Source organism: Streptomyces sp. NPDC003027 (genome assembly GCF_053591435.1).
Genome location: NZ_JBSFTU010000016.1, coordinates 1 through 109647 on the forward strand (window position 1 = coordinate 1; position 109647 = coordinate 109647).

Sequence of the window (109647 nt, forward strand, 5' to 3'; positions counted from 1 at the left end):
GGTACTGCAGGGGGGACCCTGTGGGAGAGTAGGACGCCGCCGAACAATCATTGTGGGAAAGCCCCGCACCTTCTGGTGCGGGGCTTTTCTGCGTTTAGGGTACGACCATGCGCTATGACCTGGTCATCTTTGACAACGATGGTGTGCTCGTCGACAGCGAGCCGATCTCCAACACCATCCTGTCCGGCTACCTCACCGAACTCGGGCACCCCACCTCGTACGAGGACTCGCTGCGCGACTACATGGGCGCCGCGATCCACCGCGTACACGACCTGATCGGGGAGCGGACCGGGCAGCGGCTGCCGGCCGACTTCGACGAGGTCCTGCACGCGCGCGTGTTCGCCGCGTTCGAGCGGGAGTTGGAGGCCGTCGCCGGGGTGGACGAGCTGCTCAAGCAGCTGGTCGTCGACGGCGTCCTCTACTGTGTGGCCTCCTCCGGGAGCCATGCGCGGATCCGGGTCGGACACCGTACGACCGGACTCGACGGATGGTTCAGGGACGAGAACATCTTCAGCGCCGAGGACGTCGGCCGGGGCAAGCCCGCCCCCGACCTCTTTCTCCACGCCGCCGCCCGTATGGGGGTCGCGCCCGAGCGGTGCGTGGTCGTCGAGGACAGCCGGCTCGGCGTCCAGGCGGCACTCGCCGCCGGGATGGACGTCTACGGATTCACCGCGATGACACCCGAGGAGAGGCTCGCCGGAGCCAACGGGTTCTTCGGCGACATGCGAGAACTCCTCGCCCTGCTGGGATGACCTCCCCAGATTGATGCCGTGATCCACCTACCCATGGGTAGGGCCGGGTCCTACGCTGTGCCGCCATGACGGATGCGCGGTTGCGGCGTGGGCGGGGATCTCTGGCGGTCGGCTTCTTCGTACAGGGAGTGACGTTCGCGCTGCTGGTGACCCGCATCCCCGCCATCCAGGACCGGTACGGGATCTCCGACGCGCTGCTGCCGGTGTTCCTGGCCGCCGTGCCGATCCTCGCCGGTGTGGGCAGCGTCGCCACGGAGAAGGTCGTGGCGCGGGTGGGCGCCGCGAGGGTGCTGCGCTGGGCGCAGCCGGTCGTCCTCCTGGCACTGCTCGCGGTCGGGGCCGGGAGCCGCATGTGGCAGGCCGCCGTCGCGCTGGGCGTGTTCGGGCTCGCGGTCGGCGCACTGGACGCGGCGATGAACATGCTCGGGGTGAGCCTCCAACGGGTGTACGGGCGGAGCATCATGCTCGGCTTCCACGCCGCGTACAGCCTGGGCGGCATCACGGGCGCCTCGCTCGCCTGGCTGGGGGCGCGCGGGGACCTTCCGCTGTTCGTCTCGTATCTGCCGGTGGTGGCCGTGCTCCTGCCCGCCGCGCTCCTCGGCAGCCGGTGGTACGTGGACGGGAAGCAGACGCCTCCGAAAGGGGCGGCGGAGGAGGGCGGAAAGGGGATCCGGTTCAAGCTTCTGCTGCCGCTCTGCCTTGTGATGACCTTCGCGTACATCGGGGACTCGACGGTGTCGAACTGGTCCGCGAAGTATCTGCAGGACGTGCTCGGCGGTTCGGAGGAGCTCGCGACCGTGCCGTACAACGCGTACATGGTCACCACGCTGCTCGGGCGGACCATGGGGGACCTCGGGGTGCGGCGGCTGGGGGCGGAGACGGTCGTGCGGGCCGGGGCGGTGCTCTCGGCGTTCGGGTTCGCCGTGGTGGCGCTGGCGCCGGCGGCGTGGGTGGGCGTGGCGGGGTTCACGATGCTCGGGCTCGGGCTGAGCGTCATCGTGCCGCAGACGTTCGCCGCCGCCGGACGGCTGTTCCCCGGCGCGAGCGACACGGCCGTGGCGCGGCTCAACGTCTTCAACTACGTGGGGTTCCTGATCGGCTCCCCGCTCGTGGGAGCGCTCGGGGACGCGTGGAGCTACCGGGGCGCGATGCTCGTGCCGATGGTGCTGGTCCTGGTGACGGTGGCGTACGCCACGTCGTTCGGCTCTCAACGAGCCCGATACGGTGACGGGCATGAGCGGCCGCGCACTGTTGATGTGGGATGAAGCTGTCCTGGGGTACGACTTCGGGTCCGAGCACCCGATGGACCCCGTTCGGCTCGCGCTGACCATGGGGTTGGTGCGGGCGTACGGGCTCGATCGTGCCGTGGACGTGGTGACGGCGAAGCCGGTCGGGGACTCGACGCTGCGGCTCGTCCACCGCGAGGACTATGTGGCCGCGGTCCGGGCGGCCTCGGCGAACCCGAGGGCCGCGGACCAGTCGTACGGTCTGGGGACCGTCGACGACCCGGCGTTCGCCGGGATGCACGAGGTCTCGGCGCTGATCGCCGGGCAGTCGGTGGCGGCGGCCGAGGCGGTGTGGCGGGGGGAGGCCGCGCACGCGGTGAACTTCGCGGGCGGGCTGCATCACGCGATGCCCGGCAGCGCGTCCGGCTTCTGCATCTACAACGACGCGGCGCTGGCGATTGCCCGGCTGCTGGAACTGGGCGTGGAGCGGGTCGCGTACGTGGACGTGGACGTGCACCACGGGGACGGGGTGCAGGCCGCGTTCTGGGAGGACCCGCGGGTTCTGACGGTCTCGCTGCACGAGCATCCGCGCACCCTCTTCCCGCAGACGGGCTGGCCCGAGGAGACGGGCGCGTCAGGTCCCGGCGAGGGCTCCGCGGTGAACGTGGCCCTGCCGGCCGGGACGGGCGACGCGGGGTGGCTGCGGGCGTTCCACGCGGTGGTGCCCGAGCTGATCGCGGACTTCCGGCCCCAGGTGCTGGTGACGCAGCACGGGGCGGACACCCATTTCGAGGACCCGCTGGCCCATCTGGCGGTGTCGCTGGACGCGCAGCGGGCGGTGCAGTCGGCCTGCCACGACCTGGCGCACGCGCACGTCGAGGGCGGGAAGTGGGTCGCGCTCGGCGGTGGCGGCTACGCGGTGGTCGATGTCGTACCGCGGTCGTGGACGCACCTGGTGGGGATCGCGGCGCACGCTCCGGTCGCGCCGGAGTCGGTGATCCCGTCGTCGTGGCGGGACGAGGTGTACGCGCGGACGCGGCAACCGGGGCCCGCGCGGATGACGGACGGCCGGTGGCCGGTGGAGTGGCGGGACTGGGCGGACGGGTACGACCCGGCCGACCGGCTGGACCAGACGGTCCTGGCGACCAGGCGGGCGGCGTTCCCGCCGCGCGGGCTGCTGGCCTAGACCGTCCCTGAACTTCCGTCGGCCGCGGTTACGCCAACGGTGGGTCGTCCGACGGTTTCTGACCCCTCGACAGCCCGGCTCGGGCAGCATCGAGAGGTGCTGAGTACCGGGGCGCTGCGGGCGCATCTGTTGGCGGCGGGATTGGCCGGGACCGTGGCGACCTCGAGGGAGGAGAGCCTGCGCAGTTACCGCCTCTTCGCCGCGCGGGATCCACGCGTGATGCTGGGTCTCGACCCCGAGTGGGTCTGGGGCGAGCCGGAGTTGCTCCAGCTCATGGCCGACAAGTGCGGGGTCTCCCGGGATCCGGCGCACCGCGCCGGGCCCGATGTCATCGACCCGGAGCGGACGTTGAGCGCGCTGGACGCGTTCGCGGCGCGGCTGGGCGAGGCGGCGCGGCGCGGATCCCCGGTGCTGTTCGGGACCGGGCATCCGCATCGGCTGCTGGGGTTCTACGCAGCGCTCGCAGACGCTCTGTCGGCGGTGGGATGTCTTGTCCTCACACCCGCGCAGGGGCGATGTGTCGACATAACGACCCGGTTCGGTCTACGCACGTACCTCCTCGACTACGTACGGGGTGTCGCGATGGTGCGAGAGCCCGGTCTGTCGGCCGCCGGGCGCGAGACGGGGGCGCACACGCATTCCCCGCTGCCGGTCAGGGCCGTTCTGGAGGGTGCGGTGGAGGGCGGCTGGCCGCTTCCGGAACTGGTGGTCGGGGACCACGGCTGGGTCTGCGGTGCAGGTCAGCTGGGTATCGAGGCCATCGGGCTGGCCGACACGGACGATCCCGCGCTGTTCGTCGGCGAGGCGGAGGGGCAGGTGTCCGTGGCCGTTCCGCTCGACGACGGCGTACGGCCGGACTACTACCGCCCACTTACTCGCTATGTACTCAATCGAGCGTGTCTGTCACGGTAAACGGCCGATGGCTGCTCCTCTTCCCCACTCGTACCACCCGCCCCTAGTCTGGAGCGTGAGCGCACAGCGACGCAGGGTCACCGGAGGGGAAGCCGGTGGGCGTCGTGTGCGGAAGGTACAGGTGGGTCATGGCTGCTGGCGATCGGCCTCTCAACGAGGTCAAGTTTCTGACCGTGGCGGAAGTCGCCTCGGTGATGCGAGTGTCGAAGATGACCGTGTACCGCTTGGTGCACAGCGGTCATCTGCCGGCGATCCGGGTGGGCAGGTCCTTCCGGGTCCCGGAACAGGCGGTTCACGAGTACCTCAGGGAGTCCTTCGTGGGGGTGGGGACCGCGTAGCGAGCGCGCGGCCGGGAGTTCTCGTACCCCTCGGATTACAACGTCGGCGCTCGTGCCGGTAGGCTAGGCCGACGTAGGTCGTGTGGGCCCAGACGCCCCGCACCAGTGAAGAGAAGTGAGCGAGGGTAGTCGTGGGCTCTGTTATCAAGAAGCGGCGCAAGCGGATGGCCAAGAAGAAGCACCGCAAGCTGCTCAAGCGCACCCGCGTTCAGCGTCGCAACAAGAAGTAGGCGACGGTTGTAACGACGGCTGTTTGTGCGTCGGGCGTGGCCCCCCACCGGTTCGGTGGGGGGCCACGCCTTTTTGGTCCTGTTGCCCACGGCGGCCGCCGCGCGGCGACACGGAGGCGCTACGGTGGCGCACAGGCCCTGCGGAGAACCCGTGGGACGGAACCGACGGAAGGCGCGGATCTTGGGCAAGGTCGTGCTCGTCACCGGTGCGGCCCGGTATCTCGCAGGCCGTTTCGTACGCCGGGTCCAGCGGGACCCCGACGTGGACCGGGTGGTCGCCGTGGACGCGGTCGCGCCGGCGCACGACCTCGGCGGAGCCGATTTCGTCCGGGCGGACATCCGCCAGTCGGCCATCGCCAAGGTGCTCGCCGAGCACGAGGTGGACACGGTCGTCCATATGGACGTCACCGGTACGGCGCTCGGGGCCGGCGGCCGTACGTCGGTCAAGGAGACCAACGTCATCGGCACCATGCAACTCCTGGGTGCCTGCCAGAAGTCGCCGCGGATCACCCGGCTCGTGGTCAAGTCCAGTACGAGCGTGTACGGCTCGGCGCCCCGCGATCCGGCCGTCTTCCTGGAGACGACACCGCCCAAATCCCTTCCCAGCGGGGGTTTCGCCAAGGACGCGGTCGAGGTCGAGGGGTACGTACGGGGTTTCGCGAGGCGCCGGCCGGACGTGGCCGTGTGCGTGCTGCGGTTCGCGAACATCCTGGGGCCGCGGGCGGACTCGCCGCTCGCCGAGTATCTGTCGCTGCCCGTCATGCCGACCGTCTTCGGCTACGACCCCCGGCTGCAGTTCGTCCACGAGGACGATGTGATCGACGTGCTGCACCTGGCGTCGAGGGAGCCGCGGCGCGCGACGCTGAACAGCGGCACCTTCAATATTGCGGGCGACGGTGTGCTGCTCCTGTCGCAGTGCGCGCGGCGGCTCGGGCGGCCGACCGTGCCGGTGCCGCTGCCCGCGGTGACCTGGGTCGGCTCCGCGCTGCGGACGGTCGGGGTCACCGACTTCTCGCCCGAGCAGATCCGTCTCCTCACGCACGGCCGGGTCGTCTCCACGGTCCAGATGCGCGAGACACTCGGGTTCGCACCACGGTTCACCACCGCGGAGACCTTCGCGGACTTCGCGGACAGCCGGGGGCCGGGGCTGCTGCCGCCGGAGCGCCTGGCCGGGGCGGTGGACCGGGTCGCGGACCGGCTGGCACACACCCCTGTTGAGAGCGGCGACTAAGGAGCCCACGTAACGATGGCGGACGCCAAGGTCATTCCGTTCGACGACGACCGCTCACGCGCCCGGCGGCGGCCCGCCAGGGCCGGCCAGGAGGCCGCCGTGCGCGCCCTGCCGGGGCAGCACGGCCCCGAGGAGCCCCTGTCGGCCGCGGCGCCCTCTCCTGAGCCGCAGGAGACCGAGAGTGCCGCGCCCGTGCCGGAGCACGCCGGCGGAGGCTGGGAGCGGCGGCTCGCGGGCGGGCTCGCCTTTCTGCGGCGCCGGGTGACGGGTGAGTACGAGGTCGACGAGTTCGGCTACGACAAGGAGCTCACCGACCAGGTCCTGATGTCGCTGCTGCGGCCGCTGTACGCGAAGTACTTCCGGGTCGAGGTGAAGGGCATCGAGAACATCCCGGCCGAGGGGGGTGCCCTGGTGGTCGCCAACCACTCCGGGACGCTGCCGCTGGATGGGCTGATGATGCAGGTCGCCGTGCACGACAACCATCCGGCGGGCCGTCATCTGCGGCTGCTCGCGGCCGACCTGGTCTTCATGCTTCCGGTCGTGAACGAGCTGGCCCGCAAGGCCGGGTCCACGCTGGCGTGCGCGGAGGACGCGGAGCGGCTGCTGCGGTCCGGGGAGATCGTCGGCGTGATGCCGGAGGGGTTCAAGGGCATCGGGAAGCCGTTCGGTGAGCGGTACAAGCTCCAGCGCTTCGGGCGGGGCGGGTTCGTGTCGACGGCGCTGCGGGCCGGGGTGCCGATCGTGCCGTGCTCGATCGTGGGCGCGGAGGAGATCTATCCGATGATCGGCAACGCGAAGACGCTGGCCCGGGTGCTGGGGATCCCGTACTTCCCGATCACGCCGACCTTCCCCTGGCTGGGGCCGCTGGGGATGGTGCCGCTGCCGACGAAGTGGACGATCCAGTTCGGGGAGCCGATCGCGACGGACGGCTATGCGCCGGAGGCGGCGGAGGACCCGATGCTGATGTTCAATCTGACGGACCAGGTGCGGGAGCAGATCCAGCACACCTTGTACAAGCTGTTGGTGCAGCGGCGGTCCGTGTTCTTCTGACGGTGTGCTTGTGCCGGTACGAGTGTGGGCGCCCCCTCCGGGGAGGGGGCGCCCACACTCGTTTCAGCGTGCGTTCTCGTCCTCGATGTCGAGACCTGGGAGGAGGTCCGGCAGCAGCGGTGGGATCGTCACGCCCGGCATCGGAGGTGCCGACTGGTCGCCGGACGGGGCCGAAGGCCTGCCTGGTGAAGGCTGGTCGAGCAGGCCGCCCGTGTCGCCTCCCAGCAGGCCGTCGCCCTCTGGTGAGCCGCTGCCCGAGCCGGAGGGCGACGGCAGGGTGCTGCCACCGCCCGTGGTGGGAGCGACGGGGGAGGACGGCGGGCGTTGGGTGTGCCTGCCGGAGGTGTCGTGTGTGGAGCCGGGGGTGCCGGTGCCGACGGCGCCCGTCTGCGGGGTGCGGGGGAGCATGCCCTGGAGCGGCTCGACCTCTTGGTCTATGGCGACGAAGACGTCGTTCACCGCGTCGCCGACGTCCGCGAGCTGGATCGGCAGGCGGTCGCGCAGGCCGTTCCAGGTGTCCCGGTGGGCCTGGGCGAAGGAGTTGAGCCGGGCCATCGGGGCGATGGCGCCGTCCTTCTCGTACGCCTGGCGCAGCAGTCGATGGCCTTCGGAGGCGTCGTGCTTCATGCCTCCGAGGACGCGGCGGATCTCGCCGAGGGACTCGTGGTCGAGGGCGCCGGCGCGCCCGCGCTCCATCAGTCGGCGGGCCTCGCTGAGCCGGGTGGACGCCTGGTCCAGATAGATACCGCCCCGGTCGGCGTCGTCGTCCGCCATCCCGAGCTTGATGTCCTCCATCCCCCGCTTCAGCCCGTAGAGCGAGTCACCGGGGAGGGCGTCGGAGCTGGCAGCGGCCACACCGCTGAAAGCGCCCGCGGCCACACCGACGGTGAGTCCGCCCGCGGCGAGGCCCTTCGACCAGCGGGAGCGGGGACGCAGTTTCCGGAGCGGAGAGGCCCGGTGGGCTCCCCGTCCGCTTGATGTCCGCTGCTCCGGCACGGTAGGGCCCGCGGCCGCGCTGCCCTCTGCGAGCATCGCTTCCATGGCGGCGACGAGCTGGGCTCGCTGCACCACCTTGACCTCGGGGTCCAGCTGCGGTTTCGGCAGTTCGCCGAGACCGTTCGTCAGCGCCAACAGCCGCCCCTGCTCGGCCGGTTCGGCCGACGTCTCGGGCTGCTCGGCCGCCGCGCCCTCGGACGCCCGATCCTCCAGGGCCTGGGCGAAGGCGTTCGCCCGCCGGTGCGCCGATACGTTCGCGATCACTGGCGGCACCTCCTCTCGTCATGACGGTCGACTCCCCGGGGTGTCCGGAAGGTTGCACACCTTGAGCACATCCACACGAACGAGTGAGTGGCTGGGGCCAAGGTGTGACCACGGGGAGCCTGCATTCCGCACAACGAGCGGCGCGGCACTTGGGTTACGCGCGAAAGATGATCGGACCAGTGCGTCATCGAGGCGTCACCGACTGTGAGTTGGCAGGGATAGTGGGGACGTGGGGGGAGGGGTGTCGAGCGGGGGGTGGGGAAGGGGGCGGAGCGTCTGTGGGGGGGGGGGGGGGGGGCGAAGCGGTCAGCGGGCGTCGTCCGGGAGGAGCCGTGCCAGGGTGCGCACCGCCCGGTACTGGAGGGTCTTGATCGCACCCTCGTTCTTGCCCATGACCCGGGCCGTCTCGGCGACCGAGAGGCCCTGCAGGAAGCGCAGGGTCACGCACTCCTGCTGCTGCGGGTTGAGCCGGCGGACCGCGTCGAGAAGGGCCGCGTTGGAGAGGGACTCCAGGACGGAGTCCTCGGGGCTGCGCTCGACCTCGTTGGCGTCGAGCATCTCACCCGTGGTCACTTCCAGCCGGAACCGGCTCGACTTGAAGTGGTCGGCGACCAGGTTGCGGGCGATGGTGACCAGCCAGGCGCCGAAGTCACGGCCCTGCCAGGTGAACGTGGAGATCCGGCGCAGGGCGCGCAGGAACGTCTCACTGGTGAGGTCTTCCGCCGTCGCCTTTCCGCCGACGCGGTAGTAGATGTAGCGGTAGACGGTGTCGCTGTACTGGTCGTACAGGCGGCCGAAGGCCTCGGCCTCACCGGCCTGGGCGCGCTCGACCAGGTCCATCATGCGAGCGCTGTCGCTGTCGGCGGTGGGGCGGCGGGCGGCGGTCGAGGTTCCGGTGCCGCCGCGGCTGCCCCGTCTGCCGACAGCGGCACCGGTCTCGGCGAGGGCATAGCAGGGACCGGCGGGTGCCGGCGCGGCAAGGGCAAAGGCGGGGACAGGGACGGCGTACGCGGTGGGGACGAAGCCGCGCAAGTGGTCGAGGACCGTTGCGCGCAGCGTAGCCAGGCCCGAGGCGTCAACCCCGACGTGTGGGTACACGGGACTCCCAGAGGCAGAGCTTCCATCACGTGCAGTGCGGGACCGTTCACTCGTCGTGGCGACGTGTGGGTTCCGTTGTGCGTCTGAGGAGAATAACGCTTCGTACAGGCAGCGCTACACCCAGTTGCTCAAATCACCGATTCCGTCGTATCCGTTACCGCTTGGAGTCGGATCGAGTCGCACTTCGTGACAGGTTGTTGATCGGATTGCTTCCGAGTGTGACTGCGCCCGGGCTCTGTTGTGGTCGAGTCCGGGACCGGGGAGTGATCTGGCCCGTTGCTGGGTAGGGAGCCGCGAATGCCTTCGGGTCGACGTGTGCGGAGGTGTTCGACCACGTACGGGTGAGCCGCGCCGGTCTCGGGTTGTCGCAGGTGATCTCAGCCGGAACGTATCGGCAGGCAGAAGGCTCACCGGGCGTGACGGAGCCGGGCGTGCGGAGGCCGATGGGTCGGAGCCCGATGGGACGGAGTCGGGCGGGACGGGCCGGAGGAACCGGAGTCGACCGTGGAGGTCGTGGCTCAGCGGCGGCGGCGGTGCAGGGCGACCGCGGCGGCGGTGCCGCCCGCCAGCGCGCCGACACCCGCGGCGGCGGGGATGCCGACCTTGGCCGCCTTGCGGCCCGTGCGGTAGTCGCGCAGCCGCCATTCACGCGCCTTGGCGTACTTGCGCAGCTTGCTGTCCGGGTTGATGGCGTAGGGGTGTCCGACCAGGGACAGCATCGGGATGTCGTTGTGGGAGTCGCTGTAGGCGGCGCAGCGCTCCAGGTCCAGGCCCTCGGCCGCGGCCAGTGCGCGTACCGCCTCGGCCTTGGCCGGTCCGTGGAGGGGTTCGCCGACCAGCTTGCCGGTGTAGACGCCGTCGACGGACTCGGCGACCGTGCCGAGCGCGCCGGTCAGGCCGAGCCTGCGGGCGATGATGGTGGCGGTCTCGACGGGCGCGGCCGTGACCAGCCAGACCTTCTGTCCGGCGTCCAGGTGCGCCTGGGCCAGCGCACGGGTGCCGGGCCAGATCCGGTCGGCCATGTACTCGTCGTAGATCTCCTCGCCGATCGACATCAGCTCGGAGACGCGGTGGCCCTGGACGATCGACAGGGCGCTCTCGCGGGCGTCCTGCATGTGCTCCGGGTCCTCGACGCCGGCGAGCCGGAACCACGCCTGCTGCCAGGCGAAGCGGGCCAGTTCCCGGCGCTGGAAGAACTTCCGCTTGTACAGGCCGCGGCCGAAGTGGAAGATCGCGGCGCCCTGCATGACGGTGTTGTCGAGGTCGAAGAAGGCGGCTGCCCGGACGTCGCCGACGACGGGGAACGAAGTCGCGGGGGGCGCGGCCGCCGCCTCTTCCTCTCGCTCCAGTTCGAGCTGCTGCGAGGTCTTGCGCGCTGCCTCGGCAGCGGCCTCGCCTGCCAGAACGCTGCGCGCGGTGGCGGAGCGCCTACGAGGGGTGAGCCATCCCAGTGCGGCCATGGCGTGAGCATAGCCAGTCTGTTCGGTACTTCCCGACGTGTGGCGGGGCCGCGGCGTGAACACTCCGTGACTCTCCTTGCGGGCGGGCGGTGAGGAGCAAGCTGGAGGGAGAGGGCCCGCTCTCTCCGGGCCGGCGCGGAGGCGTCACGTACGGCGCAGAATGGAGGGCATGTTCGGACGGACGAAGAAGAAGGACACCTCCGCGGCCCCCGCCGCCTCCGCCGCGCGGACCGTGACGCTGATCGGCAAGCCGGGATGTCACCTCTGCGACGACGCCCGTGCCGTGATCGAGGCGGTCTGCGCCGAGACCGGGGCGAGCTGGGAGGAGAAGGACATCACCCAGGACGAGGAGCTCTACCGGGAGTACTGGGAGCAGATTCCCGTGGTCCTGGTCGACGGTGAACAGCACACCTTCTGGCGGGTGGACGCCGGGCGGCTGCGGCGTGAACTGGGTGGCTGACCGGAAGACGGTTACCATCATGGACGTTTTGTTGGATCCCGGGGGCGTGATCGTGAGGAGAGTGTGCGGTTATGCCCCCTTCGGACGCTCAACGGGCTGACGCGCTCCGCGGTTCCGTCCTCGGGCGAACCGGGCGCGTGACCCCGGTCACTTTGGCCGGACAAAACGGACACCATCTTTGTGCACGCGTTCACAAAGACATAGCCTGCATTCGACGGGGCGGTCCTGGGACATATGGCCGCCTGCAGCCCCGCTCATCCCGCAGGAGCACCGTGGCAACTGGCCGAACTCACCGACCGGCGACCCGCAGCCGAGGAATTCCCGAGGCCACCGTCGCCCGCCTTCCGCTGTATCTGCGTGCGCTCACCGCACTGTCGGAGCGCTCCGTACCCACGGTCTCCTCCGAGGAACTCGCAGCCGCCGCGGGGGTCAACTCCGCGAAGCTGCGGAAGGACTTCAGCTACCTCGGCTCCTACGGCACGCGCGGAGTCGGCTACGACGTCGAGTACCTCGTGTACCAGATCTCCCGCGAGCTGGGCCTGACGCAGGACTGGCCCGTCGTCATCGTCGGTATCGGTAACCTCGGCGCCGCCCTCGCCAACTACGGCGGGTTCGCCTCCCGTGGCTTCCGGGTCGCCGCGCTGATCGACGCCGACCCCGCCATGGCCGGCACGCCCGTGGCCGGCATCCCCGTCCAGCACACCGACGAGCTCGAGAAGATCATCGAGGAGAACGACGTCTCCATCGGTGTCATCTCGACGCCGGCCGGTGCCGCCCAGCAGGTCTGCGACCGGCTCGTGGCCGCCGGGGTCACGTCCATCCTGAACTTCGCCCCCACCGTGCTCTCCGTGCCCGACGGCGTGGACGTGCGCAAGGTCGACCTCTCCATCGAGCTGCAGATCCTCGCCTTCCACGAGCAGCGCAAGGCCGGCGAGGAAGCGGACGCCGAGGGCGCCGCCGCCGTGCCGCCCGCGGTCCGCGGCGGCTCCGCGGGCCCGGCCCGGAAGGGACCCGACGGGGACGTCCCCGCCGTGATGCCGGCATGAGCCTCCTCGTCGTCGGGCTGAGCCACCGCAGCGCCCCGGTCAGCGTCCTGGAGCGGGCCTCGCTCGCCGCGGACACCCAGGTCAAGCTGCTGCAGGACACCCTCGCCGCCGAACCGGCCGCCGAGGGCGCGGTCCTGGCCACCTGCAACCGCATCGAGCTCTACGCCGACGTGGACAAGTTCCACGCGGGTGTCGCCGAGCTGTCCACGCTGCTCGCCCAGCACAGCGGCGTCGGCCTCGAAGAGCTCACCCCCTATCTCTACGTGCACTACGAGGACCGGGCCGTCCACCACCTGTTCTCGGTGGCGTGCGGGCTCGACTCGATGGTCGTCGGCGAGGGCCAGATCCTCGGCCAGATCAAGGACGCCCTCGCCCTCGGCCAGGACCTGCACACCGCGGGCCGGCTCCTCAACGACCTGTTCCAGCAGGCCCTGCGGGTCGGCAAGCGCGCGCACAGCGAGACCGGGATCGACCGGGCCGGGCAGTCGCTCGTCACCTTCGGTCTGGAGCAGCTCGCCGACGGCGCGGACGTCGGTGTCTGGGCGGCGGGCAAGCGCGCGCTGGTCATCGGCGCCGGCTCCATGTCCTCGCTGGCCGCCGCCACGCTCGCGCGCGCCGGGGTCTCCGAGATCGTGATCGCCAACCGCACCGCGGCCCGCGCCGAGCGGCTCGCACAGATCCTCACCGAGCCCGGTGGCACGGGTGTGGCCGCGCGGGCGGTCGAGATGGTTGCCGTCGGCGACGAACTGACACGTGCCGACATCGTCGTCTCCTGCACCGGAGCCACCGGACTCGTCCTGACCGGCGAGGCCGTCGAGCGGGCACTGGCGGACCGTACGGCTCCGCTCGCGCTGCTCGACCTCGCCATGCCCCGTGACATCGACGCGGCCGCCCACCGCATGCCGGGTGTGCGCCTCGTCGACATCGAGTCGCTGGCCGACGCGTCGGCCGACGCCCCGATGGCCGCCGACGTCGACCAGGTGCGCTCCATCGTCTCCGACGAGGTGGCCGCCTTCGGCGCCGCCCAGCGCGCCGCGCACATCACCCCGACCGTGGTCGCCCTGCGCACCATGGCCGCCGACGTGGTCGCGGGCGAGGTGGCACGGCTCGAGGGCCGGCTGCCCGACCTCGACGACCGGCAGCGTGCCGAGATCACCCAGACCGTGCGACGCGTGGTGGACAAGCTCCTGCACGCGCCGACCGTACGGGTCAAGCAGCTGGCCAGCGAACCCGGCGGCGCCGGGTACGCGGACGCGCTGCGGACACTCTTCGACCTCGACCCGGAGGCGGTCGCCTCCGTCTCCCGGGCCGACCTGAATGACGCCGACGTCAAGAACCGAGGGCGAGTATGACCGAGAGGGCACTGAGGCTCGGGACCAGGCGCAGCAAGCTCGCCATGGCCCAGTCCGGGCATGTGGCCGACGCCGTCCGGCAGCTGTCCGGCCGGCCCGTCGAGCTCGTGGAGATCACGACGTACGGGGACGTCTCCCGCGAGCACCTCGCGCAGATCGGTGGCACCGGCGTGTTCGTCGCCGCCCTGCGCGACGCGCTCCTGGCCGGCGAGGTGGACTTCGCCGTCCACTCCCTGAAGGACCTGCCGACCGCGCAGCACCCCGACCTGGTGCTGGCCGCGATCCCGCAGCGCGAGGACCCGCGCGACGTGCTCGTCGCCCGCGACGGGCTGACGCTCGACCGGCTGCCCGAGGGCGCCCGGATCGGCACCGGCTCCCCGCGCCGCACGGCCCAGCTGAACGCCTACGCGCGCAGCCACGGGCTGACCATCGAGACCGTGCCGATCCGCGGGAACATCGACACCCGCGTCGGATACGTGCACAAGGGCGAGCTGGACGCGGTGGTTCTCGCCGCGGCCGGCCTCATCCGCATCGGCAGGACCGACGAGGTGACCGACTTCCTGTCGGTCGACGCGGTCCTGCCCGCCCCCGGCCAGGGGGCGCTGGCGATCGAGTGCGCGGCTTCCGCCACCGACCTCGTCGCCATGCTCGCCGAGCTCGACGACCCGTACACCCGGGCCGCCGTGACCGCCGAGCGTTCCCTGCTCGCCGCCCTGGAGGCCGGCTGCTCCGCGCCCGTGGGAGCACTGGCCGACCTGCTGGCCGAGGATTCCGGCCGCGGGCAGATTGCCACCGAAATGCGCCTGCGCGGCGTCGTCGGCACCACCGACGGCTCGACGCTGGTGCAGCTGTCCACCACCGGTCCCGTACCCACGTCGTACGACGCGGCGATGGCGCTCGGACGCGAACTCGCGGACGAGATGCTCGCCAAGGGTGCGGCCGGTCTTATGGGGGAGCGAGCACTTTGAACCCCACCAGTCCGACCACCAGCCCCGTGACCTCGGCCTTCACCGGCCATGGGAACGTCACCTTCCTGGGTGCCGGACCCGGCGACCCCGGACTACTGACCCTCCGGGCCGTGGAGGCCCTGGCGGGGGCGGACGTCCTGATCGCCGAGCCGGAGGTGCTCGAGGTCGTCCGCGGTCATGCGCGCACAGGCGTGAGCACGCCTGAGCTGACGGTTGTTGACGAGGCGTCAACAACCGCCGGTGTCCCCGTGTTGAGGGATGCGGCCAATCTTGTCATGGAGGCCGCCAGGGGCGGCAAGCGGGTCGTCCGTGCGGTGACCGGCGACCCCGGCCTGGACGGGAACGCGGGCGCCGAGATGCTCGCCTGCGCCGCCGAGGGCATCCCCTTCGAGGTCGTCCCCGGTGTCGCGACGGCGGTGGGCGTACCCGCGTACGCCGGTGTGCCGCTGCGTGACGCCCAGGGCACCGACGTGCGTTTCGTGGACGCCCGTACCGCCGACGAGCGGTGCTGGAGCGAGGTCGGCGCCTCGGACGGCACCGTCGTCGTCTCCACCTCGCTGGACTCGGTGGCGGCGGCGGCCGGAGAGCTGGTGGCGGCTGGCCGTAAGCCGGACACCCCTCTGACGGTCACCATCGCCGGTACGACGACACGGCAGCGGACGTGGACCGCGACGCTGGGCACGATCGCCCAGGTCTTCAAGCAGGGCAAGGTGCTGCCGTCGCCCGAGGGCCACCGGCCGGTCATAGCCGTGGTCGGCGAGCGCAGCGCTCCGGCGCAGCGGGACCAGCTGGCGTGGTTCGAGTCGAAGCCGCTGTTCGGGTGGCGGGTGCTGGTGCCGCGCACGAAGGAGCAGGCCGCGTCGCTCTCCGACCAGTTGCGCAGCTATGGCGCCGTGCCGCACGAGGTGCCGACGATCGCCGTCGAGCCGCCGCGGACGCCGCAGCAGATGGAGCGTGCGGTCAAGGGCCTGGTGACCGGTCGCTACGAATGGATCGCCTTCACGTCGGTCAACGCGGTGAAGGCGGTACGGGAGAAGTTCGAGGAGTACGGGCTCGACGCCCGGGCCTTCGCCGGGATCAAGGTCGCGGCCGTGGGCGAGCAGACCGCGGCGGCGCTGGTGGACTTCGGTGTGAAGCCGGACCTCGTGCCGAGCGGCGAGCAGTCGGCGGCGGGTCTTCTGGAGGACTGGCCGCCGTACGACCCGGTCTTCGACCCGATCGACCGCGTCTTCCTGCCGCGGGCGGACATCGCGACGGAGACACTGGTCGCGGGTCTGATCGAGCTCGGGTGGGAGGTCGACGACGTGACGGCGTACCGGACGGTGCGCGCGTCGCCGCCGCCGGCCGACACGCGGGAGGCGATCAAGGGCGGCGGCTTCGACGCGGTGCTCTTCACCTCCTCGTCGACGGTGCGGAACCTGGTGGGTATCGCCGGGAAGCCGCACAACGTGACGGTCATCGCCTGTATCGGGCCGGCGACCGCGAAGACGGCGGAGGAGCACGGGCTGCGGGTCGACGTGCTGTCGCCGGAGCCGTCGGTGCACAAGCTGGCGGAGGCGCTGGCCGACTTCGGGCTGCGGCGCCGGGAGGCGGCGCTGGAGGCGGGCGATCCGGTGACGCGGCCGAGCGAGCGCAGGCCCGGCGCGAGACGGCGGCGGACGACGTAACCGCCTTCTCTCGGGGTGCGGGGCCTTGTCGGGGTCCCGCACCCTCGTGCGTCGCGGAGGTGCGGCCCCGCGGAGGTGCGGCCCCGCGAAGCCGGTCCGGCAGGCTGTCGGTAAACGCACGGTTCGTACGGGCGTAGCCTCGGGCCTATGAACTCGTACGGATCCTTTCCCGGGGCGCGGCCGAGGCGGCTGCGGACGACTCCTGCCATGCGGCGGATGGTGGCCGAGACGCGGCTGAGTCCGGCCGATCTGATCCTTCCCGCGTTCGTGCGGGAGGGGATCGGCGAGCCCGTGCCGATCGCCGCGATGCCCGGGGTCGTGCAGCACACGCGGGACACCCTGCGGAAGGCGGCCGTGGAGGCGCTGGAGGCCGGGGTGTCCGGGATCATGCTGTTCGGTGTCCCGGCGGACGAGAAGAAGGACGCGGCCGGAACGGCGGGCACGGACCCGGACGGGATCCTGCAGGTCGCGATCAGGGACGTGAGGGCCGAGGTCGGGGACGATCTTGTGATCATGTCCGATCTCTGCCTGGACGAGTACACCGACCACGGGCACTGCGGCGTCCTGGACGCGAGCGGGCGGGTCGACAACGACGCCACGCTGGAACGTTACGCCGAGATGGCCCAGGTGCAGGCGGACGCCGGCGTCCATGTCGTGGGGCCGTCCGGGATGATGGACGGTCAGGTCGGGGTGGTCCGTGACGCCCTGGACACCATCGGCAAGGAGGACGTGTCGATCCTCGCGTACACCGCGAAGTACTCCTCCGCCTTCTACGGGCCGTTCCGCGAGGCGGTCGGCTCGTCGCTCACCGGTGACCGCAAGACGTACCAGCAGGACCCCGCGAACCTGCGCGAGTCGATGCGTGAGCTGGCGCTCGACCTCGAAGAGGGCGCCGACATGGTGATGGTGAAGCCGGCCGGCCCCTACCTCGATGTGCTGGCGAGGGTCGCCGAGGCCGTGGACGTGCCGGTCGCCGCCTACCAGATCAGCGGTGAGTACGCGATGGTGGAGGCCGCGGCCGAGAAGGGCTGGATCGACCGGGACAAGGCCATCCTGGAGACGCTCACCGGGATCAGGCGCGCGGGTGCGCGGATGATCCTGACCTACTGGGCCACCGAAGCCGCGCAAAAGCTCAGTCGAGCGGTCTGACGACTCCTCGGCAGGGACGGAACCGCAGCGCGGTTCCGTCCCCTTCGTCGTCGTGGGCGGTCAGGACGTGCCCGTGCCTTCCGTCCTCGCCGCGATGGAAGTACTGGGCGACACCGTCGTCGGACCGGGTGGTGCTGAGGGTGCGCACGGGCCCGTCCCGCAGGACGACGGAGCGTTCGTACCGATACCGGCCGGGCGGGCCCACCGAGATCAGGGCCTGGACCGAGTCGGCGATGGCCCGTTGGTTGGCCGGGTCGGCGGCGAAGGCGTGATGGGCGGCGGCGTCCGTCCACTGGGCGTAGTTGAGGATCGTCCGGCCGTCGGAGCCCGCCAGGCAGTAGCGGCCGAGGAACGCCTCCGGCAGCCGGGCCTCGGCCCAGGCGTCGATGACACCGTCCATGACGGCCTGCCGTCGCTCCTGGTCGGGCGTGTGCCACTGCGAGATGAGGATGAGGCCGGCGTCGGGACGGCCGAACTCGGGGAACGCGTGCGACTCCACTAAAACGTTAGTCATGTCTAACAGTTTCGTGTTCGGAAGCCGACCGTGCAAGCGCATTAACGGACGGTGAGCAGATCCGCGAGCCGAGACAGACCGTCCCCCGCGTGACCGGCGGCGACCGCGCGGTCCAGGATCGCCTGGAACGGCTCGAAGAGCTCGGTGCTGACGCCCTGATCCCGGAACGTCGTCAGGAAGTTGGGGAACGCGGCCTGGTTCACCGCCAGACTGGACACGTCGGTCACATGCTGTCCGCTGTCCAGGTCCCGGGCGATCCCCGGAACGATACCGAGCATGGCCGTGACCCACGGAACGAGCAGCTCCGAGAACTCCTCGGCGCTGATGTCCTCCGTACGGGCCAGGGCCAGCGCCTGGATGACGCCGACGAACATCCCGTACATGCCGGTCAGCAGACCGAGGTCGTGGAGCGCGGCGAGGCCGGGGTCGCTCCCCGTCCACCTGGTGCCGCCGAGGGCCGCGAGCGTGGCGCGGTGCGTCGCGTACGCCGCCTCGTCGCCGCTGTAGAACACGTACGCGTCCGGGCCGGCGATCATCTGCGGGACGGCCATGATGCCGCCGTCGACGTACCGGGCGCCCTGCTCGCCCGCCCAGGCGGAGAGCGCACGGGCCTGCGCCGGGGTGCCGTTGGTGAGATTGACCAGGGTCCGGCCCGCGAGCTCCTCGGGAAGTGAGGCGAGCAACTCGTCGACGTTGTCGTTGGACAGCAGGCACAGGACGACGAGCGGGCTCGCCGCCACCGCTTCCGCCGCCGATCCGGCGGGAAGGGCGCCCCGCGCCACCAGCGGGCCGGTCTTGGCGGGTGAACGGTTCCAGACGGTGACCCGGTGGCCCGCGTCCAGGAAGGCGCCGGCGAGGGCGCTGCCCATCATGCCGAGGCCGAGGACGGAGACCTGGGCCGAGGACGAGGCGGGCATGGTGGGCGTGGTGTGCGTGGATTCGGACATGGGGGTGCTCCAGGGACGGGAGAGGGAGGTTCGAGCCGTCGGGCGGCTCGTCGTCGATCCTTCTCCGCGGCGGTTCGCCCCACAAGTACCGACTTATTGGTCAGGTACGCACCGATTGGTAAGGATGGGCCGGGCGGCGCACCCTGGTAGTACCGCTGGAGGTGGTCCTCATGCACACACTCGTCGGATGGCACATCGAGATGGAGTTCCAGGAGGACGGTGACCGGACCAGAGCGGCCGCCATGGTCCGCCTCGGTGACGGAACCGAGTTCCGCGCCCAGGGCAAGGCGCACCGGCATCCCTCGGACCCGGAGCAGCTGCGTGTAGGGGAGGAGATCGCGGGGGCACGCGCGCTCATGGACCTCGCCTCGCAGCTGCTGCAGAAGGCGCACACGGAGATCGACGAGGCGTCGGGCAGGACGTCCCACGCCATTCGCTGATCCCCGCCCCCCGCCCGGCCCCGGCCGGAGGCGACTCGGAAGGCCCCGACACACTCGGAAGGCCCCGACACGAGGTGCCGGGGCCTTCGCCGTGAGCGGTGCTACGCCGGTCCTGTGCCGGCCCTGCGCCTGCCGAGGGTCAGAGACGCTCGGGGGTCCGGATGCCCAGCAGCGCCATGCCCTGGTGGAGCGTCCGGGCCGTCAGGTCGCACAGGAAGAGCCGGTTCTCCGCCACCTCTTGCGCGGGCGCCGGCTTGATGACGGGGCACTGGTCGTAGAACGTCGTGTAGAGCGACGCCAGCTGGTACAGATACGCGGCCAGCTTGTGCGGGGCGTACTCCGCGGCGACCTCCGCCAGCTGCTCCCCGAACTGGTCCAGGTGCAGGGCGAGCGCGCGCTCCGCCGGGGCCAGCTCCAGCTCCGGGTGCGCCACGGGCGTACGGTCGCCGGCCTTGCCGAAGATCGAACGGATACGGGCGTACGCGTACTGGAGATACACCGACGTGTCGCCGTTGAGCGACACCATCTGGTCCAGGTCGAACTTGTAGTCGCGCGCGGCGGACGTCGACAGGTCGGCGTACTTGACCGCGCCGATGCCGACGTACCGGCCGTTCTCCACGATCTCCGACTCGCTCAGGCCCACCTTCTCGGCCTTCTCGCGCACGACCGACGTCGCCCGCTCCACGGCCTCGTCCAGCAGGTCCACGAGCCTGACCGTCTCGCCCTCACGGGTCTTGAACGGCTTGCCGTCCTTGCCGAGGACCGTGCCGAACGCCAACTGGACGGCCTTGACGTCCTCGTTCAGCCAGCCGGCCCGGCGGGCCGTCTCGAAGACCATCTTGAAGTGCAGCGACTGGCGGGCGTCGACCACGTACAGCAGGGTCGTCGCCTTCAGGTTCCGCACCCGGTCCCGGATCGCCGACAGGTCGGTCGCCGCGTAGCCGAAGCCGCCGTCCGACTTCTGGACGATCAGCGGGGTCGGGTTGCCGTCCGGGCCCTTGACGTCGTCGAAGAAGACGCACAGCGCGCCGTCGGAGCGCACCGCGACGCCCGACTCCTCGAGGACGCGGCAGGTCTCCACCAGCATGTCGTTGTAGCCGGACTCGCCGACGACGTCCGCGTCCCGGATGTCCATGTCGAGCTTGTCGAAGACGGAGTAGAAGTAGATCTTCGACTCGTCGACGAACCGCTGCCACAGCGCGAGGGTCCGCTCGTCACCGGCCTGGAGGTCCACGACCCGCGCCCGCGCCCGCGTCTTGAACTCCTCGTCGGAGTCGAACAGCGCGCGCGACGCCTTGTAGAGCCGGTTGAGGTTCGACATCGCCTCCTCGCCGGAGACTTCTTCGCCGGAGGAGTGGTCCAGCTCGTGCGGGTGCTCGATCAGGTACTGGATGAGCATGCCGAACTGGGTGCCCCAGTCGCCGATGTGGTGGCGACGGACCACCGTCTCGCCCGTGAACTCCAGGATCTCGACCATCGCGGCACCGATCACCGCCGACCGGAGGTGCCCGACGTGCATCTCCTTGGCCACGTTCGGCTGCGCGTAGTCGATCACCGTCGTGCCGGCGTTCTCCGCGTACGGCACGCCGAGGCGGTCGTCGGCGGCGCGCGCGGCCAGGGTCCTGACGATCGCCTCGTCGGTGACCGTGATGTTGAGGAAGCCGGGGCCGGAGACCTCGATCTCCTTCAGCACGTCGTTGGCCGGGATCGCCCCGACGACCTTCGTCGCCAGCTCACGCGGATTGCCCTTGAGCTGCTTGGCCAGCGCCAGGATGCCGTTGGCCTGGAAGTCGGCCCGGTCGCTTCGTCGCAGCAGCGGATCGGCGGAACCGGCCTCCGGCAGGGCTGCCGAGAGACCCTCCGCGAGGTGCTGCTGCACGGTCGAAGCGAGGGAAGGGACCGAGGCCATGAGCTTCCGTTCCTGTATGTGGGGCGGGTGGGCTATTTCGCTTGTCAAGTGTCCCATGGGCGGGCAACGTGTTTTCTCCCCTGTGGACAACCTCGGAGTGCTCCTTTCCGTCTGGGAGAATGGCTGACGTAGGGCAGCAGTCTTCGAGGGAACCAAGGAAGAAGGACGTACCGACCGTGGCTCAGAGCAGCACCGAGACCGACTGGGTCTCCCGTTTCGCGGACGAGGTCATCGCCGAGTCGGAGCGACGTGCGCCTGGCAAACCGGTCGTCGTCGCCTCCGGACTCTCCCCCTCCGGCCCCATCCACCTGGGCAACCTCCGCGAGGTCATGACCCCGCACCTGGTCGCCGACGAGATCCGGCGCCGCGGACACGAGGTCCGGCACCTCATCTCCTGGGACGACTACGACCGCTACCGCAAGGTGCCCAACGGCATCCCCGGCGTGGACAAGGAGGGGTACGAGCAGCACATCGGCAAGCCGCTGACCTCCGTCCCCGCCCCGCCCGGCTCGCCGCACCCGAACTGGGCCGAGCACTTCAAGGCCGCGATGGTCGAGTCCCTGGCCGAGCTGGGCGTCGAGTACGACCCGATCAGCCAGACCGAGCAGTACACCGCGGGCACCTACCGCGAGCAGATCCTGCACGCCATGAAGCACCGCGGCGACATCGACGCGATCCTCGACCAGTACCGGACCAAGAAGGCCCCGGCGAAGAAGTCGCAGAAGCCCGTCGACGAGGCCGAGCTGGAGGCCGAGGAGGGCTCCGGCGCGGCGAGCGAGGACGACGGCTCGGGCGGCGCCGGCGGGTACTTCCCGTACAAGCCCTACTGCGGACAGTGCGAGAAGGACCTGACGACCGTCACGGCGTACGACGACGAGACGACCGAGCTGGCGTACACCTGCACGGCCTGCGGCTTCGCCGAGACCGTCAAGCTGAGCGAGTTCAACCGCGGCAAGCTGGTCTGGAAGGTCGACTGGCCGATGCGCTGGGCGTACGAAGGCGTGATCTTCGAGCCGTCCGGTGTCGACCACTCCTCGCCGGGCTCCTCATTCGTCGTCGGCGGCCAGATCGTCCGGCAGATCTTCGACGGCGTCCAGCCGATCGGCCCCATGTACGCCTTCGTCGGCATCAGCGGCATGGCCAAGATGTCCTCGTCGCGCGGCGGCGTGCCCACCCCTGCGGACGCGCTGAAGATCATGGAGGCCCCGCTGCTGCGCTGGCTGTACGCGCGGCGGAGGCCCAACCAGTCCTTCAAGATCGCCTTCGACCAGGAGATCCAGCGGCTCTACGACGAGTGGGACAAGCTGGAGTCCAAGGTCAAGGACGGGACGGTGCTGCCGGCCGACGCCGCCGCGTACGCCCGTGCCGCGCGCACGGCAGCCGGCGAGCTGCCGCGCACCCCGCGCCCGCTGCCGTACCGGACGCTCGCCTCCGTCATGGACATCACCGCCGGCCACGACGAGCAGACCCTGCGGATCCTGACCGAACTGGACCCGGAGAACCCGGTCACCTCCCTGGACGAGGTCCGGCCCCGCCTGGACCGCGCCGAGAACTGGATCACCACCCAGGTCCCGGCCGACCAGCGCACCATCGTCCGCGACGAGCCCGACACCGAACTCCTCGGCTCGCTCGACGACCAGGGTCGCGAGTCGCTGCGCCTGCTCCTGGAAGGCCTGGACACGCACTGGTCCCTCGACGGACTGACCACCCTCGTGTACGGCGTTCCGAAGGTCATGGCCGGTCTCGACCCCGAGGCCAAGCCGACCCCGGAGCTGAAGGTCGCCCAGCGCGCCTTCTTCGCCCTGCTCTACAAGCTCCTGGTGAGCCGCGAGACCGGCCCGCGTCTGCCCACGCTGCTCCTGGCCGTGGGCGCCGACCGGGTGCGCAAGCTGCTCGGCGCGTAGCCGGACACCGTACGCGCGAAGGCCGCCGCCCGGACTCCGGGCGGCGGCCTTCGCGCCACACCCCTACGGGATGTGGTTCTCCGCCATCTCCTGCTCAAGGCGCTCGCGCAGCCGCGGGTGCAGCTCACGCAGCAGCGAGGCGCTGCGCGGGTGGTGGATCCGGTACCGGTCGCTCAGCTGTATGTCCAGCTGCTCCACGGTCGGGAACTCCTGCTGCTCGTCGACGTAGTCCCACATCGCCTTGTACGCGGCGTCCGCGAACTCGTCCACCGACGGCTCCGGCTCGACGTACTCCGGATACACCTCGAACTGATCCGGACCCTGCTCGTGGCGCGGGCTCGGGACCGGCAGATCCTCCGGACCCTGGGGCACCGCCACCGGCGTCGGCTCCAGACCCTCCACGAACGTCGGGGCGTAGGCACCCTCGTACGCCTCGGGCGGCAGCTGCTGCGCCGCGAACCACGGGCTGTCATGGGTTGGGGGAAGCCCCTGCTGACCTGGCTGTCCCGGCTGCTGCGGCTGCCCCTGCTGTCCCGGCTGCTGCGGCTGCGCCGCCTGAGGAAGTTGGGGCGCCGACTGGGCGGGCGGAGGCTGCTGGAGCTGCTGGGCCAGCCGGCCATGCTGCGTCGGCTCGATCTGCTGGGCCGCGCTCGGCTGCGCCGGGATCAGCGCCGGCTCCACGCCCGCCGCCGCGAGCCCCGCCGCCGCCGTCTCCGCCAGCGGCACACCGTACTTCGCGAGCCGCAGCGGCATCAGCGCCTCCACCGGCGCCTTCCGCCGCCATGCCCGCCCGAAACGGGCCTGCAGCCGGGCCTGGTAGATCAGCCGGTCCTGCTCCAGCTTGATGACCTGCTCGTACGAGCGCAGCTCCCACAACTTCATCCGGCGCCACAGGCGGAACGTCGGGATCGGCGACAGCAGCCAGCGGGTGAGCCGCACACCCTCCATGTGCTTGTCGGCTGTGATGTCCGCGATCCGGCCCACCGCGTGCCGCGCCGCCTCCACGGCGACCACGAACAGCACCGGGATCACGGCGTGCATCCCCACACCCAGCGGGTCCGGCCAGGCCGCCGCGCCGTTGAACGCGATCGTCGCCGCCGTCAGCAGCCAAGCCGTCTGGCGCAGCAGCGGAAACGGGATACGGATCCACGTCAGCAGCAGATCCAGGGCCAGGAGCACACAGATACCGGCGTCGATACCGATGGGGAAGAAGTACGAGAAGTCGCCGAAGCCCTTCTCCACGGCGAGCTCACGCACGGCGGCGTACGAACCCGCGAAACCGATACCGGCGATGATCACCGCACCGGCGACCACCACACCGATCAGAATCTTGTGCGTACGTGTCAGCTGCACCGCGGCCACCCGCGATCCCCTCCCGTCATTCGACATCTCGCGGGCACAGCGTGGCACACGTGTGCGGAGCCCGGCCCTCGGGGGAGGGCCGGGCTCCGCGGAAACCTGCGTATTTGCGGGTGTTCAGGGTGAGTCGACGACTACGTGTTGGCCGCCGCGACCGCCGCCACGGCCTCCTTCGTGGCCTTCACCGCACCATCCATGATCGTCTTGGCGCTCGGGGTGGACGCCCCGTGGTACCCGGCGCCGTTGTAGGAGAGCAGCACGACGACGTTGCCTGTACGCGCCACGATCGACGCGTACCGGAAGTCCTCGCCCGTCTTGCGCAGTTCGTAGGCGACGGCCTTCGCCTCGTCGCCGATCCCCTCGGCGTCGGTCGTGCTCAGCTTCTTGGCGCCCTCGGTGGCCTGGAGCTTGGCCAGCTCCTTGCCGAGGCTCTGCCGCGCCCGCTCCTGGCCGCTGCCCAGCGCGACGTCGGAGTCGTAGCGGTAGATGGAGATGTCGAGCCAGCGGTACTGCGAGCCCTTGACACCCTTGTCGTCCAGGCCGTTCCACGAGCAGCCGCCGCGGCTGGTGAGATCGGTGGAGGAAGCGGCCGTACCGTTCTTCGTCTTCGCCTTGGGCACCAGGTCGGCGGTCGTCTTCGACGAGATCGACTTGCAGAAGTCGGGCAGCTTCGCGTACTTCGCCGGCTCGACCGTCTTCGTCGACTGCGTGGGCTGCGGGGTGGCGGAGGACGCCGAGCCCTTGCCCTGGTCCTTGGCCGAACCGGAACCGCCGTCGGAGTCCGAGGAGCACCCGGCGACGACGAGCATCACCGGGACGGCTGCGCAGGCGAGAATGCGGGTGAGTCGCGGGGCTGATCGGTGCATGGTTCCTTCAGTCGCTTGTCGTGCGGCCGGCCGCGTGTCGTACGGTCCGGCCGGCGGCCACGGTACGCCGACACGTTACGTGGTCGAGGTCCGCTCACGGAGCGGGTCCGGGCGGCTACTCCTCCAGCCGCTCCGCGAGCAGGCCGGCCAGATTCCGGGTCTTTTCCTGCAGCTCCCGGCTGTCGGGGGCCCCGGCGGAACCGGTCGCCTGTTCCAGGTATTCGACCGTCACGATGACGTTGGATGTGCGGAACACCACGCTCACGGTGCGGTGGCCGCCGCTGGATCCGGCCGTCGTGAGGGCGTCGTCGAGGAAGGCGACCTCGCCGAGGCCCTCCAGGAGGCGGGGCTCCAGACCGGTGGTGGAGCCGGGGCTGGGGGCGGTGGGCGCGGAAGGGTTCGCCGTTCCGGTGGCGGGGGCGCCGGTGCCGGGGGGAGCGGTGGCGGGCGTGGGGGCGACGGGGCTCGGCGTGCCGGTTTCCGTGCTGGGCGTACCGGTGCCGGTGCCCGGGCTCGGCGTCCCGGGCTGGGTCCGCGGGGGCTGGGGGAGGTCCGCCGCGGCCTGCTTGCGGTCGAACACCTCCTTCGCGCGGGCGTCGTCACTCGTCGCGGGGTCGTACGACACCACGCGCTCGATGTCGATGACCAGCCGGTGCGAGGCGTCGGGGGCGTCGGCCTTCCAGGTGCAGCCCACGCGGCGGTCGGTGTCGTACGTGACGGTCGCCGTGCCGCGGTACGCCCTGTCGCGCTCCGGGTCGGGCAGCGCGGCGGCGCCGGGCAGCAGATCCTTGAGGGTGGCCGGTGGGACGGCGCGGCAGGGCTCGAAGAGGGTGCGGTAGCGGCCGGGGGGTGCGACGGCGGTGACGGGGCCCGCCTTCGAGTCGACCGTGGCCTCGCCGTCGCCGCCGGTGGTCGCGGAGCAGCCGGTGAGGCCCGCCCCGATCCCGAGGACGAGGGCGGCGGCGGTGAGCGCCGCGGGCCGTGTGCGGCCGGTGCGGCCGGGTCCGTACGCCTGTCGCTGCACGCTCCCAGGCTCCCTTCTCCCGGGGCCCTGCCCCGAAAACTGTTTGCCGCCGGATGTCGGCCGATGGACACAATGTGTATCGCACGCACTGCCGTCGATGCCGGTCCGTCGTCACCTATACGGGCCTTGGTGCCGGTTTTTGCGTTATCAGGCTTTTCGGGGGAATCGAGGAAGTATGTCGTACGTAGAGGTGCCGGGCGCCAAGGTCCCCATCCGGATGTGGACCGATCCTTCCACGGTGGAGGGCGGCGCCATGCAGCAGCTCCAGAACGTGGCCACGCTGCCGTGGATCAAGGGTCTGGCCGTGATGCCGGACGTGCACTACGGCAAGGGTGCGACGGTCGGCTCGGTGATCGCGATGCACGGGGCGGTCTGTCCCGCGGCGGTCGGTGTGGACATCGGCTGCGGGATGTCGGCGGTGAAGACGTCGCTGACGGCGAACGACCTGCCGGGTGACCTCTCGCGACTGCGGTCGAAGATCGAGCAGGCGATTCCGGTCGGGCGGGGGATGCACCGGGACGAGGTGGATCCGAAGCGGCTGTACCAGTTCCCGACGGCGGGGTGGGACGACTTCTGGGCGAGGTTCGACGGGGTCGCGGACGCGGTGAAGTTCCGGCGGGAACGGGCCGTTCTGCAGATGGGCACCCTCGGATCCGGCAACCACTTTGTGGAAGTTTGTATCGATACATCCGGTTCGGTGTGGCTCATGCTGCACTCTGGGTCTCGGAACATCGGCAAGGAGCTCGCCGAGTACCACATCGGCGAGGCGCGGAAGCTGCCCCACAACCAGGGTCTGATCGACCGTGACCTGGCCGTCTTCGTGGCGGACACCCCGCAGATGGCGGCGTACCGCAACGACCTCTTCTGGGCGCAGGAGTACGCGAAGTACAACCGCGCGATCATGATGGCGCTCTTCCAGGAGGTCGTCCGGCGGGAGTTCCGCAAGGCGAAGGTGGCCTTCGATCCGGTCATCTCCTGCCACCACAACTACGTGGCGGAGGAGCGGTACGAGGGGATGGACCTGCTGGTCACCCGTAAGGGAGCGATCCGGGCCGGCTTCGGCGAGTTCGGGATCATCCCGGGCTCCATGGGCACCGGCTCGTACATCGTGAAGGGTCTCGGAAACGAGGCGTCCTTCAACTCGGCGTCGCACGGGGCCGGCCGCAGGATGAGCCGGTCGGCGGCGAAGCGGCGCTTTTCGACGCGGGACCTGGAGGAGCAGACGCGGGGCGTGGAGTGCCGTAAGGACTCCGGGGTCGTGGACGAGATCCCGGGCGCCTACAAGCCGATCGAGAAGGTCATCGATCAGCAGCGTGACCTGGTCGAGGTGGTCGCGAAGCTGAAGCAGGTCATCTGCGTGAAGGGTTGACGTCACGCGGGATTCGCCGAGAAGGGGCCGGTGCGGTGCGCCGGCCCCTTCTCGGCGCTCGACCTCACAGCTCGCGGTGGACCTTGGTGTTGGAGGCCTGGGCGCGGGGGCGGACGACCAGGAGGTCGATGTTGACGTGCGAGGGGCGGGTGCAGGCCCAGGTGATGGTGTCGGCGACGTCGTCGGCGGTGAGGGGTTCGGCGACGCCCTCGTAGACCTTGGCGGCCTTGTCGGTGTCGCCGCGGAAGCGGGTGGTCGCGAACTCGTCGGTCTTCACCATGCCCGGGGCGATCTCGATGACGCGTACGGGGGTGCCGACGATCTCCAGGCGGAGGGTCTCGGCGAGGACGCGGGCGCCGTTCTTGGCGGCGACGTAGCCGGCGCCGCCCTCGTAGGTGGAGTGGCCGGCGGTGGAGGAGAGGACGACGACCGTGCCGTCGCCGCTGGCGGTGAGGGCGGGGAGCAGGGCCTGGGTGACGTTGAGGGTGCCGATGACGTTGACCTCGTACATCTGGCGCCAGTCGTCGGGGTCGCCGGTGGCGACGGGGTCCGCGCCGAGGGCGCCGCCCGCGTTGTTGACCAGGACGGCGATCGTGCGGAAGGCGGTCGCGAAGGTGCGGACGGCCTCGCGGTCGGTGACGTCGAGGGCGTACGCGGTCGCCTGGTGGCCGGTGTCGTTGATCTCGGCGGCGAGGGCTTCGATCCGGTCCTTGCGGCGGGCGGTGAGGACCACGCGGTATCCGGCGGCGGCGAGCTGTCTGGCCGTGGCCGCGCCGATTCCGCTGCTCGCTCCGGTGACGACGGCGATGGGGGTACCGGCGGCAGTCATGGCGTGCTCCTCGCGCGTGGGTTCGATGACGTCGATCGCGTGGTCAGGATAGGTGTCGGGGCTGTCAGCGGGCGCGGGGGGCGTACATGATCACCGCCATGCCGGCGAGGCAGATCAGTGCTCCGGTCACGTCCCAGCGGTCGGGGCGGTAGCCGTCGGCGATCATGCCCCAGGCGATCGAGCCGGCGACGAAGACTCCGCCGTAGGCGGCGAGGATCCGGCCGAACTCGGCGTCGGGCTGGAGGGTGGCCACGAAGCCGTAGGCGCCCAGGGCGAGGACGCCGGCGCCGATCCAGATCCAGCCGCGGTGTTCGCGGACGCCTTGCCAGACGAGCCAGGCGCCGCCGATCTCGAAGAGGGCGGCGAGGGTGAACAGGGCGGCGGAGCGGGCGATCAGCATGCGGTCAGCCTGCCACGATGACACGCTGACTGATGGGTAGTCAGAACATATGGGGAGTAATGGGTATCTTCAGGGCATGAGTGCGATGCGCAAGGCTCTCCTCGGTGCGGCCCTGGTCGCCGCGGTGGTGGTAGCGGCGGGCGAGACCGCCCGTGCGGTGGGTCCGGAGGTCCTGCCCGAGGCGGATCTCGCCCACCATGGTCATGTCTCCCTGTGGGAGGGGCGGCTCGGTGTCCGGCTGGTGAGTGAGAATCACGGGCCTTCCCATGTCTCCCAGGCGACCGTGCGGCTCGCCTTCTCCGAGCGGCTGGCCGCCGGTCAGGAGCTGCCGTCCTCCTGCCTGTGGGGCGGCGACCGGGTCGTCGTGTGCCGGACGGGTGAGCTGCGGGCCGCGGGGGCGCCGGGTGAGCTGGCGCTCGATCTGCGGACGGCGGGCTCGCCGGACGAGATGACCGTCACGATCGACACCGTCTGGAGGGACGGCTCCACCGACCGGAACCCGAAGAACGACCGGCACTCCGTGCTCGTCCTGGCCACGGGTGACGCGTACGTCTTCTGAGGGCGGCTCTCAGTGGGCGGCGCTGCCCGTCCAGGCGGCATAGCCGTCGGGGCGGACCAGCAGTGCCGTGCGGCGGGCCGGGTCGGTCCAGGTCGCGCGTATGAGTCGTGCCGCGGAGGCGGGGGTGGCCGGCGGGAGGGCCGGCCGGCTGCCCTCGGGTGCGATCAGGACGAACTCGCCGTCGCGGAGCAGTTCGTAGAGCCTGCCCTCGCGCAGCCGGAGGTCGGGGACGCGCCTGCCGTCCCGGCCGTAGGCGATGCCGATTCCGCTGATCATTCCCATGGCCTTGGTGGAGGCGGGGCGGAGGGTGTTCAAGAGGTGGGCGGCGAGGGCGCGGGCGGCGCGCGGAAGAAGGCCGCGGGCCATGGCGAGGCGGACGAGGGCGCCGCTGCTGCGGAGCACCGCAGCGCCGACCGGGTGTCGTTCCGACTGGTAGCTGTCGAGGAGCGCCTCGGGGTCGGGGGCGTCGCCGCGCAGGACGGCCGCGAGCTTCCAGGAGAGGTTGGCGGCGTCCTGGAGGCCGGTGTTCATGCCTTGTCCTCCGGCGGGGGAGTGGACGTGGGCGGCGTCGCCGGCGAGGAAGACGCGACCGGAGCGGTAGGCGGGTGCCTGTCGTTCGTCGCTGTGGAAGCGGGAGATCCAGCGGGCGTCGTGCATGCCGTAGTCGCTGCCGAGGGCGCGGCGGGCGATGTCGCGCACCTCGTCGAGGTCGACGGGCTCGTCGTCGGCGACCTGGCGGGTGCGGTTCCAGCCCATCACGCGGTACCAGCCGTCACCGAAGGGGGCGATGAAGGCGAAGGCGTCCCCGACGCCGTTGACGGTGAGGAGCTCGTCGGGTTCCTTCGCGAGGCGGACGTCGGCGAGGACCATCGAGCGGATCACCGAGACGCCGGGGAAGGGCAGTCCGAGGGCTGTCCGCACCGCGCTCCGTACGCCGTCGGTGCCGACGAGGTAGCGGGCGCGGAGGGTGAGCGGGGTTCCGTCGGGTCCGGTGAGGCGGGCGGTCACCGCGTCGGTGTCCTGGTCGAGCGCCCGCAGCTCGGTGCCGTGACGGAACTCCACGCCTGTGGACGTCGCGCGGCGCTCCAGGAGCTTCTCGACCTCGTACTGCGGGGTGATGAGGACGTAGGGGAAGCGGGAGGGGAGCCGGCCGAGGTCGAGGGAGAGGCGGCGGAAGAGCCGCAGGCTCGTGATCGGGTTGCCCGTGGCGATCAGTTCGCCGGCGAGGCCGCGGGCGTCCAGCTGCTCCAGGGTGCGGGCGTGCACGCCGAAGGCGCGGGTCATGTTGCTGATGCCGTGCGGGCGGCGCTCCACCAGGGTGACGCGCAGTCCCGCGGCGGCGAGGTCGCCGGCGAGCAGGAGTCCGGTGGGGCCCGCGCCGACGACGAGAACGTCCGTGTCGAGGTGGTGGTTCATGGCTGCCTCCCGTGCTCGGTGGTGCCCACGTTCGTTGGCCAACGTGTGTTGGTCAACGGTTGTTGGCAACGTTAGATCCAGGTGTCGTCCGGTGTCAACGCCTGTTGGCCTACACTTGTGGGCATGACGACAGCCCGCCGCTCCGACTCCACGCGTGCCGCCATCCTCGAAGCCGCTCGGGAGCGCTTCGCTTCCGACGGTTACGAGCGCGCCACCATCCGGGCCATCGCCCGCGACGCCGGGATCGATCCGTCGATGGTGATGCGCTACTACGGCAACAAGGAGGGGCTGTTCGCGGCCGCGTCCGAGATCGATCTACGCCTCCCCGACCTCGGCGCCCTGCCCGACCGGCACATCGGGGCCGTCCTGGTCACGCACTTCCTCGACCGGTGGGACCGCGACGACGTCCTGACCGCGCTGCTGCGTGTGGGCGTCACCAACGCCGCCGGTGCCGAGCGGATGCACGCGATCTTCGCCGAGCAGCTCGGCCCCGTGGCGAGCGGCGTCTGCCCCCATCCCGCCGAAGCGCCCCGGCGCGCCGCGCTCGCCGCCTCCCAGATCCTCGGCATGGCGCTGGCCCGTTATGTGCTGCGGCTGCCGCCCGCGGTCGAGATGTCGCGCGAGGACGTCATCGCCTGGCTCGCGCCGACCGTGCAGCGCTACCTCACGGCCGAGCGGCCGTAGGGCCTGCGGACGCGGGGGCTCCCCGCGGCTCCCTGGTTCAGCGGGCCGCCGCGCCGCCGAATTCGCGCAGCGCGTCGGTGACGATCGCCTCCAGGCGGGCGTGGTGGGCGCCCCGCCAGTACACCCGCTCGCACGCCGTGCACCGCGCGAAGACGTCGTACGTCCTCTCCGTGCCGTGCTCCAGCCGCTCGCGCACCGAGTCCTTGTCGGCGTCGGTGAGCTCGCCGTTGCAGGCGGTGCAGCGGGTCCACGGCGTCAGGACGGGAGCGAACCGCTCCAGCACGTCACGGAGCTGGTCCTCCGGCCGATCGCTGTACACATAGGCGCCGGCCCACAGCTCACGGCGGCGCAGCAGCCCGCGGTCGCGGGAGAGCATCACCCGTCGCTCCCGCGCGGACAGCGCGGCCAGGGCCGGGTCGCCGATGTCCTCGCTCTCGTACGCCGCGTCGACCCCGAGCAGCCGCAGACGCCGGGCCAGCGTGCCGAGGTGGACGTCGAGCAGGAACCGGAGCGGGGCGCCCGGGACCGGCTGGGGGCGCTCGACGCCCTCCACCTCGACCGTCTCGCCCGCCGCGGGGATGTGGGAGACGTCCACCGGACGCCCGTCCACCAGCAGCCGCCCCGCCTCGGTGAGCGGTACGCCGAGCGACTCCACGACATGGCCGAGGGTCGAGGCGCCGTCGGTCACCACGGCGGTACGCCCCGAGCGGCGGTCCGCGGGGACGAAGAGCCGCAGGCCGGGGGCGAAGCTGATCTGGATCTCCGGTCCGTTCACGGGACAAGGATGTCATCGGGATCCGCCGGGCGGCCAGGGAATTCGGCGGGTCCGGCCGGGCGGCCGACCCGGCCGACCCGGCAAGACCCGGCCGACCCGGCAAGACCCGGCCGACCCGGCAAGACCCGGCCGACCCGGCCGACCCTGGGCCGACCCGGCCGACCTGACCGACCTGGCCGACCTGACCAACCCGGCCGACCCTGGGCCGACCCCGGGGGAAACACCGGGTCGGTCCAGGGAAAACCCCGAGGGTGCCGCCGATGCCCCAGGGGTACGGTCTCGGTATGAAGATCACCGACCTGGAGCCGGGCGACCCGCGCCTGGAGACCGAGCTGCTTCCCGTCCTGACCGAACTGCGGCCGCACCTGACAGCGCGCCTCCTCCGCGAGGTGTACGAGCGCGGCCACGCCCAAGGGCTGCGCTTCACCGCCGCCTACGCCGAGGACGGCACCTGCGTCGGGGCCGCCGGCTGGCGGATCATCGACAACACCAGCTCGATACGCAAGCTCTACGTCGACGACCTGGTGACGGCGGCCACCGCCCGCTCCACCGGTGTCGGGCACCGGCTCCTGGCGCATCTGGAGGAGCGGGCGCGCGAGGCCGGCTGCCTGGAGCTCAACCTCGACTCCGGCACCCACCGCACCGACGCCCACCGCTTCTACCTCCGCGAACGCCTGGACATCGTCGCCTTCCACTTCACCAAGTCGCTGGAGCGCCAGGACGGCTGAGCGTTCCCCCGACCCCCCGGCCCCCGGTGCCGGACCGTCCGGCCTCGCCGCGGGCGGTGGGCAGGCCCTCTTGTGCGGGTCGGCGAAGCGCTTCAAGGTGGCGGGAGGAGAGGGAGGTCTCCGGCCGGGGAGGGAGCAGCCGTATGCCGGACGCAGGGGCGTGGGGGTTCGTCGACGACAGGGGCGCGGCGGTCGCGGCCGCGCGGAGGCCGGAGCGCGTGGTGGCCTATGTGCGGGCCGGGGCGGCGTTGCGCGACCTGGGGGTGACGCCGGTGGCGGTGTACGGCTCCGGGCACGACGGCGGCGCGCTCGACCCGGTCAAGGCGGGGGAGCTGGCGGCGGCCGGTGTGCCGTACCTCGGGCCCGGGCGCGGTCTGGACGAGGAGGCGCTCCGGGAGCTGCGTCCGGATCTGGTCGTCGACGTGACGTACGACGGGAAGAGCCCGTACGCGCTGGACGAGGCCGTGGCCGAGCGGATCGGGGTGCCGCTGGTCGCGCTGTCCGTGGGCGGTGAGCCGACTCTGGCGGCGATCATGGGGCGCTTCGGCGAGCTGGGCGCGGCGCTGCGGCCCGCGGGCGGGGCCGCCCTCACGGAGCCCCTGTCCGGGTCCCGTGACCTGGCGTCCGCCGAGGAGGCGGTGCGGGCCGTCGTCGCCGACGGGGGCGGGGACGTGGCCGTCCTCGCGCTCTCCGGCGCAGCCTGCGACCAGGTGCATCTGGCCCGGCCGCCCGCGTGGCCCGAGCTGGCGCGGCTGGCCGAGCTGGGGGTGCGGCTGGTCGACCCCGGGCCCGGCCCGGGGGCGAACTGGCTCACGGCCGACTGGGAGCATGCCGCACGGCTCGGTCCGGACCTCGTGCTGTTCGACAGCCGTGCCAACGCCGCCCGGCCCGCCGACCTCCCGCCCGTGGGCCACGCGCGCGTGGCGTCGTGGAACCCGGAGACCCCGCCCAGCCAGGCGGCGTACGCCCGCTTCTTCCGCGACCTCGCCGACGCCCTGCGAGAGGCCCTGGGCGAAGGTCTCACCCGCTGACGCCCGTTCCGAGGCGGGAGCGCAGGGAGACGGCGAACTCCTCGGCGCGGGTGAGCTGGGCGCGCAGTTCGGCGACCCGTTCGGTGGCGGCCTGTTCGTACCGGCGTACCCGTGCGACCAGCGCGGACCGCTGCTCGGGGGAGAGTTCCCCCTCCGTGCCGGGTCGGTCCGCGCCGAGCCGGTCCATGGCCGTCAGCAGCTCACGGGTCTCGTCGAGGGTGAAGCCGAGGGGGGTCATCCGGCGGATCACGAGAAGCCGGTCCACGTCGGCGTCGGTGTAGAGCGGGAAACCGCCCTGTGAGGAGGCGGAAGGAACCACAAGGCCGCTGTCCTCGTACTGGCGGATGGACCGCAGGGACAGTTCGGTCCGTGCGGCGACCTCCCCGATCTGCATCGGCTCACCCACCGTGCGCACACTGCTCACGTCGTCCGTCCTTCCTCGCGCGGCGGCGCCGGAGAGGCGCGATACCGCGCAACGCGTGCCGTTTGTCCTCACTTCAGCACTTATGGGAAGGGGAAGTGCGGCGAAACGCCTGCGGTCGCGGCCGGGTGATCAGGGCCAGACCAGGCAGTAGGGCTGGTGCCCCGCCTCGTGCAGACGCACCGAGAAGTCCTGCCACTCGTGCAGCAGCTGGTAGACGTTGAAGGCGTCCCGGGGGCCGCCGCGGTCGGGGACGGTGGACCAGATGAAGGCCGCCGCGCCGACCGATTCCTCGCCGATGCCGCGCAGCGGGTCCACCACGGTCATGGGGAGCCTCACCACGGCGTAGTCGGGGTGGAGGACGACCAGTTCCAGCGGGGGCACCTTGTGCAGGGGCATGCCCTGGATGCCGGTGAGCACCATGGCCGCTATGGTCTCCGGCTTGATCTTGGTGAACATGCCGCCCATGCCGAGCTCGTCGCCGCCCAGCTCCTCCGGGCGCATCGAGATCGGGACGCGGGCCGCCGTGGCGCCGTCGGGTGCGCCGAAGTACTTGTACGTCACCCCCAACCGGCTACTCCCGCTCCCTGACATGGGGCCCGTGGATCCCGTGGATCCCGTCGGCCCGGTGGACCCCGTCGGTCCCGCGGAACCCTTCGGTCCTACGGGTCCCGTGGGTTCTTCCGCCCTCCGTCGCCGGTGCCTCCCCCGCCGGGCAGGCTCCGGACCCAGGTCGTCCGTCCCCTCACCCAGTCCGCCACCGCGATGCATATCTCCACCCGACTGCTTTTTTAGGCAGCACGACCCCCGCCGCGCAACCCGATCATCGTGTCAGTGACCTCCCCCACGCTCTCGCGGTGAAACACCTGTCCGCAAGAACGTCCGACGCTCTGACACCATGGATTCCGTGAGCCATCCCTATGACGCCCCAGTTTCGCAGACCCGGAGGACCGACGCCCCGGCGTAATGCACAGGGAGCCCACGCCGTCCCTCCGTACTCGCAGCCTTACTCGCAGGTCAGGACCACAGTGCCGTATTCATACGAAGCCCCAGTCTCACAGACGCTTTTCGACCGCGCGTCCCTCGTGACGCCCGGCGGCGTGAACTCACCGGTGCGCGCCTTCCGGGCCGTGGGCGGTACGCCCCGGTTCATGGTGTCCGGTACCGGCCCGTACCTCACCGACGCGGACGGTCGCGAGTATGTCGACCTCGTCTGCTCGTGGGGGCCGATGATCCTCGGCCACTCCCACCCCGAGGTGATCGCCGCGGTCCAGGCCGCCGTCGCCCGCGGCACCTCCTTCGGTACGCCGGGGGAGGGCGAGGTCGCGCTCGCCGAGGAGATCGTGGCCCGGATCGAGCCGGTCGAGCAGGTCCGCCTCGTCTCCTCCGGCACCGAGGCCACGATGTCGGCGATCCGGCTCGCCCGCGGCTTCACCGGCCGGGCGAAGGTCGTCAAGTTCGCCGGCTGCTACCACGGGCACGTGGACGCGCTGCTCGCCGCCGCCGGCTCGGGCGTGGCCACCTTCGGCCTGCCCGACACGCCCGGCGTGACCGGTGCGCAGGCGGGGGACACCATCGTCCTGCCGTACAACGACCTGGAGGCGGTCCGGGCCGCGTTCGCCGCGCACCCGGGCGAGATCGCCTGTGTGATCACCGAGGCGTCGCCGGGCAACATGGGCGTCGTCCCGCCGGCCGAGGGGTTCAACGCCGGGTTGAAGCGGCTGTGCTCCGACAACGGCGCGCTGTACATCTCCGACGAGGTGATGACCGGTTTCCGTACCTCCCGGGCCGGCTGGTACGGCGTCGACGGCGTCGCGCCCGACCTGATGACCTTCGGCAAGGTCATGGGCGGCGGCTTCCCGGCCGCGGCCTTCGGCGGCCGCGCCGACGTCATGGGCCACCTCGCCCCGGCGGGCCCGGTCTACCAGGCCGGCACGCTCTCCGGTAACCCGATCGCGACCGCCGCCGGGCTCGCGCAGCTGCGGCTGCTCGACGAGGCCGCGTACGACAAGGTCGACGCGGTCTCGAAGGAGATCCAGGACCTGGTCACCGCCGCCCTCACCAAGGAGGGTGTCGCCCACCGGCTGCAGACGGCGTCGAACATGTTCTCCGTCTTCTTCACGGCGGACGAGGTGCGGAACTACGACGACGCGAAGACGCAGGAGGCGTTCCGCTTCAACGCCTTCTTCCACTCGATGCTGGCCGACGGCGTCTATCTGCCGCCCTCCGCCTTCGAGTCCTGGTTCGTCTCCACGGCCCACGACGAGCGCGCGGTCGAGCGGATCGCCGCCGCGCTGCCCGGCGCCGCCCGTGCCGCGGCGGAGGCCACGGCATGAGCACCGCGCAGAGCGACGACATCACCGTCGTCCACCTGGTGCGGCACGGCGAGGTCCACAACCCCGACGGGATCCTCTACGGCCGCCGTTCCGGATACCACCTCTCCGAGCTGGGCCGGCGGATGGCCGACCGGGTCGCCGAGCACCTGGCCGGCCGTGACGTCACGTACGTCGTCGCCTCGCCGCTGGAGCGCGCCCAGGAGACGGCGCAGCCGGTCGCCAAGAGCCACGGCCTGGATCTGGCCACGGACGACCGGCTCGTCGAGGCCGGCAACGTCTTCGAGGGCAAGACCTTCGGCGTCGGCGACGGCGCGCTGCGCAGGCCCGGCAACTGGCGGCATCTGACCAACCCGTTCAAGCCGTCCTGGGGCGAGCCGTACATCGAGCAGGTCGTACGGATGATGGGCGCGCTGGACGCGGCGAAGGACGCGGCACGCGGCCACGAGGCGGTCTGCGTCAGCCACCAGCTGCCGATCTGGATCGTGCGCAGCTTCGTGGAGAAGCGGAAGCTGTGGCACGACCCGCGGCGCCGGCAGTGCACGCTGGCCTCGCTGACCTCGTTCACGTACCACGGCGACAAGATCGTGTCGGTCGGGTACAGCGAGCCGGCCCGGGATCTCGTACCGCCGCATCTGCTCGCGGGGGCGAAGCCGGTGAAGGGGAAGTCGAAGGCTTTCGGCGCGTAGGCGAGGCCTGTGCGGAAACCGCGCGGCGCCCAGGTGAAGCGCGGACCGGAAACCGCGCGGCGCCCAGGTGGAGCGCGTAGCGGAAACCGCGCCGGCTCCGCGCGTTCGTACGGCAGTTCAACGGGTACACCCCTCAGGGCGATCGGATGACGGCATGTCATCTGGTCGCCCTGAAATTCTTGTGCTATTTCCCGGAACCTCCGCGTTCCTCCCGGCATCTCATTCATTGTCGGTTTGGATGACCTTTCGGTCAGACATGAGCGCGAATGGGGATGTCATGCGCGAGTTGAGGCGGATCAGCCGAAGGGGACTTCTGGGAGCGGGTGCGGGAGTCGGCGCGGCGGCGGCGATGGGGATCGCCGGATGCAGCACCGAGGACCAGGGCGGGAAGGGAGGTTCCGGGCCCGGCAAGGGAGGTGACGTCCCGGGCGCTCCGAGCACCTCCGCTCCGGCCCCGGACGACGTCAAGCCGATCGGGGACGGCTCCACCGCCGACACAGGCAAGCAGCCGCACCAGCCCGACGCCCCCGTGCCCCTCGAACCCGGCCAGACCCCGCCGCAGTTCGTGATCTTCTCCTGGGACGGGGCGGGCGAGGTCGGCAACGGACTCTTCCCGCGCTTCCTCGAACTCGCGAAGAACCACGACGCCGCGATGACCTTCTTCCTCTCCGGGATCTACCTCCTGCCCGAGTCGAAGAAGCACCTCTACCGCCCGCCGAACAACCGCGTCGGCGCCTCCGACATCGGCTACCTCACCGACGACCACATCAAGGACACCCTCAAGAACCTCCGTCAGGCCTGGCTCGACGGGCACGAGATCGGCACCCACTTCAACGGCCACTTCTGCGGCGGTTCCGGCTCCGTCGGCAACTGGACCCCCGCCCAGTGGCAGAGCGAGATCGACCAGGCGGTGAAGTTCGTCACCGAGTGGAAGACCAACAGCGGCTGGACCGACCTCGACCCGCTGCCCTTCGACTACACCAAGGAACTCGTCGGCGGCCGCACCCCCTGCCTCCTCGGCCAGGACAACCTCCTGCCCACGGCGCGGCGCCTCGGCTGGCGCTACGACGCCAGCTCACCCGGCGGCCGCCAGACGTGGCCGGTCAAGCGCGGCGGCGTCTGGGACCTCCCGCTGCAGGCCGTGCCGTTCCCCGGCCGCTCCTTCGAGGTCCTGTCCATGGACTACAACATGCTGGCCAACCAGTCGAAGAACACCACCAAGGGCATGCCCTCGCGCTACCCCGGCTGGCGCGAACAAGCCGCCGGCGCCTATCTCGCCGGATTCCGCCGCGCGTACGAGTCCAATCGCGCGCCCTTCTTCATCGGCAACCACTTCGAGCAGTGGAACGGCGGCATCTACATGGACGCCGTCGAGGAGGCGCTCAAGGGCATGGCGGGCAAGAAGGACGTCAGGCTGGTCTCCTTCCGGCAGTTCGTCGACTGGCTGGACGTGCAGGACCCCAAGATCCTCGCCAAGCTCCGTACGCTGGAGGTCGGACAGGCCCCGACGGGCGGCTGGAGCCATTTCCTCAGGACGGTCTGAGCTCCTCGACCCCGCTTGAGCGCCCAGGCGCGCCCCATGCGTGTTTGCGTGGCAATGCGCATTTAGCCGATCTTGACAAGGGGCTTTACGGGCACGTAGGGGGGTGCCCAAGATCTCCCAAACGTCCATGCGAAACTTTTCACATGAGCCTTAGCCGTGCCCCACGACGCACCCTGCTCGCCGTCGGAACGCTGTCGGCCGCCCTCGCTCTGTCGGCCTGCGGCTCGGACACCAACGGCAAGTCCGGGGGTGGCGGCGGGACGAACTTCGTGACCAACACGGGCGGTGTCTCCACCGTCGCCAAGGGCGATCGCGTGGCGGCCAACAAGATCGCCGGTGAGACGCTGGAAGGCGAGCGGCTCGATGTCGCCGACTTCAAGGGCAAGGTCGTCGTCCTCAACCTGTGGGGTTCCTGGTGCGGCCCGTGCCGGGCCGAGGCGCCGCATTTCGCCAAGGTCGCCAAGGACCTCCAGCCCAAGGGCGTGGAGTTCGTCGGCCTCAACACGCGGGACTTCGAGAAGGACAAGCCGCTCGCCTTCGAGGCCGACTACGGCATTCCCTATCCGAGCCTCTACGACCCGGCCGGAAAGATCATTCTCAACGGATTCCCCAAGGGGTCCCTCGTCCCGCAGGGCATTCCGACCACGATCGTCCTCGACAAGGACGGAAAGATCGCCGCGCGTTCCCTGATGGCCCTGGACGACAAGAAGCTCCGCTCGATGATCGAGCCGCTTCTCGCGGAGAAGTGATCCGGTGAACGAGACGGTCTTCAGCGGAGCCCTTCTGCTGGCTCTGCCCATCGCGGTGCTCGGCGGCCTGGTCTCCTTCTTCTCGCCGTGCGTCCTGCCGCTCGTCCCGGGCTACCTCAGCTACGTGACCGGGGTCACCGGAACCGACCTGGCCGAGGCCAGGCGCGGCCGGATGGCCGCCGGGGCCGCGCTCTTCGTCCTCGGCTTCTCCGCCGTCTTCGTCTCCGGCGGCGCCCTCTTCGGCTACTTCGGCTGGACCCTCCAGGAACACCGCGAGACGCTCACCACCGTCCTCGGCATCCTGATGATCGCCATGGGCGTCTTCTTCCTCGGCCTGATGCCCTGGTTCACCCAGCGCGAGTTCCGCTTCCACAGGAAGCCCGTCGCCGGGCTCGTCGGCGCGCCGCTGCTCGGCGCGCTCTTCGGCATCGGCTGGACCCCGTGCATCGGCCCGACCCTCGCCTCCGTCCAGGCGCTCGCCGCGCAGGAGGCCAGCGCCGGCCGCGGAGCCCTGCTGACCGTCGCGTACTGTCTCGGGCTCGGCGTCCCCTTCATCCTCGCCGCGGTCGCCTTCCGCAAGGCCCTCGGCGCGTTCGCGTGGGTCAAGAAGCACTACGCGTGGGTCATGCGGATCGGCGGCGGCATGATGATCGTGACCGGGCTGCTGCTCCTCACCGGCGCGTGGGACAGCATGGTGGCCGAAATGCAGGACTGGTCCAGCGGCTTCACGGTGGGGATCTGACAGTTCCATGAGCAAGACCGAAACGACAGAGCAGACAGAGCCGACAGAGCAGCACGACGGCCTCGGCGAGGCCGGGGCCCAGCTCTCCACCGCCCCCAGGGAAGAGACCGCCATCGGCGGCCCGACCCTCTCGGTCGTCGGCTGGATCCGCTGGTTCTGGCGGCAGCTGACCTCCATGCGGGTCGCGCTGATCCTCCTCTTCCTGCTCTCCCTCGGCGCCGTCCCCGGCTCCCTCATCCCGCAGACCAGCGCGGACGAGCTGAAGGTGCGGACCTTCAAGGAAGCGCACGAGACCCTCGCGCCGATCTACGAGAAGCTCCAGCTCTTCGACGTCTACGGCTCGGTGTGGTTCTCCGCGATCTACATCCTGCTGTTCGTCTCCCTCATCGGCTGCATCGTGCCGCGCACCTGGCAGTTCGTCGGCCAGCTCCGCGGCCGCCCGCCGGGCGCCCCCAAGCGCCTGAACCGGCTGCCCGCGTACGCGACCTGGCGCACCGAGGCCGAGCCCGAGCGGGTCCGCGAGGCCGCGCTCGCCCTGCTCAAGGGAGGCCGGTTCCGCGCGCACACCGTCAAGGACGCCGTCGCCGCCGAGAAGGGCTATCTGCGCGAGGCCGGAAACCTCCTCTTCCACATCGCGCTGATCGTGATGCTGGTGGCGTTCGCGACCGGCCAGCTCTTCAAGTCCGAGGGCGGCAAGCTGATCATCGAGGGAGACGGGTTCTCCAACACCCTCACCCAGTACGACGACTTCAAGTCCGGCTCCCTCTACAGCGTCGAGGACCTCGCGCCGTTCAGCTTCACGCTGGACGGCTTCACCGGTACGTACGAGCAGAGCGGCCCGCAGCGCGGCACCCCCCGGACCTTCGAGGCGGCCGTCACGTACGCGGAGGGGACCGGCCCCGACAGGAAGGCGGTCATCCGCGTCAACGAGCCGCTGGTCGTCGGCGGCTCCAAGGTCTACCTGATCGCCCACGGGTACGCGCCCGTCGTCACCGTCAGGGACGGCCGCGGCAAGGTCGTCCACCGGGGCGCCGTCCCCCTGCTGCCCTTCGACAACAACCTCACCTCCACCGGCGCGATCAAGGTGATGGACGGCTACCGCGACAAGAACGGCAAGAAGGAGCAGCTGGGCTTCCAGGCCTTCTTCGTGCCGACCTTCGCGGGCGCCGGCAAGGGCGACATGTTCTCGCAGTTCCCGGCGCTCGACTTCCCCGTCATGGCGCTCACCGGCTACCACGGCGATCTGCGCGTGGACTCCGGACTGCCGCAGAACGTGTACCAGCTCAACACCTCCAAGATGACCCAGTTCAAGGTCGAGGGAGGCACCGGCAGCGCCAATCGGCTGCTGCCCGGCGAGACCATGACGCTGCCCGACGGCGCCGGCTCGATCACCTTCGAGAAGGAGATCAAGGAGTGGGCGAGCTTCCAGATCTCGCAGCAGCCCGGCAACGGCCTCGCCCTCGCCGGTGCGATCGCGGCCATCGCCGGTCTGACCGGCTCGCTGTTCATCCAGCGGCGCCGGGTCTGGGTCCGGGCCGTACGCGGGGACGACGGCGTCACCGTCGTCGAGATGGCGGGCCTCGGTCGCAGCGAGTCCGCCAGGCTGCCCGAGGAGCTGGCCGACCTCGCGGCCACCCTGCACGCACAGGCGCCGACCGCGCCGACCCCGCCGCCCACGCCGGAGAACCCGGACGATCCCGCAGAAGATCCTGCCGAAGCAGAAGCAGAAGGGTCTGAGACCAAGTGATCCTCGCCGCCGAGACCAACGAGAGCCTGGCGCAGATGAGCAACACGCTCATCTACTCCTCGATGGCCGTCTACACACTGGCCTTCCTGGCCCATATCGCCGAGTGGGTGTTCGGCAGCCGCAGCAAGGTCGGCCGTACGGCCGCCGCACTGACACCGACCACGGACACGGCCGCCCCCGCCGTCACCGTCCAGGCGAACCAGGCGCATCAGGCGGGAGGCACCGCCGTCATCGACCGTCCGAAGGTCGTCACCCGGTCCGCCGCCGGGACCCGCGACGTACCCGACGGCCCCGGCGCGGCCGGCGGCACGGTCAAGGGCGATCTGTACGGCCGTATCGCCATCTCGCTCACCACGCTCGGGTTCCTCGTCGAGGCGGCCGGCGTGATCGCCCGTGCGATCGCCGTGCAGCGCGCCCCCTGGGGCAACATGTACGAGTTCTCCACCACCTTCTCCACCGTGGCGGTCGGCGTCTACCTCGCCTTCCTCCTCGCGAAGAAGAACGTGCGCTGGATCGGGCTGCCGCTGGTGACGACCGTCCTGCTGGACCTGGGCGTCGCCACGACCGTCCTGTACACCGAGAGCGACCAGCTCGTACCGGCGCTGGACTCGTACTGGATGTGGATCCACGTCTCGACCGCGATCTTCTGCGGCTCGGTGCTCTACCTGGGGGCCGTCGGCACCCTGCTCTACCTCTTCCGCGACTCCTACGAGAACAAGATCGCGAACGGCGGGAAGCCGGGCGCCTTCGCCCGCTCGGTCCTTGAGCGGCTGCCCTCGGCGGCGACGCTGGACAAGTTCGCGTACCGCGTCAACGCGGCGACGTTCCCGCTGTGGACGTTCACGATCATCGCGGGCGCGATCTGGGCCGGCGACGCCTGGGGCCGCTACTGGGGCTGGGACGCCAAGGAGGTCTGGGCGTTCATCACCTGGGTCGGCTACGCCGCGTACCTGCACGCGCGCGCGACGGCGGGCTGGAAGGGCCGCAAGGCCGCGTACATCGCGCTCATCGCGTTCGGCTGCTTCCTCTTCAACTACTACGGCGTCAACATCTTCGTGAGCAGCAAGCACTCCTACGCGGGCGTCTGAGCCCTGCCCCGCTAGCGGTCGCCGGGCCCCGGCGCGACGCTGGAGGTATGAGCGAGATACCTCGGGGCAGGTGCGAGACCCATGACGGCGACACGCATCTCCTGCGGTTCGTGGTGGAGCTGCCGCACCCGATGGTGCGGGTCTGGGCGGCCGTCGCCACGCCGGAGGGCCTGCCGCGGTGGCTCTGCGCGGCCGATCCGCTGGAGCCGCGGCTGGGCGGCCGGGTGACCCTGCGGTGCCCGGACGGCGAGACGGTGGTCTCGGGGCGGGTGACGGCGTGGGACCCGGAGTTCGTGGCGGAGTACACCGTCGAGCCGCCGTACGGGCGAATCCGGTTCCATCTGGAGCCCGGCGGGGACGGCGGCGCGGGGACGGTGCTGCGGTTCACCAACGAGGTGCGGGGGACGTGGGAGCTCAAGCTGGACCGCTTGGCGGCGTGGCACGACTCCTTCGAACGGCTGGTGGAGGCGCTGGAGGGCCGGCCCACCGACGGGGCCGCCTGGTCGCCTGAGCGCCGGCAGCACCTGCGGGAGCTGTACGCGCGGGACGAGGCGCCCTGGCCGAAGTGGGTGCCGTAGGGGCCGCGGCGACGCCGGTTCAGCCCCTCCTCGGCGGGAGGCAGTCGTCCGTCGGGGCACGGCCTTCCGGCCAGGCGATCTGGACGAACTTCTGGGTGCCGTCCGGGGCCAGTTCCACGATCGGGATGGCCTTGTTGAACGGGTTGCCGAAGTTGTCCAGGCAGATCCAGCCGCTCGCGCCCTCGACCCGGAGCGAGCCCTTCACCTGCGGCCATTGTGTGGCCACGTCCGCCAGTTCCGGGTACCGGCTGCCCTGCGGGGTCGCCTGCCGGATCGCGTGGACCGCCGTCGCCATCGCGTCGTACGCGACGATCGCCTGGCCGTCGGCGAGGGGCACCGGGGTCTTCGACGCCTGGGCGATGTCCGTCAGGAACGTCTCGAACGCCGCCGTCGAACCGCCCGTCGCCGGCACCGGCCGCCCGGGCGCCGGGCGCCAGGCGTCCGGATGGGCCAGGGCGGCGTAGCGCACGGTCAGCTTCGCCTTCAGCGCGGCCTTGTTCAGCTTGTCGTCGGCGCCCAGGTACGAGCCCTCGTCGCCGGTCAGGATCGTGAAGGCGCGCTCGGCGCACCCGCGTGCGCCCAGTGCGTTGATGAACTGCCGCAGCTGTGTGTGGCGGCCGGCGAAGAAGACCGTCTCCGCCCTGGTGTCGCAGATCAGATGGGTGATCTGGCGGAAGGTGTTGGCGGTCGTGCCCTCCTCCGTCGGGTCGGCGGGCGAGGTGAAGAGCTGCGGCTCGTAGGGAGCGCCTCTCAGCGAGGCCGTGAACGCGGACTTGAGCGTGTCCGTGTAGTGGTCGCCGGTCCGGGTGTCCTGGACGAGCAGCGCCTTGGCCGCCTCCACCCGGCCGAAGTGGGCGAGCGCCTTGGCCTCGTCGCCGTTGGTGGGGGAGACGCGTGCCAGGCCGGGGAAGCGGTTGTGGCCGGGGCCGTTGGCGATGTCGTCGGCGGTGATGGTGGTGCCGACGACGGCGATCCCGGCACCGGTCAGGGCCGCGACCGCCCGCCGTATCTCGGTCGAGCTCGTGGCGACGCCGGAGACCGCCCGCAGCCGGTCGGGGGCGGCCGTCATCTTCTTCAGCCGCTCGACGGTGGCCTGCCAATGGGCGTTCCCCTTGCCGGTGTTGGCGAGGACGAGCCGGATCTTCGGGGTCTCGTTGTTGGAGGCGTGGTTGGCGCGGTACTGGCGGGCGAAGGCGCCCTGCACCTCGTGCAGGACCTTGACCCGCATTCCGGCGTCGGTGGAGGTCAGCGGCAGCAGGAGGGCGACCGTCGCGTACTCGCCCGCCTTGAGCGTCGCGTTCTCCCGGCCCACGGCCCCTGCGATCCCGGTCAGGGACGGGACGCCGAAGTCGTACCCCGAGCCGTTGACTCCCACGCATTCGTCACTGCCCAGGGGGCGTTCGACGCCCGGGGCGCAGGAACGGTCCTCCGGGGTGGTCGCGCGGTCCACGGCGTACCCGATCAGGGTGCCGAGGACGGCCAGGGCCAGCACGGTCGTGATGATCTTCTGGCGGGTCGTGTAGAAGACGCGGTAGCGCAGCCGGTCGGCCATGGTCCTCAGGCTCCGTTCCCCTCGCCCGGCGGGAGCGAGAGCGCCCGCCAGGCGCGGATGTCTCTCGGCCAGTGGGTGGCCGCGTCCCACAGCGGTCTGTTGCCCGTGCGATGACGGCCGGAGAGCTGGCGCAGTTCGTGGGCCAGCTTCTCCGTCACGTCGCCGTCGGGCAGCGCGAGCGGATCGGTCAGCAGCCAGGCGGCGTGCAGCAACCGCCGTATCCCGAGATGGAGTTCGGTCTTCTCGTCGTCGAGTCCGGCGGGCAGCCGTTCGGGCGGCTCCTGGCCGAGGGCGACCGCGCGGCGCGGATCGGGCCCGGTGCGGTGCTGCTCGCGCGGGTACGGCGCCGAGGCGATGAACCTGAGCCGCCCGAGCCAGCCCACGACGTCCGCCTCGGGGAAGGTGAGCCGCAGATGGGTCACGGCGTCCTCGGTGCGGCCGAGCGCCAGCTCCTGGTGCAGCCGGTACGGGCCCGGCTCGGGGCCGTAGTGCCGGTGCAGCGTCTCGTGGACCGCCCGCCAGGCGGCGTACGCGGGGTGGTCGGCGTCCCCGAAGCGCAGCCGGTGCAGGAGCAGGGCGCGCAGCAGCGGGTCGGCGACGAAGTGCTCGGCGCTCTCGGGCCAGTCCTCGGAGCGCAGCATGTCGCGGACGAGCAGGGCCATGTCCCCGTCGAGGGACTCCCCGCGCAGCCGGGTCCGGGCGAGCAGCCGGGCCGACTCCTCGTCGTGGGCGGCGGCGAGGACGGCGAAGGGCCCGAGGGCGCGGCCCGGCAGCAGCTCGTCGAGGAGGGTGGGCGCGACCGGCACCGGAGCGGTGTCCTCGCGCAGCTCCACGGTCAGGTCGAGCAGGGCGCCCGGGGTCAGCGACGCTGCCAGGCGGGCCGGCGCCTCGCCCGCCGCCCTGCCCAGCAGGACCACCCCGAGGGGGCGGCCGCCGGTCAGCCGGTGGACGGCCCGGGCCAGCTCGGCGGGCGTGCGGCCGGCCGGGTCGAAGCGGTCGAAGGCGCTCTGGGTCTGGGCGGGGCTCAGCGGCGTCAGTTCGACGGCGAGGATGCCGGAGGTGATGTCCGTACCGCGCGGGCAGGGGGCGCGGTGGGCGGTCTCGGGGAGCCGGACCCGGGTCGCGTGCCGGATGCCCTCGTGGTCGCGGACACGGGAGGCGGCGATCACCACGACACGGTCGCGGTGGCCGTCGGCGCGGGCCCGCAGGATCGGTTCGACCAGGCGGCGGCCGAGCGGCTCGTGGGCGTTGTCGAGGAGGAGGACGGGTCGGCCGCGCCGGGTCCCCATCCGGGTGAGGCCGGTGTAGGCGCGGGTCAGGTCCTCGACGAGCGCGCCGACGAGGAAGTCCTCGGCCTCGCGCCGGCGCCGGCCGCCCTGCTCGAAGTCGACGGCCAGCTGCTGGAGCCCGGCCTTGCCGTGGCCTCCGGCGTTGCGGTAACTCCCGTACCAGCGCTCCGACTTCTGCTGGAAGCGGCCGAACACCTCCTCAAGGACCGTTTCGACGGTCGCCTCGGCGAGGAGTCCGGCCATCGGGGCGGTGGCCTCGGCGAAGTTGGCGGCGAGCTTGGCGAGGACCTTGGTGACCCAGGTGGTGGCGGCGCCCTTGGCCGCGTCGACGGTCGCCAGGACGGGGCCGAGCCGCTGCAGATCGCGCCGGGCGCGTTCGTCGTCCTCCTGCGACCAGCTGATGGACGCGACGGCGACAAGACCGAGCGAGAGCCGGGGGAACTGCACCGGCTTCGCCGCGTGCACCCTCGGCGCCAGCTGTACGGCGATCTCGGCGAGCGCTCCGGTGAGCGGGTTCCAGCCGGGGCCGTGGTCGGCGGGCCGGTCGATGTGCGCGCAGTCCAGGAGCGCGAGCGGAGTCGCCCCCTTGTAGGCGTTGCGCACCTGCTTGAGCAGCGCGGTCTTCCCCATGCCGCGACCGCCGGTGAAGACGGTGACCGGCGGATCGTCGCCATGCTCGTACGGGACGCGGTCGAAGGTCTCGGGCGCCAGCCCGGTCAACCGCGCGGCAAGCCCGGACGCGTGCAGGACCGCCTCGCGGCCGTACAGCTCTCTGTCCACCCCTGCCACCCCCGTCGCACGTCAATTCAAGGATATCGACGGGCTGTTGGGAAGACGTCCGGGTTTTCGAGTCTGGGATATCGGTGTCGGCGGCGGCCGGAACGCCGGCGCCGTCAGCCGTCGCCGATGTCCTCGTTCCACAGGGCCGGATGCTTTTCGACGAACTCCCGCAGGACGGCGGCGCACTCGGGGTCGTCGAGCACCAGCACCTCGACCCCGTGCTCCGCCAGCCAGTCGTGCCCGCCGTGGAAGGTCCGGGCCTCACCGACGACCACCCGCGAGATCCCGAACTGCCGCACGAGCCCGGAGCAGTACCAGCAGGGCGAGAGGGTCGTCACCATCGTCGTCCCCCGGTACGAACGCTGCCGCCCCGCCGCCCGGAACGCCTCCGTCTCCGCGTGCGCCGACGGGTCCCCGTCCTGCACCCGCCGGTTGCGCCCGCGCCCGAGCAGCGTCCCGTCGGCGGCGTAGAGCGCGGCGCCGATCGGGATCCCGCCTTCCGCCCGCCCGGCACGGGCCTCGTCGAGCGCGGTGGCGAGCCACCGGCGTGCCTGGTCCTGGTCCATGCGGGAGCTTTTCCCGCCGGGCCGGGGCCGTCACACCTGCTGGTGGCCGTCGTCCGTCGGCAGCGGATCGGCGACGAAGGTGCCTTTGCCGTGAACGGTCAGGATCAGGCCGCGTTCGCGCAGGACGCGGGCGGCGCGACGGACCGTCAGGTAGGCGACTCCGTACTCCTCGGCAAGGTCACGCTCGGCGGGCAGACGGGCGCCCGGGGCCAGCTCTCCGGCCGCGATGCGGGCGCTGATGTGATCGGCCACCGCGACGTAGACCAGTTGGGGGCCCTGCGGGTCGAACTCGGGGATCTGGCTGCGGTCGGTCACACGACCAACGTAAGCATCGAAGACCTGTGCGAACCATTAGTAAGCTATGCAGAGCTATACATGCCTTGTAGGCTCGTGTGACACGAAGACCCCGGCGAGGTGGCTAGACCTCCCGGGGCATGGCCACCAACTTCAAGGGAGTTGATGACGTGCGGAACCCTATCGCGCGCGCACTCGGCAGTGCGCTGATCCCCGTTCTCCTCGGGCTGCTGATGCTCGCCCTGCCCCCTACCGGCAGGCACCGCCCCCGCCCCGTCACCCACCGCCGCCCGGCCCCGCCCGTCCAGGCGCCGCGTCACCGCGCTCCCACCCGGCGCTCTCCCTACGCCCAGGAGCAGACGACACTCCTCGACGGCGCCCGGTCACCGTTGGAGCGCCCCTACGTGGCAGCCGCGCGAGCAGCGCAGCGCAGGCGTCGGCGGGCGTTGTGGCTGGCGACGGTCGGGGTGGACGTCGACCACCGGAACATCCATGCCACGGCCGCCCGATGAGTCGCTGTGGGGCGCGACGGCCCGTGATCGCCGTCGTGGAGGTCATGCGGCCGGTGTGTGCGGGCTCGGTCTGCGTGCTCGCCGTGGGGCATGACGGTCCGCACCGCGACCGGGCGGGGGACGCTTGGTGGGTGACGCCCGAGATCGCCGACGCGGTGAGCGTGTCCCTGCTGGTACGAGCCCTTACAGCCCCGCCCGAGCCGGAGTTCCGCTCACCGCGTTGCATCGTCGGCCGCCACGACCACTGCCGGGACCACGTGCCCCGTGACAGCGGGGTGGACGGCGTCCGTCATCTCGTCTGCGGGTGCCTGTGCCATCCGGCGCCCCCTCAATAGCGGCGCTGCGCCGCAGCGGCCTCGTTGTGTCAAGTGCGGTCGCGGTCATGCGGTGCTCTTTGAGCGTGTGCCCGGCATGCGGCCTACCCGCACGCCGTCGTGCGCCGGGCTCTTCGCGGGAGCCCGGTTTCGCCCCGGTCCGTCCGGTCGAGGAAGGGGATCGGGGCGGAACCCTGCGCGTGGGCGGTCGCGGTCGACGCCTACGCACAGGGAGTCAGTGGCCTGTGTGGCGGCGCGCCATGGCCGGTGATCGAGCCGCAGGCGCGGGTGGGAGAGTCGTGCTTCACACCACCGGTCCCGTGCCCGAGGGGTGGCTTCGGCACGCGCGCGGAAACCAGTGCGCGGTGTAGTCGAGTATCCGAAGCGGGCGCTCGCCCAGGTCCACCGCCGTTCCGGCGACCAAGGTGATGCCGCACCAGACGCAGTCCTGGCCGCGCTGCTGCCGCTGCGTCAGGGTCCCGATGCGGGGCAGCTTCACGGCTGCCGGCTCGTCCGTCTCAGGGGTCATGTGCAGCAACCTAGGCCGGGCAATAGCGGCTATGCGTGGTGATTGCGCCGGATTGCGCCAGAAGTCCCGTGGGCGTCGGTGAATTTCTCAGGCAGCCCCGAGAGCGGCGCGTACACGGCCGATGAGACGCTGCGCCTGTTCGCCGTACACGGCGGACTCCGCGAGCCACTCCCATGACCGTTCGTACAAGCTGATCGACGGCTCGTCCGCGAGCCACATCTCGGTGTTGATCGTCTCGACGATGACGAGGCGCCGGTCGTAGATCCAGAACCCGTGTGACGGAGCGCGCCGCAGCCGAGCGCCGAGGGGGATGATGCCGAGCTTCACGTTGTCGAGCCCGATCACGCCCATGAGGCGGTCGAGCTGGGCGACGTGGACGGGGACGGGAGATGTGCGTACGTGCAGCGCGGCTTCGTACATGAGGAAGTGGAAAGTCTTGTCCGGGTCGTAGAGCGCTTCCTGATGCCGTATGCGGGCTCGAACAGCGGCGTCGACGTCTCGCGGCGTCTGCCGGAACTCCGCGTTCTGCTCGAAGATGTACCGGGCGTACTCCGGGGTTTGGAGCAGGCCGGGCACGCGGACGACCTCGACGGCACGGATGAGGCCGGTCGCGGCGGTCTCGGCGATGCCCTGCTCCTGGCGGGCGCGGTGGCCGGCCGCAAGCTGGCGCCGCCATGAACGGTAGGTGGTCTCAAGACCGGCGGTGCGAGCCTTGAGTTCGGCGATGACCTCGGGCCGCCCTGCGGCGCGAGCCCACGCTTCCACATCGCCGACTGACGGGGTCTGCTTGCCTGTCTGGAGCCGTGACACCTTGGAGGCGGGCCAGCCGAGAAGCTGGGCGAACTCCTTTCCGCTCAGGCCGGTCTCGGCGCGCAGCTCGTGCAACCGCGCGCCGAGGGCTTCCCGTCCGGACTGGAAGTCGGTACTGCTCACGTCGAGGAACGTACCCGCTTCGTGTACTCGGCGGTGGGCACGGCGTGGTGCCATGCGGCGTCCCGTACCTGGCAGGCCACCGCGACCTCGGCCGGGTCCTCCGAGACGATGACGCCGAGGGTGGTGTCGTCTTCGTCGAAGACGAAGCGGACGAGCGTGCGCGAGTCGAAGAGCCAGAAGTCGTAGTTCGGGAGCCGCAGTCGTTCCGCCTCGGCGCGTGTGAGGTTGCGGATGTCCTCGCCGGCTGCGACGTTCCCGAGCCCGGAGGCGAGGAGGAATGCCTGCCCCTCGGTGAGCGGCTCGTCGACCAGGCGCACGCGCTCGAACCGCTTGCCGGCGGCCACTTGCTTCTGGACGTTCTCCCGCCAGTCGTTGAGGGGATCCGCTGTGATGTCGGCGCCGACCTTCCAACGGGCCCACTTCGGGCCGTTGCGGTCGCTGGCGTAGCCGCGGCGCGTTTCCAGGCGCCATGCGGTGTGCTCGAACTCGCTGAAGAGCTCGCTGATCTCGGAGAACGGAACCATCTCGCGGGCCTCGGCGCGCGGGGCGAAGCGGGTCAGCAGCTCGCGGGGGACGGTCACGAACGTCTCGGACTCCTTGACGTCGCGGAGTTCGGCGAGCTGGGCGGGGTCGGTGACGCGCTCGCCCTGCACGAGGATCTCGCCCGTGGACTCGACCTCGTACAGGGTGGGACAGGAGCCGTCATCACTGGTCGTGCCGAGGAACCTGAGCGGCATGTGTGAAGCCTCCCTGTCGGGTGATTGAGGCTCCAGGATGCGCGGCCGTGCGGCGGCACGAGTAAGAATTGCGCGGGATTGCGTCGAGCGGCTGCCCGAACACGACGAAGGCGCCCCCTCCGCCCCCGAAATCCGGAGGGAGGCAGCCCAGCTGCCAGGAAGCGGTACGCAGGTCGTCGGCGCCTGGTGGGTGACGCCCGAGATCGCCGACGCGGTGAGCGTGTCCCCGCTGGTACGAGCCCTTACAGCCCCACCCGAGCCGGAGTTCCGGTGACGGCGCTCCTCACGCCGCGGCGCCGGCCTTCGTCTCGTACTCGTAGGGGAAGAGGGCGAGCGGGGCCTCACCCTGGAAGAAGGTCTCGGCGCGGGCCATCGCCTGTTCGTCGGCTCGTACCCGGCCGGGGCGGGAGCCCGTTCCGGTCAGGACGCCGCCGAACCGCATCCGCAAGTAGGCCGCCGAATGGCTCAAGCTGGTGACCAGGCCGTTCGCGACGACGTGGTCGTCGTCCGCCATGGCCGTGACTCCCCACAGCGTGCCACCCGCCATGCGCTCCTTGAAGTCGGAGCCGGGCACGTTCAGCCAGCCCGACCAGTAGTCGAGGTAGCGCTTGGTCTGTGCGGAGAGGCTGTACCAGTAGAGGGGCGAGACGATGACGATGTCCGTGGCCTCCACCGTGGCCCGCCACAGCAACTCCTCGTTCTCCTCGGCCTGCCGCCCGGCACTCTCGTGCCGTCCGTCCTGGAAGTCGGGCAGGGGAAGCCGGTTCAGATCCACCCAGCGCTGCGGGATGTCGGCGGGCAGGTGCGCGGCGGCCGCGCGGGCCAGTGTCTCGGAGTTGCCGTCGGCGCGGGAGCTGCCGAGGACGAAGAGGAACGAGCGGTCCGTGCCAGGTGCGGCGTCGAGGGTCATGTCTCCTCCGGTGTCAGGGGTGCCCCGGTGCCAACTCCGCCTGATGGGGCGGTATTCCGGCCGCCCATCGGCTCCGCCGATCCCCCCATCGGCAGGACGCCCCACTGGCTCGTGGACCGGCCACCCCGCGCCTCCGTAGCGTCGCCGGCATGAGAAACGAGACGAACCGAACGCAGACCCGAGGGACCCTCGAACTGACCCTCGCCATGGTGCTGTCCGGCACCCTCGGCATCTTCGTCGTCGAGTCGGGGGCCTCGCCCTTCGAGGTGGTGTTCTTCCGGTGCCTCTTCGGGGCCGCCGCCCTCGGCGCGTACAGCCTGGCCCGCGGCTACTTCGCCGGGCACGGGCTCACGCCGAAGAAGCTCGGACTGGCCGCCCTCGGCGGCATGTTCATCGTCTTCAACTGGGTGTTCCTCTTCGAGGCGTACGAGGCGACCTCGATCTCCTTCGCCACCGTCGTCTACCACACCCAGCCGTTCTTCCTGGTGCTCTTCGGCGCCGTGCTGTTCCGGGAGCGGATCACCGCCGCCAGGTTCGGCTGGCTTGCCGTCGCCTTCGTCGGGCTCGTCCTCGTCTCCGGGATACGGCCCGGGGACACCGCCTCCCTCAAGGGCCTGGGGCTCGCGCTCGCCGCCGCCGTGCTCTACGCGCTGTCGACGATCGTCACCAAGCGGATCACCGGCGTACGGCCGCATCTGATCGCCCTCGTGCAGGTGCTGGTCGGCCTCCCGCTGCTGCTGCCCTTCGTGGACATGGGGTCCACGGCCGGCCTCGGTGCCGGATGGCTGTGGCTCGCCGGGCTCGGGCTCGTCCACACCGGGCTCATGTACGTGCTGATGTACGCGGCCTACCAGAAGCTGCCCACCGCCAAGATCGCCGTCCTCGCCTTCACCTACCCGGCGGTCGCCATGCTCGCCGACTGGGCGGTGTACGGGCACCACATCGGTCTCGTCCAGGCCCTCGGCGTCCCGCTGATCGTGCTCGCGAGCCTCAAGGTGACTCTCGCACGAGCCGCCGCGCCTGCTCCACGAACAGCCGCACGTGCGCCGGAAGCCGCTTCCCCCGTCGCCACGCGATCTGCGTGAAGAGGGTGAACGGCGGCTCCCAGTCCAGCGCCACCAGCGCCCCGGACGCCAGCTCCTCGGAGACGGTGACCCGGGGCAGCAGGGCGATCCCCAGACCGGCCGCCGCGCCCCGCTTGGTCGCCTCGATCGTGCCGAACTCCATGAACGGCGGCGCCCACTCCCGCAGCTCCCGCTCGAACAGGTCGCGGTACGGGCAGCCCGGCTCGGTCCCCACCAGCTGGGCCTCCGCCAGGTCGGCGCCGGCCAGACCGGGCCGGCCGGCCAGCGGATGCCCGGGCGCGGCGACGAGCACCAGGGGTTCGGCGGCGAGGACCTCGCTCTCCAGGCCGGCGTGCTCGGTCTCCGGCTCCATCAGGAAACCGATGTCGTACGTTCCCTGGCGCAGCGCCTGCCGGGTCTCGTCGCCGAGCGTGGGCCGCAGCGTCAGCCGCACCTCGGGGTAGCGGTGGTGGAACAGCTCCAGGAGCGGCGGCAGCCGGTAGGAGGTGAGCGACTCCATCGTGCCGACGGCGATCGTCCCCGCCGGCTCCTCGGTGGCCACGACCGCGGCCCGCGCCTCGTCGGAGAGTTCGATGATCCGGCGGGCGTACGGCAGCAGCCGCTCGCCGGCCTCGGTGAGCCGGATGCGGCTGCCCAGCCGTTCGAACAGCTCCACGCCGAGCGAGGACTCCAGGGAGCGGACTTGGCCGGTCACGCTGGACTGGGCGTACCTCAGCTCGGCGGCGGCGCGGGTGAAGGAGAGGACGGTCGCGACCTTCTCGAAGGTGGCCAGGAGCCTGAGCTCCATCACTGGTCCTTGTCGTCGTCGCCCTGCTCGCGCTTCTTCAGCTCCTCCTCGCGGCGGCGCAGGTCCGCCTCCCAGTCCTTGAGGAGAGCCTCGTCCTTCGCCCGCTTCTCATCAGGCACAGCCTCGTCCTTGAGGGACTCGAGGAAGTCGGGGTTGTCGTCGGGGGCGACCCACTCGCTGCGGTGGTTGCGGTGCCATGCCGAGGGCGTACGGCCGCCGGCTCCGGCGTTCGTACGGCGCATCTTGCCGACGGCGAACCAGACGACCGACCCCGCCACGGGGAACAGCAGGATGAGGAAGACCCAGACCACCTTCGGCAGATACCTGGCCTCGTCGTCGGGGGTGGTGACGCAGTCGATGCAGGCGTAGATCGCCAGCGCCAACGGCAGGATGAACATCAGCGCCCTGAGCATGTGGGACAGCCCCCTGGAAGCGGTGGCGGGACCCGATTCGACGGCCCCGGTGACAGGCCCAGCCTATCGGGTGGCGGATACTGGCCCCTATGGCTTACGACGATCTCCGCTCGCTGCTCAGGGCCCTGGAGCGCGAAGGCGACCTCAAGCGCATCAAGGCCGAAGTCGATCCGTACCTGGAGGTCGGGGAGATCGTCGACCGGGTGAACAAGGCGGGAGGCCCGGCGCTCCTCTTCGAGAACGTCAAGGGCTCCGCCATGCCGCTCGCGATGAACGTCTTCGGGACGGACCGCCGGCTGCTGAAGGCGCTGGGCCTGAAGTCGTACGGCGAGATCAGCGAGAAGATCGGCGGCCTGCTCAAGCCGGAGCTGCCGCACGGCTTCGTCGGGGTCCGGGAGGCCTTCGGCAAGCTGGGCTCGATGGTGCACGTGCCGCCGAAGAAGGTGAAGTCCGCCGACGCGCCGGTGCAGGAGGTCGTGCTCACCGGCGACGACGTCGACCTGGACGCGCTTCCGGCGCTGTTCACCTGGCCCAAGGACGGCGGGTCCTTCTTCAACCTCGGTCTGACGCACACCAAGCACCCCGAGACGGGCATCCGGAACCTCGGGCTCTACCGGCTCCAGCGCCACGACAAGCGCACCATCGGCATGCACTGGCAGATCCACAAGGACAGCCGCAACCACTACGCGGTGGCCGCGGCGCGCGGCGAGCGGCTGCCGGTCGCGATCGCCTTCGGCTGCCCGCCGGCGGTGACGTACGCGTCGACGGCGCCGCTGCCCGGTGACATCGACGAGTACCTCTTCGCCGGCTTCGTGCAGGGCAAGCGGATCGAGATGGTCGACTGCAAGACGGTGCCGCTCCAGGTGCCGGCGAACGCGGAGGTCGTCGTCGAGGGCTGGCTGGAGCCGGGCGAGATGCTGCCGGAGGGGCCCTTCGGCGACCACACGGGCTTCTACACGCCGCAGGAGCCGTTCCCGGCGCTGCGGATCGACTGCGTGACGATGCGGAAGCGTCCGCTGCTGCAGTCGATCGTGGTGGGGCGGCCGCCGACGGAGGACGGGCCGCTGGGGCGGGCGACGGAGCGTTTCTTCCTGCCCCTGCTGAAGATCATCGTGCCGGACATCGTGGACTACCACCTGCCGGAGTCGGGCGGCTTCCACAACTGCGCGATCGTCTCGATCGACAAGAAGTACCCGAAGCACGCGCAGAAGGTCATGCACGCCATCTGGGGCGCGCACATGATGTCGCTGACGAAGCTGATCATCGTCGTGGACAAGGACTGCGACGTGCACGATCTGCACGAGGTGTCCTGGCGGGCGCTCGGCAACACGGACTACGCCCGCGACCTCACCGTCGTCGAGGGACCGGTCGACCACCTGGACCACGCCTCGTACCAGCAGTTCTGGGGCGGCAAGGCGGGCATCGACGCCACGAAGAAGCTGCCCGAGGAGGGCTACACCCGGGACGGCGGCTGGCCGGACATGGTCGAGTCCGACCCGGCGACGGCCGCGCTCGTGGACCGCCGGTGGAAGGAGTACGGCCTGTGACCGGCGCCGCTGCCGCCGCCCCCGCACCCGGGCGGACGAAGGCCTTCCTCCGCCTGGTGATGATCGAGCACTCGGTCTTCGCGCTGCCGTTCGCGTACATCGCCTCGCTGACCGCGATGTTCCAGCGGGACCGGAGCGTCGACTGGGTCACGCTGCTGCTCGTCACCGTCTGCATGGTGGGGCTGCGGACCTTCGCGATGGCCTGCAACCGGATCATCGACCGCGAGATCGACGCCCGCAACCCGCGGACGGCGGGGCGCGAGCTGGTGACGGGGGCCGTGTCCGTGCGGTCGGCGTGGACCGGGGCGGGGATAGCGGTCGTCGTCTTCCTCGGCGCGGCCGCGCTGCTGAACCCGCTGTGCCTGGCGCTCGCGCCGCTCGCGGTGGTCCCGATGGTGATCTATCCGTACGGGAAGCGGTTCACGAACTTCCCGCACGCGATCCTGGGCGTCGCGCAGGCCATGGGGCCGATCGGGGCCTGGATCGCGGTGACCGGGGAGTGGTCCTGGCACGCCGTGATCCTGGGGCTGGCCGTCGGGGTGTGGATCGGCGGCTTCGACCTGATCTTCGCCTGCCAGGACGTCCAGGCGGACCGCGCCCACGGCGTGAAGTCCGTCCCGGCGCGCTTCGGCATCCCGGCGGCGCTGTGGGGGGCGCGCGGGTCGGCGGTCGTGACGACGGGGCTGCTCGTCTGGTACGCGCTGGCGACGCAGGCGGGGCTCTTCTTCTGGGTGGGGCTGGTGATCGTGGTGGTCGCGTTCTGCTACGAGCACACGATCGTCAAGCCGCACGACCTGTCCCGGCTGAACCGGGCGTTCTTCACGACGAACGGCTTCATCGGGATCTCGCTCTTCGTCTGCGCCCTGCTCGACCTGCTGGTGCGCGGTCTGACGGTCTGACGGCCCGCCTCACGGGGTGAGGGCCGGGCGTCGGCCCGCGGGCCGGAAGAGGAAGGCCGCGCCCACGCCGGCCACCAGACCGACGAGGTGGGCCTGCCAGCTGACCGCGCTGTCGGTGGGGAGGGCGCCGAGCAGCATGGTGCCGCCCCAGATCGCGGCGATCGTCACGCCCACGGCGATGCCGAGGAGCTTGCGCTCCACGAAGCCCCGGATCACCAGATAGCCGAAGAGGCCGAAGACGAGGCCCGAGGCGCCCGCGGTGATGGAGTTCGTCGGGGAGAGCAGCCAGACGCCCAGGCCGTCGGCGACGACGATCAGGGCGCAGACGGCGAGGAAGCGGCGGATGCCGCCGAGGGCGGCGACGAAGCCGAAGATCAGCAGCGGCACGCTGTTGGAGGCGACGTGGTCGAAGCCGAAGTGCAGGAACGGGGCGGTGATGATCCCGCCGAGGCCGTCCGGGTCGCGGGCGACGATGCCGTACGCGTCGAGGGCGTGGCCGGTGGCGTGGTCGACGGCCTCGAGCACCCAGAGGGCGGCCACCCAGACGAGCATCATCTTGGCGGCGGCCTTGCCCCGGTCGGCCGAGGTCCAGACGCGGGTGTGCGGTTCGGTCATCGCGACCCCCCTGCGGTCGTGCGCTTCCCCCCGGAAACGTCCGGGACACCTTACTCAGTTCCGCGGGGAGCGGGCCGGATAGGCTCGTCGGTGTGGAGCCGGTAGAGGAACAGCAGCGTCGTCCCTGGGTGGTCGGGGTGTCCGGGGCGTCGGGGACCCCGTACGCCGCCGCCGTGCTGAGGGGCCTGCTCGCAGCGGGGGAGAGCGTCGATCTGGTCGTGTCGCGTGCGTCGCGGCTGACGCTGCTCGACGAGACCGGGATCGCCTTCCGGGACGCGCACTGGCGCGAGGACCTGGCGACCTGGCTGGCGCGCGGCGCCGACGGGAATCCCGACACGTTCGCGCCGGACGTGAGCGGCGTGCGGTACTGGGCGGCCGGGGACCTGGCCGCCGGGCCGTCCTCGGGGTCGTACCCGGCGAAGGGGATGCTGATCGTGCCCGCGTCGACCGCCTCGGTGGCGGGGGTGGCGCTGGGGCTTTCGAAGGACCTGCTGCAACGGGCGGCGAGCGTGACGCTCAAGGAGCGGCGGCCGCTGGTGGTCGCGGTGCGGGAGACCCCGCTGAACGGGCAGACGCTCAAGGCCCTGGTGGCGCTGGACGAGGCGGGCGCCGTGGTGCTGCCCGCCTCTCCGGCGTTCTACGCGGGGGCGACGCACATCCAGGACCTGGTGGACTTCGTCGCCGGGCGCGTGCTCGACGCGGCGGGTGTGCCGCACGGGCTGTACCGCCGCTGGGAGGGAGAGCTCGGAGGAGGTTCGGGCTCTCGGGGCGATTAGCGCTTCCTCGCCGCGCGCTTCTCGGCGCGGCGCTTCGGCTGGGCCGGCTGGTGGGCACGCGAGCGGTTGGCCGTCTTCCGCAGCTCGCGCATACGGGCGTGGGCCATCTCGATCGTGTGCACGGTGACACCACTCCGGAAAGATCGTCTTTGATCTGCTGAAAGATTCACAGGGTGTCGCCCCCTGTGTACCTTAGATTTTATACCTAAACTCGCGGTATCGCTGGACAATGGAAGGCTTCATACCTATGGACGCCGTGGACAGGCAGCTCATCCAGGCTCTGCGCGAGAACGGCAGGGCTTCGTACGCCGAACTCGGCCGGCTCGTCGGACTCTCCGGCCCCTCCGTCACCGACCGCATCAACCGTCTTGAGGCGGCCGGCGTGATCACCGGCTACCGCGCCACCGTCGACGCCGCCTCGCTCGGCCTCGGCGTCACCGCCCTCATCGGCATCTCGCTGTCCGACGCGGCCGACCACGAGGACGTGGCCCGCCGGCTGAAGGACCTGGCCGAGATCGAGGACTGCTGGTTCATCGCGGGCGACGACTCGTTCATGCTCAAGGTGCGCGCGAACGACGTCGACGGCCTGGAGAAGACGATCCGCCGGCTCTCCGGCACCAAGGGCGTCTCCCGGACCCGCACCACGATCGTGCTCTCCACCAAGTGGGAGAACCGGGTCGGGGATCTGCCGGAAGAGGGCTGAGGGTAGCGTGGGTGGGGCCTGATTTCGGAGATATGGGAGGCGGCCGTAAATGGACGCGGGACTCAAGCGCGAGCTGGAGCAGAAGGTGCTCGCCGGTGAGCGGCTGAGCCGTGAGGACGGCATCGCCCTCTACGACTCCGACGACCTGGCCTGGCTCGGCGGCCTCGCCCACGAGGTCCGGACCCGCAAGAACGGTGACGTCGTCCACTTCAACGTCAACCGTCACCTCAACATGACCAACGTGTGCACCGCCTCCTGCGCGTACTGCTCGTTCCAGCGCAAGCCGGGCGAGAAGGACGCGTACACGATGCGCATCGAGGAGGCCGTCCGCCTCGCCAAGGCGATGGAGGGCGAGAACCTCACCGAGCTGCACATCGTCAACGGGCTTCACCCCAATCTGCCGTGGCGCTACTACCCGCGCTCCCTCTCCGAGCTGAAGAAGGCGCTGCCGAACGTCTCGCTGAAGGCGTTCACGGCCACCGAGATCCACCACTTCGAGACGATCTCGGGCATGTCCGCCTCCGACATCCTCGACGAGCTGATCGAGGCCGGTCTGGAGTCCCTGACCGGCGGCGGCGCGGAGATCTTCGACTGGGAGGTCCGCCAGCACATCGTGGACCACCGGACGCACTGGGAGGACTGGTCCCGCATCCACCGCCTGGCGCACGAGAAGGGGCTCAAGACCCCCTCGACGATGCTGTACGGGCACATCGAGGAGCCCCGGCACCGCGTGGACCACGTGCTGCGGCTGCGTGAGCTCCAGGACGAGACCGGCGGCTTCCAGGTCTTCATCCCGCTGCGCTACCAGCACGACTTCGTGGACATGCGGGACGGCAAGATCCGCAACAAGCTCCAGGCGCGCACGACCATGGCGACCGGCGCCGAGGCCCTGAAGACCTTCGCGGTCTCGCGCCTCCTCTTCGACAACGTGCCGCACGTCAAGGTCTTCTGGGTCATGCACGGCGTCCAGACCGCGCAGCTCGCGCTCCAGCACGGCGCGGACGACATGGACGGCTCGGTCGTCGAGTACAAGATCACGCACGATGCCGACAACTACGGCACGCCGAACAAGCTCACCCGCGACGACCTGCTGGAGCTGATCCGGGACGCGGGCTTCCGGCCGGTGGAGCGCAACACGCGGTACGAGATCATCCGCGAGTACCCGGGCCCGGACGCCGGACGCCGGGAGTCGCCGCAGCCCATGCGGGTCTGACGCCTGCCGTGTGTGCCGAGACGGCCGCGGTGCGCTGCTGCGCACCGCGGCCGTCCGGCGTTCGGACACCTCTTGAGCCACGATGGCGGTAATGGCTACTCTTCCCCAATGACCCTTACCTTTGTCCTGGATCCCCCGGTCAGCCCCGCCTTGCGAGACGGCGTCCTGCGCCTCTGGGCGGATGTCTCGAACGCCGGCGGCGCCGTCGGCTTCGTCCCGCCCGTGACCGCCGACGAGATCCGGCCCGAACTGGTCAAGCACCTCGTCGCCATGGCCGAGGGGCGGATGCGGCTGATCGTCGGCCATGAGGAGGACGGCACCGTCGCCGCCACCGCCTTCGTCGCGTACAACACGCACCGGCTGATGAAGCACTGGGTCTGGCTCTACACCGTCATGGTCCACCCCTCCCACCAGGGCAAGGGGTACGGCCGCGACCTGATGGCCGCGACCGAGCGCGAGGTCCGCGGCTTCGGCGGGATCGACGCGATCCGGCTCACCTGCCGGGGCGGCACGGGCGTCGACCGCTTCTACGCCTCCTGCGGCTACAAGGAGGTCGGCCGCGTTCCGGGTGCGATCCGGGTGGCGGACGGGGACGACCGGGACGACATCGTGATGCTGCTCCCGCTGAATTGATCCCTTCAGGGACATGCTTCACTGGTCGGGCAAACCAGTGGAGCAGAGAAAGGGGCCGTCGTGTCCGAGAACGGGACGGGCGCAGCCACCCTCCGGTACACCCTCATGCGCCTCGGCGTCTTCGCCGGGTGCTTCTTCGTCCTGTGGGGTCTGGTCTACGTCGGCGTGCTGCCCCGTGGCCTGGGCGACTCCAACCTGCTGTGGGTGCTGGTTCTCTCCGTCGTGATCTCCGCGCCGCTCAGCTTCGTGCTGCTGCGCAAGCAGCGGGACGCGATGGCGGAGCGGATCGCGGCCAAGGTCGACCACGCGAAGGGTCGCCTGGAGGCGAACCGGTCCCAGGAGGACGCCGCGTAGTCGCGGGGCCGACGTAAGTTTGCTCACAGTAGGACATACCCGACCACCCCGGACGGGAGCTTCGAAGGCTCCTGACCGGGGTGTTCTGCGTTTCGCAGGCGGGAAGGCGCTCCCTCGCCTCAAAGAAGGGCTTTGAGGTTCTCAAAGTTCAAGTGTTAACGTGTTCGGCGTGAAGACGGCAGTGCGACTCCCCGACGCCATGAGCAGCCCGCTCGTGGCGCGCCTGCATGTCGATCTGTGCCGCTGTATGTCCGCGGTCTGTTGCCGCGAGCTCTGACCCCGGCATCATGCAGCGGCACGCCTGAGCGCGTGTGCCGCACCCCCCGTCCCCGTATTTCCCGATACGCACCTGTGGAGTGTGTCTGTGTCCGCGTCCGCGTCCGCGCCCGTGACGAAGTCCCCGTCCCGTATACCCAAGGTCCCCTTCTGGGCCCAGATCGTCGCCGGTCTCGTCCTCGGCGTCCTGCTCGGCTGGCTCGCCCGCAGCCAGGACGTCAGCTGGCTCAAGGAGACCCTCGGCCAGGTCGGCGACATCTTCGTCCAGCTTCTGAAGCTGGCCGTCGCCCCGCTCGTCTTCTTCGCGATCCTGGTGTCGATCACCAACCTGCGCAAGGTCAACAACGCCGCCCGGCTGGCCGCCCAGACGCTCGTCTGGTTCATGATCACGTCGCTGATCGCGGTCGGCATCGGCCTCGCGATCGGGCTGCTCACCAACCCCGGCGCCGGCACCGGCCTCACCCCGCAGGACGGCAAGCTGCCGAAGCGCGAGGGCACCTGGATCGACTTCCTGACCGGGATCATCCCCAGCGACGTCATCACGCCCTTCACAGAGCTGAACGTCCTGCAGATCGTCTTCATGGCCGCCGTCGCCGGTGTCGCCGCGCTGAAGCTCGGCGACCGGGCCCAGCCGATCCTCACCTTCGCCGAGTCCGTCCTGGAGCTGCTGCAGAAGGCCCTGTGGTGGGTCATCCGCCTCGCCCCGATCGGCACCGTCGGCCTCATCGGCTTCGCCATCGCCGACTACGGCTGGGAGCTGATCGGCAAGTACGCGACCTTCACCGCCGACGTCTACATCGGCTCCGCGCTGGTGATGTTCGGCGTCTACCCGCTGCTGCTCGCGACCGTCGCCAAGGTCAACCCGCTCCAGTTCTTCAAGGGCGCCTGGCCAGCTATCCAGCTGGCCTTCGTCTCCCGCTCCTCGGTCGGCACCATGCCGGTCACCCAGAAGGTCACCGAGCGCCTCGGCGTCCCGAAGGAGTACGCCTCCTTCGCCGTCCCGTTCGGCGCCACCACCAAGATGGACGGCTGCGCCGCGATCTACCCGGCGCTCGCCGCGATCTTCATCGCGCAGATCTTCGACGTCCAGCTGGGCATCCAGGACTACCTCCTGATCGCCTTCGTCTCGGTCGTCGGCTCCGCGGCCACCGCGGGTCTGACCGGCGCGACGGTCATGCTGACGCTGACCCTCTCCACCCTGGGCCTCCCGCTGGAGGGCGTGGGTCTGCTGATGGCGATCGACCCGATCCTCGACATGATGCGGACCGCCACCAACGTGGCCGGCCAGGCGCTGGTCCCGGTCGTCGTCGCCGCCCGCGAGAAGATCCTGGACGTCGAGAAGTACAACTCGGCCTCCTCCTCCCCGGTGGACGAGCGCGAGCCGCTGGCCGTCGCGGCCTGACTCACGCCCGACTCCCGTCCGGTTCCCCCGCGTTCCGGCCCCACGTGCCCTCTGCCCCCGTCCGGGCAGGGGGCACGTAGGCTTGGGGCGAGAGGCCGCGAGTGCGGGGCGGGGCCGAGTGCGGGGGCGGGGCGGAAGGATGTCCGGCGTGGGTGCCACGAAGGCGAAGCGTCTGCCACGTGCGGTGCGGGAGCGGCAGATGATGGACGCCGCCGTGCGCACGTTCGGGCAACGCGGCTACCAGGCCGCGTCCATGGACGAGATCGCCGAACTCGCGGGCGTCTCCAAGCCGCTGGTCTATCTCTATCTCAACTCCAAGGAAGACCTCTTCACCGCCTGCATCCGGCGGGAGGCGCAGGCGCTGCTCGCCGCCGTGTCCGCCGCCGTCGACCCCCGGCTGCCGGCCGACGAGCAGCTGTGGGCCGGCCTGCTGGCCTTCTTCACGCACACGGCGGAGCACCCCGACGGCTGGGCGGTGCTGAGCCGGCAGGCGCGCACGCAGGGCGAGCCGTTCGCCGGCGAGGCGGCGCAGATGCGGGACGAGATCGTGGCCTACGTGGGAACGCTGATCGGGGCCACGGCGAAGAAGACGCACCGCGCCACGCACCGTGACCCCGAGACGGCCGGGCGGGACGTGGCCGCCCTGTCCCGGGCCCTGGTGGGGGCGGCGGAGTCGCTGGCCGACTGGGCCAACGAGACGCCGGGTACGGGGCCTTGGGAGGCGGCGGCGACGCTGATGAACTTCTGCTGGGCGGGCCTGGGCAACCTCATGAACAACGAACGCTGGTCGCCTCGTTGACCTCAGGGCCGTTCATCTCGTCGAGCGGCCTCACACCGACAGTTTCACCTCGTGGATCTCGTCGGCCTCGTGTCCCGTACGGGAGTGGATCCGCTGGACGGCTTCGGCCGACGGGCCCGTCGACAGGCAGTAGACCGTGCCGGACTCCGGGTCGGCCCAGGCCTTCTGGAAGTGCACGCCCTCGTCCTTCTCGATGGCCAGGTCGGCGGCGTGCGCCTCGTTCAGCTGTTCCGCGGTGATTCCCACCATGCCGCGGTGAACATCCATGTACGTTCCCATGGTTCTCACACCTCCACCTCCATGGTGCGCTCCCCGCCCGGTCACGGCCAGAGCAGCTCGCGGGCCCAGCTCTCGCCCTGCCTGCGGTAGCGCAGCCGCACGTGCCGCCGCTCCCCGTCGCCCTGGAAGAACTCGACCGCGGACGGCTCCAGGACGTACAGCGTCCAGGTCTTCGACTCCGCCTCCGGCTCGGCGTGGGCCCGTTCCCAGGCCGCCGCGCTCGCCTCGGCCAGCCTCTCCAGGGACGGCAGGACCTCGCTCTGCCTGCCGACCAGCGCCGAGGCCAGGGCGCCGGTGGTGCGGGCGTGGAGGTCCGCGTACGCCTCTTCCGGCGTCCCGGTCGTCACCCGGCCGCGCACCCGTACCTGGCGGCCCCGCTTCGGCCAGTAGAAGCCGAGCGCGGCGTCGGGGCGGGCGGCGAGCTGGCGGCCCTTGGCGCTGGTGGAGTGCGAGGCGAAGTGCCAGCCGCGCTCGTCGGCGCCGTGCAGCATGACCGTCCGTACGTCCGGCCGGCCCTCCTCGTCGACCGTGGCCAGGGACATCGTCTGCGGCTCGACGGCCCCGGCCTCGGCCGCCTCGACGAACCAGTCGTGGAAGAGGGCGACCGGCGCGGCCGGGGCGGTGGCGGGGTCGAAGGAGGGCAGCTCGGTGTCCCAGACCCGGGAAGACCGCAGGGCCTCATGGAAACGCGCATCGTTCATGGCGTCCATCATGAGGCCCTGCGGGTGGGCGGAGCGGGTGTCAGCCGGTGTAGTAGCCGGAGATGTCGGCGATCAGGTCGACCGTGCCCGCCCGGTTGTAGAAGGTGACCCTGCCGTTCCTGACGGGGACGACCACGAGGTTGGGGACGGTCTGGCCGGCGACGAAGTTGAGGTTCGACGCGGCGGTGCGCTGGGTGCCGTAGGGGTAGACGGAGACGAAGCTCGCCGCCGTCGGGTTGGTCGCGGTCACGTTGAGGACCACGGCCGTGTACTTCGTACCGACGGTCAGGGTGACCGTCTGGCCCGCGCCGATCTTCGCCTTCGGCACGCCGGTGCCGTCACGCGTGTCCAGCAGCCGCTTGGGCTGCATGCCGGTGAAGAGCGAACCGGAGCCCGTCTTGAAGTACCCGGCCACGTCGGCGATCAGGTCGACGGTGCCCGCCCGGTTGTAGAAGGTGACCCTGCCGTCCTTGACGGGGACGACCACCAGGTTGGGGACGGTCTGGCCGGCGACGAAGTTGAGGTTCGACGCGGCCGTGCGCTCCGTGCCGTACGGGTACACCGAGACGAAGCTCCCGGCGGTCGGGTTGGTCGCCGTCACGTTGAGGACCACGGCCGTGGCGCCGGGCTCGGTGACCGGGAGCGTCACCGTCCGGCCCGCACCGACCTTCGCCTTCGGCACGCCGATGCCCGTACGGGTGTCCATCAGACGGTTCGGGGTGACCGGCTGGTACGTGGAGCCCCCGCTGCGGTCGGAGTAGAAGCCGGCGATGTCGGCGATCAGGTCCACGTCGCCGTTCTTGTTGAAGAAGTCGACATGGCCGTTGACGACCGGGACCGTCACCAGGTTCGGAACGGTCTGCCCCGCCTTGAAGTTGAGGTTCGAGGCGCTGGTGCGCTCCGTGCCGTCGGGGTAGACCGAGACGAAGCTGCCCGCCGTCGCGTTGGTCGCCGTCACGTTCAGGACGACGGCCGTGACGGTCGTCGAGGGGACGCCGGCGACGCCCGTCACCTTCAGCCGCGCCCATCCGCCGGGGCCGAGTTTGCCCTGAGGCACCCCGAGGCCGCTGCGGGTGTCCATCAGCCGGGTCGGCGTGAGGGGCTGGTACGTGCTCCGGAGCGTCGTGAGGGAGCTGCCCTCCAGCCGTACGGTGCCGGTCAGCGTCCGCTCGTCGGCGGGCACGACGCCGCCGACGGGGAGGACCCGCAGCGACCAGGTGTAGTCGCCGTCGGCCAGGCCGCGGCCCCGCGTGTCCTCGCCGTTCCAGGTCGCGGCGACGGCCGCGCCCTTGCCGGAGCCACCGCCCGTGCTGCGCACGGTCTGGCCGTGGCGGTCCGTGACGACGAGGCTCCAGCTGCCGACCGGCCGCGAGAAGCGCCAGACGGGGGACCAGGTCACGGCCGGTTCGGCGCCGGCGTGGCCGTCGAAGGACAGGACCGGCGGGACGGAGGAGTCGAGGGAGGCCATCGGCTGCGGGGCGATGTCGACCCGCTTGACGTGGATGTCGCTCTCGGCGTCGACGTAGGCCACGCCGCCGCCGAACTTGTCGACGGTCCAGGTGGTGCGCCGGCCGGAGCCCGACGCGGACGCCGGAAGGTCGGCGAAGTCGGTGGTCTGACCGGTGCCGGCGTCCGTGAGCCTCAGCTTGTCGCCCTCGTGGCGGACGACGAAGCCGTCGCCGAGCAGGGCCTCACCGGTGGGGACGGGGACGCTCTTCTTCGACGTGTGGTCGTAGACGCCGGCCTTGTCGGCGCCGCAGGCCCAGTACAGCCAGCGGCCGACGGCCTGGAGCTCGGTGGGCTTGCAGCCGGAGCCGAGGTCGAGGGGGGTCGAGGTGGCCTTGGTCCTCAGGTCGTAGGAGTTGACCTGGCCGGCGGTGGCGGCGGGCTTCCAGACCTTGGTGTCCCACAGCGCGGCGGCGGAGTCCGTCAGCGTGAGCTCCACGTCCGGTGTGTGGAGGCTGTGGTCCTCCAGGTCGGCCACCCACGTGGTGTCACCGCTGCGCGCGAGGACGTACCGGCCGGCACCGTCGACGACGTCACCGGGGCCCGGCAGGTCCGCGATCCGCATCGCCCCGGGGACGATGGGGGAGAGGAGGGCGTTCCCCTGCGCGAAGACGGTGTCGCCGTCGCCGAGGGAGGCGAGGCCCGGCCGCAGTACGTTCTGCTTGGTCCGCAGCTTGGCGGCGGGGGCCCACACCACATTGGTGTCGACGTCGTAGAGGCCGGTCATGTCGTAGGACTCGGTGTCGGCGAGGTAGCTCAGCCGCCCGCCGCCCAGGGCGATCCCCTGGTACGTCGCCGGAACCTGCGGGATCTTGCGGACGACGGTGGTGTGCGGGACGCCGTCGGCGCCGGCGGTGATCCGGTGCAGGGCCCAGTCACGGGCCTTCGTGCCGCCCGCGACGAGGACGCTGCCGTCGGGGGCGACGGCGAAGCCGTCCTCCTGCGCGCGCCACAGCACGTCGGTGACCGTGCCGCCGCCGATCGGGATCGCGCGGACCGCGTTGCCCCGCTCGAAGCCGTTCTCGGGAGAGGTCAGGGTGCGCTGGAAGAGCAGCGTGTCGCCGACGACGCTGACCATCGTGCCGGGTCCCTCGGAGCCGGTCGGCGCGGGCAGCGGCGTCGCCACCGGGCTCGCGGCCGGGGTCGCGCGAGGGACGGAGTGCAGCTCCTTCCCGAAGGACGCGTGCGCCACGACGTGACGCTCCCCCAGGGTGATGGAGCTGCTGGGAGAGATGACGTCCGGGAGCTGCGTCAGGGTGGCCGACGCGTGGTCCAGCAGGTAGAGGCGGTTGGTCTCGCCCGTCCTGATCCGGAGCACCGCGCCCTTGGTGTCCTGCGCGATGACGACCAGGGGGCCGGTCGCGTCCGGCAGGTCCCGCACCGGCCGCTCCACCGGAGCGCCCTCGGCCGCCGCCTGCCACAGGCTCAACGAGACCAGCCGGCCCGTGCCGTCCTGGGCGTACGAGACCGTGGTGTCGGCGTTGTACACCTTGGCCCATACCTGGCCGGCCGGGATCGTGATCGCCTTCTGCGCGCCGGCCGCCAGGTCCGAGACGGTGACGGTGCGCGGCTGGTCGAAGGGCTCCGTGCCGATCGCGGCGGAGAGCCCGGAGTGGCCCCCGGCCTGCTCGGCGGTGAGCGGGCTGTCGGTGCCGGTCGCGTAGTCGGTCCAGACGGTGCCGACGCCCTCCTGCTTGTGGGCGTAGCCGGTCGCGCCGGCGTGCTTGAGGATCTCCTCGCGCGGGGTGTAGCGGCCCGGGTCCGGGACGACGATCTCGTTCGACGCGGGTTCGTCGGCGACGGCGGGTGTGGCGGCGCCGCCGACTCCGCACAGGCCGGCCGCGATGCCGAACGCGGTGGCGGCGGCCAGTGTTCTGCGCGTGCGCGCAGGGCGATGCAAGGACTGCAAGGGTGGGTCCCTCCCCATGAAAAGCTGGACCGGCGCGGGCGGGGCTCGTGAGGGCCGGCCTGTGCGGCCGTCCCCGCGGCCGTTCGTGCGGCCGCTCCTCCGGCCCCGAGCCGGGACCTGGATCGTAACAGCGGCGCCATGCGCCAGGGGAAGGGCTTTCGAACTCGTTCAAACCGCCGCGTGGAGGTCGTCGGGGACCCCGGGCGGCCTCACCGGGCCCAGCGCAGCAGGGTGGTGCCCATGGACATGCCGCCGCCGAAGGCGCTCAGCAGGATGCTGTCACCGCTCTTCAGCGCGCCGCGCCGGTGCACGAGGTCGAGGGTGAGGGGAACGGACGCGGCGCCGGTGTTGGCGGTGTCCTCGACGACGAGGTGGTGGTGGGCGTTGTCGAGGCCGAGGGTGGGGCCGATCTCCCGGAGCATCTGGCCGTTGGCCTGGTGCGGGATGAAGTGGTGGACGTCGTCGGGGGCGGTGCCGGTGTCCCGCAGGATCTCCTTGATGGCCAGGGGGAGTCGTTCGGTGACGAAGTCGCGTACGTCGCGGCCCTTCATGGCGAAGTAGTGGGCCGGGTCGTCCGGTCTGTGATGGCGGGCGGGCAGTCGGCTGCCGCCGGCGGGGACTTCGATGGTGCGGTGCAGGTCGCCGAAGGTGCGCAGCTGGGTGGCGAGGATCCCCGCGGGTTCCCGCACGGGACCGAGGATCACGGCACCGGCGCCGTCGCCGAAGAGGACGGCGGTGCGGCGGTCCGTGGGATTGATGATGCGGGAGTAGATGTCGGCGCCGATGACGAGGCCGTATCCGTCCTCGGGGACGATGCCGTACGCCGCATTGAGGGCGAAGAGGAAGCCGGTGCACACGGCGTTGACGTCGAACGCGGCGGCGTTGCCGGCGCCGATGAGGTGCTGCACGATCGCGGCGGTGGCGGGCTGGGGGTGGTCCGGGGTGGAGGTGGCCACCACGATGTAGGAGAGCTGCCCGGGGCGTATCCCGGCGTCCGCGAGTGCGGCGCGGGCCGCGTGGGCGGCCAGGTCGGAGGTGGCCTCGTCGTCGGCGGCGTAGTGGCGCAGGCGAATGCCGGTCTTGCGCAGGATCCATTCCTCGGTGACGCCGGTACGGGCCGCGACCTCACCGTTGCCGACGGTGCGCGAGGGCAGGTACGAGCCGGTGCCGAGGATGCCGTGGCGGTGAGATGCGGACGGGGGTTCTTCGAGCGGGCCGCCCTGGGTGTACCAGATGCCGGAGAGGCAGGGCGAGGTGGTGCAGGACATGGTCGTTTCCCCTCTTTTGGTGGTGCGCGTCAGCGGACCGCGGTCGGCGTTTTCGGGGTTGCCGTCGCGGCCGGGCGTCCGGCGGCAGCGGCGCGGGCGGCGTGGCGGCGGCCGGCGATGTTGGCGCCGAGCAGCGAGACGATCACCAGGCAGATGCCGGTCAGCTCGGCGCCGGTGGGGGTGTGTCCCTGGAAGGCGGAGACGACGAACGCGGTGACGGGCACGAGGTTGATGAAGAGCACCCCGTTGGTCGGGCCGAGGTTCCGGTTGGCGATGTTCCAGGTCAGGATGGCCACGGCGGTGGCGGGGATCGCGACGTAGAGGATCTGCCACCAGGCGGCCGCGTAGTCTCCCGGGCCGAAGCCGTCGGTCCAGCCGGCTGCCTGGCTGACGGCGGTGACGACCAGGATGCTGAGGGTGCCGGGCAGGCAGCTCAGGGCGGTGAAGCGCAGCGGCGACCAGGTGGGGAACTGGGCGGCGCTGGTGGTGTAGACGACCCAGCAGATCACGCCGATGAGGGTGAGCAGACCGCCGGTGCCCAGGCCGCCGGAGAACACGGTGAGCGGGTTGCCGTTGCCGAGCACGATGGTCAGGCCGATCAGCGCGAGGACGACGAAGGCGAGGGCGAGGGGCGCGGGGGCCTTCTTGGTCCTGATCCACAGGACGACCACGGTGACCAGCGGCATGGTGGCCACGACCAGGGACGAGCTCTGCGAGGGCATGGACTCGAGGCCCACGTAGGTGAGCAGGTTGAACCCGGCGAAGCCGATCGTGCCGAGCACCCAGAGTCTGGCCAGGTTGCCCTCGTAACGGAAGGCGGCGGAGCCCTCCTTGAACGCGAGGAGCGCCAGGAAGATGGCGGCTCCGAGGGTGAAGCGGGCGGCCGTGAGGTGGAAGGGGTCGAGGTGGTGGTAGGCGGACTGGGCCACGGCGAACATGCCGCCCCAGGCCAGCGCGGTGGCCAGGCCACCGGTGGCACCGGTCAGGGTCTTGGAAGAGGACATGACTGCTGTTGTTCCGTCTCGTGGTGGGAGGAGAAAGGGAGCTTTGGCGGGTGGCGCGGGTCAGGCCCAGCGCCAGGCGTCCAGCTCGATGGAGGACGGGTGGGCGCGGGACGAGCTGGTCAGGATGGCCCAGGTGGCGTCGGCCACGTCTTCGGCGGACAGCATGCGCTCGCGCTGTTCGGCGTCGTACGAGACATGGGCTGCCATGCCGTCACGGAAGTTGGTGTCCACCTTGTCCAGGACGAGGCTGGAGACCTTCACGCCCCAGGGCCGGGCTTCTTCGGCCAGGCACTTGGTCAGCCCCTCGACCCCGTACTTCGACACGGAGTAGGCGAGGGTGCCGGGGGCGGGGCGCCGTCCCCAGATCGAGGACATGTTGACGATGACGCCGTCGCCGGCCTTGCGCATGTGCGGCAGGACGCTGCGGGCCATGAGGAAGTAGCCGGTCAGATTGGTCCGCAGGGTCTGCTGCCACTCGTCGACCGTGCACTGCTCGATGCCGCCGAAGTGGACGATGCCGGCGACGTTGAGCAGGTAGTCGATGCCGCCGAAGCGGTCGACCGCCTCGGTGACCGCGTTCTCGACGGCGTCCGCGTCCGCCACGTCGAGGACGCTGGTGTGCAGGCGTTCGGCCGGCCACTGCTCGCGGCGCAGGGTCTCGCGCAGGCTGTCGGCGCTGTGGGAGTGCAGGACGAGGTTGACGCCCTCGGCGCCGAGGCGGCGGGCCAGGGCGAGGCCGATGCCCCGATCGGCTCCGGTGATCAGGGCGGTACGGCCGGTGAGTGCGGGCATGACGAACTCCTGGGGTGAGAGAGAAGGTGGGGGCTGGCGGGTCGGCGGGCGCCTCAGGTGGGGCGCCCGCTGCCGCAGCGTCAGTCGTGGGTGGTGAACTCGGCGAAGTGCGGCCCGCGCAGCTTGAGTTGGGCGTGGATGTCGCCGCCCAGGCCGAAGTGCCCGATCGCCCCGCCGTAGTTCTGCTGATAGCTCATCCACAGCACCACCACGTTGATCACCCGGTTCGCTCCGGCGGTGCCCGGCGCGGGGAAGGGGTTGGGCAGGGTGGCCTCGTAGTGGGCCATGCCGTGCCGGTCGCTGTAGAAGGCGTTGGGCACACCCAGCGGGCCGGGCCGGGTGGGCCCGGCGGGGTCCAGGTCGTGTTCCCGTAGCGACATCACCGTGTACACGCTGTCGGGGATCAGCCCGGTGAAGGAGAAGGCGAAGCGGGCGCTGCGTCGGTCGGGTGCCACCGAGACGTCGAGCTGGCCCCGGGCCCTGACCCACTGCTCCAGGGTGATCGCCTCCCGCAGGCGCGGACCGTCGGCTTCCCTCATGTCGGGGATGGGCGCCTGGTGCAGGGGGTGGCTGGGCCGCCGGACCTCATGGGCGTCCGGACGCTGCTCGGGTGCGAAGAGCATGGGGTAGTTGTTGCACGGCAGCGGCAGCGGCAGCGTGTACAGCTCCATCCGCCCGTCCCGCTCGTCGAGTTCCTCCGGCAGCTCACGCACGATCGTGTACGGCAGGTCCTCGCCGAGCGGCGGAACCGGACTGGCGGGGGAGACCACCGCGCTCCCCCAGCGGGGCCCGGACGGCGTATTGAGCCGACCGATGACGACGAAGTTCCCGTCCCTGTCCATGACTTCGCTCGGCGGATACGCCGGGCCCTGCGTGGTGACGCTCAGGTCGTACGAGCGACTCGTCGCCGTCGCCGTCGCTGTCGACGTGGCCGACACCGGCGCCGTCACTTCTCCACCCGCTCGTAGAACGTGGTGTACAGGCCACGGTCGCCGCCGGTGATGTACCGGTCGCCGGCCTGCTGAACGATCTCCTGGTAACGGGGCGAGGTGAAGGCGGTGTTGTACCGCTCCGGCGAGCAGTCGAAGCCTGAGATGAACATGACACCCGGCGCGCTGCTCAGCACGGAGTGGTACGCCAGGAAGACCTCCGCGTCGTCGTGGCCCCGCACCACGTCGTAGATGGTCTCCTCGCGCCAGGTCCGGTAGGCCTGGTACTGGGCCGGCTTGACCTCGACGTGGCGCATCTGGACGTACCGCGTCGCGGGCAGCGGCAGGTCCGTCGGCTTGGGAGCCTCGACGAACTCGAGCAGCTCGCGGCAGAAGTCCCCCTCCGCGAACGGCGCGAGCTCCTCGAACTGCCGCTGCCAGTCGCCCCGCAGGGACTCGACGTCGGCGACGGCGGACAGCGGCGTGAACTCCAGCAGGGAGGTGCCGTCAAGGGCCCGGAAGAGGGCGCGCTCGCATTCCGGGGTGTCCCGGTGCAGACGGAGCCAGGCAGCGGCGGCCTCGTCGGCCCGGTCCGGCTTGACGGACAGCTCGGACGTCACGATCAGGGAAGCGGACATGGGTGTTCCTCCAAGGAAGCGGTGGTGAGAAGAGGGAGTGAGAAGAAGAGACGCGGGGCTAGGCCGCCGCCCGCGCGTGGGGGAGTCGCCGCCAGCCGTTCTGTTTGGCGAGGCGGGTCATCTGCGGGTCCTCGCCGACCACGACCGGTACGCCGGCCATCCGCAGCAGCGGCAGGTCGCTCAGGTGGTCCCCGTAGGCGGCGGTGCGCTCGGCCGGGACCTGGCTGCGCTCCAGCCAGGCACGGGCGGCGCGTGCCTTGCCGTTCCCGATCATGGGTTCGGTGATCTCCCCAGTGAGGTGCCCCTGGCGGATGACCACCGGCGCGCCCAGGACATCGCTCGCGCCGAGTTCCGCGGCGATCGGATCGAGACAGGCGAAGAACGAACCCGAGACGAGCACCGTCTGCGTCCCCGTCCGTCGCAACCGGTGGTGCTCGGCGACGGAAGCGTGCAGCCAAAAAGCGCTGTCGGCGCTCTCGCGGGCGAACCACCGCGCACCCAGGCGGGCGAGGCGGCGCTCCGACTCTCCGGCGTACAGCTGGTAGTAGGCGCGGTTCACGTCCTCGCGTGCCGCCCCCATGGCCGCCATGCCCGACAGCTCTCCGGCCAGTCGTCGGTAGGTGTCCGGCCCCTCGCCCCGCTCCTCCAGATAGAAGGCGAGGAACCGGAACATGCTCTTGAGTGAGATCAGGGTCTCGTCGACGTCGAAGAACGCCACGGCCGGGTCGGCGGCGGCCGCGCGCTCAGACACCGGCGGGCTCCGGCACCAGCAGTTCCGCGGCCGCGTGCGCGACGGCGCGCGCCGCGCGGCGGTGCTCCTTCGGCTTGAGCAGCTGTTCGTCGAAGGCGGTGAAGGTGACGCGGGTGACCGACGCCCGCCTGCCGGCCTGCAGCAGACCGATTTCCGCCGAGAACCACAGCCGCTCCGGGTCGTCCACCTTCGCGTCCTGCACGCGGTAGTCGATCCGCGCGTCGAGAGGGAAGAGGAAGTTCTCGAAGTCGGTGTTCAGGGATTCGATGACGTAGTAGTAGTGGCACCCGGGATGGGCCGAGGCGAAGAACCGCTCGGTGACCGCGAGGAACATCTGCCGGGCCGCCTCCACCGCCACCATGCCCTGCACATGCTGACCGGTCTGGTGGTCGAGCAGCAGCTCGTTGTCGTTGTGCAGGCGCAGGGACGCACGGAACAGTTGCTCGTCCACCTGGTGCAGGCCGGCGATGAGCGCGTTCGGCTCGCTGCGCTTGTGGCACTCCGCCCGGGAGACCAGCTCCCCCTCGGGCCGCACCAGCCGCACACGGAACTCGAGCCCGTGCGCGCTCACCTGCTCGCACAGCAGGTGCCACTCGAAGTCACCCACCCCCTGACCGGCTCGCACCACGGTCAAGCCCTCCGCGTACCCCCCGGCACGCAGCTGGGCGAGGAACTGGGACACCGTGACGACGCTGTCGTGAGCGGCGAAGCCGGGGAAGCGGTCCCCGACGACCACGCGCGTTCGAGGCGCTCCGTTCATGCCAAACCCCCTGTGTGTAGTGACTGACCACCGCGGAGGGGCGCTCAGCGCGCCTGCATCCCCCATTCCTCCGGGAGTCGCCGTGTCACGGCCTTCGCCCCGCGGTGATCCACACGCTACGAAGATCGACACGACCAACGCAACCATCTAGTTGGTTCTTTGCCGGGTCTTGAAACCAACCAGGTGGTTTCTTGAAACTAACCAGATGGTTGGGGCGTCTCGTATGGTGAACCCATGCAGACAGCGAAGAGCCAGATCACCCGGCGCAAGCTGCTCGACGCGGCGCGGAAGGAGTTCGCCCGGCACGGCATTGCCGGAGCGCGCGTCGATCGGATCGCCGCCGCCTCCTCCGTCAACAAGCAGCGCCTGTACGCGAACTTCACCAACAAGGAGGGGCTGTTCTCGGCCGTCATCAGGGACGCCTACGAAGACCTGACCCGCCAGGTCCCCGTCCCCGACACCCTCGAAGCGGCCCGCCGCTACGTCGGCGACATCTTCGACTACCACGCCAAGGACCGCACGCTCGCCCACCTGATCGCCTGGGAGGGCCTGTACTACGGAGGCCAGGACTTCCCGGACCGGGAAGTCCGCGCCGCGTACTACCGGGACAAGTGCGGCACCTTGAACGAAGCCCTGGGCCGGATCGGCCTCACCGAGACCGCGCACCTGGTCCTCACGCTGATCGCCATCGCGACCTGGCCCTATGTCGCCGAACAGCAGCGCGCGCTGCTCGCCCCTGACGGGGAGGATCCCGGGAGGCTGCGGGAGACCTTGATGCGTCAGGGCAGGGCCGTCGTCGAGGCCACCGTCACCCAGGCGGCAGAGCCCCGGCAGCCGCGGCCACCGGCCGGGGAGGGCGCGTGATCCGCTGACAGCGCACCCGGCCGGCGCGGGCGGGGTCGCCCAGCACCGGCCCCTGCGTCGTGCCGTGGCGCGCCGGCGGGGTCAGCCCCGCCCAAGGACCACCGTCCCCGACGAGCAGAACCAGCCGCCCGTCCCCGACGCCACCGCCGGCTCCGGCAGGCTCCCGTCCGCACGCCGCACCTGCGCGCCCGGAGCGGTCCCGTGAAGTGGTGGGCATGAACCTGTCGGTACATCAAATAGGGCGTCGTGGCGGGGTCGCCTGCAGAGGGGAGGACGAGGCCACCTGTACGGCGAGCGGGCGACGGCGGACGAGCTGCTCTTCGCGCCGGTGTGCGGGCTGCGGGGCCGGGCGGCGCGGAGGCGGGGCTGTTCGGCCCGGGCGCCGGGGCCGCGCGGGGAAGGGTGAGTCCGGTCCGGACAGGGGAACGCCGGTGGCGGTCTCCCGGACGGGACCGCCACCGGCGCGACAGGACGGGTGAAGGGTGGGCGCGGGTTACCTCGTCGGCTTCTTGCCCGTGATGCCGAGGTGGACCAACAGCGCCAGGTTGGGCCTCAGTTCGTTCTGCTTCACACCCCAGGTCTGGAAGCCCTTCTGGTGGCCGGCCACCGCGGCCAGCATCGCCACGAGCGAGCCCGCCATCGCGGCCGGACTGACGTCCTTGTCGACCTTGCCCTTGGCCTGGAGCTCCTTCACCGTGTCCGTAAGGGAGTTGGTGACCGAGTTCAGGATCTTCATGCGGATCTTGTAGAACCGTTTGTCGCCCTCGGCGGCGCCCAGGTCCACCACCCGTAGGATCGCGTCGTGCTTGCGCCAGAAGTCCAGGAATCCTTCGACGAGTTCCTCGGAGGTCTGCCAGCCGGCCTTGCCGACCCAGGACCGGCCGGAGACCAGATCGGTCAACGCCGCGCCCTCCTTCGCCATTTCTTCGGCGATCTCGAGAACGGCGCCCTCGACGTCGGGGAAGTACTGGTAGAACGTCGCGGGTGAAGTGCCCGCCTTCCGGGCCACGTCGATGACCTTGACGTCCCGGTACGGCGAGGAGCTGAGCATCTCGCTGAGGCAGTCGAGCAGCTTCTGCCGCGTCGCCTGGCCTCGTCGTCCGGCCACGCGGCCGTCGACCGTGCGTACTTGTCCTGTCATGCCGTCAGCTTACCGACGGGTGATCAGCGCGCGATTTGGCCGACTGCAAATGGGGTGCACCCCTGCTCCGGGCTCTCCCCGGCCGCTCCGGAACCCCTCCCCGGCGTCTCCCGGGGAGGGGCGCACCCGAATAGGCTTATTAACAGCCTGTGGACAACTTCGGTGGACAAGCCAAGGAAATCAAGGGCCGCCGAGGTCATTCATGTGCGTATGTTCTATTTTGGGGCGTGCGGGGTGGACCCCGCCGCCCTAGCGTGGAGCCATGGCCGCATTCACAGAGGGCACCCCCTGCTGGGTGGACGCGCAGCTCCCCGACCTGGAAGCGGGGAAGCGGTTCTACGGCGAGCTCTTCGGCTGGACCTTCGACCCCGACCGGGACGAGGCCCTCAGCGACGGAAAGCGCGTCGCCGGTCTCGTACCGAAGCGGGACGGCCGGATGCCCACCACCTGGACCGTCTACCTCGCCACCGAGGACGCCGGCGTGCTGGCGGCCCGGATCAAGGCGGCCGGCGGCCAGATGGTGATGGAGCCGTACCCCGTCGGACCCTTCGGCGTCATGGCGCTCGCCGCCGACCCCGGCGGCGCCGTCTTCGGGCTGCGGCAGGCGGGTGACGACGACGGCTTCGAGAAGACGATGCTCCCCGGGTCCTTCTGCTGGATGGAGGTCTATACGAGGGAGCGGGACAAGGTCGACACCTTCTACGCCACCGTCTTCGGCTACCTGGGCCGCCAGGTGGAGGCGGCCGAGGAGGGCAGGGAGAGCGGCTTCGACTACCGCGTCTGGTCGCCGCCCGGCTCCCGCCCCGGCGACGACTCCGCCTTCGGCGGCCGGGCCGTGCTGACCGACGCCTTCCCGGCCGAGATGCCGGGCCACATCCTCGTCTACTTCGCCGTCCGCGACTGCGACGAGACCTGCGAGACGGCCGTTCGCCTCGGCGGTCGCGTCACCAACCCGCCCTTCGACACGCCGCACGGCCGGATCGCCGTCCTCCACGACAACCAGGGCGCCCGCTTCGCGGTCCTGGCCGAGCCGACGGACACGGCGGGGCCGGCCGGTCCGTCCGAGGAGCGCGCCGCCGCAGCCACCACGGAAACCACCGCCGGAGCCACCCACGAAGCCACTTCCGGCGCCACCCCGGAGGCCACCTCCCGCTCCGGCGGCGAGCCCGCCGCCGGGAGAACCGGCCAGGCCGGGGATATGACCTGAGACACCCCGATCCGCCCCCGGGTTCGCAACCACCGCCTCGGACAGGAAGAATCAGGGCCACGGGGCCGTATTCTCATGGCCCGTACGGGGAGGTGGCAGGCAAGTGGAGCAGCTGACGCAGCACGACCCGAGACGGATCGGGCCCTTCGAGGTGCTGGGCCGGCTCGGTGCAGGCGGTATGGGTCTGGTCTATCTCGCGCGCTCGGCGTCCGGGCGGCGCGTGGCGATCAAGACCGTGCGGACCGAGCTCGCCGAGGACCAGCTGTTCCGTGTCCGTTTCACCCGTGAGGTCGAGGCCGCGCGGGCCGTCTCCGGGTTCTACACCGCGGCCGTCGTCGACGCCGACCCCCGGGCGGCCGTGCCCTGGCTGGCCACCGCGTACGTTCCCGCGCCCTCCCTCGAAGAGATAGTGAACGAGTGCGGGCCGCTCCCGGCGCAGGCCGTGCGCTGGCTGGCCGCCGGTGTCGCCGAGGCCCTCCAGTCCATCCACGGCGCGGGCCTGGTCCACCGCGACCTCAAGCCCTCCAACGTCCTCGTCGTCGAGGACGGACCGCGCGTGATCGACTTCGGTATCGCGTCCGGCGTCTCCAACACCCGGCTGACCATGACCAACGTCGCCGTCGGCACGCCCGCGTACATGTCGCCCGAGCAGGCCCGTGACTCGCGCAGTGTCACCGGCGCGAGCGATGTCTTCTCGCTCGGCTCGATGCTGGTCTTCGCCGCCACCGGCCATGCCCCCTACCACGGCGCCAACCCCGTCGAGACGGTGTTCATGCTGCTCAGGGAGGGTCCCGACCTGGCGGGGCTGCCGGACGAGCTGCGGCCGCTCATCGAGTCCTGTATGCAGACGGACGTCGCGCGCCGCCCCAGCCCGGCCGATCTGCAGGCGCAGCTCGCACCCCATCTTTTCGGCTCGGGCAGCGACGACAGCGGTACGGCCTCGGCCTGGCTGCCGGAGCGCGCCACGGCCATGATCGAGCACCGGCGGGGCGGCCGCCCCAGCGTCGCGGCGCCGGTCGCCGCGCCTCCGGCCCCGCCCGCACCGCCGCGTCCGCCCCGGCAGGCGCCGGAGTGGAGCGGCGACCCGCGTGGTGGCCAGGCCGGCGGCGGGCGCCACGCGGCTCCGGCCGAGTCCGCCGGGCCCGTACGGCTGGCCGGCGGCACCGTCCCGATCGGCCCCGGCCCCCGGGTGGCAGACACCCGGGCAGCCGTCGGCGCCGACGCGGGCCCGGCCACCGGCTGGATCCGTCCGCCCGGCGGCGGTGCGAACGGCGCCGAGCCCGGTCCGCGGCCCGGCTCCCGTCCGCTGCCCTCGTCGCCCCCGGCCGCGGCCCCCGAGGCCCCGCCCGCACCGGCTCCGGCGCCCGAACCCGGCCACTGGCGGCCGTGGCGCTTCCGGATGTCCAACGACGTCTGGGGCACCCCGGTCGTCGCCGGCGACCTGCTCTACGTCACCTCCTTCGAGGTGCACGCGCTCGATGTGGCCAGCGGCCGCCGCCAGTTCAAGACCCGGGACGTCGCCTGGTCCATGGCGGTGTCGCAGGGCCGTATCCACGCCTCGGACGGGCCGTCGCTGTACGCGCTGGACGCGTCCGACGGCGGCGAGCGCTGGCGGGTGCGGACGGACGCCTGGGTGTACTCCCTGAAGGTCGACCGGGGCACGGTCGTCACCGGCACCCGGGGCGGCGGGGTCCAGGGCTGGGAAGCGTCCAACGGCGCCAAGCTGTGGGAGATCACCGGCGCGCAGACCGACTTCGAGACCCCGGAGGCGGGGCCCGCCGTGCACGGCGACACCGTGTACGTGTGGCGGGACGCCCGGCTCCAGGCCCTCGACGCGCGGACGGGCGTGGAGCGCTGGTCGTACCCCGTGGGCGACGCCGCCTCCTGCGGCAGCGTGCCGGTCCGGGTGGCGCGGGCGGAGGACGGCTGCGTGTACGTCTCGGCCGGTACGCGCGTGCTGTCGATCGACGTCACCAGCGGGCACGTCCGCTGGCACTTCGAGGCGCCCGCCGTCTTCCTCTCGCCGCCCGCCTTCGCCCCGGGGCCCGCCGTCACCGGCGGCGGTGTCTACCTCGCCGACCATCTCGGCACGGTGTACGCGCTCGACGCGACGACCGGCCAGGACCGCTGGCGGATCGCCACCGAGTCGCGCCAGTCGGTCGAGCCGGTCCTGATCGCCGACGGCAACGTGCACGTGGGCAGCGGCAGCGCGCTGTACACGCTCGACGCGGTGACGGGGACGCCGAAGTGGCGGTTCGCGGCGGGTGGCGAGCTGATCGGCGCGCCGGTCGTCGCCGACGGCCGGGTGCACTTCGGCTCGGCCGACCACGTCCTGTACACGCTGGACGCGACCGGCGGCCAGCTGCGCTGGAAGCTCGCCACCGGCGGCGAGATCACCGGTTCCCCGGTGGCGCGGGGCGGGGTCGTGTACGCGTGCAGCAAGGACCGCTGCGTGTACGCGCTCGACGCGGTCAAGGGCACGGCGACGGGGCGGGGAGCGGCGGCACCGCGAGTGTGACGGACGGGCACCCAAGTCGCCCGGGTGGGCTCACGGGCGCTGCGGCGGCGGTGGTTCGTCGTACCGGTCCGGGTGTTCGGGGTGGTCCCGGTGGTACGGCTGGTGGCCGCCCCGGCCGTGGTCCCACTGGTTCTCGCCCTGGCCCCGCCCGTCCCAGTGCGGCTCGTCCATCGTCCGGGTCGGTGCGGCCGTGTCACGGGGGTACACGGGCGCGTCACCCGGTCCGGCCTCGTCCGGCGGTCCGTGACCGTCGACCCGGACCGCGTGCTCCCGGCGGCGGCCCGACATCACCGCCGCGGCGAGCAGGAGCAGCACCCCGCCTCCCAGGGCGTAGAAGACGCCGTGGTCGAGGCCCATCCGCTCGCCGCCGACCGTCAGGCCGTTCTCGGCCTGACCGACCCGGACCATCCACAGGACGGTGAAGCCGAGCACGATCACCCCGGCGACCGCGACCAGCAGACGCGAGCGGAGCACCAGGCCGATCAGCGTGACGAGCGCGGCGAAGGCGAACGGCAGCAGGATCGACCCGATGACCTCGGCCCTCGCGTCGGTGATCCCGCCGAACAGGTCCTCGATGCGGTAGTGCCTGCCGTGACGGCCGTCGTACCAGGCACGGAAGGGGCTCCAGACGGCGGCCGTCGCTCCGGCGAGCGCCAGGACGGAGCCGATGACGTTGCGGACCATCGCTCGGCCTCCTTCGGTCCGGCTCTCGGTCTCGACGCTACGCCGGGTGCGGGGGCTTCGCCACGCGGCGCGAACCGTGCCCTGCACCGCCTCCGTCGGATGCGAGGCGATGACGGCGGCGGCCCGGCGGGCTGCGTCCAGCGTGCCGCCGGGCTCCGTCACCTCGGACACAAGCCCCGTCTCGTACGCCCGCCGGGCCGAGATCCGCTCGGCGCCACGCATCAGCGCCATGCGCGCGACCTCGCCGTACGGCACTGGACCACCCGTCCCGCCGCTCGTACGACCTCTCCGCGCTCCGTCTCGTGGTGACGCGCGGCAGTGGTCCCGCTCCGGCTGGTCGAGCGCCTCCGCGGCGAACTGGGCGCCGGCATGGTCCTGACGGCGTACGGCCAGTTCGCCGCGGACGCGAGCGGCAAGGTAGTGAAGGGGCACTGCGGGCTCAGACGAGGGGGGGACGGGTAGGGGCGGGGCCCCGGCCGGTGGGGGGCAGGAGGACGACGGCTCAGGTGGCGGCCCGGGCGCAGCCCTGTACACCGATGCATGCCTTCATGGCGTCTCGCCGACGCCGGAGGTGTCGCGGCACTCGGCGATGAGAAGGGCGTCTCGCAGGGCGGCGACGAGGTGACCGGCCAGGACGTGCAGTTCCTCGGGTGACGGGCGCTCGCCGGTCAGGGTGTCGTGGGCCCTCTCCAGGATCTGGCGGGCGAGGCCGAGCTGCACGGTCTCGATCTGATCGGCGAGACGGGACAGACGCCCCGTGCCGTCACCGATCAGGTAGCAGGGCTTGCCGTCCGCACCGCTCCAGGGGAGCAGACGCGGGGAGCGGATCGGATTCATGCCGTCTCCAAGGGGTGGATGACACGGGTGTCGAGGTCGATGCCGTACGTGGCGGCGAGGAGGGTGATCCGGCGCTGCTGCCGGACAGCCTCCTCCCGCTCGTACGCGGGGAGATAGGGGCGTACGAGGGCGGTGGCGGCGCCGTCGATGGGGGCGTGCCGGGCGCGGACGGCGGGGGCGGGGCGCGTCGGGGGAGGTGGTGGCGGTGGCGGTTCAGGGCGCAAGGGAGTGCGGCCGGCACGGTGGCGACCGGTGGGCGTCACCAGTGAGCGGACTCGGGACGCGAGTCGGACGAGCGTGGGAAGCATTTCAACGGGCCTCTTCCGGAGCCGAATTGCCAATGACGAGTTCGGCCCATACCGCGCAGCCGTCACTGGTCGTGCCGTTGGTGGTGCTGAAGCCCCGGATGATGGCGAGCCCTGGGCCGTGGCTGCAACGGACGGGAAGCTCGACGGGGCCTCGGGCGGTGATGCGGATGCGGTGGTCTGCCGTGGACAGCGTCATCTCGACGAAGGCCGGTCGCGTGCCGAGACACGCCACGAACAGCTCGTGCGCCACCAGCGGGGCGTCGCCCTGCCGATGCGGTTGGCGTCGGTCAAGCCGGGCGGGACATTATGTGTATGCAGATTGGGATGCTCGTTCGGAACGGTGGTGTGGCGTGGCACAGCCCGAGTACCAGCGGATCGCCGCTGACCTGCGGCGTCGTATTTCTTCTGGGGAGTTCGGGCCTGGCGAACGGCTGCCGATCCTCCCCGCGTTGTGCGAGGAGTACGGCGTCTCGGAGGTCACCGTTCGCAACGCGCTTGGGCTGCTGCGCAACGAGGGTGTGATCGAAAGCCGCGCACGAGCGGGTACCCGCGTGCGCCCGCGCCCACCTGTGCATCGGATGGCGGCGGATCGCTATCGAGCCGCTCCGGGAGCGAAGTCCACGCCGTTCACAAGGGATCAGGGCATCGGATGGTCGGAGTACCGGCTCGACAAGCGCTTCGAGAAGGTCCAGGCGGACACGGAAGTGGCGGCGTTGTTCGAGTGTGAGGCGGGCGAACGGCTCCTCGCGCGGCACTTCGTCTTCTACGACAACGACGTGCCGACGCAGCTGAGCACCAGTTACGTGCGGTGGAGCGACGTCGCCGGAACGCCGGTCGCCGATCCCATCCACGAGCCGTGGCCGGGCGGAACTCGGGCTCAGCTGGCCAGCCTGGGGATTACGGTCGCCCGCATCACCGAGTCGTTCACGTGCGGCATGCCCAGCGAGGACGAGGCGGCGGCGCTGCGTATCGGTTCGGGTGTGCCGGTGTTGCGTTATACACGGCGGCACATCGCGGATTCGGGGCGCGTGGTCGAGGTCGCGCATCCCATCGTGCGGCGGGGTGACACGACCGTCGTCGACTTCGTCATCGACCTCGACGCCCCGTAAGGCGAACCAAGGACCCGCGCGCGGCGAAGGGGCCGGGCGACTGCCCGGCCCCTTCTCTTTGCGTCCGGTCGCTTTCGCGCCGCGCCCTGCCCGGCGGGTCCCCCCAGACCCGTCGGGTGTCCCCCGAGCGTTCGCGTTCCGGCGTTCCGGACTTCCACAGCACCGGCGACTCCCCCGATGGTGCCGCCGGGGCTGCGCCCCGTGGGGAGTGGTCTACTTGGCCGGCTCCGTCGTCACGTGGATGTTCTCGGTCGACGCGGTGCCGCCGCCCTCGCCGCCGCCCGTGACGTGGATGTTCTTGATGCCGATCTTGTCGGCTATCGCGTCGGTGGCCTCACCGCCCGTGACGTGGATGTTCTTCGTCTCGATGTCGGTCGCCTCGCCGCCGGTGACGTGGATGTTCGTCGGCTTGACGATCTGCTCGTCGCTCATCGCAACTCCTGTTGATGCTTCGATTCAGATGGGTCGGCGAGACCCGTCCGGCTGCTCCCCCGTGGACTGCCGAACGGGCCTCTGCGCAGGGCCGATCACCCTAGTGCGTCGGGGCCACGGCCTCACCGGCGACCCGTCTGCCCCCCGACGCGACGGATCGATGAGTAAGAGCATGCCGGGCCGCGATAAACGAACGATGAACGCCCAGTACGGGGGCGGGGGCAGGGGATCAGGCAGGCGGTCAGGCGGCTGCGGCCGGCTGGAGCAGCGACCTGACCTCCGCCGCCTCCGGGGAGCCCAGCTTCTCGTGGATGGCCAGGGACTCCCGCCAGCAGACCTCGGCCCGGCCCAGCTGCCCTATGCCGTGCAACGCGCGGCCCAGGACGGTGAGCACGTTGCCGCGACGCCAGTCGCCGCCCACATCCCGCAGGACGGTCAGGGCCATCTCGGCGTTCGAGGCCGCCTGGGCGAACCGCCGGCCTGCCACCTCGACCTCCGCCAGCCGGAAGAGGGTCATGCCCTCCCAGAGGCGCTGGCGGCTGTCCCGGAAGACCTCCAGGGCGGCGGCGAGGCTCTCGGACGCCTCGCCGAGCTGACCGCTCTGGGTCAGTGCCACGCCCATGGCGTAGCGGCCGTTCGCCCCCTTCAGGGCGTGGCCCATCCGGTCGTACATGTCCGCGCCCTGCCGCGCCAGGCTGACCGCGCTCGCCGTCCGTCCGGTGACCAGATGGATGCGGGAGAGGTTGCACAGGGCACTCGCCTCGCCGGGCCCGTCCTGGCACTCGCGGAAGGCGTCGATGGCGCGGTTGAGGAACTGCTCGCCCTCGGCGTAGCGGTTGCGGTAGACCGCCATCACGCCCAGCGTGTTCGCCGCCCAGCACTGCGGGAGCCGGTCCTCGACGGTCTCGGCGAGCCGCATCGCCTCCCGCGCCTCCTGGTCGGCCTGGTCGAACCGGCCGGAGACGTGGTGGACGTACGCGAGCGTGATGGCCGCCCGCCCCTCCGCCCGGCTGTCGCCCGCCGCGGCCGCCGCGTCGCGCAGTCCCGCGGCCACCGCCTCGTATTCCTTGGAGTTCGCGCCCGACTCCGCCAGGTCCAGCGACGCCCACAGCAGGTCGACCGCCCGCCGCAGGGTCTCCGTGCCCGCCGACTGGCGTACGCAGGCCAGCAGGCAGTTCGCCTCCGCGTACAGCCAGTCCTGGGCCGCGTGGCGGTCGGTGAAGGCCAGGCCGTCGTACTCCGTCGGCTCCAGGTGGTCGACCAGGCGGTCGCCGGGGCGCTCGATCGCGTAGACCCGGGAGGCCGTCGACAGATAGAAGTCGAGGAGGCGCGAAAGCGCCCGCTCCCGCTCGACCGGGGGCTGTTCGTCCCGCTCCGCGCACGCACGCGCGTAGAGCCGGACCAGGTCGTGGTAGCGGTAGCGGCCCGGGGCCGCCGACTCCAGGAGCGAGGTGTCCACCAGGGCCTCCAGGAGGTCCTCGGTGTCCTGGGCCGGAAGGTCGAGGACGGCCGCCGCCGCCGGGAGGGAGATGTCGGGGCCGTCGGCGAGGCCCAGGAGGCGGAAGGCGCGGGCCTGGGCCGGTTCCAGCTGGCCGTAGCCGAGTTCGAAGGTGGCCTTGACCGCGAGGTCGCCCGCCTGGAGCTCGTCCAGGCGGCGGCGCTCGTCGGCGAGCTTGGCCGCGAGGACGGCGACCGTCCACGTGCGGCGGGCCGCCAGGCGGGACGCCGCGATGCGGATCGCGAGGGGCAGGAAGCCGCAGGCCGCCACCACGTCGAGGGCCGCCTCGCGCTCCGCCGAGACCCGCTCCACGCCGACGATGCGGGTGAAGAGCTGGAGCGCCTCCTCCGGGGACATCACGTCCAGGTCCACCAGATGCGCCCCGGCCAGGTCCACCATCCGGATACGGCTGGTCACCAGCGCCGCGCAGCCCGCCGTGCCCGGCAGCAGCGGACGGATCTGGGCCGCGTCCCGGGCGTTGTCGAGGAGCACCAGGATCCGGCGGCCGTCGAGCGTCGAGCGGTACAGCGCCGCACGGTCGTCCAGCGAGTCGGGGATCGCGGAGTCCGGGGTGCCCAGGGCGCGCAGGAACGAGCCGAGGACCGTCTCGGGGGCGGCGGCCCGCGCGCCCGCGCCCTGGAGGTCGACGTAGAGCTGGCCGTCCGGGAAGTGCGGGCGGGCCTCGTGCGCCACGTGCACGGCCAGGGTCGTCTTGCCGACGCCGCCGATGCCCGCGAGCGCCGAGACCGCCATGACGGAGCCCTCGGCGGTCGCGAGCCGGTCGCCCAGCTCCCGTACGAAGGCGGCGCGGCCGGTGAAGTCAGGGACCGTCGCGGGCAGTTGGGCCGGGCGGGAGACGACGGGGGCCGGTGCCGGTTCCTCGATCGGGCGGGCCAGATCGGCGTCCGCCCGCAGGATCCGCTGCTGGAGCCGGGCAAGCTCCGGGCACGGGTCGACCCCCAGCTCGTCGGCGAGGAGCCGGCGGGTGTCCGCGTACACGGCCAGCGCCTCCGCCTGCCGCCCGCTGCGGTAGAGGGCGAGCATCAGCAGTTCGCGGAGCCGTTCCCGCAGCGGGTGGGCGGCGGTGAGCGCCGTCAGTTCGGAGACGGCCTCCGCGTGGGCGCCGGCCTCCAGGTCCATGTCCAGGCGGGTTTCGAGCAGTTGGAGGCGCCACTCCTCCAGGCGGACCCGCTGGGTCTCGGCGTACGGTCCCGGCACGGAGGCCAGCGCCTCGCCGTCCCACAGCCCGAGCGACTTGTTGATCCGGGCCCGCGCCTCGCCGCGCTCCCCGGCGGCCCGCAGCTTCTCCGCCTCGGCCGCCAGGTCGGCGGCGACGTTCAGGTCGATCGCCGAGTGGTGGGTGCGGACGGCATAGCCGCCCGACTCGCTGACGAGCACCCCGGGCGGCAGGATCTTGCGCAGTCGCGAGGCGTACGTCCGTACCGCCGCCAGCGCCTGCGAGGGCGGGTCGTCGCCCCAGATGGCGTCGATCAGCTCGGCGGCCGTGGCCGTGCGCCCGTCGCGCAGCAGCAGCGCCGCGAGGAGCGCCCGCTGCTGCGGGGAGCCGGAGGGGAGCGCTTCCCCGGCCCGCCAGGCGCGCACCGGGCCGAGCACGCCGAAGCGCAGGTCCTGACCGACGTCGTCGGGACCACCTGTCGACGGAGCCCGCTGCTCCGGAACTCGCGGGCCGTTCTCACGGTCCATAGCTCCCCCTGCCGTACCGCTGGTTTCGCCCAAGACAGTCTGCCTTGTCCGGAGGGGGCGCGTCAGCATCGGGTGACTGTCTGCACAAGTCCTGCCACAGATCCGGGTACCCCGAGAGCTGACGGATCGTCAGTTCAGTGCTGCCGTGGAGCGCGTGGAGACCTTCCCGAACATCATCGCGGTGACGACCGCGCCGCGGCTCGATCGATCTGCCGGGTCTGACGCCGGAGGGGCTCTGGCGGCCCTGGCCGATCAGCGGACGTCGTGGACGCTGAGCTCGCTCAGGTCGGCCGCGTGCCGGGCGATGGTGCGGTAGTCGACGTCGTCGTGGAGGACGGTCAGGCCGTGATGGGCCGCTGTGGCGGCGGTGATCAGATCGACGGCCGAGGCGCTCCTGTGTTCTCCGGCCCTCGCCATCCGGTGCTGGACGGAGCTGATCCAGCGTCCGGCGTTCTTCGGGACCGCTACGTCGGGGTAGAGATCGCTGAACATCTCGGCGATCTCGTCGTACTCGCGACTGCTCCGAGCGCTGTAGAGGAACTCGGCGCGCTGCGGGTAGCAGGACGCGATCGCCTCGGCGTCGACGGCGTCGTACCACGCGGACTGGAGTCCCGCGTCACTGAGCAGCCGGACAAGACCGGACGTGTCGAGAAGATAGATCACCGACTGTCCTTCTCGGCTTGATGCCGACGCTCGGCGTCCTCGATCGCTCCCCATGTGCGGGCACGCTCGAAGTGACGGCTGATGCGCGCTGCCCGGTCCTGCCGGTCGGCATAGAAGCGGAGGGCCAGGTTGACCGCCTCCTTCTTGGTCCGGGCCTTGGACAGGGCCATGGCGCGTTGCAGTGCGTCATCGTCTATGTCGATCTGGGTCACAGCCATGCCGCGCCTCCCGCGTGTGGGTTATGTACAAAAAATCATACGCCACCAACATTCCTGGCGGCCGCCGACGTCGGCGAACCCCTTGCCTGATGGGGGCCGGCGGTGACGAGGGGCCCTCCCGCTGCCTGGCGGATCGTCAGGTGCCAGGTCTCCCATGGTCGGCCCGGTCGTCGCGGCGCGGCTGCGGGCCGGTGGCGTCGGGGTGAACACCGCGGGCCGGAACATGGAGGCGCCGTTCGGCGGGTTCAAGAAGGGCGGTGTGGGGCGGGACGTCGGCTCGTACGCCCCGCGCGCCTACAGTGAGACGCAGGCGGCGGTCCGGCCCGGTTGATCACCGGACGCGGCCTTCGGGAGACCTCCGGGTGTCCTCCGGGAGATGGCCGGAAAACAAGCACGGGAAATTTTGAATTCGGACATTTCGGGCTCGGCTGCGGTTCCCGCATATCGGACATCCCTCGATGTGCCAACCAATCGGCCGGTGCGGCGAATGGTCGATCTTTCAATCATTGGTGACTGTCCGGTTTGTGTCCCGCAATGCAAGGTAAAGATCGATGGGCTGAGTGGATTCCGATCTTCCGGATGTGGAAACCGCAGCACCTAACGTCCTGCTCATGACTCAGATGGATGCACGGCCCATGGCCGGAGACACGGTAAGGGGCGTCGACGCCCCCGGCGACACCCACGGCGTGCGCACGAAGGGCCTCGGCGGGAACTCCGTCGGGCTGATGGGCGGCGCCGTCATCGGCATCTCGACCGTCGCCCCCGTCTACTGTCTGACCTCCACGCTCGGCCCCACGGTCGGCGAGGTCGGACTCCAGATGCCCGCGATCTTCCTCGCGGGCTTCCTCCCGATGCTCCTGGTGGCCTTCGCCTACCGCGAGCTGAACCGGGCCCTGCCCGACTGCGGCACCTCCTTCACCTGGTCCGTGAAGGCCTTCGGACCCAAGGTCGGCTGGATGTGCGGCTGGGGCCTGCTGGTCGCCACCATCGTCGTCCTGTCCAACCTCGCCGGCGTCGCCACCTCCTTCTTCTGGCTCACCGCGGGGGAGGTCACCGGCAGCGAGAGCGTCGCGGCCCTCGACGGCAACAAGGCCGTCCACATCCTCACCACGCTGGTCTTCATCGGCATCGCCACGGCGATCAGCTACCGCGGCATCACCGCCACCAAGTGGGTCCAGTACGCCCTCGTCGGCCTCCAGCTCACCGTCATCGTGATCTTCGCCTTCATGGCGATCAGCAAGGCGGACCAGGTCGCCGGGTCGCTCGACTTCTCCCTCACCTGGCTGAACCCCTTCGGCGTCGAGTCCTTCTCGGCCTTCACCGCCGGCCTCTCCCTGTCGATCTTCATCTACTGGGGCTGGGACGCCTGCCTGTCCATCAACGAGGAGAGCACCGGCAGCGCCCGCACCCCCGGCCGCTCCGCGCTCCTCGCCATGGTCGTCATCGTCGCCTCCTACCTGCTGGTCGCCATCGCCGTGCAGATGTACGCGGGCATCGGCGAGGAGGGCACCGGCCTCGGCAACCCGGACACCTCCGACAACGTCTTCGCCGTCCTCGCCGGCCCGATCATGGGCTCCGGCCTCGGCGTCCTGCTCTTCGTCGCCGTCCTCGCCTCGGCCGCCGCCAGCCTCCAGACCACCTTCATCCCGGTCGCCCGTACCGCGCTCGCCATGAGCACGTACGAGGCGCTGCCCGCGGCCTTCGCCCGGGTGAACCCGCGCTTCAAGACGCCGGGCCGCGCCACCGTCTGGGCCGGTGTCGCCACGGGCGTCTTCTACGCGGTGATGAGCCTGGTCAGCGAGAACGTCCTGGTCGACACGATCTACGCCCTCGGCCTGATGATCTGCTTCTACTACTCGATCACGGCCTTCGCCTGCGTCTGGTTCTTCCGCAAGGAGCTGACCGGCTCGTTCGCCAACCTGATGGTCAAGGGCGTCTTCCCCGGCGTCGGCGGCCTGATGCTGACCGCGGTCTTCGGCAAGACGCTGTACGACATGTGGGACCCGGCCTACGGCAGCGGCTCCTCGGTGCTCGGCGTCGGCTCCGTCTTCGTCATCGGTGTCGGACTGCTGCTGCTCGGCGCGGTGATCATGGTGGTCATGCAGCGCAGGAGCCCGGCCTTCTTCCGCGGCGAGGTGCTGACGAAGGAGACGCCTTCGCTGGTGGTCGCCGACTGACCGGCACCGATCACATCTGAGTCACCTGTACGAAGGTGGCGGGACCGGACGGGGTCCCGCCACCTTCTCGTGCGTCCAGGGGAGCCGGGGCTACCAGGTGACGGTGCCCGCGGGCTGCCGCGTGGTGACGTTGACCCGGTTGAAGAGGTTGGTGATCCCGACCATCAGCACGATCGCGGCGAGCTGCTTCTCGTCGTAGTGCGCGGCGGCCTCGTCCCAGACCGGGTCCGGCACGGCGTCCGAGGTGTCCGCGATCCGGGTCGCCGCCTCCGCCAGCGCCAGGGCGGCCCGCTCCTCCGCGGAGAAGTACGGCGCCTCGCGCCACGCGGCGACCGTGAACAGCTGCTCGTCGCTCACGCCCGCCTTCCTCGCGCTCCTGACCCCGAAGTCGACGCAGAAGCCGCAGCCGTTGATCTGGCTGGCCCGCAGGTGCACCAGCTCCAGGGTGGACTCCGGGACTCCTCCCTGACGGGTGACCTCGAGCAGGTCCTGAATGGCCGGCAGGGCCCCCGGCAGGAGGGCGGCGGGGTTGGTGAGCCGGGCCTTGAGTTCGTGCTGCATGGTGGTCGCTCCTCGGCGGTCGGTGCGGCCGTTTCCGTCGGCCTCACCGCATCGACGGAGCGCGGGACACCGATGTGACACGTCCGGAGAGAATTTCTGCCGCGTTCTCGGCAGGCCGGGTCAGGAGGCGGGCTCGGCGATCAGGCCCGTCCCCGCCGTACGGAACCCCAGCCGGCCGTACAGCCGGGCCACGTCACCGTCCGTGGCCGTCAGGAAGACCGTCTCCACACCCCGCGCCCGGGCGTCGGCGACCAGGGCGGCGGTCACCGCCAGTCCCAGACCGCGGCGGCGAGCGGCCGGCAGCGTGCCGACCCCGACGACCTCCGAGACCGCGCCGACCGGCTGGTGCTGACCCGCGCACAGCGCCGTGCCGTCCGCGTCCAGGGCGGCGGCGAGGCGTGTGAGCCCCGCCGTGATCCTGGCGGCGACCTGGGCGGCCGCGCCCGGCGGCGGCGCGACGCCGAAGGCCGCGTACGGCGCGGCGGCCGCGCTCGGCAGGACCGGATCGTCGGCGCCGACCATCCGTACGGTGACACCCTCGGGCGCGGCGGCCGGCACACCCTCGCCGTCCAGCACCATCAGCGGGTGCTCGCTCACCACGAGCCCGCTCTCCTCGACGGCGGCCCGCAGCCCCGGCGTCGTCTCCGCCACCCACTCGAACGCCTCGGGCACCCCCAGCTCCCGCTGCCGCGCCCGTACCCGGTCCACGTCGGCGGCCGCCACCTCCCCGGCGTACCCCAGCGAGGGTCGCGCGTAGTACGGCCAGCCCTCCCCCTCCCGGACGAAGAGGGTCAGCGGCCCGAACTCCTCCGCACGGGCGGCGGAGCGCGGGACGGCGTCGTAATAGCTCTCGAGTCGCGTCAGCATGAAGATCATCCAAACACCCGCCGCAACCGAGCGCCTGGAGTTTTCCGCGTGCACGGCAGCGCCGCCTCCCACCCGCCCGCTCGTGCCGCGCCCTGCCCGCGTTCGAGTCCGGCTCAAGGCGCCTGGGCCAGCCTGCTGGGCATGAGCAGCGATGAACAGCAGTGGACTACGACAGGACGCCGGCCATGAACCGCCGCGTCGTCATCACCGGGATCGGTGTCCGCACGCCGGGCGGCGCCGGGACGAAGGAGTTCTGGGGGCTGCTGTCGGAAGGGCGTACGGCCACCCGTTCCATCTCCTTCTTCGACGCCTCACCCTTCCGCTCCAGGATCGCCGGCGAGGTCGACTTCGACGCCCGCGCGGAGGGCCTGAGCCCTCGCGAGATCCGCCGGATGGACCGCGCCACCCAGTTCGCCGTGGTGTGCGCGCGCGACGCGGTCGCCGACAGCGGCCTGGAGATCGGCTCGCTCGACCCGTACCGCGTCGGCGTCAGCCTCGGCAGCGCCGTCGCCTCCGCGACCAGCCTGGAGAACGAGTACCTGGTCATGTCGGACGCGGGCAAGGAGTGGGTGGTCGACCCCGGCTACCTCTCGCCGCACATGTTCGACTACCTCAGCCCCGGCGTGATGCCGGCCGAAGTCGCCTGGACCGTCGGTGCCGAGGGACCGGTGACCATGGTCTCCGACGGCTGCACCTCCGGACTCGACGCCGTCGGCTACGGCGTGCAGCTCATCCGCGAGGGCACGGTCGACACGGTGCTCGCCGGAGCGTCCGACACCCCCATCTCGCCGATCGTCGTCGCCTGCTTCGACGCCATCAAGGCGACCACCCCGCGCAACGACGATCCCGCCCACGCCTCCCGGCCCTTCGACGGCTCGCGCAACGGCTTCGTCCTCGCCGAGGGTGCCGCCATGTTCGTCCTGGAGGAGTACGAGGCGGCCAAGCGGCGCGGCGCGCACATTTACGCCGAGATCGGCGGCTACGCCACCCGCTGCAACGCCCACCACATGACCGGGCTCAAGAAGGACGGCCGCGAGATGGCCGAGGCGATCCGCGTCGCGCTCGACGAGGCGCGCCTCGACGGCACCGTCATCGACTACATCAACGCCCACGGCTCCGGCACCAAGCAGAACGACCGGCACGAGACCGCCGCGTTCAAGCGCAGCCTCGGCCAGCACGCCTACGACGTGCCGGTCAGCTCCATCAAGTCGATGGTCGGGCACTCGCTCGGCGCGATCGGCTCCATCGAGATCGCCGCGTCCGCGCTGGCCATCGAGCACGGCGTCGTCCCGCCCACCGCCAACCTGCACACGCCCGACCCGGAGTGCGACCTGGACTACGTGCCGCTGACGGCGCGCGAGCAGCGGGTCGACACCGTCCTGTCGGTGGGCAGCGGCTTCGGCGGCTTCCAGAGCGCGATGGTGCTGCACCGACCGGAGGTGGCGGGCCGATGAGCGCACGTACCGTGGTCACCGGGGTGGCGGTCGCCGCGCCCGGCGGCCTGGGAGCCGAGGAGTACTGGAAGTCGGCGCTCACCGGGAACAGCGGAATCTCCGAGCTGACCCGGTTCGACACCACCGCCTTCCCGTCCCGGCTCGCCGGACAGATCCTCGACTTCGAGGCGAAGGACCATCTGCCGAGCCGGCTGCTGCCGCAGACGGACGTCTCCACCCGCTACGCCCTGGCGGCCGCCGACTGGGCGCTGGCGGACGCGGCCGTCACCCCCGACACCCTGCCCGACTACGAGATGGGGGTGGTCACGGCCAACGCGCTCGGCGGATTCGACTTCACCCACCAGGAGTTCCAGAAGCTCTGGGCCCAAGGGCCGGAGTTCGTCTCGGTGTACGAGTCGTTCGCCTGGTTCTACGCCGTCAACACCGGCCAGATCTCCATCCGCAACGCGATGCGCGGACCCAGCGCGGCCCTGGTCGCGGAGCAGGCCGGCGGGCTGGACGCGATCGGCCACGCCCGCCGTACGATCGCGAGCGGCACCAGGCTGGTGCTCAGCGGCGGCGTCGACTCCGCGTTCGACCCCTGGGGCTGGGCCTCCCAGCTCGCCGGCGGCCTGGTCTCCACGTCCGACGACCCGGCCCGCGCCTATCTGCCCTTCGACGCCCACGCCCGCGGCCATGTGCCGGGCGAGGGCGGGGCGATTCTCATCGTCGAGGACGCCTCGTCGGCCGCCGAACGGGGCGCCCCCAAGCTGTACGGCGAGATCGCGGGGTACGCCGCGACCTTCGACCCGGCCCCCGGCTCCGGCCGCCCGCCCGGCCTGCGTCGGGCGGCCGAACTGGCCCTCGCCCAGGCCGGGGTGACACCAGCAGACGTGGACGTGGTGTACGCCGACGCGGCCGGAGTCCCCGCGCTCGACCGGATCGAGGCCGAGGCGATCACCGGCGTCTTCGGGCCGCGCGGAGTCCCGGTCACCGCGCCCAAGACGCTCACCGGCCGGATGTACTCGGGCGGCGGACCCGTCGACGTGGTCGCGGCCCTGATGTCGATCCGCGACCAGGTGGTGCCCGGAACCGCCGGCACCACGGAGGTGCCGGAGGAGTACGGCCTCGACCTGGTGCTCGGCGAACCGCGCGAACTGCCGGTCACCACCGTGCTCGTGCTGGCCCGCGGCCGCTGGGGCTTCAACTCCGCCCTGGTCGTCACCGCCCCCACCCCCTGACCCCACCCCGAGGAGACCGAACGCCATGACCCGGACACCCCTGATGACCCTGGACGACCTGCGCCGCATCCTCGTCGCCTGCGCGGGCGAGGACGACGGCATCGACCTCAGCGGGGACATCCTCGACCTCACCTTCGAGGACCTCGGCTACGACTCCCTCGCCCTGATGGAGAGCGCCGCCCGCATCAAGCAGGAGTACGGCGTCGACCTCAGCGACGACGACGTCGCCGAGGTCGAGACGCCCCGCGCCCTGCTCGACATCGTCAACGGCTCGGTACCCGCCACCGCGGTCTGACCGCTCCGGCGACCCCCACGGGGCCGGCCCCCGGGTTCCCCGGGGGCGGGCCCCGCCGTCCGTTCCGACGCCCGTACGGAGGAGAGAACCGAACGTGACCACGATCCACCGCACCGAGCACACCCTGGTCGTCGACGCCCCGCCGCGCACCCTCTACGACCTGGTCGCCGACACCACCCGCTGGCCGGCGATCTTCGGCCCCAGCGTCCACGTCCACCACCTGGAGCACGGTGAGCGCGACGAGCGCTTCGAGATCTGGGCCCAGGTCAACGGCGAGGTGGTCAGCTGGGTCTCCCGCCGCGTCCTGGACCCCGAACGGCTCTACATCGCCTTCCGGCAGGAGCGCAGCGCACCTCCGTTCGCCTCCATGAGCGGCGGCTGGCTCTTCCGCGCCCTACCCGGTGGCCGCACCGAGGTGGTGCTGCGGCACCGGTTCGCCGCGCTCGACGAGGACCCGGCGACCCTGGAACGGATCCACCGGGCGCTCGACCGCAACAGCCCCCAGGAGCTCGCCGCGCTCGCCCGGATCGCCCAACTCGGCGCCGACGTCGAGGAGGTGGTGTTCTCCTTCACCGACACCGTGCCGCTGACCGGCACGGCGGCCGCCGCGTACGCCTTCGTCGACCGCGCCGACCTGTGGGCGGAGCGTCTCCCGCACGTCTCCCGCGCCCGTCTCACCGAGGACGTCCCGGGCATCCAGACCCTGGAGATGGACACCGTCACCGCCGACGGCAGCGCGCACCGCACCCGGTCGGTGCGCGTCTGCCGGGAGCCGAGCTGGATCGCGTACAAGCAGCTGGAGATGCCGCGGCTGCTGAGCGGGCACAGCGGGCTGTGGACCTTCACGGACGGGCCGGACGGCCCGGTCGCCGTCTCCCGGCACACGGTGGCCATCGATCCGTCGGCCGTCGAGGAGGTGCTCGGCGCGGGGGCCACCCTCGCCGACGCGCGCCGGTATCTGCGCGAGGCGCTGGGCCGCAACAGCCTGACCACGATGACGCACGCGGCGGCCTACGCGCAGGAGCACGGCAGCGCGGTGCGCTGAGCGCGCGGACGCGGATGCCCGGCCCCTCCAGGACAGGAGGGGCCGGGCATCCGCGCGTCGGGGGACCGGCTCAGTAGTTGCCCAGGCCGCCGCAGACGTTGAGCGCCTGCGCCGTCACGGCCGCGGCGTCGTCGCCGACCAGGTACTCGACCATGGCGGCGACCTCGCGGGTCTCCACATAGCGGCCGATCGGCACCCGGGTGGTGATCCGGTCGTGGGTCTCCTGCTCGCTCACGCCCCAGATGGACGCGTAGTGCTCGCGTACCCGCTCGGCCATCGGCGTCTCCACGAAGCCGGGGCAGACCGCGTTGACGGTGATGCCGGTACGGGCGAGCTCCAGGCCGAGGGCCTTGGTGAAGCCGACGACACCGTGCTTGGAGGCCGAGTACGGGGCGGCGTGGACCACGCCCTGCTTGCCGCCGGTGGAGGCGATGCTGATGATCCGACCGCGCTCCCTGCCGAGCATGCCGCCGGTCGTCAGCACCTCCTTGGTCATCAGGAAGACGCTGTTGAGATTGGTGTTGATCACGTCGAGCCACAGCTCGTCGGGGATCTCGGCGGTCGCGCCGCCGCCGCTGCGGCCGGCGTTGTTGACCAGGATGTCGACCGGGCCGAAGCGGTCCACCGCCGCCTTCACATACGCCTTGATCTGGCTGTGGTCGGAGACGTCGCAGACGATGCCGTCGACATCGTGCCCGGCGTCCCGCTCCTCCTTGATCAGCGTGGTCAGCGGCTCCTGCTGCCGGGCGCAGACGAAGACCCGGGCGCCGAGCCCCGCGAGCCGCCGGGTGATCTCGAGGCCGATGCCGCTGGTCGCGCCGGTCACCAGGGCCACCGGCCTGACTGCCGTTGTCATTGTTGTCCTCCTGTGCAGCTCCGGTCGTGGATACCCGCCGAGCCTGCTGCGGTGGCCTTGAGCGCCGCTGGAACGGGGATCGAATCCCTTGCCGCTCAAGGGCGGTTCGAGCGGCCGGAGCGATCGTCGACGCAGCCGACGAACCCTGGAGGAGCATGATGACCGCCGAGACCGCCACCCCGGTACCGACCGGTGTACGGACCGGTCTGTACGCCCTCGTCCAGCACTTCTACGCCCGGCAGATGCAGGCGCTGGACGACGGGCGCTTCGAGGAGTACGCCGCCACCTTCACCGAGGACGGCACCTTCCAGCACACCCCGGGCACCGAGCCGGCCCGCACCCGGCCCGGCATCGTCGCCGAACTCAACCGCTTCCACGAGAAGTTCGCGGACGACCCGGTGCGGCGGCGGCACTACTTCAACCAGCTCGTCCTGGACCCGCAGCCCGACGGAAGCTACCGCTCCACGGTCTACGCGCTGATCGTCCGGATCAGGCCGGGCGAACGCCCGGAGGTCTGGCCCAGCTGTGTGGTCCACGACGTGCTGGTCGTCGACGGCGACGAGGTGTCGACACGCTCCCGTACGGTCAGCTACGACCACCTGCCCGATGCCGTATGAACGGGGCCACGCGTGCTCCGGCGCGGGTCCGGGCGGGGGCGCTGACGCAGGTTCCGGCGGGTGGGCCGGCGCCGGGCCCGGCGGGTCTGCCCTCGATGCCGGCGGGTGGCCCGGCGCGCATGCCGCTCACCGCGGCCGAGAGCGCGCTGCACGCGGTGATCGAGGCGGTCACCGCCGCCGGACGCCCGTCCGCCCGCGCGCGGGCCGCCGTCGCCGGGGCCTACGCCGATCTGTGGGCCTGCCACCGGCTCGGTCACGCCGCCGTGGAGCGGCCCGCCGCCGCCGTGGTCGCCCGCTATCTCTCCCCCCGGCTGCTGCTCGACGGCGCCGACGGTCTCGCCGCGGCGCTCGGCGCGCGGCTGCACGAGACGGGCGGACCCGCCGCCCGCTACCGCGACCAGGTGCGGCGCCTGGAGACGGCCGCCTCGGCCCCCGGCGCCGCCGCGCGCACCCGGGACGTGGCGGCGCGGCTGCCGGCGCTTGCCGCCGGGGACGACCGGCTGGCCCGGCCGGTCACCGCCGCCCCCGCCCAGGCCCTGCCCCGCGCGCTGGGCTCCCTGGTCCGGGTCCTCGAAGAGGAGCGCGCGGAGTTGGTGGTACGGGCCACCGCCCTGACGCGCCCGGACGGACCGGGGAACGACGGGGGCGGCCCCGGCCCGTGGGCGCTCGCCGACCGGTACGCGCTGCTGACCGCGGCCGCCGCCTGCCTGGACGGCTGGCGCGTCCCCGGCTCCCCCCGCCTGCGGCGGTCCGGCGACCGGATCTGCCTGGTCGCGGCCCTGCACCGGCTGGTCATCGGCCTGTCCCGGGCCGTCCCGACGCGGGCCGCCACCGAGTGGCGCGACGAGGTCTACGAGGTGGCGGTCGCGCTCGGCGGGCCGCCCGCCGCCGGGGCGGGCCCCACCCGGTCGCCGTTCGGCCGCCCCGCCCCCGCCCTGACGGCCGTCTGACCCCATGGCCTCTCAGGTGCCGCTCGTCCGGCCGGACGAGTCCTGGCGGGCGGTGCGCGCCGCGGTGCGCGACGACGGGCTCGCGGTGGTCGCCGGGTATCCGTCCCACTGGCCGGAGGGGGCCCGCCGGCTCGCCCTGACCGCCGCGGGCGCGGCCCTACGGCGGCCGCCCGGCGCGCTGGAACTGGGCCGGGCCCCCGGCGGCCGGCCCTATCTGCGCGGCCACCCGGAGCTGGAGGTGAGCCTCGGCCACACCCGCGGTCTGCTGGTGGCGGCGGTGAGCGCGAGGGGCCGGGTCGGCGTCGACGTCGAGCCCGCGGGGCGCGGTGTGTACGGCACGCCGCTGGTGGCCGAGATGACGACCCCGTACGAACGAAGCGCCCTCGCCGCGCTGCCGGAGGAGGAGCGCAACGCCGCTCTCGTACGGCTGTGGACGCGCAAGGAGGCGTACACCAAGGCGCTGGGCGTGGGGCTGCGGCTGCCGTTCACGGCCTTCGGCCTGGTCCGCGGCCCGGCCGGGTACGGCCCGCGGGGCCCGGACGGCCGCCCCGTGGATCCGTCCGAGCGGGACCGGTGGCGGTTCGGCACCGATCCCGATGTGGCGGGGTGCGTGGTGAGCTGGGCCGTACGTCAGCTGGCGAACGTCTCGTACGAGGAGTCCCGTTCGAGCTGCGGGGCGCCCGAGAGCACCTGCTGGTGCAGCCGCTGGAGGCGGGGCGACGGCTCGACCCCGAGCTCCTCGCGCAGCGCCGCCCGCAACTGCTGGAACGTCTCCAGCGCGCGCCACGGATGGCCCGAGCGGTAGAACGCCAGCATCAACTGGGCGCGGTGGCCCTCGTGCAGCGGCTGCCGGGCGGTGAGCACCCGCAGTTCGCCGATGAGCGTGGCGTGCCGGCCGAGCTGAAGATCGGCCTCGATCCGCAGCTCCAGGGCCCGGGCCCTGGCTTCGTCGAGGGCGAGGACCTCCAGCTCCAGGACCCGGCCCACCGGCACGTCGACGAGGGCGGGGCCGCGCCACAGGTCGAGCGCCCGGCGCAGGACGGCGGAGGCGCGCCGGGGATCGCCGGCCTCCAGGGCGGTGATGCCCTGCCCGGCCAGCTCCTCGAACCGGGCTGCGTCGCCGGGGCGTTCGGGGGCGGCGAGGCGGTAGCCGCCGTACGTTGTGGTCAGCAGGGCCTTGGCGTCGGCGCCGCTGCCGGGGGACACCTGCTCGAGCGCGGTGGTGATCTTGCGGCGTACCTGCAGCACATAGGTCTGGAGGGTGGTCGACACGCTGCGCGGGGCCTCGTCTCCCCAGATCTCCTCGACCAGGGTCGGTACGGAGACGATGTGCCCGGCGTGCTGGGCGAGCAGTGCCAGCAGTTGGCGTGGTTTTCCAGCGGTCGGGACGATGGACACGCCCCGGACCGCGACATGCAGCGGGCCGAGGACTTCGATGTGCAACACCATGCCTCCGGTTCTGATCCCATGGGCGTCCGGCACTGGACCGGTCACGAGGATTCCGAGATTGCCAGTGGCGTACGCCCGGCCCCAGTGAACCCGTCATGAGCCGAATATGAGTTATTCAGGGTGTGAGAAACTCACGGGCCGCCCATGAGCAATTCACTGGTGAAAGGAGAAGGGGTGCGGAAGAATCCCGCCCGCGACCGAGACGGCAGGACGGGAAGAGTCGCCGATGAAATCGTTGTGGTCCTTGCGGGAAGACGTCCGGCTGCGGGCGGCCGGCGCGGGAGGGGATGTCCATGTCCTGAGCGGCTCCGGGACGGTGCGGCTGCGCTGTCCGCACCCGCTGGTGCTGCGGGCCCTCGACCGGATGACACTGGGGCCCTCGCTCCTGGAGAACGTCACGGACGACCGCAGTGGCCCCGAACATCCCCTGCTCGTGCCGGTGCTGACCAGGCTCGCCCACCTGGTGGTGCGCTCCCTCGGGCCGGAGGATCTGGGCGGGCCGCTGCTGTCGGTGGTGCCGATCGCCGACGACGCACGGTTCCGGCCAGGCTCGGCCGGACCCGACCAGCGCGTGCGGCTGGCCGCCGGGGTGGCCTTCCGGGCGGGGGAGAACGGCCCGGTGATGGTGGCCGCGGGGGGCCGCTACTGCGTCGAGATGCACCGCGCGGAGGTCTGCGAGGTGGTGCGCGTCATCGGGCGCAGGGGGTGCCTGGGACGATCGGTACGGGCCCTTCCCACGCCTATTTCGGTGTCTTGCGAAATACTGCGTTACTTCGCCGGCACGGGAATGGTGACGATCTCCTGAGCGCGTAGTATCCCTTTCAAATGTCTCAGGCGCCTGGCGTCTGCTGGAGGGGGTGGGACGGATGTCGGAATTCGGGGTGGACGACAGGGCACGCCGGCCGTCGGACGGCGGACGGGACACCCGCGACTTCGCGGAATTATTCAGTCCGAATCCGGTCGGCGGCTCGGAGATCATCCTCGCGGCGGTGGTGCAGGGCCTGGTCGGCGTGTCGGGGGTGGGCTGCCTGGTCGCCGGCGGCGGCTCCGCCCCGGAGGTGCTGGGCTTCACGGCCGCCCTGCTGCTCGTCTCCTGTGTGCCGCTGGCGTACGGGCTGCTGCGGGGCCGGACCCGGCCGGCGCCGCGCCGCGCGCGCCTGGTCTGGGGCTCCCTGACACTCCTGGCGCTGGCCGCCGCCGTCGCGATCGCCTGGCTGGTCCGGCTGCCGCTGTGGGTGGACCTGGAGCTGACGGCGGACTGCCTGGTGGCATGGCTGCTCTGCCACGGCCTGCTCGGGAGCGCGTCCCGGCGGCCCGATCCGGCCGGCGAACGCGGCGAGCTGCTGCGACTGGTCACCGCGCGGGAGCGGCGGAGGTTCGGCCGGGACCTGCACGATCTGCTCGGCTACAGCCTGTCCGCCCTCACCCTCAAGGCGGAGGTGACGGAACGGTTCCTCGGCCGGGACGAGGAGCGGGCCCGGCGCGAGCTGCGGGAGATCCTCGACATCTCGCGCAAGGCCCTGGAGGAGACCCGGGCGCTGGCGGAGAGCTACCGCATGCTGTCCCTGGCCGACGAGATCGCCTCCGTACGCGAGGTGTTGAGCTCGTCCGGGATGCGGGTGACCGTCGAGGGCCCGGCCACCCAGGGCGGCAGGACCGGCCGGCCCTGGGAGCAGGGGACGCTCGATCACCGGGTCGGCACCCTGCTGGCCACCGTGCTGCGGGAGGGCGTCGCCAACCTGCTGCGGCACAGCAGGGCGGGCGTGTGCCGGATCCGGCTCCAGGAGGAGCGGGGCCGGATCCGGCTGGTGCTGTCCAACGACGGTGCCTCGGGCGCCCGCTCCCGCCCCCGGGCGCAGGGCAGCGGTCTGGACAGCCTGGCCCGGCGGGTCGCGGAGGCGGGCGGCACCCTGTCCGCGTCGGTGGACGGCGCCGGCTGGTTTCACCTGGTGGCCGAGTGCCCCCTGCCGCCGCCGGTGCTCAGTGCAGCCACCCGGCGTCCTGGGCGATCAGAATCGCGTCCAGTCGATTGCGCGCGTGGAGCTTGAGGACGGCGGACGTCAGGTAGTTGCGGATGGTGCCGACGGCCAGATGCAGCTGGTCGGCGATCTCCGACGATCCGGCCCCCTCGGCCGCCAGCCGCAGCGTGTCGATCTCCCGCTGGGTGAGCGGGTTCTCGGCGCTGGACCAGGCGGCCAGGGCGAGTGAGGGGTCGATGGCCTGCCGGCCTTCGGCGACCTTCCTGATGGCGACGGCGAGCTGGCCGGGCGGCGCGTCCTTGAGGAGGTAGCCGCCGACCTGGGCGTCCAGCGCGCGACGCAGCGTCCCCGGCCGGCCGAGGCTGGTGAGGATGAGACTGCGGCAGTCCGGGACCTCCTCATGGAGTCGTTCCGCCGCGGTCAGTCCGTCGAGGCCCGGCAGGTCGATGTCGATGACGGCGACGTCGGGCTTGTGTCTGCGTGCCTCCGCGACGATGGTGTCGCCGCGCTCCAGTTCGGACACGACTTCCAGATCGGATTCGAGCTCAAGCAGGGCGACCAGCGCCCCGCGGACCATGTGCATGTCCTCGGCCAGTAAGAGCCGTATCATCGTCCGCCCCCTCGGGTTCCCGGTTGTGCTCATGGTTGGCGCGGTGTCGGGCCGAAAGCTAGGAGGATTTCGTTCCGGGAGCGTTAAGTGTCAGGTCATCCTTGGATGTTGGCGGGTTCTGAGGGTTCTGGCGTTCGGTGTGGCGCATTCTCAGGAGGGCGAGGAACACCACCGCGGAGAGCGCGGCGGCCGCGAGGAATCCGGTCGTGAGCGAGGTCGCGGCGACGACGGGGCCGAGCAGCAGCGGTGAGACGAACTGCCCGGCGAAGTTGGCCGTACCGGACAAGGAGGTGGCCTGCCCCCGCCGTTCGGCCGGCGCCGCCTCGCCCACCAGCACCGTCAGGGCGGGGAAGGCGATGCCCTGCCCCAGGCCGAACAGCATCGGGGCGACGAGCAGCAGCCAGGGCTGGTCCACGGTGCCGAGCAGGACGAACGACACCACCCAGGTCAGCGCGGCCGTCCGCAGCAGGGCGGGATAGCCGGCGGCGGCGCGCAGCTTCGCGTACACCAGCCCCACGAGGCTCATGGCGGCCATCATCACCACGGTGTAGAGGGAGACCAGGAACGGCTCCTCGACGCCGATCCGGGCGAGCCGCTGGGGCAGGAAGACCGCCACCCCGTACAGCAGGATCGCGGCGACGGCCTGGAGGGCGTAGTAGCCGAGCAGGGCCGGGCGCTCCCGCAGCAGCGGCAGGACGCCGCCGGTGGTCCCCTTCGGACCGGTGGAGCCGGCCGGCAGCACGAACAGCGCGGCCAGGCCGATGGGGACGCCGACGAGGTAGACGGCGAACGGGGCATGCCAGGACAGGCCGCCCAGAGCGCCGCCGATCAGCGGCCAGACGACCCCGCCCAGACTGGTCGCGGTGGAGCGCCAGCCCATCACCCGGTCCCGCTCGGGGCCCTGGTAGAGCGCGAGCAGCGCCACCGTCGTACCGCTGAAGACGGCGGCGGCGCCGGCGCCGAAGACGAACCGGCCGGCGATCAGCGCGGCGTAGTCGTCGGTGAACAGGCCGGCGGCGCCGGCGACTCCGTACAGCACGAGTCCGCCGGCCAGCGGTCCGCGCACGCCGTAGCGGTCGATCAGCCGGCCGACCACCGGGCTGGTGACGGCGATGGCGAGACCGTGCGCGGTGATGACGAGACCGGCGGCGGTCCCGCTGAGGTCGAGATCGCCGCGGATGACCTCGAGTACAGGGGTGATCATGGCCCCGGCCATCACGGCCAGGGTCGAGGCGAGCAGCAGGACGGGAAGTGCCGCCGCCCGGGGTGTGGCGCGTGGTGCCGAGTCCGGTGAGGACATGAGCAGCCTCCGTGTGACCGTGGGGGGTTCAGGGACGTACGGGCCCGGGGTCGGGCACCTGGGCGCGGATGCCGTCCGCGATCTCGTCGAGGTCGGCCGCGGTGAGCCGGAGCGTCGCCGCCTGCGGCCAGTCGGCGATCTGCCCGGGGCGGCGGGCGCCGACGATCGCCCCGGCGACCCCCGGCCAGGCGAGCGCCCAGGCGACGGCCACGGCCGTGACCGTGGCGCCGTGCCGTCGGGCGACGGTGCGCAGGACCTCGGCGACGGCGAGGTTGGCGGCCAGGCCGGTGGTGAAGTCCGGTGCGCCGCGGCGCCAGTCGGTCGGGGGCAGGGCGGCGACCCGCTCGGCGGAGAAGGTGCCGGAGAGCAGCCCGGACTTGAGCGACTGGTAGACGAGCGCGCCGACGCCGTGCGCGTCGCACCAGGCGAGGACGTCGGCGGCGCCGCGGTCCAGGGCGGAGAACGGCGGCTGGACGGCGTCGACCGGCGCGACGGCGGCGGCCCGCTTCAGCTCGTCGACACCGTGGTTGGACAGCCCGATGGCCCTGACCTTGCCCTCACGGCGCAGGTCGTCCATGGTCTGCCAGTACTCCTCCAGCGGGGTGCCGGGCACCGGGGCCGAGGGGTCCTCGGTGACCGGGCCCCAGGCGAGCAGCCGCCCGTCGCCCGGCCAGTGCACCTGGTAGAGGTCGATGTGCTCGACACCGAGCCGGCGCAGCGAGTCCTCCAGCTCGCGCCGGACGCTGTCGGCGGTCATCACCTTGCGCAGGCCGCCCGGGTCGGGGACCACACCGCACTTGGTGAAGAGGTACGGGCGTTCCGCCGAGGGCAGCCCGGCCAGGGCCCGGCCGATGACCTCCTCGGAGTGGCCCAGGCCGTAGGCGGCGGCGGTGTCGATCCAGTTGACGCCGGTGGCGACGGCGCGGTGGATGGTGGCGATCGAGTCGGCGTCGTCCTGGGGCCCCCAGTCGGAGCCGCCCAGCGACCAGGCGCCGAGTCCGACGGGCGAGATGTCCATGCCGGTGGTGCCCAGGGGGCGGACGGGCAGCGGGTTGGTGGTCATGCGGCACCTCGGATCCGTGCGCTGGGGGCGGGGGCGGCGGCGTGCGATCCGGCCAGGACCAGGCCGCGGTTCTCCAGGCGCAGGGCGCGCCGGTTGAACGCCATGAAGGGCTGGATGAGGCCGTCGACGAAGACGAGGAAGCAGAGGGTGCCGACGCCGACCGGTCCGCCGAGGACCCAGCCGACGGCCAGCAGCACGGCCTCGACGGAGGCCTTGGCCACCCAGAACGGCCAACGCCAGCGCTGGGTCATGGTGATGACGACCAGGTCCATGGCCCGGATGCCGATGCCGCTCATGATGATGAGAGCCGAGCCGTACGCGCAGAGCAGGACGCCGATGGCGAGCTGGACCGGGCGGGGCAGCGCGGAGGTGTCGGTGAGCCGCATGAGGTCGATCAGGCTGCCGCACAGCAGGAAGGTGACGAAGGGCGAGAGGACGGGGCGGCGCCGGTTCCACACCGACCAGAGGGCGATGCAGACGACGGCCACGAGGGCCTGGGCGATGCCGATGGTGAGCGGAACGTGCTCGAGGAGTCCGAGGGCGAGGGTGTCGAGGGGGTCGACACCGTACGCGGAGTGGATGAAGAGCGTGGCACCGGCGGCGAAGACGACGCACCCGGCGAGATAGACGCCGAGCCGCTGTAACCGTGCGCGGCGGACGGGGGTGGTGGCGGGCATGGGACGGAATCCTTCGGTCCGATGGGGGTGGTCCGGACGGAGGGGTGGCGGTTCTCGCGGCGCGCCGGCCGGGGGTCCGGCCGGCGTGTCGTCCGAGCCGACCGCGCGTCAGCCGTTGCTGAAGGCGATGGTGTTGCCGTCGGGGTCGGTGAGGTAGAAGTGCTTGCCGCCGGGGTGGTCCTCGATCTCGGTCGGCTTCGCGTCGAGGAGCGCCTCGCGCGCCGCCTCCAGGTCGGCGCCGGCGAATCCGGGGACGAAGGGGCCGGCCGCGTCGTTCCAGAGCACGAGCTCGCCGCCGGCTCCGGTGTGGAAGGCCGAGAACGTCTCGCCGGCGGCCTTGGGCTCAAGGCCCAGGACGTCGCGGTAGAAGGCGGTCATGGCCGGAAGGTCGCGGGTCTTGATGGCGAGCACGGCGAACTTCCCGAAGGAGGAAGGGGTCATGTCGTCCTGTCCTGTTCTCTCGTCTGGTCGGGGGACGCGCTTCCCGGGGAGGCGTGCCTGTGGGCGCGCTTCTCGGGGGCGCGTTCCAGGGGCGCCTTCGGGGGCGCTTCAAGGGGTGCGGATCACAGCGGAACCGGTTCAGGGGGTGCGGATCACAGCCCGACCGGTTCAGGAGAGCTCACCGCGGGCGAAGGCGTAGCTCCGCTCGATCAGCCGCCAGACGACGGCGAGTTCGTCGTCGTCGCGCGGGCCGTAGAGCATGACCGCGGTCGGCGGCAGAAAGCCGGGCGCGACCATGGGGTGAGGTTCCGCCCAGCCCTTGGCGATGGCTTCCGCGGCGTCCGCCGGCGGCAGCATCACGTGCAGGCTCCCGTCGTTGGCGCTGTGCAGATGCGCGAACTCGGTGCCCGCGAAGTAGGCGCTGTCGGGCCCGGAGGCGTACTCCGTGCCGAGGTGCAGCGCGAGGCTCTGCGGCAGCGACACATGGCTGCGGCCGGGCGTCACGCCCTCCAGCGCCCTCATCCGGCGCCACAGTTCCCGGTGGAACTCCACGGGAGCGTTCTGATCGAGCTGGCTGTGCACCGGTCGGCCGGTCGAAGGCCGCTCACCGGACCGTTCGGGGATGTCCACACGCGTGGTCATGGCCGCTCCTTTCTGAGACCCACCTGCGCCTTGGCGGCACGCGACCGACGCTACTACCCTGGATATAGTGATTACCTAATGGATAGTGACTGCCCCGGGAGGAATCTTGAGCGCGAATCGGCCACGTGAGGGGCGCGGGATGAGGGGCGCCGAGGGCGGCCCCTGCCCCATCACCCCGGTGATCGACCTGGTCTTCGGCCGGTGGACGACCCCGGTCCTGTGGGTGCTCAACCACCACGGAAAGCTGCGCTTCACCGAGGTGCAGAAGCTGCTGCCCGACTGCACCCCCAAGGTGCTGACGCAGCGACTGCGCCAACTGGAGGCGGACGGGCTGGTGACGCGTACGTACTACGCGGAGATGCCGCCGCGCGTCGAGTACGAGTCGACCGAACTCGCCCGCACGCTCATCCCCGTCTTCAACGCCCTCGCCGACTGGTCCGACCAGCACCTGGCCGAGGTGCTCGCCGCCCGCGTGGCCTACCAGGGCGACTGAGAACAGCCCCCGTGAGCCCCCGCAGGGGCCCGGGCGCGCGGACGCCCGCCCGGCAGGACGATCTGCCGGGCGGGCATCCGCGTGCCAGGGGCGGGCGTCAGGCCGCCGCGAGGCCCTTGCGTACGGCGGTGGCGATGCGCACCACCCGCTCGGCCTGGATACGAGCCGCGGCGCGCGCCACGTCGTCGACCGCGAGGGAGCCGTTGCCGTCCACGTGCGAGGTGCCGTACGGGTTGCCGTCCGCCCACTTGCCGTGGTCCACGAAGCCGGGCGCCACGACGATGCCGCCGAAGTGGTGGAAGGAGTTGTACAGCGCGAGGAGGGTGGACTCCTGGCCGCCGTGGAGCGTGGCCGACGAGGTGAAGCCGCTGTAGACCTTGTCGGCCAGCCTGCCCTCCGCCCACAGCGGGCCGAGCGTGTCGATGAACTGCTTGAGCTGGGACGACACATTGCCGAACCGGGTCGGGCCGCCGAAGATCACCGCGTCCGCCCAGTCCACGTCGGACCCCGCGGCCTCCGGGATCTCCGCGGTGGCCCGGTGGTTGGCCGCCCAGGCCGGGTTGGCCTCGATGGCGGCCTGCGGGGCGAGCTCGGCGACCCGGCGCACCCGCACCTCGGCGCCGGCCTTCTCCGCCGCCTCGCCGAGCTCCCGGGCGATCTCGGTGCCGATACCGGTCGACGAGTAGTAGATGACGGCGAGCTTGGTGGCATTGCTCATCGTGAGGTCTCCGATCGAGTCACATCGCGTCAAGGGGTGCCCCGAAATTACTATGCCTGGGATAGTCATTACCTAGAGGAAAGTGGCTTTCCCGTAAGCGCCCAGGCCGTTCTCGACCGGTCCTCAAGGTGCCCCGGGCACGCTCGTCTCCCCCGGCGGAGTGGAGGAGCGAGCGGTGAGGACCGAAGAAGTCGACGCCTGCGTCGTCGGCGGCGGACCGGGCGGCCTGATGACCGGTCTGCTGCTGGCCCGGCAGGGCGTCCGTGTCACCGTCCTGGAGAAGCACCCCGACTTCCTGCGGGACTTCCGGGGCGACACCGTCCACCCCTCGACGCTCCGCGTCATGGACGAACTCGGCCTGCTCCAGGACTTCCTGAAGATCCCCCACGCCAAGGCCGAGGCCATGACCATGGAGACCGCGATGGGGCCGGCCGTCTTCGCCGACTTCCGCCGGCTCCCCGGCGCGTTCCGGTTCATGGCCTTCATGCCCCAGTGGGACGTACTCGACTTCCTCGCCGGAGCCGCCCGCGACCTTCCCGGCTTCCGCCTGGAGCAGCGGGCCGAGGTCACCGACGTGATCGAGGAGCGCGGCAGGGTCACCGGAGTGGTCGCCAAGACCCCGGACGGGCCGCTCGAAGTGCGGGCGAAGCTCGTCGTCGGCGCCGACGGCAGGCGCTCCGCCGTCCGAGCGTCCGGCGGTCTCGACGTCAAGGGCGACGCCGCGCCGATGGACGCCCTGTGGTTCCGGCTGAGCCGCACCGAGGGCGAGACCGTCCCCACCATCAAGGCCGGCGCCGGCTATCTGGTGGTGTGCATCAACCGGGGCACGTACTGGCAGTCCGTCCAGATGATCCCCAAGGGCGGGTACGAAGCGGTGCGCGCGGCCGGTCTCGACCGGTTCCGCGCCGACGTGGCCCGCGCACACCCGGGGTTCGCCGGCCGGCTGGCCGAGGAGATCCGCGACTGGGACGACATCAAGCTCCTCGACGTACGGGTCGACCGGCTCCGCCGCTGGTACCGGCCGGGCCTGCTGTGCATCGGGGACGCCGCCCACGCCATGTCCCCGGCCGGCGGGGTCGGCATCAACCTGGCCGTGCAGGACGCCGTCGCCGCGGCCCGGATCCTCGGTCCCGCGCTCCGGGCCGGGCGCGCACCCTCCGAGGCGGAGCTCCGCTCGGTGCAGCGCCGGCGCGAACTGCCGATGCGCGTCATCCAGCTGATGCAGCTGCACCTGCTGGGCGACCTCTATCCGAGCGCCTCCCGCAAGGGCACGGACCGGCCCCTGGTGGTCCGGATGTGCCGGAGGTTCCCCGTCGTGCCGCGCGTCCTCGCCCGGCTGATCGCCCTCGGCATCCGTCCCGAGTCCGTAGGAGGAGCAGCCCGTGTCCGACCGTGAACTCCTGGGCCGGTGGCGGCTCGTCTCGTACTTCGACGAGGACGGGCGGGGCGGCGTCGGCGAAGGCCCCCTCGGCCCCGACCCGTACGGGCTGCTCTTCTACGCCGACGGCTTCATGTCCGTGAACATGGGCCGCGGCGAACCGGTGCCCTCCCTCGTCAACTACCTGGGCTACGCCGGGACCTGGCGCCGTACCGCGCCCGACACCGTCGTCCACGCCATCGAGGTGTGCTCCAACCCCGCCTGGGCGGGCACCGAACAGACCCGCACCCTCGTCCTCGACGGCGATCTGCTCACCCTGCGCGGCTCGGCCCTCGTCGACGGCCTCCCGCGCCACCGCGTACTGACCTGGAAGCGCGCATGACCACGGAGCGAATGTGACCAGCACGACCGGCACGCCACGGCTCGAAGAAGTCGCCGAGCACGTCCACGCCTACATCCAGCCCGACGGGGGGTGGTGCCTGAACAACGCGGGTCTCATCACCGCCGACGGCGACAGCGCGCTCATCGACACCGCCGCCACCGAGCGGCGGGCCCGCGCGCTGCGGGAGGCCGCGCTGACCGTCGGGCCCGCCCCCCGGGTCGTCGTCAACACGCACTCCCACGGCGACCACACCTTCGGCAACTGCCTCTTCCCCGAGGCGGTCGTCGTCGGCCACGCCGGCACCCGCACCGAGATGGAGCAGGTGGGGCTCCACCTCACCGGACTCTGGCCCGAGGTGTGCTGGGGCGAGATCTCCGTGGCACCGCCCACCCTCACGTACGAGAGCCGGCTCACCCTCCATGTCGGCCCGGTCCGCGCCGAGCTGCGGAACATGGGCACCGCCCACACCGTCAACGACACCGTGGTGTGGCTGCCCGAGCAGCGGGTGCTTTTCACCGGCGACCTGGTGATGTCCGGAGTCACCCCGTTCTTCCCCATGGGGTCGCTCTCGGGCTCCCTCGCCGCCATCCGTGAGCTGGCAGCCCTCGACCCCGTCACCGTCGTGACCGGCCACGGCCCGGTCGCCGGCCCCGAGGTGCTGGCGGAGGCCGAGCGGTATCTGCTCTGGATCCGGGAGCTGGCCCAGCAGGGCGAGGAAGCCGGTCTCACCCCTCTGGAGGTGGCCCGCGAGACCGACCCGGCCCCCTGGCTCCACCTCCTGGACCCCGAGCGCCTCGTCCCCAACC

Annotated in this window: 113 protein-coding genes and 5 pseudogenes (1 of these 118 only partly in view); 60 read left to right on the forward strand and 58 right to left on the reverse strand. The window is 71.4% G+C overall.

The window, feature by feature from the left end:
- Positions 1-107 precede the first annotated feature (107 nt).
- From ACWDX6_RS13965 to ACWDX6_RS14000, 8 genes are all read left to right on the forward strand, one after another.
- Entirely contained in the window at positions 108-752 is a 645-nt protein-coding gene (locus tag ACWDX6_RS13965) for an HAD family hydrolase (protein WP_451485174.1), read from the forward strand.
- 65 nt (positions 753-817) lie between these two features.
- Positions 818-2017 (forward strand): MFS transporter, encoded by a 1200-nt coding sequence (locus tag ACWDX6_RS13970; RefSeq protein ID WP_451485175.1) that lies wholly within the window; start codon positions 818-820, stop codon positions 2015-2017.
- The gene (locus ACWDX6_RS13975) at positions 1986-3164 is read left to right on the forward strand and encodes an acetoin utilization protein AcuC (RefSeq protein ID WP_451485176.1); all 1179 of its coding nucleotides are present in this window, start codon (positions 1986-1988) and stop codon (positions 3162-3164) included. Before ACWDX6_RS13970 ends, ACWDX6_RS13975 begins: the two co-directional genes overlap by 32 nt.
- Before the next feature lie 96 nt (positions 3165-3260).
- The gene (locus tag ACWDX6_RS13980; RefSeq protein WP_451485177.1) at positions 3261-4076 is read left to right on the forward strand and encodes a phosphatase; all 816 of its coding nucleotides are present in this window, start codon (positions 3261-3263) and stop codon (positions 4074-4076) included.
- Positions 4077-4204: 128 nt separating this feature from the next.
- Complete coding sequence (locus tag ACWDX6_RS13985) at positions 4205-4414, forward strand: helix-turn-helix domain-containing protein (RefSeq protein WP_030223786.1); 210 nt, start codon at positions 4205-4207, stop codon at positions 4412-4414.
- A gap of 131 nt (positions 4415-4545) precedes the next feature.
- A complete protein-coding gene (locus tag ACWDX6_RS13990) occupies positions 4546-4644 on the forward strand; it encodes a 30S ribosomal protein bS22 (protein ID WP_003948845.1) in 99 nt (32 codons plus the stop codon).
- Between the two features lie 181 nt (positions 4645-4825).
- On the forward strand, positions 4826-5875 hold the full coding sequence (locus ACWDX6_RS13995; protein ID WP_451485178.1) for an NAD-dependent epimerase/dehydratase family protein: 1050 nt from the start codon (positions 4826-4828) through the stop codon (positions 5873-5875).
- Positions 5876-5890: 15 nt separating this feature from the next.
- Entirely contained in the window at positions 5891-6925 is a 1035-nt protein-coding gene (locus tag ACWDX6_RS14000) for a lysophospholipid acyltransferase family protein (RefSeq protein ID WP_451485179.1), read from the forward strand.
- Between the two features lie 63 nt (positions 6926-6988).
- Here ACWDX6_RS14000 and ACWDX6_RS14005 read toward each other — a convergent pair whose 3' ends face one another.
- From ACWDX6_RS14005 to ACWDX6_RS14015, 3 genes are all read right to left on the reverse strand, one after another.
- A complete protein-coding gene (locus ACWDX6_RS14005) occupies positions 6989-8185 on the reverse strand; it encodes a DUF5667 domain-containing protein (RefSeq protein WP_451485180.1) in 1197 nt (398 codons plus the stop codon).
- A gap of 306 nt (positions 8186-8491) precedes the next feature.
- Complete coding sequence (locus ACWDX6_RS14010) at positions 8492-9283, reverse strand: ECF subfamily RNA polymerase sigma factor, BldN family (protein WP_403292980.1); 792 nt, start codon at positions 9281-9283, stop codon at positions 8492-8494.
- Positions 9284-9801: 518 nt separating this feature from the next.
- Entirely contained in the window at positions 9802-10743 is a 942-nt protein-coding gene (locus ACWDX6_RS14015) for an HAD family hydrolase (protein WP_451485181.1), read from the reverse strand.
- Between the two features lie 160 nt (positions 10744-10903).
- Between ACWDX6_RS14015 and ACWDX6_RS14020 the strand changes: the two genes are divergently transcribed.
- The 6 genes from ACWDX6_RS14020 to hemB all read left to right on the forward strand — a co-directional run bounded on the left by ACWDX6_RS14020 (position 10904) and on the right by hemB (position 17385).
- Positions 10904-11203 (forward strand): glutaredoxin family protein, encoded by a 300-nt coding sequence (locus ACWDX6_RS14020; protein ID WP_451485182.1) that lies wholly within the window; start codon positions 10904-10906, stop codon positions 11201-11203.
- A gap of 272 nt (positions 11204-11475) precedes the next feature.
- Positions 11476-12249 carry a redox-sensing transcriptional repressor Rex gene (locus ACWDX6_RS14025; protein WP_451485183.1) on the forward strand — a complete coding sequence of 258 codons (774 nt, stop codon included), beginning with the start codon at positions 11476-11478 and terminating at the stop codon, positions 12247-12249.
- A complete protein-coding gene (locus ACWDX6_RS14030; protein WP_451485184.1) occupies positions 12246-13601 on the forward strand; it encodes a glutamyl-tRNA reductase in 1356 nt (451 codons plus the stop codon). The genes ACWDX6_RS14025 and ACWDX6_RS14030 overlap by 4 nt, the downstream gene beginning before the upstream one ends.
- On the forward strand, positions 13598-14569 hold the full coding sequence (hemC, locus tag ACWDX6_RS14035) for a hydroxymethylbilane synthase (protein WP_451485185.1): 972 nt from the start codon (positions 13598-13600) through the stop codon (positions 14567-14569). Before ACWDX6_RS14030 ends, hemC begins: the two co-directional genes overlap by 4 nt.
- A complete protein-coding gene (locus ACWDX6_RS14040; RefSeq protein WP_451485186.1) occupies positions 14566-16236 on the forward strand; it encodes a uroporphyrinogen-III synthase in 1671 nt (556 codons plus the stop codon). Before hemC ends, ACWDX6_RS14040 begins: the two co-directional genes overlap by 4 nt.
- 147 nt (positions 16237-16383) lie before the next feature.
- The gene (hemB, locus tag ACWDX6_RS14045) at positions 16384-17385 is read left to right on the forward strand and encodes a porphobilinogen synthase (protein ID WP_451485187.1); all 1002 of its coding nucleotides are present in this window, start codon (positions 16384-16386) and stop codon (positions 17383-17385) included.
- Here hemB and ACWDX6_RS14050 read toward each other — a convergent pair.
- The gene (locus ACWDX6_RS14050; protein ID WP_451485188.1) at positions 17369-17899 is read right to left on the reverse strand and encodes a hypothetical protein; all 531 of its coding nucleotides are present in this window, start codon (positions 17897-17899) and stop codon (positions 17369-17371) included. The genes hemB and ACWDX6_RS14050 overlap by 17 nt on opposite strands.
- A gap of 41 nt (positions 17900-17940) precedes the next feature.
- Complete coding sequence (locus ACWDX6_RS14055) at positions 17941-18846, reverse strand: NAD(P)-dependent oxidoreductase (protein ID WP_451485189.1); 906 nt, start codon at positions 18844-18846, stop codon at positions 17941-17943.
- A gap of 170 nt (positions 18847-19016) precedes the next feature.
- Here ACWDX6_RS14055 and ACWDX6_RS14060 point away from each other — a divergent pair, with 170 nt between their 5' ends.
- Positions 19017-19286 carry a DUF1876 domain-containing protein gene (locus ACWDX6_RS14060; RefSeq protein WP_451485190.1) on the forward strand — a complete coding sequence of 90 codons (270 nt, stop codon included), beginning with the start codon at positions 19017-19019 and terminating at the stop codon, positions 19284-19286.
- Positions 19287-19425: 139 nt separating this feature from the next.
- Here ACWDX6_RS14060 and argS read toward each other — a convergent pair whose 3' ends face one another.
- Entirely contained in the window at positions 19426-21195 is a 1770-nt protein-coding gene (gene argS / locus ACWDX6_RS14065) for an arginine--tRNA ligase (RefSeq protein ID WP_451485191.1), read from the reverse strand.
- 119 nt (positions 21196-21314) lie between these two features.
- Between argS and lysS the strand changes: the two genes are divergently transcribed.
- Positions 21315-23099, forward strand: a complete 1785-nt coding sequence (gene lysS, locus ACWDX6_RS14070) for a lysine--tRNA ligase (RefSeq protein WP_451485192.1) — start codon at positions 21315-21317, stop codon at positions 23097-23099.
- Positions 23100-23162: 63 nt separating this feature from the next.
- Here lysS and ACWDX6_RS14075 read toward each other — a convergent pair whose 3' ends face one another.
- The 3 genes from ACWDX6_RS14075 to ACWDX6_RS14085 all read right to left on the reverse strand — a co-directional run bounded on the left by ACWDX6_RS14075 (position 23163) and on the right by ACWDX6_RS14085 (position 26348).
- The gene (locus ACWDX6_RS14075; protein WP_451485193.1) at positions 23163-24461 is read right to left on the reverse strand and encodes a DUF2637 domain-containing protein; all 1299 of its coding nucleotides are present in this window, start codon (positions 24459-24461) and stop codon (positions 23163-23165) included.
- A gap of 131 nt (positions 24462-24592) precedes the next feature.
- The gene (locus ACWDX6_RS14080; RefSeq protein WP_451485194.1) at positions 24593-25324 is read right to left on the reverse strand and encodes a DUF3558 domain-containing protein; all 732 of its coding nucleotides are present in this window, start codon (positions 25322-25324) and stop codon (positions 24593-24595) included.
- A gap of 115 nt (positions 25325-25439) precedes the next feature.
- Positions 25440-26348, reverse strand: a complete 909-nt coding sequence (locus tag ACWDX6_RS14085; protein ID WP_451485195.1) for a DUF3558 domain-containing protein — start codon at positions 26346-26348, stop codon at positions 25440-25442.
- Between the two features lie 175 nt (positions 26349-26523).
- Here ACWDX6_RS14085 and ACWDX6_RS14090 point away from each other — a divergent pair, with 175 nt between their 5' ends.
- Positions 26524-27717: an RtcB family protein gene (locus tag ACWDX6_RS14090; protein WP_451485196.1), complete on the forward strand. Its 1194-nt coding sequence runs from the start codon at positions 26524-26526 to the stop codon at positions 27715-27717.
- 64 nt (positions 27718-27781) lie between these two features.
- On the opposite strand, the gene ACWDX6_RS14095 is transcribed toward ACWDX6_RS14090, so the two are convergent.
- Both ACWDX6_RS14095 and ACWDX6_RS14100 read right to left on the reverse strand, forming a co-directional pair.
- On the reverse strand, positions 27782-28546 hold the full coding sequence (locus ACWDX6_RS14095) for an SDR family NAD(P)-dependent oxidoreductase (protein ID WP_451485197.1): 765 nt from the start codon (positions 28544-28546) through the stop codon (positions 27782-27784).
- 64 nt (positions 28547-28610) lie between these two features.
- The gene (locus tag ACWDX6_RS14100) at positions 28611-28946 is read right to left on the reverse strand and encodes a YnfA family protein (protein ID WP_451485198.1); all 336 of its coding nucleotides are present in this window, start codon (positions 28944-28946) and stop codon (positions 28611-28613) included.
- 76 nt (positions 28947-29022) lie between these two features.
- On the opposite strand from ACWDX6_RS14100, the gene ACWDX6_RS14105 reads away from it, so the two are divergent.
- Entirely contained in the window at positions 29023-29505 is a 483-nt protein-coding gene (locus tag ACWDX6_RS14105; RefSeq protein ID WP_451485199.1) for a hypothetical protein, read from the forward strand.
- Between the two features lie 9 nt (positions 29506-29514).
- Here the strand turns inward: ACWDX6_RS14105 and ACWDX6_RS14110 are convergent, their stop codons facing one another.
- Positions 29515-30921 carry an FAD-dependent monooxygenase gene (locus ACWDX6_RS14110; protein WP_451485200.1) on the reverse strand — a complete coding sequence of 469 codons (1407 nt, stop codon included), beginning with the start codon at positions 30919-30921 and terminating at the stop codon, positions 29515-29517.
- A gap of 123 nt (positions 30922-31044) precedes the next feature.
- On the opposite strand from ACWDX6_RS14110, the gene ACWDX6_RS14115 reads away from it, so the two are divergent.
- On the forward strand, positions 31045-31605 hold the full coding sequence (locus ACWDX6_RS14115) for a TetR/AcrR family transcriptional regulator (protein WP_451485201.1): 561 nt from the start codon (positions 31045-31047) through the stop codon (positions 31603-31605).
- 37 nt (positions 31606-31642) lie between these two features.
- On the opposite strand, the gene ACWDX6_RS14120 is transcribed toward ACWDX6_RS14115, so the two are convergent.
- On the reverse strand, positions 31643-32380 hold the full coding sequence (locus ACWDX6_RS14120) for a Mut7-C RNAse domain-containing protein (RefSeq protein ID WP_451485202.1): 738 nt from the start codon (positions 32378-32380) through the stop codon (positions 31643-31645).
- A 284-nt stretch (positions 32381-32664) separates the two neighbouring features.
- Between ACWDX6_RS14120 and ACWDX6_RS14125 the strand changes: the two genes are divergently transcribed.
- The gene (locus ACWDX6_RS14125; protein WP_451485203.1) at positions 32665-33108 is read left to right on the forward strand and encodes a GNAT family N-acetyltransferase; all 444 of its coding nucleotides are present in this window, start codon (positions 32665-32667) and stop codon (positions 33106-33108) included.
- A 143-nt stretch (positions 33109-33251) separates the two neighbouring features.
- Entirely contained in the window at positions 33252-34139 is an 888-nt protein-coding gene (locus ACWDX6_RS14130) for an ABC transporter substrate-binding protein (RefSeq protein WP_451485204.1), read from the forward strand.
- Here ACWDX6_RS14130 and ACWDX6_RS14135 read toward each other — a convergent pair.
- Together ACWDX6_RS14135 and ACWDX6_RS14140 are read right to left on the reverse strand one after the other, a co-directional pair.
- On the reverse strand, positions 34129-34533 hold the full coding sequence (locus ACWDX6_RS14135; RefSeq protein ID WP_451485286.1) for a MerR family transcriptional regulator: 405 nt from the start codon (positions 34531-34533) through the stop codon (positions 34129-34131). The two genes, ACWDX6_RS14130 and ACWDX6_RS14135, sit on opposite strands and share 11 nt — an antisense overlap.
- Before the next feature lie 159 nt (positions 34534-34692).
- A complete protein-coding gene (locus tag ACWDX6_RS14140; protein ID WP_451485205.1) occupies positions 34693-35331 on the reverse strand; it encodes a hypothetical protein in 639 nt (212 codons plus the stop codon).
- Between the two features lie 257 nt (positions 35332-35588).
- Here ACWDX6_RS14140 and hemL point away from each other — a divergent pair, with 257 nt between their 5' ends.
- The 8 genes from hemL (at position 35589) to ACWDX6_RS14180 (ending at position 44029) form a co-directional block, all read left to right on the forward strand.
- Positions 35589-36896 (forward strand): glutamate-1-semialdehyde 2,1-aminomutase, encoded by a 1308-nt coding sequence (hemL, locus tag ACWDX6_RS14145; RefSeq protein ID WP_451485206.1) that lies wholly within the window; start codon positions 35589-35591, stop codon positions 36894-36896.
- On the forward strand, positions 36893-37582 hold the full coding sequence (locus ACWDX6_RS14150; protein ID WP_451485207.1) for a histidine phosphatase family protein: 690 nt from the start codon (positions 36893-36895) through the stop codon (positions 37580-37582). The genes hemL and ACWDX6_RS14150 overlap by 4 nt, the downstream gene beginning before the upstream one ends.
- Before the next feature lie 286 nt (positions 37583-37868).
- Positions 37869-39125, forward strand: coding sequence for a hypothetical protein (locus tag ACWDX6_RS14155; protein ID WP_451485287.1), 1257 nt, complete (start codon positions 37869-37871; stop codon positions 39123-39125).
- 143 nt (positions 39126-39268) lie between these two features.
- Positions 39269-39874 (forward strand): TlpA family protein disulfide reductase, encoded by a 606-nt coding sequence (locus ACWDX6_RS14160; RefSeq protein ID WP_451485208.1) that lies wholly within the window; start codon positions 39269-39271, stop codon positions 39872-39874.
- A gap of 4 nt (positions 39875-39878) precedes the next feature.
- A complete protein-coding gene (locus tag ACWDX6_RS14165) occupies positions 39879-40616 on the forward strand; it encodes a cytochrome c biogenesis CcdA family protein (protein ID WP_403293040.1) in 738 nt (245 codons plus the stop codon).
- A 7-nt stretch (positions 40617-40623) separates the two neighbouring features.
- Positions 40624-42363 (forward strand): cytochrome c biogenesis protein ResB, encoded by a 1740-nt coding sequence (gene resB / locus ACWDX6_RS14170; RefSeq protein ID WP_451485209.1) that lies wholly within the window; start codon positions 40624-40626, stop codon positions 42361-42363.
- Positions 42360-43451, forward strand: coding sequence for a c-type cytochrome biogenesis protein CcsB (ccsB, locus tag ACWDX6_RS14175; protein WP_451485210.1), 1092 nt, complete (start codon positions 42360-42362; stop codon positions 43449-43451). The genes resB and ccsB overlap by 4 nt, the downstream gene beginning before the upstream one ends.
- 47 nt (positions 43452-43498) lie before the next feature.
- A complete protein-coding gene (locus tag ACWDX6_RS14180; protein WP_451485211.1) occupies positions 43499-44029 on the forward strand; it encodes an SRPBCC domain-containing protein in 531 nt (176 codons plus the stop codon).
- Positions 44030-44048: 19 nt separating this feature from the next.
- Here ACWDX6_RS14180 and ACWDX6_RS14185 read toward each other — a convergent pair whose 3' ends face one another.
- The 4 genes from ACWDX6_RS14185 to ACWDX6_RS14200 form a co-directional block, all read right to left on the reverse strand.
- On the reverse strand, positions 44049-45581 hold the full coding sequence (locus ACWDX6_RS14185) for a hypothetical protein (protein ID WP_451485212.1): 1533 nt from the start codon (positions 45579-45581) through the stop codon (positions 44049-44051).
- A gap of 5 nt (positions 45582-45586) precedes the next feature.
- Entirely contained in the window at positions 45587-47650 is a 2064-nt protein-coding gene (locus ACWDX6_RS14190; protein ID WP_451485213.1) for a hypothetical protein, read from the reverse strand.
- A 113-nt stretch (positions 47651-47763) separates the two neighbouring features.
- Positions 47764-48216: a nucleoside deaminase gene (locus ACWDX6_RS14195; RefSeq protein ID WP_451485214.1), complete on the reverse strand. Its 453-nt coding sequence runs from the start codon at positions 48214-48216 to the stop codon at positions 47764-47766.
- Between the two features lie 30 nt (positions 48217-48246).
- The gene (locus ACWDX6_RS14200) at positions 48247-48531 is read right to left on the reverse strand and encodes a GntR family transcriptional regulator (RefSeq protein WP_451485215.1); all 285 of its coding nucleotides are present in this window, start codon (positions 48529-48531) and stop codon (positions 48247-48249) included.
- 149 nt (positions 48532-48680) lie between these two features.
- Between ACWDX6_RS14200 and ACWDX6_RS14205 the strand changes: the two genes are divergently transcribed.
- Positions 48681-49022: a hypothetical protein gene (locus tag ACWDX6_RS14205; RefSeq protein WP_451485216.1), complete on the forward strand. Its 342-nt coding sequence runs from the start codon at positions 48681-48683 to the stop codon at positions 49020-49022.
- Between the two features lie 618 nt (positions 49023-49640).
- Here ACWDX6_RS14205 and ACWDX6_RS14210 read toward each other — a convergent pair.
- The 4 genes from ACWDX6_RS14210 to ACWDX6_RS14225 form a co-directional block, all read right to left on the reverse strand.
- Complete coding sequence (locus tag ACWDX6_RS14210) at positions 49641-49865, reverse strand: hypothetical protein (RefSeq protein ID WP_451485217.1); 225 nt, start codon at positions 49863-49865, stop codon at positions 49641-49643.
- Between the two features lie 87 nt (positions 49866-49952).
- The gene (locus ACWDX6_RS14215; RefSeq protein ID WP_451485218.1) at positions 49953-50798 is read right to left on the reverse strand and encodes a helix-turn-helix domain-containing protein; all 846 of its coding nucleotides are present in this window, start codon (positions 50796-50798) and stop codon (positions 49953-49955) included.
- A complete protein-coding gene (locus tag ACWDX6_RS14220) occupies positions 50795-51535 on the reverse strand; it encodes a DUF6879 family protein (protein WP_451485219.1) in 741 nt (246 codons plus the stop codon). The genes ACWDX6_RS14215 and ACWDX6_RS14220 overlap by 4 nt, the downstream gene beginning before the upstream one ends.
- 283 nt (positions 51536-51818) lie before the next feature.
- Positions 51819-52445, reverse strand: a complete 627-nt coding sequence (locus ACWDX6_RS14225) for an NAD(P)H-dependent oxidoreductase (RefSeq protein ID WP_451485220.1) — start codon at positions 52443-52445, stop codon at positions 51819-51821.
- A gap of 149 nt (positions 52446-52594) precedes the next feature.
- Here ACWDX6_RS14225 and ACWDX6_RS14230 point away from each other — a divergent pair, with 149 nt between their 5' ends.
- Positions 52595-53530, forward strand: coding sequence for a DMT family transporter (locus ACWDX6_RS14230; protein WP_451485221.1), 936 nt, complete (start codon positions 52595-52597; stop codon positions 53528-53530).
- On the opposite strand, the gene ACWDX6_RS14235 is transcribed toward ACWDX6_RS14230, so the two are convergent.
- Positions 53436-54317, reverse strand: coding sequence for a LysR family transcriptional regulator (locus ACWDX6_RS14235; protein WP_451485222.1), 882 nt, complete (start codon positions 54315-54317; stop codon positions 53436-53438). The two genes, ACWDX6_RS14230 and ACWDX6_RS14235, sit on opposite strands and share 95 nt — an antisense overlap.
- Positions 54317-54730, reverse strand: coding sequence for a PLD nuclease N-terminal domain-containing protein (locus ACWDX6_RS14240; protein ID WP_451485223.1), 414 nt, complete (start codon positions 54728-54730; stop codon positions 54317-54319). The genes ACWDX6_RS14235 and ACWDX6_RS14240 overlap by 1 nt, the downstream gene beginning before the upstream one ends.
- Positions 54731-54819: 89 nt before the next feature.
- On the opposite strand from ACWDX6_RS14240, the gene ACWDX6_RS14245 reads away from it, so the two are divergent.
- Positions 54820-56277: a menaquinone biosynthesis decarboxylase gene (locus tag ACWDX6_RS14245; protein ID WP_451485224.1), complete on the forward strand. Its 1458-nt coding sequence runs from the start codon at positions 54820-54822 to the stop codon at positions 56275-56277.
- Positions 56274-57176, forward strand: coding sequence for a menaquinone biosynthesis prenyltransferase MqnP (gene mqnP / locus ACWDX6_RS14250; RefSeq protein WP_451485225.1), 903 nt, complete (start codon positions 56274-56276; stop codon positions 57174-57176). The genes ACWDX6_RS14245 and mqnP overlap by 4 nt, the downstream gene beginning before the upstream one ends.
- A 9-nt stretch (positions 57177-57185) precedes the next feature.
- Here mqnP and ACWDX6_RS14255 read toward each other — a convergent pair whose 3' ends face one another.
- Complete coding sequence (locus ACWDX6_RS14255) at positions 57186-57791, reverse strand: rhomboid family intramembrane serine protease (RefSeq protein WP_451485226.1); 606 nt, start codon at positions 57789-57791, stop codon at positions 57186-57188.
- Positions 57792-57883: 92 nt separating this feature from the next.
- Here ACWDX6_RS14255 and ACWDX6_RS14260 point away from each other — a divergent pair, with 92 nt between their 5' ends.
- Entirely contained in the window at positions 57884-58567 is a 684-nt protein-coding gene (locus tag ACWDX6_RS14260; protein ID WP_451485227.1) for a UbiX family flavin prenyltransferase, read from the forward strand.
- Here the strand turns inward: ACWDX6_RS14260 and ACWDX6_RS14265 are convergent.
- Positions 58564-58689 (reverse strand): hypothetical protein, encoded by a 126-nt coding sequence (locus ACWDX6_RS14265; protein ID WP_451485290.1) that lies wholly within the window; start codon positions 58687-58689, stop codon positions 58564-58566. The two genes, ACWDX6_RS14260 and ACWDX6_RS14265, sit on opposite strands and share 4 nt — an antisense overlap.
- Positions 58690-58814: 125 nt before the next feature.
- On the opposite strand from ACWDX6_RS14265, the gene ACWDX6_RS14270 reads away from it, so the two are divergent.
- From ACWDX6_RS14270 to ACWDX6_RS14295, 6 genes are all read left to right on the forward strand, one after another.
- Positions 58815-59270, forward strand: a complete 456-nt coding sequence (locus ACWDX6_RS14270) for an Lrp/AsnC family transcriptional regulator (RefSeq protein ID WP_031013392.1) — start codon at positions 58815-58817, stop codon at positions 59268-59270.
- A 49-nt stretch (positions 59271-59319) separates the two neighbouring features.
- On the forward strand, positions 59320-60483 hold the full coding sequence (gene mqnE, locus ACWDX6_RS14275; RefSeq protein WP_451485228.1) for an aminofutalosine synthase MqnE: 1164 nt from the start codon (positions 59320-59322) through the stop codon (positions 60481-60483).
- 108 nt (positions 60484-60591) lie between these two features.
- Positions 60592-61116 carry an N-acetyltransferase family protein gene (locus ACWDX6_RS14280; protein WP_451485229.1) on the forward strand — a complete coding sequence of 175 codons (525 nt, stop codon included), beginning with the start codon at positions 60592-60594 and terminating at the stop codon, positions 61114-61116.
- A gap of 60 nt (positions 61117-61176) precedes the next feature.
- Positions 61177-61470, forward strand: a complete 294-nt coding sequence (locus ACWDX6_RS14285; protein ID WP_451485230.1) for a DUF4229 domain-containing protein — start codon at positions 61177-61179, stop codon at positions 61468-61470.
- A 358-nt stretch (positions 61471-61828) separates the two neighbouring features.
- Positions 61829-63148, forward strand: coding sequence for a dicarboxylate/amino acid:cation symporter (locus ACWDX6_RS14290; protein WP_451485231.1), 1320 nt, complete (start codon positions 61829-61831; stop codon positions 63146-63148).
- 148 nt (positions 63149-63296) lie between these two features.
- Entirely contained in the window at positions 63297-63947 is a 651-nt protein-coding gene (locus ACWDX6_RS14295) for a TetR/AcrR family transcriptional regulator (RefSeq protein WP_451485232.1), read from the forward strand.
- A 30-nt stretch (positions 63948-63977) separates the two neighbouring features.
- Here the strand turns inward: ACWDX6_RS14295 and ACWDX6_RS14300 are convergent, their stop codons facing one another.
- The 10 genes from ACWDX6_RS14300 to ACWDX6_RS14345 all read right to left on the reverse strand — a co-directional run bounded on the left by ACWDX6_RS14300 (position 63978) and on the right by ACWDX6_RS14345 (position 74484).
- On the reverse strand, positions 63978-64226 hold the full coding sequence (locus tag ACWDX6_RS14300) for an SCO4226 family nickel-binding protein (RefSeq protein WP_451485233.1): 249 nt from the start codon (positions 64224-64226) through the stop codon (positions 63978-63980).
- Positions 64227-64267: 41 nt separating this feature from the next.
- Positions 64268-64939 carry a pyridoxal 5'-phosphate synthase gene (locus tag ACWDX6_RS14305; protein ID WP_451485234.1) on the reverse strand — a complete coding sequence of 224 codons (672 nt, stop codon included), beginning with the start codon at positions 64937-64939 and terminating at the stop codon, positions 64268-64270.
- 28 nt (positions 64940-64967) lie between these two features.
- Positions 64968-68333 (reverse strand): FlgD immunoglobulin-like domain containing protein, encoded by a 3366-nt coding sequence (locus ACWDX6_RS14310; RefSeq protein ID WP_451485235.1) that lies wholly within the window; start codon positions 68331-68333, stop codon positions 64968-64970.
- 218 nt (positions 68334-68551) lie between these two features.
- Positions 68552-69610, reverse strand: coding sequence for a 3-oxoacyl-ACP synthase III family protein (locus ACWDX6_RS14315; RefSeq protein WP_451485236.1), 1059 nt, complete (start codon positions 69608-69610; stop codon positions 68552-68554).
- A 29-nt stretch (positions 69611-69639) separates the two neighbouring features.
- Positions 69640-70614 (reverse strand): DMT family transporter, encoded by a 975-nt coding sequence (locus ACWDX6_RS14320; RefSeq protein WP_451485237.1) that lies wholly within the window; start codon positions 70612-70614, stop codon positions 69640-69642.
- A gap of 60 nt (positions 70615-70674) precedes the next feature.
- A complete protein-coding gene (locus ACWDX6_RS14325) occupies positions 70675-71406 on the reverse strand; it encodes an SDR family NAD(P)-dependent oxidoreductase (protein ID WP_451485238.1) in 732 nt (243 codons plus the stop codon).
- Between the two features lie 80 nt (positions 71407-71486).
- Positions 71487-72344: a hypothetical protein gene (locus ACWDX6_RS14330; RefSeq protein WP_451485239.1), complete on the reverse strand. Its 858-nt coding sequence runs from the start codon at positions 72342-72344 to the stop codon at positions 71487-71489.
- An 8-nt stretch (positions 72345-72352) separates the two neighbouring features.
- Positions 72353-72973: a hypothetical protein gene (locus ACWDX6_RS14335; protein WP_451485240.1), complete on the reverse strand. Its 621-nt coding sequence runs from the start codon at positions 72971-72973 to the stop codon at positions 72353-72355.
- A 58-nt stretch (positions 72974-73031) separates the two neighbouring features.
- Positions 73032-73724 carry an HAD family hydrolase gene (locus ACWDX6_RS14340; RefSeq protein ID WP_451485241.1) on the reverse strand — a complete coding sequence of 231 codons (693 nt, stop codon included), beginning with the start codon at positions 73722-73724 and terminating at the stop codon, positions 73032-73034.
- Positions 73717-74484 (reverse strand): AfsA-related hotdog domain-containing protein, encoded by a 768-nt coding sequence (locus tag ACWDX6_RS14345; RefSeq protein ID WP_451485242.1) that lies wholly within the window; start codon positions 74482-74484, stop codon positions 73717-73719. The genes ACWDX6_RS14340 and ACWDX6_RS14345 overlap by 8 nt, the downstream gene beginning before the upstream one ends.
- Positions 74485-74718: 234 nt before the next feature.
- Here ACWDX6_RS14345 and ACWDX6_RS14350 point away from each other — a divergent pair, with 234 nt between their 5' ends.
- Positions 74719-75348, forward strand: coding sequence for a TetR/AcrR family transcriptional regulator (locus tag ACWDX6_RS14350; RefSeq protein ID WP_451485243.1), 630 nt, complete (start codon positions 74719-74721; stop codon positions 75346-75348).
- 81 nt (positions 75349-75429) lie between these two features.
- Here the strand turns inward: ACWDX6_RS14350 and ACWDX6_RS14355 are convergent.
- Positions 75430-75555: pseudogene (locus ACWDX6_RS14355) on the reverse strand (acetyl-CoA acetyltransferase); the annotation flags it as partial.
- Between the two features lie 286 nt (positions 75556-75841).
- Positions 75842-76489 (reverse strand): TetR family transcriptional regulator, encoded by a 648-nt coding sequence (locus tag ACWDX6_RS14360; protein WP_451485244.1) that lies wholly within the window; start codon positions 76487-76489, stop codon positions 75842-75844.
- Between the two features lie 262 nt (positions 76490-76751).
- Here ACWDX6_RS14360 and ACWDX6_RS14365 point away from each other — a divergent pair, with 262 nt between their 5' ends.
- Positions 76752-77696, forward strand: a complete 945-nt coding sequence (locus tag ACWDX6_RS14365) for a VOC family protein (RefSeq protein ID WP_451485245.1) — start codon at positions 76752-76754, stop codon at positions 77694-77696.
- A gap of 103 nt (positions 77697-77799) precedes the next feature.
- Entirely contained in the window at positions 77800-80214 is a 2415-nt protein-coding gene (locus ACWDX6_RS14370) for an outer membrane protein assembly factor BamB family protein (protein ID WP_451485246.1), read from the forward strand.
- Between the two features lie 720 nt (positions 80215-80934).
- Here ACWDX6_RS14370 and ACWDX6_RS14375 read toward each other — a convergent pair.
- A pseudogene (locus ACWDX6_RS14375) lies at positions 80935-81153 on the reverse strand (enoyl-CoA hydratase/isomerase family protein); the annotation flags it as partial.
- On the opposite strand from ACWDX6_RS14375, the pseudogene ACWDX6_RS14380 reads away from it, so the two are divergent.
- A pseudogene (locus ACWDX6_RS14380) lies at positions 81144-81354 on the forward strand (fatty acid--CoA ligase family protein); the annotation flags it as partial. The pseudogenes ACWDX6_RS14375 and ACWDX6_RS14380 overlap by 10 nt on opposite strands.
- A gap of 90 nt (positions 81355-81444) precedes the next feature.
- On the opposite strand, the gene ACWDX6_RS14385 reads toward ACWDX6_RS14380, so the two are convergent.
- From ACWDX6_RS14385 to ACWDX6_RS14395, 3 genes are all read right to left on the reverse strand, one after another.
- Entirely contained in the window at positions 81445-81735 is a 291-nt protein-coding gene (locus tag ACWDX6_RS14385) for a hypothetical protein (protein WP_403293130.1), read from the reverse strand.
- Entirely contained in the window at positions 81732-81959 is a 228-nt protein-coding gene (locus tag ACWDX6_RS14390; RefSeq protein WP_451485247.1) for a hypothetical protein, read from the reverse strand. The genes ACWDX6_RS14385 and ACWDX6_RS14390 overlap by 4 nt, the downstream gene beginning before the upstream one ends.
- A gap of 85 nt (positions 81960-82044) precedes the next feature.
- Positions 82045-82293, reverse strand: a complete 249-nt coding sequence (locus ACWDX6_RS14395; RefSeq protein WP_451485248.1) for a hypothetical protein — start codon at positions 82291-82293, stop codon at positions 82045-82047.
- 100 nt (positions 82294-82393) lie between these two features.
- Between ACWDX6_RS14395 and ACWDX6_RS14400 the strand changes: the two genes are divergently transcribed.
- A complete protein-coding gene (locus tag ACWDX6_RS14400; protein WP_451485249.1) occupies positions 82394-83152 on the forward strand; it encodes a GntR family transcriptional regulator in 759 nt (252 codons plus the stop codon).
- A gap of 213 nt (positions 83153-83365) precedes the next feature.
- On the opposite strand, the gene ACWDX6_RS14405 is transcribed toward ACWDX6_RS14400, so the two are convergent.
- The 4 genes from ACWDX6_RS14405 to ACWDX6_RS14420 form a co-directional block, all read right to left on the reverse strand.
- Positions 83366-83584 carry a hypothetical protein gene (locus tag ACWDX6_RS14405; protein ID WP_451485250.1) on the reverse strand — a complete coding sequence of 73 codons (219 nt, stop codon included), beginning with the start codon at positions 83582-83584 and terminating at the stop codon, positions 83366-83368.
- Between the two features lie 241 nt (positions 83585-83825).
- Positions 83826-86786 carry a BTAD domain-containing putative transcriptional regulator gene (locus ACWDX6_RS14410; RefSeq protein WP_451485251.1) on the reverse strand — a complete coding sequence of 987 codons (2961 nt, stop codon included), beginning with the start codon at positions 86784-86786 and terminating at the stop codon, positions 83826-83828.
- A gap of 252 nt (positions 86787-87038) precedes the next feature.
- A complete protein-coding gene (locus ACWDX6_RS14415; protein ID WP_451485252.1) occupies positions 87039-87449 on the reverse strand; it encodes a PIN domain-containing protein in 411 nt (136 codons plus the stop codon).
- On the reverse strand, positions 87446-87667 hold the full coding sequence (locus ACWDX6_RS14420; RefSeq protein ID WP_403293144.1) for a type II toxin-antitoxin system VapB family antitoxin: 222 nt from the start codon (positions 87665-87667) through the stop codon (positions 87446-87448). The genes ACWDX6_RS14415 and ACWDX6_RS14420 overlap by 4 nt, the downstream gene beginning before the upstream one ends.
- A gap of 169 nt (positions 87668-87836) precedes the next feature.
- Between ACWDX6_RS14420 and ACWDX6_RS14425 the strand changes: the two are divergent.
- Together ACWDX6_RS14425 and ACWDX6_RS14430 are read left to right on the forward strand one after the other, a co-directional pair.
- Positions 87837-87998: pseudogene (locus tag ACWDX6_RS14425) on the forward strand (aldehyde dehydrogenase family protein); the annotation flags it as partial.
- A 280-nt stretch (positions 87999-88278) separates the two neighbouring features.
- Positions 88279-89844 carry an APC family permease gene (locus tag ACWDX6_RS14430; RefSeq protein WP_451485253.1) on the forward strand — a complete coding sequence of 522 codons (1566 nt, stop codon included), beginning with the start codon at positions 88279-88281 and terminating at the stop codon, positions 89842-89844.
- Positions 89845-89934: 90 nt separating this feature from the next.
- Here the strand turns inward: ACWDX6_RS14430 and ACWDX6_RS14435 are convergent, their stop codons facing one another.
- Together ACWDX6_RS14435 and ACWDX6_RS14440 are read right to left on the reverse strand one after the other, a co-directional pair.
- Complete coding sequence (locus ACWDX6_RS14435) at positions 89935-90405, reverse strand: carboxymuconolactone decarboxylase family protein (RefSeq protein ID WP_451485254.1); 471 nt, start codon at positions 90403-90405, stop codon at positions 89935-89937.
- Positions 90406-90525: 120 nt separating this feature from the next.
- Positions 90526-91281: a GNAT family N-acetyltransferase gene (locus ACWDX6_RS14440; RefSeq protein WP_451485255.1), complete on the reverse strand. Its 756-nt coding sequence runs from the start codon at positions 91279-91281 to the stop codon at positions 90526-90528.
- A 176-nt stretch (positions 91282-91457) separates the two neighbouring features.
- Between ACWDX6_RS14440 and ACWDX6_RS14445 the strand changes: the two genes are divergently transcribed.
- The 4 genes from ACWDX6_RS14445 to ACWDX6_RS14460 all read left to right on the forward strand — a co-directional run bounded on the left by ACWDX6_RS14445 (position 91458) and on the right by ACWDX6_RS14460 (position 95286).
- Positions 91458-92726: a beta-ketoacyl-[acyl-carrier-protein] synthase family protein gene (locus ACWDX6_RS14445; protein ID WP_451485256.1), complete on the forward strand. Its 1269-nt coding sequence runs from the start codon at positions 91458-91460 to the stop codon at positions 92724-92726.
- Complete coding sequence (locus tag ACWDX6_RS14450; protein WP_451485257.1) at positions 92723-93946, forward strand: ketosynthase chain-length factor; 1224 nt, start codon at positions 92723-92725, stop codon at positions 93944-93946. Before ACWDX6_RS14445 ends, ACWDX6_RS14450 begins: the two co-directional genes overlap by 4 nt.
- Before the next feature lie 25 nt (positions 93947-93971).
- Complete coding sequence (locus tag ACWDX6_RS14455) at positions 93972-94241, forward strand: acyl carrier protein (RefSeq protein ID WP_451485258.1); 270 nt, start codon at positions 93972-93974, stop codon at positions 94239-94241.
- Between the two features lie 94 nt (positions 94242-94335).
- On the forward strand, positions 94336-95286 hold the full coding sequence (locus ACWDX6_RS14460; protein ID WP_451485259.1) for an aromatase/cyclase: 951 nt from the start codon (positions 94336-94338) through the stop codon (positions 95284-95286).
- A gap of 70 nt (positions 95287-95356) precedes the next feature.
- On the opposite strand, the gene ACWDX6_RS14465 is transcribed toward ACWDX6_RS14460, so the two are convergent.
- Positions 95357-96142, reverse strand: coding sequence for an SDR family NAD(P)-dependent oxidoreductase (locus ACWDX6_RS14465; RefSeq protein ID WP_451485260.1), 786 nt, complete (start codon positions 96140-96142; stop codon positions 95357-95359).
- 158 nt (positions 96143-96300) lie between these two features.
- Between ACWDX6_RS14465 and ACWDX6_RS14470 the strand changes: the two genes are divergently transcribed.
- From ACWDX6_RS14470 to ACWDX6_RS14480, 3 genes and pseudogenes are all read left to right on the forward strand, one after another.
- Positions 96301-96759: a nuclear transport factor 2 family protein gene (locus ACWDX6_RS14470; protein WP_451485261.1), complete on the forward strand. Its 459-nt coding sequence runs from the start codon at positions 96301-96303 to the stop codon at positions 96757-96759.
- A 119-nt stretch (positions 96760-96878) separates the two neighbouring features.
- Positions 96879-97709 (forward strand): hypothetical protein, encoded by an 831-nt coding sequence (locus tag ACWDX6_RS14475; RefSeq protein WP_451485262.1) that lies wholly within the window; start codon positions 96879-96881, stop codon positions 97707-97709.
- 4 nt (positions 97710-97713) lie between these two features.
- Positions 97714-98208 (forward strand): annotated as a pseudogene (locus ACWDX6_RS14480) (4'-phosphopantetheinyl transferase family protein); the annotation flags it as partial.
- Positions 98209-98339: 131 nt separating this feature from the next.
- On the opposite strand, the gene ACWDX6_RS14485 reads toward ACWDX6_RS14480, so the two are convergent.
- Positions 98340-99152, reverse strand: a complete 813-nt coding sequence (locus ACWDX6_RS14485; protein ID WP_451485288.1) for an AfsR/SARP family transcriptional regulator — start codon at positions 99150-99152, stop codon at positions 98340-98342.
- A 232-nt stretch (positions 99153-99384) separates the two neighbouring features.
- Here ACWDX6_RS14485 and ACWDX6_RS14490 point away from each other — a divergent pair, with 232 nt between their 5' ends.
- Positions 99385-99963 (forward strand): hypothetical protein, encoded by a 579-nt coding sequence (locus ACWDX6_RS14490; RefSeq protein ID WP_451485263.1) that lies wholly within the window; start codon positions 99385-99387, stop codon positions 99961-99963.
- Positions 99964-100024: 61 nt separating this feature from the next.
- Positions 100025-101206, forward strand: a complete 1182-nt coding sequence (locus ACWDX6_RS14495; RefSeq protein ID WP_451485264.1) for a sensor histidine kinase — start codon at positions 100025-100027, stop codon at positions 101204-101206.
- Here the strand turns inward: ACWDX6_RS14495 and ACWDX6_RS14500 are convergent.
- The 6 genes from ACWDX6_RS14500 to ACWDX6_RS14525 form a co-directional block, all read right to left on the reverse strand.
- Positions 101139-101747: a response regulator transcription factor gene (locus ACWDX6_RS14500; protein WP_451485265.1), complete on the reverse strand. Its 609-nt coding sequence runs from the start codon at positions 101745-101747 to the stop codon at positions 101139-101141. The genes ACWDX6_RS14495 and ACWDX6_RS14500 overlap by 68 nt on opposite strands.
- A 58-nt stretch (positions 101748-101805) precedes the next feature.
- A complete protein-coding gene (locus ACWDX6_RS14505; RefSeq protein ID WP_451485266.1) occupies positions 101806-103047 on the reverse strand; it encodes an MFS transporter in 1242 nt (413 codons plus the stop codon).
- Between the two features lie 28 nt (positions 103048-103075).
- Positions 103076-104110: an aldo/keto reductase gene (locus ACWDX6_RS14510; RefSeq protein ID WP_451485267.1), complete on the reverse strand. Its 1035-nt coding sequence runs from the start codon at positions 104108-104110 to the stop codon at positions 103076-103078.
- Complete coding sequence (locus ACWDX6_RS14515) at positions 104107-104787, reverse strand: YczE/YyaS/YitT family protein (protein WP_451485268.1); 681 nt, start codon at positions 104785-104787, stop codon at positions 104107-104109. The genes ACWDX6_RS14510 and ACWDX6_RS14515 overlap by 4 nt, the downstream gene beginning before the upstream one ends.
- Positions 104788-104895: 108 nt before the next feature.
- Positions 104896-105228: a VOC family protein gene (locus tag ACWDX6_RS14520; RefSeq protein ID WP_451485269.1), complete on the reverse strand. Its 333-nt coding sequence runs from the start codon at positions 105226-105228 to the stop codon at positions 104896-104898.
- A gap of 168 nt (positions 105229-105396) precedes the next feature.
- Complete coding sequence (locus ACWDX6_RS14525) at positions 105397-105870, reverse strand: luciferase domain-containing protein (protein ID WP_451485270.1); 474 nt, start codon at positions 105868-105870, stop codon at positions 105397-105399.
- 139 nt (positions 105871-106009) lie between these two features.
- Here ACWDX6_RS14525 and ACWDX6_RS14530 point away from each other — a divergent pair, with 139 nt between their 5' ends.
- Positions 106010-106363 (forward strand): winged helix-turn-helix transcriptional regulator, encoded by a 354-nt coding sequence (locus tag ACWDX6_RS14530; RefSeq protein ID WP_451485271.1) that lies wholly within the window; start codon positions 106010-106012, stop codon positions 106361-106363.
- Positions 106364-106460: 97 nt separating this feature from the next.
- Here the strand turns inward: ACWDX6_RS14530 and wrbA are convergent, their stop codons facing one another.
- Positions 106461-107081: an NAD(P)H:quinone oxidoreductase gene (wrbA, locus tag ACWDX6_RS14535; protein ID WP_451485272.1), complete on the reverse strand. Its 621-nt coding sequence runs from the start codon at positions 107079-107081 to the stop codon at positions 106461-106463.
- A gap of 175 nt (positions 107082-107256) precedes the next feature.
- Here wrbA and ACWDX6_RS14540 point away from each other — a divergent pair, with 175 nt between their 5' ends.
- The 3 genes in view from ACWDX6_RS14540 to ACWDX6_RS14550 are tightly spaced (at most 13 nt apart) and all read left to right on the forward strand, a layout consistent with a single transcriptional unit that may run on beyond the window.
- Positions 107257-108477: an FAD-dependent oxidoreductase gene (locus ACWDX6_RS14540; protein ID WP_451485273.1), complete on the forward strand. Its 1221-nt coding sequence runs from the start codon at positions 107257-107259 to the stop codon at positions 108475-108477.
- Positions 108464-108841: a lipocalin-like domain-containing protein gene (locus ACWDX6_RS14545; RefSeq protein WP_451485274.1), complete on the forward strand. Its 378-nt coding sequence runs from the start codon at positions 108464-108466 to the stop codon at positions 108839-108841. The genes ACWDX6_RS14540 and ACWDX6_RS14545 overlap by 14 nt, the downstream gene beginning before the upstream one ends.
- 13 nt (positions 108842-108854) lie before the next feature.
- Positions 108855-109647, forward strand: partial view of an MBL fold metallo-hydrolase gene (locus tag ACWDX6_RS14550; protein ID WP_451485275.1) — the 5' portion only. It continues 116 nt past the right edge of the window; only the first 793 of its 909 coding nucleotides appear in the window; it begins with the start codon at positions 108855-108857; its stop codon lies off the right edge, out of view.

What these genes read in the sequence shown, in the direction of transcription:
- ACWDX6_RS13965 (WP_451485174.1), top strand. Translation starts at nt 108, where the DNA reads ATGCGCTATGACCTGGTCATCTTTGACAACGATGGTGTGCTCGTCGAC.
- ACWDX6_RS13970 (WP_451485175.1), top strand. Translation starts at nt 818, where the DNA reads ATGACGGATGCGCGGTTGCGGCGTGGGCGGGGATCTCTGGCGGTCGGC.
- ACWDX6_RS13975 (WP_451485176.1), top strand. Translation starts at nt 1,986, where the DNA reads ATGAGCGGCCGCGCACTGTTGATGTGGGATGAAGCTGTCCTGGGGTAC.
- ACWDX6_RS13985 (WP_030223786.1), top strand. Translation starts at nt 4,205, where the DNA reads ATGGCTGCTGGCGATCGGCCTCTCAACGAGGTCAAGTTTCTGACCGTG.
- ACWDX6_RS14000 (WP_451485179.1), top strand. Translation starts at nt 5,891, where the DNA reads ATGGCGGACGCCAAGGTCATTCCGTTCGACGACGACCGCTCACGCGCC.
- ACWDX6_RS14015 (WP_451485181.1), bottom strand. Translation starts at nt 10,743, where the DNA reads ATGGCCGCACTGGGATGGCTCACCCCTCGTAGGCGCTCCGCCACCGCG.
- ACWDX6_RS14020 (WP_451485182.1), top strand. Translation starts at nt 10,904, where the DNA reads ATGGAGGGCATGTTCGGACGGACGAAGAAGAAGGACACCTCCGCGGCC.
- ACWDX6_RS14030 (WP_451485184.1), top strand. Translation starts at nt 12,246, where the DNA reads ATGAGCCTCCTCGTCGTCGGGCTGAGCCACCGCAGCGCCCCGGTCAGC.
- hemC (WP_451485185.1), top strand. Translation starts at nt 13,598, where the DNA reads ATGACCGAGAGGGCACTGAGGCTCGGGACCAGGCGCAGCAAGCTCGCC.
- hemB (WP_451485187.1), top strand. Translation starts at nt 16,384, where the DNA reads ATGAACTCGTACGGATCCTTTCCCGGGGCGCGGCCGAGGCGGCTGCGG.
- ACWDX6_RS14050 (WP_451485188.1), bottom strand. Translation starts at nt 17,899, where the DNA reads ATGACTAACGTTTTAGTGGAGTCGCACGCGTTCCCCGAGTTCGGCCGT.
- ACWDX6_RS14055 (WP_451485189.1), bottom strand. Translation starts at nt 18,846, where the DNA reads ATGTCCGAATCCACGCACACCACGCCCACCATGCCCGCCTCGTCCTCG.
- ACWDX6_RS14060 (WP_451485190.1), top strand. Translation starts at nt 19,017, where the DNA reads ATGCACACACTCGTCGGATGGCACATCGAGATGGAGTTCCAGGAGGAC.
- argS (WP_451485191.1), bottom strand. Translation starts at nt 21,195, where the DNA reads ATGGCCTCGGTCCCTTCCCTCGCTTCGACCGTGCAGCAGCACCTCGCG.
- lysS (WP_451485192.1), top strand. Translation starts at nt 21,315, where the DNA reads ATGGCTGACGTAGGGCAGCAGTCTTCGAGGGAACCAAGGAAGAAGGAC.
- ACWDX6_RS14080 (WP_451485194.1), bottom strand. Translation starts at nt 25,324, where the DNA reads ATGCACCGATCAGCCCCGCGACTCACCCGCATTCTCGCCTGCGCAGCC.
- ACWDX6_RS14090 (WP_451485196.1), top strand. Translation starts at nt 26,524, where the DNA reads ATGTCGTACGTAGAGGTGCCGGGCGCCAAGGTCCCCATCCGGATGTGG.
- ACWDX6_RS14095 (WP_451485197.1), bottom strand. Translation starts at nt 28,546, where the DNA reads ATGACTGCCGCCGGTACCCCCATCGCCGTCGTCACCGGAGCGAGCAGC.
- ACWDX6_RS14100 (WP_451485198.1), bottom strand. Translation starts at nt 28,946, where the DNA reads ATGCTGATCGCCCGCTCCGCCGCCCTGTTCACCCTCGCCGCCCTCTTC.
- ACWDX6_RS14105 (WP_451485199.1), top strand. Translation starts at nt 29,023, where the DNA reads ATGAGTGCGATGCGCAAGGCTCTCCTCGGTGCGGCCCTGGTCGCCGCG.
- ACWDX6_RS14110 (WP_451485200.1), bottom strand. Translation starts at nt 30,921, where the DNA reads ATGAACCACCACCTCGACACGGACGTTCTCGTCGTCGGCGCGGGCCCC.
- ACWDX6_RS14115 (WP_451485201.1), top strand. Translation starts at nt 31,045, where the DNA reads ATGACGACAGCCCGCCGCTCCGACTCCACGCGTGCCGCCATCCTCGAA.
- ACWDX6_RS14125 (WP_451485203.1), top strand. Translation starts at nt 32,665, where the DNA reads ATGAAGATCACCGACCTGGAGCCGGGCGACCCGCGCCTGGAGACCGAG.
- ACWDX6_RS14130 (WP_451485204.1), top strand. Translation starts at nt 33,252, where the DNA reads ATGCCGGACGCAGGGGCGTGGGGGTTCGTCGACGACAGGGGCGCGGCG.
- ACWDX6_RS14135 (WP_451485286.1), bottom strand. Translation starts at nt 34,533, where the DNA reads ATGCAGATCGGGGAGGTCGCCGCACGGACCGAACTGTCCCTGCGGTCC.
- ACWDX6_RS14140 (WP_451485205.1), bottom strand. Translation starts at nt 35,331, where the DNA reads ATGCATCGCGGTGGCGGACTGGGTGAGGGGACGGACGACCTGGGTCCG.
- ACWDX6_RS14150 (WP_451485207.1), top strand. Translation starts at nt 36,893, where the DNA reads ATGAGCACCGCGCAGAGCGACGACATCACCGTCGTCCACCTGGTGCGG.
- ACWDX6_RS14160 (WP_451485208.1), top strand. Translation starts at nt 39,269, where the DNA reads ATGAGCCTTAGCCGTGCCCCACGACGCACCCTGCTCGCCGTCGGAACG.
- resB (WP_451485209.1), top strand. Translation starts at nt 40,624, where the DNA reads ATGAGCAAGACCGAAACGACAGAGCAGACAGAGCCGACAGAGCAGCAC.
- ACWDX6_RS14180 (WP_451485211.1), top strand. Translation starts at nt 43,499, where the DNA reads ATGAGCGAGATACCTCGGGGCAGGTGCGAGACCCATGACGGCGACACG.
- ACWDX6_RS14185 (WP_451485212.1), bottom strand. Translation starts at nt 45,581, where the DNA reads ATGGCCGACCGGCTGCGCTACCGCGTCTTCTACACGACCCGCCAGAAG.
- ACWDX6_RS14195 (WP_451485214.1), bottom strand. Translation starts at nt 48,216, where the DNA reads ATGGACCAGGACCAGGCACGCCGGTGGCTCGCCACCGCGCTCGACGAG.
- ACWDX6_RS14210 (WP_451485217.1), bottom strand. Translation starts at nt 49,865, where the DNA reads ATGACCCCTGAGACGGACGAGCCGGCAGCCGTGAAGCTGCCCCGCATC.
- ACWDX6_RS14220 (WP_451485219.1), bottom strand. Translation starts at nt 51,535, where the DNA reads ATGCCGCTCAGGTTCCTCGGCACGACCAGTGATGACGGCTCCTGTCCC.
- ACWDX6_RS14225 (WP_451485220.1), bottom strand. Translation starts at nt 52,445, where the DNA reads ATGACCCTCGACGCCGCACCTGGCACGGACCGCTCGTTCCTCTTCGTC.
- ACWDX6_RS14230 (WP_451485221.1), top strand. Translation starts at nt 52,595, where the DNA reads ATGAGAAACGAGACGAACCGAACGCAGACCCGAGGGACCCTCGAACTG.
- ACWDX6_RS14235 (WP_451485222.1), bottom strand. Translation starts at nt 54,317, where the DNA reads ATGGAGCTCAGGCTCCTGGCCACCTTCGAGAAGGTCGCGACCGTCCTC.
- ACWDX6_RS14240 (WP_451485223.1), bottom strand. Translation starts at nt 54,730, where the DNA reads ATGCTCAGGGCGCTGATGTTCATCCTGCCGTTGGCGCTGGCGATCTAC.
- ACWDX6_RS14245 (WP_451485224.1), top strand. Translation starts at nt 54,820, where the DNA reads ATGGCTTACGACGATCTCCGCTCGCTGCTCAGGGCCCTGGAGCGCGAA.
- ACWDX6_RS14255 (WP_451485226.1), bottom strand. Translation starts at nt 57,791, where the DNA reads ATGACCGAACCGCACACCCGCGTCTGGACCTCGGCCGACCGGGGCAAG.
- ACWDX6_RS14270 (WP_031013392.1), top strand. Translation starts at nt 58,815, where the DNA reads ATGGACGCCGTGGACAGGCAGCTCATCCAGGCTCTGCGCGAGAACGGC.
- mqnE (WP_451485228.1), top strand. Translation starts at nt 59,320, where the DNA reads ATGGACGCGGGACTCAAGCGCGAGCTGGAGCAGAAGGTGCTCGCCGGT.
- ACWDX6_RS14280 (WP_451485229.1), top strand. Translation starts at nt 60,592, where the DNA reads ATGACCCTTACCTTTGTCCTGGATCCCCCGGTCAGCCCCGCCTTGCGA.
- ACWDX6_RS14300 (WP_451485233.1), bottom strand. Translation starts at nt 64,226, where the DNA reads ATGGGAACGTACATGGATGTTCACCGCGGCATGGTGGGAATCACCGCG.
- ACWDX6_RS14305 (WP_451485234.1), bottom strand. Translation starts at nt 64,939, where the DNA reads ATGATGGACGCCATGAACGATGCGCGTTTCCATGAGGCCCTGCGGTCT.
- ACWDX6_RS14315 (WP_451485236.1), bottom strand. Translation starts at nt 69,610, where the DNA reads ATGTCCTGCACCACCTCGCCCTGCCTCTCCGGCATCTGGTACACCCAG.
- ACWDX6_RS14320 (WP_451485237.1), bottom strand. Translation starts at nt 70,614, where the DNA reads ATGTCCTCTTCCAAGACCCTGACCGGTGCCACCGGTGGCCTGGCCACC.
- ACWDX6_RS14325 (WP_451485238.1), bottom strand. Translation starts at nt 71,406, where the DNA reads ATGCCCGCACTCACCGGCCGTACCGCCCTGATCACCGGAGCCGATCGG.
- ACWDX6_RS14335 (WP_451485240.1), bottom strand. Translation starts at nt 72,973, where the DNA reads ATGTCCGCTTCCCTGATCGTGACGTCCGAGCTGTCCGTCAAGCCGGAC.
- ACWDX6_RS14345 (WP_451485242.1), bottom strand. Translation starts at nt 74,484, where the DNA reads ATGAACGGAGCGCCTCGAACGCGCGTGGTCGTCGGGGACCGCTTCCCC.
- ACWDX6_RS14350 (WP_451485243.1), top strand. Translation starts at nt 74,719, where the DNA reads ATGCAGACAGCGAAGAGCCAGATCACCCGGCGCAAGCTGCTCGACGCG.
- ACWDX6_RS14360 (WP_451485244.1), bottom strand. Translation starts at nt 76,489, where the DNA reads ATGACAGGACAAGTACGCACGGTCGACGGCCGCGTGGCCGGACGACGA.
- ACWDX6_RS14365 (WP_451485245.1), top strand. Translation starts at nt 76,752, where the DNA reads ATGGCCGCATTCACAGAGGGCACCCCCTGCTGGGTGGACGCGCAGCTC.
- ACWDX6_RS14385 (WP_403293130.1), bottom strand. Translation starts at nt 81,735, where the DNA reads ATGAATCCGATCCGCTCCCCGCGTCTGCTCCCCTGGAGCGGTGCGGAC.
- ACWDX6_RS14405 (WP_451485250.1), bottom strand. Translation starts at nt 83,584, where the DNA reads ATGAGCGACGAGCAGATCGTCAAGCCGACGAACATCCACGTCACCGGC.
- ACWDX6_RS14410 (WP_451485251.1), bottom strand. Translation starts at nt 86,786, where the DNA reads ATGGACCGTGAGAACGGCCCGCGAGTTCCGGAGCAGCGGGCTCCGTCG.
- ACWDX6_RS14420 (WP_403293144.1), bottom strand. Translation starts at nt 87,667, where the DNA reads ATGGCTGTGACCCAGATCGACATAGACGATGACGCACTGCAACGCGCC.
- ACWDX6_RS14430 (WP_451485253.1), top strand. Translation starts at nt 88,279, where the DNA reads ATGACTCAGATGGATGCACGGCCCATGGCCGGAGACACGGTAAGGGGC.
- ACWDX6_RS14435 (WP_451485254.1), bottom strand. Translation starts at nt 90,405, where the DNA reads ATGCAGCACGAACTCAAGGCCCGGCTCACCAACCCCGCCGCCCTCCTG.
- ACWDX6_RS14440 (WP_451485255.1), bottom strand. Translation starts at nt 91,281, where the DNA reads ATGATCTTCATGCTGACGCGACTCGAGAGCTATTACGACGCCGTCCCG.
- ACWDX6_RS14445 (WP_451485256.1), top strand. Translation starts at nt 91,458, where the DNA reads ATGAACCGCCGCGTCGTCATCACCGGGATCGGTGTCCGCACGCCGGGC.
- ACWDX6_RS14450 (WP_451485257.1), top strand. Translation starts at nt 92,723, where the DNA reads ATGAGCGCACGTACCGTGGTCACCGGGGTGGCGGTCGCCGCGCCCGGC.
- ACWDX6_RS14455 (WP_451485258.1), top strand. Translation starts at nt 93,972, where the DNA reads ATGACCCGGACACCCCTGATGACCCTGGACGACCTGCGCCGCATCCTC.
- ACWDX6_RS14465 (WP_451485260.1), bottom strand. Translation starts at nt 96,142, where the DNA reads ATGACAACGGCAGTCAGGCCGGTGGCCCTGGTGACCGGCGCGACCAGC.
- ACWDX6_RS14470 (WP_451485261.1), top strand. Translation starts at nt 96,301, where the DNA reads ATGACCGCCGAGACCGCCACCCCGGTACCGACCGGTGTACGGACCGGT.
- ACWDX6_RS14475 (WP_451485262.1), top strand. Translation starts at nt 96,879, where the DNA reads ATGCCGCTCACCGCGGCCGAGAGCGCGCTGCACGCGGTGATCGAGGCG.
- ACWDX6_RS14490 (WP_451485263.1), top strand. Translation starts at nt 99,385, where the DNA reads ATGAAATCGTTGTGGTCCTTGCGGGAAGACGTCCGGCTGCGGGCGGCC.
- ACWDX6_RS14495 (WP_451485264.1), top strand. Translation starts at nt 100,025, where the DNA reads ATGTCGGAATTCGGGGTGGACGACAGGGCACGCCGGCCGTCGGACGGC.
- ACWDX6_RS14500 (WP_451485265.1), bottom strand. Translation starts at nt 101,747, where the DNA reads ATGATACGGCTCTTACTGGCCGAGGACATGCACATGGTCCGCGGGGCG.
- ACWDX6_RS14505 (WP_451485266.1), bottom strand. Translation starts at nt 103,047, where the DNA reads ATGTCCTCACCGGACTCGGCACCACGCGCCACACCCCGGGCGGCGGCA.
- ACWDX6_RS14510 (WP_451485267.1), bottom strand. Translation starts at nt 104,110, where the DNA reads ATGACCACCAACCCGCTGCCCGTCCGCCCCCTGGGCACCACCGGCATG.
- ACWDX6_RS14515 (WP_451485268.1), bottom strand. Translation starts at nt 104,787, where the DNA reads ATGCCCGCCACCACCCCCGTCCGCCGCGCACGGTTACAGCGGCTCGGC.
- ACWDX6_RS14520 (WP_451485269.1), bottom strand. Translation starts at nt 105,228, where the DNA reads ATGACCCCTTCCTCCTTCGGGAAGTTCGCCGTGCTCGCCATCAAGACC.
- ACWDX6_RS14525 (WP_451485270.1), bottom strand. Translation starts at nt 105,870, where the DNA reads ATGACCACGCGTGTGGACATCCCCGAACGGTCCGGTGAGCGGCCTTCG.
- ACWDX6_RS14530 (WP_451485271.1), top strand. Translation starts at nt 106,010, where the DNA reads ATGAGGGGCGCCGAGGGCGGCCCCTGCCCCATCACCCCGGTGATCGAC.
- wrbA (WP_451485272.1), bottom strand. Translation starts at nt 107,081, where the DNA reads ATGAGCAATGCCACCAAGCTCGCCGTCATCTACTACTCGTCGACCGGT.